This is a genomic window from Limnobaculum eriocheiris (assembly GCF_021010575.1).
GTDB classification, from domain to species: domain Bacteria; phylum Pseudomonadota; class Gammaproteobacteria; order Enterobacterales; family Enterobacteriaceae; genus Limnobaculum; species Limnobaculum eriocheiris.
Genome location: NZ_JAJNAG010000012.1, coordinates 1 through 89,439 on the forward strand (window position 1 = coordinate 1; position 89,439 = coordinate 89,439).

Below are 89,439 nucleotides of genomic sequence, written 5' to 3' on the forward strand. Positions count from 1 at the left end.
GGGGAGCAAGCTCCCCTGTGCTACCGCCCGACTTGCATGTGTTAGGCCTGCCGCCAGCGTTCAATCTGAGCCATGATCAAACTCTTCAATTAAAAGCTTGATGCTCAAAGATTACTTTCAATAATTCTCAATGAATTACTGTCTGGTCACTCTTTAAGACTTGGTATTTTTTTGTGTCGCTACACCGAAGTGCAGTGACGTGAGATACCGTCTTGTGAGTGCCCACACAGATTGTCTGATAAATTGTTAAAGAGCATGGCCGACAGAAAGCTGCGCTTCCCGCGGCACGGGCTGCGTATACTACGCCATCCCGCGTCAGAGTCAAGTGTTAAATCACAGATTTATGCACGGTAACGTCTGAACTGAAGCGGCTGTTGCCTGGTCAGTGGAGGCGCATTATAGGGACTCAGAATCATCTGGCAAGTGCTAATTGATAAAATTATTCTGACTGCTGATTGTTTAGCCAAAAAGCCTTCAAATTGGCTGCTCATCGAGTGATTTAAAACCAAAGTGTTGCAAAACCGGAATTAATTTCCTGGATTCATCGTCAACTTTCGAACAATAGGCCAGATTAATGAGCGGCTCTTTTTGTTGCCAGTCAACATCCGCCAACAGCGACAATACCCGACGGGCAATCGCAGCACCAGAATCAACCAACAAAGTGCCCTTTGGTAATACGGCACTCAGTTCCTCTTTCAATAGAGGGAAGTGCGTACAGCCTAATACAATGGTGTCCGGCTTTTCATCACCATCAAGCCATGGGGATAAAATAGTTCTTAACTCATCAGCACTGACTGATTTTCCATGCAATTTCTCTTCTGCCAGCTCTACCATTCTGCTGGAGCCCATCAATTCTATCCGGCAATCCTGAGCAAAGTTAGCAATTAACTCATGGGTATAAGGTCGATTAACCGTTACCTTAGTCGCCAGTAATCCTACAATGCCATTACGCGTCAGGCGAGCAGCTGGTTTTACCGCAGGAACGACACCAACAACCGGAATATCAAAATGTTCGCGCAACGCAGGGAGAGAAACCACACTGGCGGTATTGCAAGCAATAACAATAATATCAATATGATGGCGCTGACAAAGCGCCCCGACCATTTTAACGACCCGTTCAGCAATGAACTGTTCGGACTTTTCACCATAGGGAAAAGCCGCATTATCAAAAGCGTAGATGACGGATAAATCCGGCATCAATTGCCGGATTTCCTGAAATACGGAGAGCCCGCCTACGCCTGAATCAAAAACCAGTGCTGTTGGCATTGCGATCTCTCCTTATATTGCCGTTAGAAGGTATATGTTGCAGTGAGGTAATATTCCCGCCCTGCCGTTTCATAATTGCTGGCTGTTTCATACTCTTTATCAAACAGATTGGCGACTCTACCGCGAACGATGAGTTGTTCAGTTACAGGGTAAGCCGCTGACACATCAACCGTACTGTAGCTGGATAAGCGTTTTTGCTCATTCGCATACTCAGAAGTATTGTTGTCATAGCGTTTGCCATAATATTGATATGATACATCCATATCTAAACCAAGCATATTCCAATCAACCTGATATTTTGCCTTATGCTTGGAACGACGGGCTAAAACTTCATTGTCTTTATCCCGACGAGGATCCAGATATTCCAATGTAATGCGATGTTCAAACGGGCCGGCATAAAAGGTTCCGGTCCACTCAATACCTTTAATGGTAGCAGATTCAATATTGTAGTAACGCCCTTCCCAGGTCACAGGGTCGGACTCGTAGCCAATCAGATTGGTTATTTTGTTACGATATGCCGCCAGACGCCAATTTAATGGACCGGTATCCCCCTCTAACCCTGCTTCCCACTGGCGAGACTCTTCTGGTTTCAGATCGTCATTAGAGGAAATATAAAAACGTTGTGAACCATAAAGTTGTCCCAACGTTGGAGCCAGAAATCCGGTGCCATAAGAAATAGTCAGACGATAGTCAGGAATAAATTCCCATGCTGCCGCAGTTTGCCAGGTTTCATGCCAGCCAAACTGTTGGTTTTTATCGGTTCTGAATGCACCTTCCAGAGTGAAATCACCCAATGATTTTTGCCCTGTCATATATAAACCGGTGTTATCCCGTTTATAACGATCGGAGGCATAATTATCAGAAGACTCCAACTTCTCCTGACGCCAGTCGACCCCAGCGCTCACCACGCCACGATCCAACTGATAACTATTTCCCCACTGAATATTATGTTGGGTTACATCATCCAGCGAAGTGCCATCGTTATATAAACCTTTATGGCTATCGTAATTGTAATCTTTATACGTTTGGTAGCTGGCTATTAGTTGAGAAGCGTAATTTCCTTCAAGGAAACGCAATCCCATATCGTAGTTACGACTATACAATTGACGTTCGTCGCCATAGCTGCCGTCATATTCTGAATTATTACCGTATCCATAACCCCGAAAGAAACCAGAGAGTTGAGATGAAAACTGATGTTCAATTCCCGCCCAAATCGACTTACTGCGAAACCCATCGTTATCACTGTCCGGCGGATACGAAGATTTTGGCTGTATATTGAAACCACGACTGTCTTCAAAAGCACCGGCTGCCGTTAGCGTAGTTTTATCACCAACGGTATGGCGAATGCTGGCATCATAGAGTTGGTAGTGATTGGAACCCAGGCCCGCTTCCAGCTTCGCACTATCTTTTTCAGCATTGGTAATAATATTAATGACCCCACCAATAGCCTCTGAGCCATAAACCGCCGAACGCGGGCCACGAATATATTCTACGCGCTGTATCAGAGAAATAGGGATTTGGTTGAAATCAGCGGTTCCCATAATACCGACTACCGGTACTCGAATGCCGTCCACCAACACCAGCACGTGACGAGATTCAGTTCCTCGTACATAGAGCGTTGATAACTGGCCGCGGCCACCGATCTGGGATATATCAACCCCCGGTAAACGACGTAAAACATCGGTTAAGCTTTTTGATTGCCAAAGATCAATCTGGTCACGATCGACCACATCCATAGGAGCCAATACCGTAGATACCGGTTGAGGAAACCGGTTAGCAGTGACGACTATCTTTTCGCTCTCTTCCTGAGCCCAAACGGAAAAGGCCACAGCAGAAAGCGCTACGACTAATACTTTCTTTTTTATAGACATAACATTAAGCATCCAACTTAAGTTGCAGGATGCCGCAAAAAAACAGCACGTATACGCGACGGCTGCAATCAATGCGACAGAATACCGGCAGGTCTTCGGGCTCAAGGAGATTAATTTAACAACGACTTCCCATCTGTAACGACAGTGTCTGCCCTTCTCCAACCTTATTTGGTGGAGCAGGCGGTTGCTATTTCCTGTTTACCGCTGCGCGTCAGCTCTGGATTTACACCAGATTCCCTTTTAACTCTGATGGGAGGCCGGAACACACACATGCTACAAGCAATTCTGTATGGATGTCTAGACTGCTATTGTTTTTTAATCATTTATCAAAGCTGGACATCACGTCATCATTCCCTACAATTCCGCCTTACTAAATGAATTCGTGATACTGATACCTGAGAAGACTTATGACTCCAGAGATGCTGCCTACCGACCAATACGATGCCCAACTGGCAGATAAGAGACATCGACTAATTTCGATGATGTCCCCCTATTCTGCCCCTGAGCCAGAAGTATTTCGTTCACCACTTCGCCATTATCGTATGCGGGCAGAATTCCGGATCTGGCACGAAGGTGACGACCTGTACCACATCATGTTCGATCAGGTGACCAAACAGCGAATCCGGGTTGATGTTTTCCCTGCTGCCAGTGAACTCATTAACCAACTGATGCCAAAACTGTTGGCCGGAGTTAAACCTCATTCTTCACTACGCCACAAGCTATTTCAGATTGATTATCTCTCCACGTTTAGCGGTGAAATTGTGATTTCTCTGCTTTACCATCGCCAGTTAGACGACCTGTGGTTGCAGCACGCAAAACAGTTAAGAGACGATTTACGTTCTCGTGGTTTTAATCTTCAACTCATTGGCCGGGCATCAAAACAAAAAATCTGTCTGGATCGTGATTACGTTGATGAACGTTTACCCGTTGGTGGGAAGGAGATGGTCTATCGCCAAACGGAAAACAGCTTCACTCAACCTAATGCGGCGGTAAATATCCATATGCTGGAATGGGCAATTGATGTTACTCAGAATTCGAAAGGCGATTTACTAGAACTCTATTGCGGCAACGGCAATTTCTCTTTAGCACTGGCGCGTAATTTTAACCGGGTGCTGGCAACTGAAATCGCTAAACCATCGGTTGCCGCTGCCCAGTTCAATATTGCCGCTAATCAAATCGATAACGTACAAATTATTCGTATGGCGGCGGAAGAGTTTACTCAAGCAATGCTGGGTGTCCGGGAGTTTAATCGTTTGAAAGGCATTGATTTAACCAGCTATCAATGCGAAACCATTTTTGTCGATCCTCCGCGTAGCGGGTTAGATCGGCAAACGGTGAAAATGGTACAGGCTTACCCAAGAATTTTGTATATCTCCTGCAACCCGGAAACTCTGTGTGAGAATCTGTTAACCCTTAGCCAGACACATCAGATTTCTCGTCTGGCACTGTTCGATCAGTTTCCTTATACCCACCACATGGAATGCGGAGTTCTGTTAGAAAAAAGGGCCTGAACAAGACAATAAAAATAAAAAAGCCCCAATATCTATTGGGGCCAGTTTGTACATCAAATTATAATGGTTATTGTTTTTAAATGAACAGCATTAGTCCATTTGTTTTACTGCTTTATGACGGGTTGTAATCTTTAGTTTATAACCAATCCAGAATACCAACGCGACACAAATAATCGTCAATAAAAAGTTAGAACCCATCCCCGTATATTCAGCCCGAATAATCGCACTGTACAGGAATAATCCCAACAGAAAACAGGAGAAAGCCAGCATTGGCGTTCCTTCAGGCATAGGCTGAGTCACATAGCGCTGATGCAAACAGTAAATAGAAAAACCCAAAGCGATTAACGGAAAAATCGAAAAGGCAATTACTGAATCAAACAGCGCATTAAACGATCCGTTAAGCGATATACCGGCAATAAATGCCAACAGTAGCGTCGCGTATTCTTTAGTCACTTTTTCTGTCATCGCTCTTTCTCCTTTATTCATTCGTCATGCTTCTATTCGTGAAGCAATACACCTTTCTCTTGTTCACGGCGATACAGGTAGTACACGCCTTTTGAAATCATTCTTAACTGTAAGACTAACCTTTCTTCTAATAGTTTACGTTGGGCTATATCAATATCTAACGCTTCTGCACCAGCACTAAATACGATGGTTACCATCGCTTCGGCCTGAGCCTCTGAATAGCTGCGCGGCATCTGGTTTGCCAGCTCCAGATAATCTGCAAGTTCAGCAATAAAATGTTGGATTTCTCTGGCAACCGCGGCCCGGAACGCCGCAGAAGTGCCAGAACGCTCTCGTAATAATAGACGAAATGCGTTGGGATTATCGCCAATGAATTCCATAAAGGTCGCTACCGAAGTACGGATCACGCTGCCGCCTTTAGCAATACGCTGACGAGCCTGACGCATAAGTTGACGTAGCATTAAACCGCTTTCATCAACCATGGTTAATCCCAATTCATCCACATCACGAAAGTGACGATAAAAAGAGGTTGGCGCAATGCCGGCTTCGCGAGCCACTTCTCTCAGGCTTAAGCTGGCAAAACTTCTTTCTGCACTTAGCTGACTAAAAGCCGCCTGAATCAATGTACGGCGAGTACGCTCTTTCTGTTGTGCTCTGACGCCCATCACGCCTGAATCCTTACTTATCATTTTGCGGCTTCAAATATCAACGGTTGGCATCAAAACCATTAACCGTAAATTGTGTTAAAACCTGACCGTTGAGAAAGTAAAAGAAATATCACTTTTGCCCCAACCGACAGCGTAATCATCCAATTGCAGCAATCTTTTTCTGTTCTGATTCAATCACGCCTGGCATATGTCCGGCGATCGTCTCGGCCAGTTGCTCATAACGAGCCCGTAGTGGAGACCCCGGACGGTAAACTAAACCGATAGTTCTTTTTGGCTCTGGTTTATAGCACGGTAAATAACAAATGCCATCACGCTCTTTCTCCGCAGGCGTTGCCAGCAACGGCAGCAAAGTAATGCCGCTGGCTGCCGCAACCATGTTACGCAGCGTTTCCAGACTGGTGGCACGGAAATGTGAATCTTCATCCGCCCCCGCCTGAAAGCAGAATCCCAAAGCTTGCTCTCGCAGACAGTGACCATCTTCCAACATTAATAACTTTTCACCGGCCAATTCAGACATCACAATCTTGTCCCGTCCTGCCCATGGGTGATCGGAATAAATTGCCAAACGCATAGGTTCATCATATAGAGGAATCTCAATAAAAGATTCTGTCTCTTTTACCAGTGCCAGAATGGCGCAATCCAGCTTACCGCTATCTAACTGAGCCAACAGATCTTTAGTCTGTGCCTCGTGCAGATACATTTCCAGTTTAGGAAATTCTTTATGCAACATAGGGATAATGTGAGGCAGCAGGTAAGGCGCTACTGTTGGAATCAGACCAATATGCAATGGCCCGGACATGGTTTCACCCTGTTGGCTGGCCATTTCTTTTAATACTTTAACTTCCCGTAACACTTTTCTGGCCTGATCGACCAGTAACATCCCTGCCTGAGTGAACAGCACTTTACGGCTGGTTCTCTCCAGCAACATGACACCCAGCTCATCTTCCAGTTTACGAATTTGCCCACTCAGCGTTGGCTGGCTCACATGGCAAGAATCTGCAGCACGCCGGAAGTGGCAATGCTCAGAGAGTGCAACCAGGTATTCCAGATCGCGAATATTCATAGCTTAATCCCTTGCGTTTAGATAGACGGTAACAATAGATAGGATAGCGACTAACGATTATACCTATTAATCCCCGATATGGATAATCCTCATTAACAAAAACTTGTCGCGTGTCGATAAAAATTAATACCAAATTCAACTAATACAGACAGAGGTTAAAGCATGTTTACCACTCAGGAAGGAAAGAAAGTCCCTACAACCGTATTCCATACCCGTCAGGGAGACAAATGGATCGACATCTCTACCGACGAGCTGTTTGCCAATAAAACCGTCGTTGTTTTTTCTCTGCCTGGTGCATTTACCCCAACATGCTCTTCCAGCCATCTGCCGCGCTATAACGAACTGGCACCCGTATTCAAACAGTACAGCGTTGACAGCATATTGTGCACTTCAGTTAACGATACCTTTGTTATGAACGCATGGCAATCTGAGCAACATGCCAGCAATATTACTTTCATTCCTGATGGTAACGGTGAATTCACTAAAGGCATGAACATGCTGGTAGAGAAAGCTGATTTGGGATTTGGCCCGCGCTCGTGGCGCTACTCGATGCTGGTTACCAACGGCGTCATTGAAAAAATGTTCGTTGAGCCAAACAAGCCAGGTGACCCGTTTGAAGTATCTGACGCGGATACCATGCTGAAGTACCTAGCCCCGGACTGCAAACTGCAAGAATCTATCTCTGTATTAAGCAAACCGGGCTGTCCATTCTGTGCTAAAGCTAAACAAATGTTACAAGAGCGCGGCCTTCAGTATGAAGAGATCGTTTTAGGCACTGATGCAACAACCATTAGCCTGCGCGCTATTAGCGGTCGCTCAACGGTTCCACAAATCTTCATTGGTGGACACCATATCGGCGGTAGCGATGATTTAGAAAAGTATTTTGCCGCTAATAAGCAGGCAGAGACTGTTTGAAACCCAATTTAAACCACTCTATTTAAAGTTAGCCAATGGTAAGTTTTGGCGGACGCTGGTCCGCCTTTTTTTTTGTATTTCAGGAGCCTTAAGGATGAAAAGATTACAGGTGGATGTTGCTGTTATTGGTGGGGGAACAGCAGGACTGGGGGCTTATCGGGCAGCAAAGCGATTTACTCCCAACGTCGTCATGATTGAAGGCGGCCCCTATGGAACAACCTGTGCCAGAGTAGGCTGTATGCCATCCAAACTCCTTATCGCCGCCGCAGAAGCTGTACATCATATTGAAGTCGCCCCGGGATTTGGTGTTCATCCACAGGGTGAAACCCGTATTGACGGAAAAGAAGTCATGGATCGCGTTAAACGTGAACGTGACCGCTTTGTTGGCTTTGTGCTGGAAGGGGTTGGAGAAATCCCTGCGCAGGATAAAATTGAAGGCTATGCCCATTTCATTGATGACAATAACCTTACAGGTAGACGAGCACACTCAAATTCAGGCTAAACGAATTGTCATTGCAACAGGATCCCGGCCAAGCTGGCCTTCGCACTGGAACGATCTTGGTGACCGTCTGATTATTAATGACGACGTATTTAACTGGAATGATTTACCGACCTCTGTTGCCGTATTTGGGCCCGGCGTTATTGGGTTAGAGTTGGGGCAGGCTCTGCATCGTCTGGGTGTAAAAGTGACCATGTTTGGTGTAGGCGGAGCGGTCGGCCCACTAACCGATGGGATTATTCGTCAATATGCCGCAAATACGCTAAGTAAAGAGTTCCCGCTTTATCCTGATGCTAAAGTAGAGCTGATGGAACGCCGGAACAATGGTGTATTTATTCGCTATCAGGATGACTTGGGACAAACTCAGGAAATTCTGGTGGATTACGTTCTGGCCGCCACGGGACGTCGCCCTAATGTTGACAATATTGGTCTGGAGAATACCTCACTGGAACTTGATGTTCGCGGGGTACCCGTTGCCGATCACCTGACCATGCAAACCAGCGTTTCTCATATTTTTATCGCCGGAGATGTCAGCAATCAGTTACCACTCTTGCACGAAGCCAGCGATCAGGCACGTATCGCCGGTGAAAATGCAGGAACATATCCGGAAATTCAGCCTGGCCTGCGCCGTAGCGCTATTTCGGTGGTATTTTCTGATCCGCAAATTGCCATGGTTGGTTCAACCTACCGTGAATTAAATCAGAAATTTAGCGCCTGTGGCTGCTTCGAAATTGGCGAAGTTTCTTTTGAGAATCAGGGGCGTTCACGGGTAATGCTGCGTAACAAAGGGCTATTGCACGTATATGGTGAACAGGGAACCGGTCGCTTCCTTGGTGCCGAAATGATGGGGCCAAATGTTGAACATATCGCTCATCTGCTGGCATGGGCTCATCAGCAGCAAATGACCATTGGCCAAATGCTGGATATGCCATTTTACCATCCAGTTATTGAAGAAGGATTAAGAACGGCATTACGCGATCTAAACGCCAAATTAAGATTAGGCAATGATGAGATAGAACGCTGCCAACGCTGTCCTGGTGAATAAAACCACCATTTGCTGTTTTGTCCGTTGAAAGTACCAGCCAATTCCCTATAAATATAGTGGCTGGTACTTTTTAACACACATTTATCTGGTGAAATAATCTAAGCATTGGGGCATAAAAGCACCACTCTATTTGTTAAATATACCCCTCATTTTCATCAAGAGCTGTAATATAAACAACAGGTAAGAAAGATCCTACACGTTTTAAAGAAACCACTTTCTTTATTTAGTCAGTTTGCGGCTATTACACTATTTACCTGATGGCGTTTAAATAGTAGTAGACAGCGTAATGTCTCTTATATAACTTACGCCCACGCCCCAGATAAATTGACATGGAACGCATTCGTTTTTGGAATAGATGGAATTATTTTTTTCTCAAAAATACAATTATATAAAATCATTTTCATTACTAATAACACTGATCCCTTTGATTAGTGAGGCTGCCCCTGAACTTAAAGAAATCAACGATCAGCAAATTATTAATCAACAAGAACGACAAAAAGCATTAGAACAGCAACTCTCCCCGGATCGCCCTGATGTACGTACCGAATTACCCGCTGGCAGTTCAACTATCAAGCAATTTCCTACAGAGGAGACCTGCTTTCCCATCGAACAGGTGGAATTGAGCGGCAGCCAGTATCTGACTAACTGGTTATCACTCCAGACTATTGCTAATCAGGCTAATGGTCAGTGTCTGGGAGGAGAAGGCATCAACTTATTGATGAGTGCTCTGCAAAATCGCTTGATAGACCGAGGCTACATCACCACGCGCGTATTGGCTCCCCCACAGGATTTAACTCGTGGTAAACTGGAGTTAAAAATACTGGAAGGGGAAGTCAGTCATATTCTATTGTCGCCAGATAGCGATCATTATATTCAGACCTTCAATACTCTTCCCGTGTCCGAAGGTGATTTGCTCAATCTGAGAGATATTGAACAAGGGCTGGAGAATTTACGTCGGGTTCCAACAGCTCAGGCTGATATCAATATGATGCCGGGACAAGAACCCGGGGAAACCGATCTGGTCATTACCTGGAAACAGAGTCGTCAATGGCGATTGGGTGCCTCACTGGATGATTCAGGTACCGTAAGTACCGGTCGTTATCAGGGAGGACTCACCCTGTACGTGGATAATCCCCTGTCGCTTAACGATACTTTTTATATTTCCGGCGGTCACGATTTACAATGGAAAAACGATCGGGGAAGCCACAACTACGCCGCTCATTATTCCGTACCCTATGGTTACTGGAATCTGAATACAACTACCAGTGCCTACAGCTATAACCAAAAAGTTGCCGGCCTGATAGAGAACTATAACTACAGCGGTGACAGTAAAAATCTGACCTTTGGCTTAAGTCGTTTATTACATCGTGATGCATCACAAAAAACCACATTTACATATGATGTATTACTAAGAGAAAGTCGCAATTACATTAATGATACCGAGGTAGAAGTTCAGCGTCGGAATACTGCTGCATGGCGCGTAGGAATAATGCATCGTCACTATATTGATGCTATTACACTGGACGCCGGCATCACCTACCAGCAAGGTACCCGCTGGTTTGGCGCGCAACCTGCACCTGAAGAATACGTTGGGCAAGCTACCGCGTTGAGTAAAATAACCCAACTGTCTGCTAATCTGGATTGGCCTTTTAACCTGTTTGAACAACAATTCAGCTTCCGCACTCAGTATCAACGCCAACTTCCCTCAAGTACCGCACTGACCTCTCAGGAGCGTTTCTCCATCGGTGGTCGCTACACGGTGCGTGGCTTTGATGGTGAATTGAGCCTGTCCGCAGATCGCGGATGGTTTACACGTAATGAATTAGCCTGGCGAACACCGCTGCCAGCGCAAGAGCTGTATGTTGGTATGGATTATGGCGAAGTCGGTGGCCGTGGAAGTGATTACCTGCTGGGGAAACATCTGGCGGGTGCCGTTCTGGGGCTAAGAGGCTATGCCTTTCGCACCAGCTATGATGTTTTTGCCGGAGTCCCCACTTCGAAGCCGGATGGCTTCCACACCGATCCGGTGACGTTGGGGTTCAACCTTAACTGGCAATATTGAGACTGCATGGATGCTAAATTTACTTGATAGAAAGATAACAAATAATAATTATTATGCCTTTGAAATAAAAAGGATTTATTTATGAACAAGAATTTGTATCGCGTGATTTTCAACCGGGTACAGGGTATGCTAATAGTGGTTCCTGAGATAGCGGGAACTCACTCGGCAGAAGGCCCCTCATCTGGCCGTGGACAAACATTTGGTCAGCTCATTGCTGGCCTGTCCCCGCTGGTATTGATGACCAGTATCGCGTTGGGTTTAATCAGCGTCAGTTTACCTGCACAAGCCGATATTGTGGCCGACCCAAATGCACCGGGCAATCAGCAGCCAACCGTTCTCGGTAGCGGTAATGGAACACCGCAGGTTAATATTCAGACTCCCAGCGCCGGGGGCGTATCTCGCAATACCTACAGCCAGTTTGATGTGGATAATCGCGGAGCCATTCTTAATAACTCAGGTACATCAGTACAGACACAGTTGGGCGGCTATATTGATGGCAACCCTAACATGGCTCAGGGCAGCGCGAAGATCATTTTGAATGAAGTAAACTCTCGTAACCCAAGCCACCTGAATGGTTATGTGGAAGTAGCCGGACAGAAAGCGCAAGTGGTTATTGCTAACCCATCTGGCATAACCTGCGACGGTTGTGGATTCATCAACTCCAATCGGGCAACGCTAACTACCGGTACGCCGGTAATGAACAATGGTAATCTTGAAGGTTATGATGTTCATCAGGGAAAAGTCACCATTCAGGGCAAAGGGCTGGACGGTAGTAAACAAAGTTATACCGATATCGTCGCACAATCCGTCGAGGTTAATGCTGGCGTCTGGGCCAATGAATTAAATGTAGTCACCGGCAAGAACAAAGTTAGCGCTGATACCAAACGGGTGGAAAAGCAAGGTAGTAATGATACCAACAGTCCACAGTTCTCTGTTGATGTATCCGCACTGGGTGGGATGTATGCCAATAGTATTCGCATGGTGGGCACCGAAAACGGCGTAGGCGTGCGTAACGCCGGTAATATTGGTGCTCAGGCAGGTTCTGTAGTCATTACTGCCGACGGTCGCATTGAGAATAAAGGCACTATCAGCAGCGCGCAAAGCCTGCAAATATCCACTCAGCAAGGCATCAATAACCAGGGTACGCTACAAGCTCAACAGGATGTTACTCTTACCGCCCAAGGCAAAATAGAAAACACTAATGCCGGTAAAATTAGCGCTGCAGAAAATACTACCGTCACTACCCAGGATAACCTGACTAACCGGGGAACGATCGCTGCCAGTAAAAAAGCCACAATCAAGAACAATGCCAATACCAGCAACAGCGGTACTATTGTTGCAGGTCAGGAGCTGTCAGTTTCTACTAATACTCTTGATAACAGTGGTACCTTAAAGAGTCATGGTCATACCACAATCAATACTCAAGGATACCTCAATAATGTAACTGGCTCCCAAATCATCAGCGAAGGTTTCCTTCGTATTGATAACGGTGGCAACCTGATGAATCAGGGTGACATCAGTGCATCCGCCGGTGCAGAACTAACCAGCCAAAGCACGTTTATTAACAGCGGTATCTTATACAGTAAGGGCGATTTGTGGATTAGCGCCGAACAGTCAATTTCTAACCAGGGTACTATCAGTGCTGAGCATAACCTGAACCTGACGACTTACGGTTCGTTATTTAATCAGGAGATGATTTACGGTAAGGGTCTGGTTTCACTAAATGCTGGCGGCAACATTACTAATCAGGGCACTATTGGCTCTGACAGTAGCTTAAAACTGGCGACTACGGGTAGCCTGTTAAATAGCGGTTTTCTACAGAGCCGGAGAGCACTTGAAGTTCATACAGATAACGGCATAAATAATAGCGGTACTATCAACACCAATAGCGACCTGAGCCTGGTGACTAAAGGAAGTTTGAAAAATGATGGTACGATTTATACCAAAAATAACGCCACCATCAACGCAACTGGCCTAATCACCAATACAGGAATGATCGGCGCAGACCGCAATCTGACACTAACCACTGCCGATTCATTGCGTAACCGAGGCACCCTGTACAGTAAGGGAACCGGAAATTACCGTATCGATGGCGACTTCATCAACAGCAAATTAATGCGCAGTGAAGATCAACTCTTATTGAATGCCGATGGCTCGATTATTAACGAAGCGGATATTTTCGCCTTTGCTGGCCTTAACCTGAGCTCGGGGCAAAACTTCTATAATCGTTCTAAAGTGTATAGTGGCGGTGAGATGAATCTGAGAGTCGCTAATAATATTGTTAACTCATCAGCGCTGGTGGCATTAAATAATATCATGTTAGTTGCCACCAGCGTCAATAATACCAATGAAGCTCTACTCGCCGCTGGCGTAAACGACAATGGCGAAATGGCAGGCCACGGCAATATTACTATCAACGTTGAGCAACCGGCTAACCTGCAAGGACAAATTGTTGCCACAGGGGGAATCAATGTCGTTGCCAATGGAATCAACCTATCCGGTGCCCTGGTCAGTGCTGACAGCATGGTATTACAGGCCCAACATGGTGATATCAATACTGATTTCGCCCACCTGTTCTTCACTAATAGCCTGAGTGCAAAAACCACCAGTAACTGGAGCAATCTGGGTGGCAAGCTGTATGCAGACCAACTAACGTTAAATGCTGCTTCACTGGATAATGATGCATCGGGTGAAATCAGGGCGAATACAACTCGGTTAAATATTAACGGAACACTAACCAACCGCGGGCTGATTGACGGAGTTCTCACTGAGCTGCAGGCCCAACAAATTAATAACTATGGCAGTGGTCGTATTTATGGTACCTGGTTACACCTACAAGCCGATACCATAAATAACCGTTTTGAGAATGGTGTTGGCGCCACACTGATGGGCCGCAAAAGTATCAATATCGGCACGAATATATTAAATAACTACACCCACTCACAGATTTTCAGCGGTGGGGATATATCCGTGGGTCGGACGCTGGATAAGAATGGGCTGGCCTCTGGCTGGGCAAGTGAGATCAACAACCACAGTGCCACAATTGAAGCACGAGGAAATCTGCAACTTTCCGTCAGCCAACTCAAAAACATTAATGACAACTTTGTCGCGGAACTCCAGGAAGGCTCCGACGAGGTCACAATTATAGAAAGCGATCCGGCGAAAATTTTAGCCAGCGGCAACCTGACCATTTCTGCCGATACCGTTCTGAATGATAAAAGCCAGATTAAAGCGGGAGGCATCCTGAATATTGACGCTAACCAGATAACCGATATCAAAATTCCTGGCTCGAGTTCTGGCTATGATGTTGGCCTTCTGAAACAAAATACTGATAGCGATCAAGAGCAGCAGAAGTATCAATATATGCCTGATACTGTGTCTCAAAATTCTATGTTAAAGCCTTCCGGAACGCAGAGTTCTTCCCTATTAAAAGATAATCAAAATGTAATAAATCCTAATATGGAAAGCTATCGGCCAAATATCAATATTGGCGCAATGAATATTGACCAGGTCACAATACAGGTTAATGAAATAGACGGTCCTGGAGAAATCAACATTGTCGTCAGCTCACCCGCTCAAGATATACTATTAGCGAATGCCAACCTGCATATAGTACCTCCTGCCGTAGGTAACAGCGTTTTGGTAGAAAGCGATCCAAAATTTACACAATATAAAACCTGGTTAGCTACAGACTATATGTCCAGCAAGTTAAGAACAGATCACAATAATACGCACCAACGTTTAAGTGATAATTACCATGAGCAGCAGTTTGTTCGTGACCAAACCATTAACCTGACGGGACAACCCTCTCTAAATCATGCTACCAATGATGAAGAGCAGTACACAGCGATGATGAACGCGGGAATTGAGTTTGCTCAAAAGTATGACTTACCTTTGGGTGTGCCTCTGACTTCAGAACAGATAAGCAATTTGACTTCAGATATCATTTGGTTAATTAATCATGAAGTCATTCAGACCGATGGCTCTAAACAAACCGTTCTGATTCCTCATATTTATGCGGTTATGAAGCTATAAGAAGCCATGTTGATATGGGACTCATCAATGGATGAAAACCGTGAACCTGACAACGGGTAGTCGCCACTATCCGTTGTCTTTTATCGTTAACTGCTTCAGAACACAGTGAAATTAATCATTTTTTACCACTGCACCATGAATATCGCCCTGAGATCGAAACAAGCGCAGTTCACTTTCATCTAAAATTTGGGCTTGCTCCGCAAGCGCTGGAAAATCTCTCACCGTCCAATAACTATCAGGCACCGGCAGCCGTTCCATATTCTCTCCGGGCAAACTCAGGCGTAATAACCGATCGGTTATCCGTATAGATATGCCCTACCTGCTCATCAGAAACACTCAGCAAGTTGGCTGCGGTATCCAACAGGCTGTCGCTATAATGATGAGTACCCAGTTTATTGGCTTCAACAATATTACCAATTTGGTAAACCGGCAGCGGAATACCAATCACGCTAACCCCAAGGTTATAGCCAAATGCACAACAAGGGCGTAAACCATCAGGTGGATTTATTGGCGTAATCACCGGATAAACCTGACTGGCTGATTCAGCAGGAATCATTGACAGATTGGGGTCAGAAGGAGTTATTGGTGATACATCGTTTTTACAGGCGGCCAACAGTAACAGAAATAGCAGACTAAAATAGTGCATTTAAAAAATGCCCTTGGGCTAAATAAAAAACCATCAAAAAAGTATTATTTCCTTGTCGCTATTATATCTGGCACGCGCAGAAAAAATGGATAAGAATCTAAAACTCCCACTCTTGCCAATAATTATACCGCAAATAATAAAAAACTAATGACCAAAACAATCGAAACCCAACTAAATCAATGTAATTAACATCTCATTAATATATATAAATAATAATCCGATAGGATGGTCGTAGAACCTGCATTCCATAAAAAATATCATACTTATTTATAAAATCTTTTTATATAATTTCACCGCAATAATTTCTGAGGATAATATTTATATACTCGTATCAATGATAAATAAATTAAAAGTACAACGAAATAAATCGATTAATTTATCTGAAAAAGGACCTTGAGGACTTTATGAAAAAAACATTGCTGGCATGTGCAATTAGTTCATTACTTTTAGGCGCTTCAACCAATGCACTGGCATTTACTGAAGATGTCCGGGGGATTACGGTAAGCAATGAATTAGTTATTGCACCACCTCCTTTATCTAATGGATATATTCGTCGCTCCCAGAGCGTTTGGAAAGGTGGCATAATTAACAATAATACGGTCAGCGATGGTGGGTATATCTATATTCAGGACGGCGTTGCTAACAGCACCACCGTCAATCAAGGTGGTTATTTGATGCTGAATCCTGATGAGGGTGCTTTGATCAGAGATACTCAGGTTAATAACGGTGGCTTGCTGAGTTTTTCTAACGGTTCTCATTCTGTTGGTTATTTAAATGTAGCGCAAGGTGGTGTCGTTAGCATCCCAAATACAGTTGAGTCTATTGATATCACAACAAATACCCCATCAGCCCAATCCGGAATCACAGTTGAAAACCTGAAATTGGCAGGGCTACTTATAATAGAACCAAGTTGGATAAGTACACCACGAGAAGATATGGCCCCAGCCCCCTCAGTATTAGGTGAAAAACTTACCAGCAAAATTAATAACCTCACCCTTGAGGGTGGTAATGTTCAACTCATTCCTTACCGCGCGGGTGGTCAGTTTAACCGCTTGGAAATTCAGAATTTATCCGGTCATGGTAATTTTGAGATGGTTACCCAACTGGCTGATAACGCCGGTGATTTTATTAACGTATCGGGTAGCGCTACCGGCCAGTTTGGTGTGAAAGTTACCGATAGTGGTAAAGAACCCTCCGCTGCTGCTCCCTTAACCTTAATACATACCAATCAGGGTAATGCGGCATTTAACCTGACCAACGCCAGTGGCACAGTCGATCTGGGCGTGTATCAATATAAACTCTACAGTACCCGTAATGGTGACAGTACTGACTGGTATCTGAATACCTCACCAGAAAAACCGACGGACAGCCCGGCAACAGAACAGACCAGCCAGCCTGCCGCATCGGGAAATGTAACATCGAATTCCGGCAGCAAAATGCTGAGTAATAGCGCCAAAGGCGTACTCAATATGGCCGCGGCACCGCAGTATATTCTGTCAGCCGAGCTTTCAACCCTGCGTCAACGTCAGGGTGACTTAACGCTGGATCAAGATGGCAGCGCTGGCGTATGGGCTCGTTATACCAACGATAACAGCCGAATCTCCGATCACCACAATACCGGTTTTAAAAACAACTTAAACGGACTGGAGATTGGCGGCGATAAACAACTCGACCTCAGTCAGGGTAAACTACTAATAGGTCTGTTTACTTCTTATAGTAACACCGGTGTGAAATTCGATCAGGGTGGAAACGGTGAAGTTCGCAGTTATGGCGGTGGTGCTTATCTGACCTATCTGGATAGCTCAGGTTTCTATATTGATACTGTAGTTAAAGGAAACCATCTGAGCAATGATATTCATACTCAGAGCAACAGTGGATATATAGCAAAGGGTAACTATAATCAAAATGCTATCACCGCATCCCTTGAAGGCGGGTACAACATTCCTTTATGGCAAACTTACTCTGCAGAACCTTACGCCAAAGTACAGTATTCGCGTATTGAAGGGGCAGATTACAGATTAAGCAATGGTATGTATTCCAACATTGACGATACTGATAGCGTACAGGGTGAAATGGGAACTCTGTTAACTACTGCTTTTACCGCCAATGAAATGACCGTAAAACCTTATATAAAGCTGGCCATTGCCCGCGAATTTATTAAATCGAATAATGTGAGCATCAATAACATCGACTTTAATAATAATTTCTCGGGTAATGTTGGTAAGTATGGATTGGGTATTGGTGCCTCAGTAAGCAAGAATGCATCAGTATATACTGAAGTAGATTATCAAAATGGCAATAAGGTGGAAACGCATGTTCGAGTTGATGCAGGGTTCCGAATTCGCTTCTAATATGTAACAATGAAACACATTGACCCCATAATAATACTATGGGGTCAGGTTATATTTATTATTAATGATTCAAAAACCGATGATGAATTCAATATGGAAATATTTTGGACAAATTAACATAAATTATTTAATTAAAAGTTATCGATAACTTACTTTCATAACTGAATGGAAGTATTGAAACTCACTTATCATCTGTAATTTATAACCTGAATATATTTCTATATTTTTTACAATAACATAAAAGCTACGGGCTTTTAATATAAACAATACCACGAGGGTAATTAATGAATAAGGCTATTTTATCAGCAATGATGTTGCTGGCTTTAGGTTCCACTCAAATCTCTCAGGCACAAGAGCAAACCATTACATTGGGTTATTCTCAAAGCCACTTTGAAGATTTTGGTAAGGTTAACGGTGTGAACGTAAAATATCGTTATGAGTGGGCATCTCCATGGAGTGTCATCTCTTCATTCACCTATATGGACGGTGATACAGATAAAACATACCAACGCAACAGCTATAATGTAAAAGCCCACGGCGATGTGAATTATTACTCATTATCCGTTGGTCCAGCCTATCGTATTAATGATTACGTTAGTCTGTATACCACACTCGGGGTAGCTACCGGCAAGTTTGATTACTCTGCGGATAAATACAGTAAACAAAACCAATATATGTACCATATGAATAAGGACGGCAGTAAACATAAAACCACATTCATGTATGGTGCAGGTGTACAGATTAACCCAATGGAAAACTTCGCCATTGATGTTGGTTACGAAGGTACCCACATGGAAGACAATGGTATGCAGTTTACTTCTAACGGTTTTAACATTGGTGCCGGTTACCGTTTCTAGTTCCGTATCAGCTAAGAATTTAAAGCCCGTAAATCACAACGTATTTACGGGCTTTTTTATAAAAATATGATTGTAACAATCAAATATCTAATCGAACTTTAGCCGCATTAATTGCACTGGCAACTTGTCGAGGGTTAACACCGCCCTTAGCACAACGTTTTTCCAGGCAGGATTGCAGTGACAGTGCAGAATAGACATCTTCATCAATTACCGCATTAAACTGTTTTAACTGTGATAATGACAGCGCTTCCAGTGCCTTACCCTGCTTAATTGCTTCCAACACCGCAGACCCCACAATATGGTGAGCTTCGCGGAACGGAATACCTTTAGCCACCAGATAATCCGCCAGCTCTGTTGCATTGGCATAACCCTGCTGGGCAGCTTCCTGACAGCGGGGGCGCTTAACCTGAATACCGTCTAATACCAGCACCGCCATATGCAAACAATCCAGCCAGGTATCCAGCGCATCAAAGATACCTTCTTTGTCTTCCTGCATATCTTTGTTATAGGCTAATGGCAGACCTTTCAGCGTCATTAGCATACCGCTGAGAGCCCCCTGAACACGACCACACTTGCCACGAATCAGCTCCAGCGCATCCGGGTTTTTCTTTTGTGGCATCAGAGAAGATCCAGAAGTCACCCTATCGGACAACTCAACAAAGCCAGACTCTCCGCTGTTAAAGAAAATCAAATCTTCAGCAAAGCGGGACAGATGTACCATGCTGATGGAAGCATCAGACAGTAACTCCAGCACATGATCGCGGTCAGAAACGCTATCCAGACTGTTGCGGGTTGCGACACTAAAGCCTAACCAACCGGCTAACTGGTCGCGATCGATAGGATAAGCGGTTCCGGCTAATGCGCCACTGCCCAGCGGGCTGGTATCCATACGCTTTAATGCATCCTGCAAGCGGCTTTCATCACGGGCTAACATTTCGGTATAGGCCAGACACCAGTGGGCAAAAGTCACCGGTTGAGCGCGTTGCAGGTGAGTATATCCGGGCATGACCGCATCCTGATTCTGCTCCGCGGTTATCACCAGCGCCTGTTGTAGTTCTTTAACCGCATTCAGTAGTAGACCAACCTGCACTTTGCACCACAATTTTAAATCGGTAGCCACTTGATCGTTACGGCTACGCCCGGTATGCAATTTTTTACCCAAATCACCTACTTTACCAATCAGTTTCTGCTCTACCCAGCTATGAATATCTTCTGCATCGCTGGCTAAAATAGCTTCCGGTTCAGCCTGAACTTCAACTAACAGCTCATCTAACGCCTTTTCTAATTTTTTTTGTTCTTCAGCGGTTAATACATTGACCGTCACCAGCGCTTTTGACCATGCAACTGAGCCAATAATATCCTGCTCGGCTAAACGATAATCAAAACGCAGTGAATCATTAAACAGTTTAAAACGCTGATCCGCCGCCTGGCTAAACCTGCCGCCCCACAATGCCATATCTTTTACTCCTGAAAAATCAAAGCAATACCTATCACTTTGGATTGATAACCCAACCATATCAATGCCGATGTTAGCCCGAAGCTAACTCAGACTCTGTATTCTTATGGCAAAATCTACACTAAAGTGAAAATAAACAACATGCTAAATAGCAAAAGGGCGATACCAACATCGCCCTTTTATTATAAAACTCAATCATCAGGCCAAAGGCCCAACATACATCGATAACAAGTACAGAGAGTTTCCCGACCGGGCACAATATCAATAAACATGATGTTTACGGCCGGAATATCCAATAAAGCCACATTTGATCGAGTTAAAAGAACTACTTCTTCAACTCATTCAACGCACGAATCCGACCAGACAGCGAGAACAAGCGAATGAACCCACCCGCGTGGCTGTGATCGTATACTTCATCTTCACCAAAAGTAGCAAACTCTTCAGAGTAGAGGCTGTTAGATGATTTCTTCTGAATCGCCGTTGCCTGACCTTTATACAGCTTAACGATCACTTCACCGTTCACGTCCTGAGCCAGTGACTCCGCAGCAGCCTGAAGTGACTTACGCAGCGGTGCAAACCAGCGACCATCGTAAACCACATAAGCCATTTCCAGACCTAACTGCTCACGCCATTTGAAACTATCGCGATCCAATACCAGTTGCTCAACACCACGTAACGCGGTCACCATAATGGTGCCCCCCGGGGTTTCATAACAACCACGAGACTTGATACCCACTAAACGGTTCTCAACGATATCAATACGGCCAACGCCATGTTTAGCACCCAGCTCGTTCAATGCTTCCAGACACTTGAATGGACTCATCGCTTTACCGTTTACCGCCGTTACCCGACCTTTTTCTACCGTTACCGTAACCAGCTCTGCCTGATCCGGAGCCTCTTCAGGAGAAACGGTCCACACCCAGCAATCTTTATTCGAAGCATTCCATGGGGTTTCTAATACACCGCCTTCGGTAGAGATATGCCATGCGTTTTCATCACGGCTATAGATTTTTTCCAGTGACGCAGTAGTCGGAATATTACGCTCTTTCAGATAGGCCAGCAGCGCTTCACGGGAACGCAGGTTCCACTCACGCCATGGCGCAACCACTTTCAGATGAGGGGCTAATGCAGCATAAGTGGTTTCAAAACGCACCTGATCGTTGCCTTTACCCGTTGCACCATGGCATACCGCATCTGCACCCAATTTTAGCGCCAGTTCAACCTGAGCTTTGGCAATCAGAGGGCGGGCCATTGAAGTACCCAGCAGGTAGCTGCCTTCGTACAGTGCACCAGTTTGCAGAACCGGGTAAACATAATCTTTGATAAACTCTTCACGCAGGTCAACAACATAGCAGGAAGAAGCACCGGAATTCAGTGCCTTTTGTTCCACACCTTCCAGATCTGCACGTTCCTGACCGATATCCGCCACAAACGCCACAACTTCACAGTCACCATAGTTTTCTTTTAACCATGGAATAATCGCAGAAGTATCCAGGCCGCCAGAGTATGCTAAAACAATTTTCTTAATACCGCTCTTATTCATCACGAATTCCTTGATTGCTGAGTCTTAAAGTTATTCAGTTACTACTGGTTAATTAATATCTTACTGTTCTAAATCTGTTCTGGTCTTATCGGTTACGCCAGAATACGAGTACCTACCGGAACGCCGTTAAATAGTGCCGGCAACTGCTCCGCATTACGCCAGCTGGCAATATCCACCGGACGCCCCAGTGAACGGGCGGCATCCAGCGCTGCATTTACTTTTACCACCATACCGTCAGTGATAATGCCCTGAGCAATTAACTTTTCAGCTTTATCCGCGGTGAGTTCAGCAATGCGCTGACCTTTACCATCAAGAATTCCGCTGACATCGGACAGCAGAACTAAATCCGCCCCCAGAGTTGCAGCCAGTGCGGTCGCAGCCTGATCCGCATTGACGTTCATCAACGCCCCTTCCGGCGTAATGCCAATGGAGCTGATAATGGGTAAATAGTCACCGGCCAGTAGGGTTTGAATGAGTTTATTACTCCCGGCCTTAGCTTCACCAACATGACCTAAATCTTCAGAAAGCTGACTGACCTCTACCATATTACCATCCGCCAGACACAGGCCAATGGCATCAATATCGTGTTTTCTGGCCGCTGCCATCAGGGTCTTATTTGCTGTTCCTGCCAGCGCTCCGGTAATAGTACCGATTTGATCTTCCGGCGTGACGCGCAGACCATTACGGCGGATCACCGGCAGAGTCAGTTTTTTCATCAGCTCATCAACCAGACAGCCACCGCCGTGTACAATCACCAACTGACGCTGATACTTTTGCTTATAAGTTGCCAGAGCCACAAACAGACGTTCCATTGCTTCATCGCTGTCCAGCAAAGCACCGCCGAGTTTAATAATTAATGGATTCATCCTTCTTCTCCCTAGAGCAAGGACTGGGTTTCATTGAAGCCAAAGCGTAAATTCATACACTGTACGGCCTGAGCAGCGGCACCTTTCAGCAGATTATCCTCTGCCGATGCCACGATAATATGCTGACCATCAATGGCAAAACCGATATCGCAAAACGGCTGACCAATTACCGATTTTAGCGCCGGCATCCCTTTTTCATAGACCCGGACTAACGGTTTATTGTGATAAGCATTGTAAAACGCAGCCTTAATCTCTTCTTCACCAATGCCTGGCTTTAAACGGCAGGTAATGGTTGCCAGAATTCCGCGAGGAAAATTGCCAAGATGAGGGGTGAAAATCACCGGAATACCCAAGTGTGCAGAAATTTCAGGCTGATGGCGGTGAGTAAACACGCCATAAGGTTGCAGGCTGACCTCACAAAAACTGGTGGTCATGCTGGCCTTCCGCCCGGCGCCACTAACGCCGCTAACGGCATTGATCACTGGCCATTGTTGTTCATCCAGCAATCCCGCTTCAACCAGTGGCTTAAGCGCCAGCTGTGATGCAGTAGGATAACAACCGGCAACCGCCACTAACTGTGCCTGTTTAAGCTTTTCTGCTTGCCATTCCGCCAGACCGTAAACCGCCTTTTTTAACCAGTCACCGTGCTGATGGGCAAAACCATAATAACGTGTATAAAACTCTGGAGAATCAACCCGAAAAGCACCGGATAAATCAAACACTACGCAACCCGCAGCTAAAAACTGTGGCGCAAGGTCGTGACTGACTTCATGAGCGGTAGCCAAAAACACCACATCGACGCCTTTTGCCGCTTCGGCTACATTCGTTAATGGTTGAAGCGGTAAATCCACCAGTCCTTTTAACTGCGGATGCAAATCTGAAAATATTTTTCCCGCATCAGCACTCTGCGCTGATACCATCAAACCTTTGATATTAATTTCTGGATGACGACGTAAGTACGCTGCCAGTTCTGCACCGGTATAACCACTTGCGCCGACGATAAGTGTCTCAAGCATAAAATAAACCTGTTTAGTTGCGTACAAGGTTTGGAAACAACGGTACGCTTACGGTAATGTGAACGAATATTGCTTAAGGTACGAAATTCTGTTCCCTTAGACAATCCCTTATTGTATTTTTATGCAAAATAAATGAATTTATATTGAATTAACCCGCAAAACAGGCTGTGAATTGTGAATAAAACATTACCCTCTTTTATCGAGTTGTACAGTAAGTTGATTGCCACGCCAAGCATTAGCGCTACCGACGCGACGCTGGATCAGAGTAATGAAACGCTGATTAATCTACTGGCTGAGTGGTTCAGTACCCTGGGATTTAAGGTTGAAGTACAGCCGGTTCCTGATACCCGCAATAAATTTAATCTGCTGGCCTCGCTGGGTTCAGGACCCGGTGGATTACTGCTAACCGGTCATACGGATACCGTACCTTTTGATGATGGCCGTTGGACCCGTGACCCTTTCACCCTGACCGAACATGACAACAAGTTGTATGGTTTGGGAACCGCTGACATGAAAGGCTTTTTTGCTTTTATTCTTGATGCGTTAAGAGATATCGACAGCAGCAAACTCACCAAACCCCTGTATGTGCTGGCCACTGCGGATGAAGAGACATCAATGGCGGGAGCCCGTTACTTCTCCTCCACCAGCCATCTGAAGCCTGATTGTGCCATTATTGGAGAACCCACATCACTCCAGCCAGTGCGAGCACATAAAGGCCATATTGCAGAAGCTATTCGCATTACCGGTCAGTCCGGGCACTCCAGCGATCCCTCCCGCGGTATTAACGCTATTGAGCTGATGCATGATGCTATCGGTCATTTGATGATTCTGAGAGATTCACTAAAAGAGCGCTATCACCATCCGGCTTTTGCCATCCCTTATCCAACCATGAACTTTGGTCATATTCACGGTGGCGACGCACCAAACCGCATTTGCGCCTGCTGTGAGTTGCATATGGATATTCGCCCTTTGCCAGGACTTACCCTGAATGATTTAGATGAACTGGTACATCAGGCACTGGAGCCGGTAAGCAGCCGTTGGCCGGGTCGGGTAGCCATTGAACACCTGCACAGCCCTATTCCCGGTTACGAATGCGCTGCTGATAATGCGCTGGTTCAGGTAGTAGAGAAACTGGTCGGCACCCCAGCTGAAGTGGTTAACTACTGTACTGAAGCGCCTTTTCTACAGCAAATGTGCCCAACGCTGGTACTTGGACCAGGCTCCATCGATCAGGCACATCAGCCGGATGAATTCCTTGCCACCTCTTTTATTCAACCAACCCGTCAGCTTCTGACTCAGGTTATCCACCACTTCTGTGCGGAAAAATAGTACGCACTTGTCGTACATCTCGCCCCGGCTCATCCGGGGCGGTAAACCGCCTGTGCGGTACGAAAGTAGTTTTTTTTGTTGAAACTTTCCGGTTATAAGAAATGCTTAAAGGATTCAACAAAATTATGGACATACCCAAATTGTGTGATACAACTCTAACTTTAGTACCTATAAAAATAACGCGACAACACAACATCATCTTCATGTTTTGACTAACCCGGCAGGAGACCTATGAACGAACAATATTCCGCGATGCGAAGTAATGTCAGTATGCTTGGCACTCTTCTAGGCGATACCATTAAAGACGCTTTGGGTGAAGAAATCCTCGATCGGGTAGAAAGTATCCGTAAGCTGTCAAAGTCGTCCCGCGCCGGTAATGAGACTAACCGTCAGGCATTACTCTCTACGCTGCAAAACCTGTCTAACGACCAGTTATTGCCCGTTGCCAGAGCGTTTAATCAGTTTCTCAACTTTGCTAATACCGCAGAGCAGTATCACAGTATTTCCTCTCGCGGTGAGGCGGCGAATAACCCGGCAGTATTTGCCGATCTATTCAGCAAATTAAGACAGCAAAACATTACGGATGAAGCGGTTAGTAAGGCCGTTGAACAGCTTTCTATTGAGCTGGTGCTTACTGCACATCCAACGGAAATTGCGCGTCGTACCATGATCCATAAGCTGATTGAAGTGAATAACTGTCTGAGCCAGTTAGATCATAACGATCTGGCCGACTATGAACGGGATCAGATAATGCGACGCCTGCGTCAGCTGGTTGCCCAGTCATGGCATACCGATGAAATCCGTAAGATTCGCCCAACGCCGGTTGATGAAGCTAAATGGGGCTTTGCCGTAGTAGAAAATAGCCTGTGGGAAGGCGTACCTGCGTTTATGCGCGAGTTTAACGACCAACTGGTTGATGCCCTTGGCTATAATCTGCCGGTTGAAGCGGTTCCGGTTCGTTTTACCTCCTGGATGGGAGGTGACCGTGATGGTAACCCAAACGTTACCGCCAAAATTACTGAACATGTAATGATATACGGTCGCTGGAAAGCCGCAGAACTGTTCCTGAAAGATATTCAGGTACTGGTTTCTGAGTTATCGATGTCTGACTGTACTCCGGAACTGCGGGCCATGGCCGGCGGAGACGACGTTCAGGAACCCTATCGTGAGCTAATGAAAAAACTACGTACCCGGTTAATGAGTACCCATAGTTATCTGAGCGCCCGCCTGAACGGTGAACGAGTCAACTGCCCGGATGATATACTGGTTGATAACCAACAGCTTTGGCAACCGCTCTACGCCTGTTATCAGTCACTGCAAGCCTGTGGCATGGGTATTATTGCTAACGGGCAATTGCTGGATACCCTGCGCCGTATCGGCTGCTTCGGCCTGCCGCTGGTACGCATTGATATTCGTCAGGAGAGCACTCGTCACAGTGATGTTCTGGCGGAACTCACTAAATATCTTGAGCTGGGTGATTACGACCAGTGGACAGAAAAAGAGAAGCAGCAGTTCCTGATTAGTGAATTGCAGTCAAAAAGACCACTGTTCCCACGTGACTGGCAGCCAAGTGCAGATACTCAGGAGGTGCTTGATACCTGTAAAGTTGTGGCTAAAGCGCCACAGGGCTCCATTGCCGCTTATGTCATCTCCATGGCTCGTACACCGTCTGACGTTCTGGCAGTGCATCTGTTGCTAAAAGAGATGGGCTGCACCTTTGCCCTGCCGGTCTGCCCGCTGTTCGAAACGCTGGAAGATTTAAATAATGCTAATGATGTCATGACCCAGTTACTGAATATCGACTGGTATCGCAACTTTATTGACGATAAGCAGATGATCATGATTGGCTACTCCGACTCCTCAAAAGATGCTGGCGTACTGGCAGCCTCATGGGCGCAATATTATGCTCAGGAAGCGCTGATCAAAACCTGTGAACAGGCAGGCGTAGATTTAACCCTATTCCATGGTCGTGGCGGTACCATTGGCCGTGGCGGCGCGCCGGCTCATGATGCGCTACTGTCTCAGCCTCCGGGTTCACTGAAAGGCGGCCTGAGAGTGACAGAACAGGGTGAAATGATCCGCTTTAAGTTTGGTCTGCCTGAGATTACGGTCGCCAGCCTGGCAAGCTATGCCAGTGCGATTCTCGAAGCCAACCTGTTGCCACCGCCAAATCCTAAGCAGGAATGGCGCGATATTATGGATGAACTGTCCGAATTCTCCTGTAAAGAATATCGTAATATTGTACGTGAAGAACCGGACTTCGTTCCCTACTTCCGCGCCGCCACGCCTGAACTGGAATTAAGTAAGCTACCGCTCGGCTCCCGCCCGGCCAAACGTAAACCTAACGGTGGTGTGGAAAGTCTGCGCGCTATCCCATGGATTTTCGCCTGGACGCAAAATCGTCTGATGTTGCCGGCCTGGTTAGGTGCCGGCGCAGCGTTACAACATGCGATTAAAAACGGTAAACATCAACAGCTGGCAGAGATGTACCACGACTGGCCGTTCTTTAATACTCGTATCAATATGTTAGAAATGGTCTATGCCAAAGCTGACCTGTGGCTGGCAGAATATTACGATCAGCGACTGGTAGATAAAAAGCTTTGGGCGTTGGGTAGTAGGTTACGTAGCCAGTTGGCGGAAGATATCCGCGTTATTCTTAAGCTGTCCAACGATCAGAAATTGATGGAAAAACTGCCGTGGATTGCTGAGTCAATCGCTTTACGTAACGTATATACCGATCCATTAAACGTACTGCAGGCAGAGCTGCTTTATCGTTCGCGTCAGCAAGAGACGCCGGACCCAAGAGTAGAGCAGGCGCTTATGGTGACCATCGCCGGAATTGCGGCGGGGATGCGAAATACCGGCTAAAAAAAGGAAAAAAAAGTGAATTGAAACACCCTGAAGTTAAACTCAATTACGCAGGCCTTACCCCCAGCGTATGACAAATCGCATAGCTCAATTCAGCCCGATTCAGCGTATAGAAGTGGAAATCTTTTACCCCTTCACGGCTCAGGATCTTCACCATATCCATAGCGATTGAAGCCCCGACAAATTTACGCGTTTCAGGGTCATCGTCTAATCCGGCAAACATTTGGCTCATCCACTGTGGAACACGCACGTTCGTCATGGTGGCAAAACGCTGTAGTTGTTTAAAGTTAGATACCGGCAGAATCCCCGGCACAATTTCCACATCAATTCCGGTCGCCACGCAGCGATCGCGAAAACGCAGATAGCTTTCCACATCAAAAAAGAATTGGGTGATTGCCCTGTTGGCACCCGCATCAATTTTCTTTTTTAAATTGATTAAGTCAGCCTGCGCGCTTTTCGCTTCAGGATGCACTTCCGGATAGGCGGCAACGGAAATATCAAAATCACCGACGCTTTTCAGCAGCTCAACTAAATCAGCAGCATACATATTAGGTTTGCCACCGCCAGCAGGTAAATCGCCGCGTAGAGCCACAATGCTACGAATACCGCTGTCCCAGTAATCTTTGGCAATTTCTCTAAGTTGCTCAGGAGTCGCATCAATACAGGTCAGGTGTGGGGCTGCATCCAGGCCGGTTTTATCTTTAATACCTTTAATGATGCTGTGGGTTCGGTCACGTTCACCGGAGTTGGCTCCGTAGGTTACAGAAACAAACTTAGGCTTTAAAATCTTTAAGCGGTCGATGGATTGCCAAAGGGTCTGCTCCATTTCCACATTGCCTGGCGGAAAGAATTCAAAAGAGACATTAATCTGACCGTTAATCTCCGCCAGACTCTGATTCAGAGCTTCCCTCTGGTTAGCATGAAAAAAACTCATATTCTGTCCACCCTGTTTGCCTTTGCTGATTTGTAGTTATACTTCTGAACGTTTAGACGTCTAAACATCCAAATAAGATGCCGTAAGTGAGGAAGACTGTCAACAGGTAATTTGAAAATAAATGGGGAATTAAAAATATGAACGGTGGGTGTAGGGCTCAGACGTGAATGACAGTAAAAATTGAGTCGATGGTAAAAATATGGCCAGAAGAGCTATACATTTAACATGAGCGAATCGTCGGGCAATACATACCCGACGATTCGCTATTTTCAAACAAACTCATTACAGCAATTTTGCCAGCCTGTTCAGGTCAGATTGAATGGCTCCGGCGGTGACATCCCGCCCCGCTCCCGGTCCACGGATAATAAGGGGGTTGTCCCGGTACCAGCGGCTTTCAATGGCAAACAGGTTATCGCAGGGTAACAGTGAAGCCAGAGGGTGATCGTCCCGCACAGCTTCCACACCAACCCGAGCTTTACCGTTAGCGTCATAACGTGCCACATAGCGCAGTACTAATCCCATCTCTCTGGCGGCTTCTAAACGCTCCAGCATTTGATGGTTTAGCGCTTCGGCGTTTTCAAAGAAATTATCCACAGAGCCATTTTCAGCACCTTCCGCCACCAGTGATTCAACCCGAACCTGATCCGGTTCTATGTCATAGCCCGCTTCGCGCGCCAGAATCACCAGCTTACGCATCACATCCTGACCAGAAAGGTCAACGCGCGGATCCGGCTCTGTCAGCCCTTGTTGCCACGCCTGCTCCACCAGCTCAGAAAACGGGATTGAGCCATCAAATTGCAGGAATAACCAGGAGAGGGTTCCGGAGAAAATTCCGCTCAGAGAGAGAATCGTATCGCCGCTGTCGCGTAAATCTCTCACCGTATAGTTAATTGGCAATCCGGCCCCTACGGTGGCGTTATACAGCCAGTGACGACCGGTTTTAGCAAACGCATCACGAATCTGGCGATACTCATTTCCGGATGAAGCTCCAGCCAGTTTGTTCGCGCTGATCACGTGGAATCCATAGCTGGCAAAATCCAGATATTTAGCGGCCAGCTCCTCGCTGGCGGTAATATCCAGAATTACCAGATCGTCAAACGGATGGTCTCGCATCCAACTGACTAATGCATTGTCATCCAGAGTTTGGGCTTCATCATTAAAGAATGCCAATACCCTGCTGGCATCCAGCCCCTGATAGTCAAGTACACTACGGCGGCTATCAACCACACCGGCCAGAATAAATTCAAATCCGGTGCGGGCTGAAATATTCTTTTGTTCACGGGCAAACAGCTCTAACCAACGGGAACCAATATTGCCCTTACCGCACAGCACCAGTCCAATGCACTTCTCCGCCCGAAACAGGCTGGCATGTAAACCTTGAATCAGGTGCTCTGTTGGCCCAACACGCAGCACCGCCACCAGACTAATGCCATCCTCCGCGTGCCAGATAAATTCCACCGGCTGATCTTTAAGCTGTTGGTAGAAGCGGTGGCTATGCAGTGGATTTTTACATACTCCAGCCCCTACCAGTGCCACCAGTGCCAGCCCTTCCCGCAGTTGCAAACGGCCCGGAAGTCTGGCGTCGTCCAGAATTTGCAGAACGCTATTCACCACCTCGGAGGTATAACACAGCTGAAGCAGGTTGCGATCGTAATGAACGCCGGTTGCTAACGGCTTCACCTGAACCCGATTCAGGATACGTTCCACTTCTTTTTGTATTTGAGAGAAATCGTGCTGGGCTTCAACCTGTAACTCAATCAGACAAACATCATCATGGCTGGTCACGATTCTGGCACCCGTTCCGGAGGCCAGTACCCGCTCAATACGGGTAGAACCCTGTTCCGGTTGATAACTACAGCGCAGTTGCAGATCAATATCGCTACCGGATACCGGCTGTAAAGTACGGGCATGCAGTACCGGTGCGGCCAGGCGAGCCAGTTCGCTGGCCTCATCTAAACGCAGTAGCGGTAGCAAACAGGCATCTTTCACTTTACGTGGGTCAGCGCTGTATACCCCGGCTACATCACTCCAGATAGTGACTTTGACTACCCCTGACAGCGCACCAATCTGAGTCGCAGAATAGTCACTGCCGTTGCGCCCCAGCAGGACCGTTTCTCCCGCTTCGTTACGGGAAATAAAACCGGTTACCACCAGACGCTTATTCGGATATTGAGTAAGAAGCTGTTGTAACAGAGGGTAAGAACGGCCTTCATCTACCTGCGGTTGAGCTGAACGCTCTGCCCGCAGAAAATCACGGGCATCCAGCCATTCTGCCGCCATACCTTGCTGATTCAACAATGCCGCCATTAAACGTGCCGACCAAATCTCACCATGACCAACCACTTCAGCGTAGACTGCATCAGACATAGCGCCATCCAACAGGGCAGCTAACCGCTCAAGATCCAGAATAAAGACTTTAACCAGTTCAGCGGCCTGCTGTTCCGGCAACAGACCATTAATCAGCTCACTCTGGTAACGGCGCAGATCTTGCTGCACTTGATGAGAGGCGATGCGATCGGTCTGACTAAGCTGTAGCCATTTTATTAACTGATTGGTGGTACTACCCGCAGCGGACACCACCATCATGTCCCCTTCGCGACTGTATTCTGCCATTATCCCTGCCACTCGCAGATAGCATTTGCTGTCTGCCAGGCTACTTCCGCCAAACTTATGCAACTGACGATTTGCAGGAAGCCCGGAAGCTCCTAATGTAGTCATACTTACCTCTTCGCTGACGCCTGGAAAGCCTGTTCCAGATCGGCAATTAAATCTTCACTGTCTTCAATTCCAACAGAAATACGCAACAACCTGTCTGATATTCCGGCAGCTTTACGAGCTTCCGCCGCCATCCCTGCGTGCGTCATGGTTGCCGCATGGGAAATTAAACTTTCAACACCGCCTAATGATTCTGCCAGTGTAAACAGTTCCAACGCCGCAAGAAACTGCCGCATCGCCTGTTCATCACCATCAAACTCAAAACTCAACATGGCACCAAAACCCGATTGCTGTTTACGGGCAATTTCATGGCCTAGATTCTCTGGCAGGGAAGGATGATACAACGTTTTTACCTGAGATTGCTGCTGTAAATAAGCGATCACTGCCTGCGCATTTTGCTGCTGCTGTTTCATACGCGGCCCCAGAGTACGCAGCCCGCGTAATAACAGATAGCTATCAAATGCCGCACCGGTAACGCCAATATTATTTGCCCACCAGGCCAGATCGACACCTAATGCTTCATCTTTACAGATAACTACCCCGGCCACGACATCAGAGTGACCGTTTAAATATTTAGTACAGGAGTGCAGAACAATATCGGCACCCAGAGCAATTGGCTGCTGTAAAATAGGGCTCAGGAACGTATTATCCACCACCGCCAGAGCACCCGCCTGATGCGCTGCCTGACAAACTTTCGCGATATCCACCACCCGCAGCAGCGGATTACTCGGTGATTCGATTAACACCAGCTTAGGCTTTTGCGCCAGAGCGGCGGCCAGCGCCTGCTCATCCCCCTGATCCACAAACAGTACCCGATAGGCTCCCCGACGCGCCTGACTATCAAACAGGCGATAGCTTCCACCATAGCAATCATGTGGTGCAATCAGTAAATCACCCGACGCTAATAATGCCGTACACACCAGATGAATGGCTGACATACCGCTGCTGGTCAATACCGCACTGCTTCCACCTTCCAGCTCCGCCAGTGCCGACTGAACCACATCACGCGTTGGGTTGCCACGGCGTGAGTAGTCATGCGCCCGCGGCTGATTAAAATCGATAAAGTTATAGGTACTGGAAAGATGAATCGGGGGAACAACACAGCCATACTGCTCATCTGAATTGAGCCCGCCCCGCACTGCAATAGTTGCCTGTTTGCGTTTCACTAAATCACTCCGGGAAGAAAAACTATAAATATAATGAATAAGATAATGCTTTCGATTATAGACGTCAATACATCTGGACATCTAAACTTCTTGCCGTGTAGATTGAGGAATCGCAAAATATCCGTTAAAATTGTCAGGTATAATCTTTTAATACACTCATGAGCGATGCTCAAGGCTCTGCTCATGAGCAGGTAAAGTTAGTTCACAATGGACCAACTTTAAAGTTTCAGCTTTCTATTGATTAAGGTGCCCCATGGCTGAGTGGAACGGCGAATATGTCAGCCCCTATGCTGAACATGGCAAAAAGAGCGAACAGGTCAAGAAGATTACGGTATCCATCCCGTTAAAAGTATTAAAAATACTAACGGATGAACGTACCCGCCGTCAGATTAATAACCTGAGACATGCCACCAATAGCGAATTACTTTGTGAAGCGTTTCTTCATGCATTTACCGGACAACCTCTGCCTAATGATGAAGATTTACGTAAAGAACGCAGCGATGAGATTCCGGAAGCGGCAAAAATACTGATGCGCGAAAAAGGCATCGATCCGGACAGTTGGGATTATTAATTTCTACACCCGTTGATTACCTGAACAATATGTTCAATGGCAATTAATGAAATGGGTAATTAATGAAACGAAGAGTTATCCACACTATCGGGATAACCGGTATTGCTTTATCAGGTGGATATTACCAACAGCTATAATTCAATCTGCCGTGGTAAACAAGAAAACAGAATATTCGGATACAAAAAAGGCGCCAAGGCGCCTTTTTCTTTCAGCTCAGTAAAATTACTTAGCGCCGCCAACCATGTTGAAACGCTTGTTGAAGCGGTCTACACGACCACCGGTAGCAACATCACGCTGCTTACCAGTATAGAACGGGTGGCATTCGCCGCACACGTCCAGGTTAAGATCGTGACCCACGGTTGAGTGAGTTTTGATAACGTTACCGCAAGAACAGGTTGCAGTAATCGCTTTGTATTCTGGGTGGATACCTTGTTTCATGATGAACCTCTCTAATGTCGTGTCGCTATACGGTCACTATTGCCGTACACCACACGAAGTAAAAAACACGAAGTAAAAAATAGTTGAGCGGTTTGATCCAGATACTGAAATTTGAGCACTGAATCAAAGGTTGCGTATTATACAGATCTAATATTCGCCACGCAAGCGGCCAACTATTCATCACACTCTGCCGCCTGTGGTATGCTGCTGCATCCCATAAAGTTTTAATTCCGCTTTGGTTATTTTTTGTTTACCAAAAGCCCGTTAACTGAGATTTGGACTACCTGCATAATGAGCGTTGTGAATGTCGTTTTACCGGTGCCGCTGGACCGTTCGTTTGATTATCTTCTGCCACCGGGAGAACAGGCGATTATCGGAGCCAGAGTCAGCGTGCCATTTGGCAAGCGGGAAGCCATCGGTATCATTGTCGGCACCAGCGAACAGAGCGAATTTCCACTTGCGCAGTTAAAAACCATTAATCACCTGATTGACGATCGGTCGCTATTTACCCCCTCTTTATGGAAAACCCTGCTTTGGGCCGCCAGCTACTATCAGTTCCCGCTGGGAGAAGTACTATTCCATGCGTTACCCGTTTTACTGCGTCAGGGTAAACCCGCTCAGGAACCCCCAATCTGGCAATGGCAGATAACCGAAGAGGGGCAAATAACCGACCCGGTTACCTTAAAACGCGCGCCTAAGCAGCAGCAGGCGCTGGCGGCACTGCGTAAAGCCAATATTTACCGCCATCAAATCAGTACGCTGGATTTAAACGAAGCCGCATTTCAGGCGCTGAAAAACAAAGGGCTGGCCCAACTGGAAGCCCTCTATCCGGCAGCCACTCGCTGGCAGGACAATTTCCAAATTAATGGTGAACGCCTCAGACTAAATACTGAACAGGCAACCACCATCGGTGCCATTCGTAGCGATGACCAACAGTTTGGTGTCTGGCTACTCGAGGGGATCACCGGTTCCGGCAAAACGGAAGTGTACCTGAGCGTACTGGAAAATATTCTGTCCGAAGGGCGGCAGGCGCTGGTTCTGGTTCCTGAAATTGGTTTAACCCCCCAAACTATCGCCCGCTTTCGTGAGCGTTTTAATGCACCGGTTGACGTTGTTCACTCAGGTCTGAATGACAGCGAGCGCCTTGCGGTTTGGTTACGGGCACAGCGAGGGGAAACCGCCATTGTGATTGGTACTCGATCCGCGCTGTTTACACCGTTTAAACATTTGGGGGTGATCGTTATTGATGAAGAACACGACAGTTCCTACAAACAGCAGGAAGGATGGCGCTACCATGCCCGTGACTTAGCCATTCTTCACGCCCGTGAAGAGAAGATACCGGTGATTCTCGGATCGGCAACCCCGGCCATTGAAAGCCTGCACAATGCCCAAAGCGGTAAGTATCATCACCTGCGCCTCACCCTACGGGCAGGCCATGCTAAACCGGCAACCCAATATATTCTTGACCTGAAAGGCCAGCCGTTAACCGCCGGACTGGCTCCTGCAATGCTCAAAAGAATGAAAGAGCATTTACAGGCCAATAATCAGGTGATTCTGTTTCTTAACCGGCGAGGCTATGCCCCGGCGCTGCTATGTCACGAGTGCGGCTGGATAGCTGAATGTAGTCGCTGCGAGCGTTATTACACCCTGCATCAGAACCAGCGTATGTTGCGCTGCCATCACTGCGATAGCCAACGTCCGGTTCCCTATCAATGCCCTAAATGTGGTTCGACCCATTTGGTGCCGGTCGGTGTAGGCACGGAACAGTTAGATAACGAACTCGCCCGCCTGTTTCCGGATACGCCAATCACCCGTGTCGATCGCGATACCACCAGCCGTAAAGGCTCACTGGAGCAGCATCTTGCGGATATCCATCAGGGCGGAGCCCGTATTCTGATTGGTACACAAATGCTGGCAAAAGGTCACCATTTCCCGGACGTCACTCTGGTAGGTCTGATTGATGTGGATGGTGCATTATTCTCCGCCGATTTCCGCGCTGCCGAACGTTTTGCTCAGTTATATACTCAGGTTTCTGGTCGTGCCGGTCGCGCCGGTAAGCAGGGGGAAGTGCTATTGCAAACCCACCACCCTGAGCATCCGCTGTTACAAACCTTGCTACACCGGGGCTATGATGCCTTCGCTAAACAGGCAATTGAAGAACGGAAAAGCGTCTTTCTGCCACCCTTTACCTTTCATGCCCTGTTTCGTGCTGAAGACCATGACAATCAGCAGGCATCACAGTTTTTACAACAGTTAAAAGAGCAACTGGAAAACGTCAGAGCCAGCGATGGTTCGCTGTGGATTCTTGGCCCCGTTCCTGCTTTACAGGCCAAACGCGGTGGGCGCTTCCGCTGGCAATTGCTGATCCAACACCCGTCTCGCGGACGTTTACAACAAATCCTGCACACATTGAGATTACAAATAGCCACAATGCAACAGGCTAAAAGAGTTAAATGGACGCTTGATGTAGACCCAATAGAAGGCTAGATATCACATTATTGAGAACTGGCTCTAAAAAGTTGATACACAACATACAATTCAACCACGGAATAGCATAAAACTGTTCTCTAAATAGAGAGGCAACCGGGATTATACGCGTATATACATCAGGTGCTTTTGCCATTGGGAGGAGTCCTCTTTGGAACTCAATAAAAACCCGTCTCAGGTGACAATGAAAGATGTTGCTGACCTGGCCGGTGTGTCAACGGCTACCGTATCCAGAGCGTTGATGATGCCGGAAAAAGTCTCCTGGCAAACCCGGGACAGAATAGAAAAAGCCATTAAGCAAACTGGCTATATTCCTTACACGCTGACCAAAAGCCAGAAGCAAGGGGTGTCTAAAATATTACTGGCGATGGCGCTGGATATTACCGACCCATTCTTTACTGACGTTATGCAAGGCATTCAGCAGACGGCGGCTGAATATGGCTATATCGTTCTGTTTTTGGATAATCGCCAACAGCCCATCGAGGCAATTTCCCTGTCAACAATTTTACAGCAGGTTAATGGCGTTATATTGCTGGGAGCCAACTTTCCGTTTGAACGGCACGACGAAACCAGTCACCCGTTACCCCCGATGGTGATGGCCAATGAATACTTTCCGGAACTAAAGTTACCCACCATCCATATTGATAATCTCACCGCCGCATTTAATGCCGTTCACTATTTACAACGGCTGGGGCACCGCCGTATTGCCTGTATTTCCGGTCCGGACCACCTGCATCTCAGCCATTACCGCCAACAGGGTTATATTCAGGCATTACAACGGGGCGGAATTGCGGTAGAGAGCAGCTATATCACCTCTGGCCCTTTAAGTTTTGAAACCGGTGCTAATGCACTTTCTCAGCTAATGGCATTGCCACAGCCTCCCAGCGCCATTTTCTGCCATAGCGATATTGTTGCGATTGGTGCCATTTCCCAGACAAAAAAGATGGGGATCCGCGTTCCGGAGCAACTGTCCATTGTTGGATTTGATGATATTGCTCTGGCACAATACGTCGACCCGCCGCTAACCACCGTTGCACAACCCCGGTATAAAATTGGCAGACAGGCAGTATTAATGCTACTCGAACTACTGCACGGCAGCGGAACTAAAGGTGGATCTATCCTGCTTGATAGTGAATTGATCGTTCGCGCCAGCACTGCGAAACCACATAACTAGCTAAAGTACCGCATATTACGTACTATAACGGTTCTCTTTTAATCTGTTTCTAAAAACAAACGTAGTGAAGTCATAGTGGCACAACGAGATTATGTAAGCCGTAGTCGCTCAGGGACGCGGAGTAAAAAAAATAGCAGAAAGAAAAAAAGCACATCAGGCGGCACGTCCAAACTGATGATTGTGCTTGCCCTTGCCGTATTGGTCGTATTTGGCGGAGGCCTTTACTATATTACCCAGCATAAGCCTGCAACGGTGCCCGCTACCGGAACGCCCCCAACCAAACCAGGGGATGGTTTACCGCCAAAACCGGAAGAGCGCTGGAGCTACATAAAAGAGCTGGAGAACCGCCAGGTGACCAACTCACCTAACTCAACGGGCCAGCCTAAAAACAATACGCAGGCTCCGTTGACGGCGGAACAACGTAGAATGCTGGACCAAATTCAGGCTGATATGCAAAAGCCACCTATTCAGCTTTCTGGTGTCGATGCCAGTGGTCGTGCGTCTACTGCCCGCGATGGTGGAACAAAACCGGCGTTAAATAACACCACAGTGACTAACACGCAGCCCCAAGTGCAGGCACAGGCACAGCAACAGCCCCAGACACCACCAAAGAAAACCACGCCGCCAGCGCCAGCACAAACTCAGGACCCGGCTCCGGTGACATCAACACCGAAAACCACCAGCCAGACGGCGGCTCAGGCACAAAACCAACGCTGGATCATCCAGTGTGGTTCATTCAAAGCTTTAGATCAGGCCGAATCAGTGAAAGTTAATCTGGCCTTCTCCGGTATTGAAAGCCGAATCAGCACCAGCGGCGGTTGGAACAGAGTTATTCTTGGTCCCTATAACAATCGTGAAGCTGCAGACAAAACTTTACAACGGCTGAAAAGTAGCGGTGTAAGCAGTTGCATTCCGGTGGCTTCAGGCAAGTAATCGTCTGTATATTATATAGTTTACTTCCAGTTTCGGGCTGCCTTATGGTGGCCCGATGGTTATTTTGCACCCTCATCGCGCCCTGAATATTTTAGTTCTTCAGGGTTGAAAATCTGACGCCATCCCCCCATTTAAATACCAATTATGCCTTGCCTCTTATGTAAGGCTGTTTCTATCAGCTAATGAGGATCTGCACGTGACAACAATTGTAAGCGTTCGCCGCAACGGTCATGTAGTAATTGGGGGTGATGGCCAGGTAACTCTGGGTAACACCGTGATGAAGGGCAATGCCCGTAAAGTTCGCCGCCTGTATAACGACCGTGTGATTGCTGGCTTTGCCGGTGGCACCGCAGATGCCTTCACACTGTTTGAACGCTTTGAGCGCAAGCTGGAGATGCATCAAGGGCATCTGACAAAAGCGGCGGTTGAGCTGGCAAAAGACTGGCGAACTGACCGTATGTTGCGTCGGCTGGAAGCGCTGTTAGCCGTAGCGGATGAAACCGCTTCCCTGATTATCACTGGTAATGGTGATGTAGTTCAGCCAGAAAATGATTTGATTGCCATTGGTTCCGGTGGCCCTTATGCCCAATCTGCCGCCAGAGCACTGTTGGAAAATACCGATATGAATGCCAGAGATATCGTGGAGAAGTCTCTGTCTATTGCCGGTGATATTTGTATTTATACCAACCGTTTCCAAACCATCGAAGAATTAAAAGCTAAAGAATAAGGACCGTAATGATGTCTGAAATGACCCCTCGCGAAATAGTCAGTGAACTTGACAGCTATATCATCGGTCAGAACAAAGCCAAGCGTGCCGTGGCCATTGCTCTGCGTAACCGCTGGCGCCGTATGCAGCTTGATGAAGTATTACGTCATGAAGTCACACCAAAAAATATTTTAATGATTGGCCCAACCGGTGTGGGTAAAACCGAAATCGCCCGCCGCCTAGCGAAACTGGCCAACGCACCATTTATCAAAGTGGAAGCCACCAAGTTCACCGAAGTGGGCTACGTGGGGAAAGAAGTCGACTCTATTATCCGCGATTTAACCGATGCGGCCATCAAAATGGTTCGTCAACAATCCGTTGAGAAAATGCGTTTTCGTGCTGAAGAACTGGCAGAAGAGCGTATTCTTGACGTTTTAATTCCACCGGCGCGCGACAACTGGGGCCAGGCTGAAAACAGTTCTGACAGCTCTACCGCCCGTCAGGCATTCCGCAAAAAACTGCGTGAAGGCCAACTGGATGATAAAGAGATCGAAATTGAGCTGGCATCGATGTCCATGGGTGTAGAAATCATGGCACCTCCGGGCATGGAAGAGATGACCAACCAGTTACAGTCTATGTTCCAAAATTTGGGTGGACAAAAGCAAAAGCCACGCAAAATGAAGATTAAAGACGCGTTTAAAGTGCTGATTGAAGAAGAAGCCAGCAAGTTGATCAATCCGGAAGAGCTGAAACAACAGGCAATTGATGCCGTTGAACAGCACGGTATCGTGTTTATCGATGAGATCGACAAAATCTGTAAACGTGGTGAAGTCTCCGGCCCGGATGTCTCCCGTGAAGGGGTTCAGCGCGATTTACTGCCGCTGGTGGAAGGTTGTACCGTTTCCACTAAACACGGTATGGTGAAAACTGACCATATTCTGTTTATTGCTTCCGGTGCATTCCAGACCGCCAGTCCTTCGGACCTGATCCCTGAATTACAGGGTCGTTTGCCGATCCGCGTTGAGTTGCAGGCCCTGACCACCGAAGATTTTGAACGTATTCTGACTGAACCAAGCGCATCATTAACCGAGCAGTACAAAGCGTTAATGGCAACGGAAGGGGTAACGATCAACTTCCAGGCAGATGGTATTCGTCGTATTGCTGAAGCTGCCTGGCAGGTAAACGAGCGTACAGAAAACATCGGTGCCCGCCGTTTACATACCGTGCTCGAGCGTTTAATGGAAGATATCTCCTATGACGCCAGCGAAAGTAACGGCACCAGCATTGATATTGATGCCGAGCATGTTCGTCGCCATCTGGATGAATTAGTTGATGATGAAGATTTAAGCCGTTTCATTCTGTAACGTTTTTTATTGCTCTACTCAATCAGTCATATTTACGGGAGGCACTAGCCTCCCGTAAACTTATCCCTTAGTATTCGTTTGGTTTTATCCTGGAATCAAAGCAAACTCTCGTTAAATTCTCTATAATGCGCGTATAGTTAGCGGCTGGCCGATCTGCCCGCTATGAAATTATTCTCAAATTAAAAGTTACTAAATTAAAACTAAGACATGAGCCAAACTCACTCAACAAGTAAAACAGCAGCCTGGATTGAAAGCCTGCGCCCCCTTACATTGCCTCTGGCACTGGCATCGATTGTTACCGGTTCTGCGCTGGCTGCCTGGATGCACCATTTTCAGCTGGATATTGCGCTGATGGCTCTGCTGACTGCGGCAATGTTGCAGATTTTATCGAATCTGGCGAACGACTATGGGGATGCAATAAAAGGCAGCGATACGGAAACCCGTATCGGCCCCAATCGCGGAATGCAAAAAGGACTGATTAATCAGGCTCAGATGAAACGAGCCCTGATCATCGTCATCATTCTGACTATCGCCTCCGGCATTGCGCTTATCGCTCTGGCCTGTAAAAAACCCGAAGATATCATTGGCTTCCTGGGGTTGGGCTTACTGGCTATTATCGCCTCCATTACCTATACCGTTGGCCGCAAACCTTATGGTTATATGGGATTGGGTGACATTTCTGTTCTGATCTTCTTTGGCTGGTTAAGCGTTGCCGGAACCTATTATCTGCAGGCCGGGACCTTCGATAGCATCGTTATACTACCGGCCACCGCTTGCGGTTTACTGGCAACCGCTGTGTTGAATATCAATAATCTGCGCGATATTGACAACGATCGTATGAATGGCAAAAACACGCTTGCAGTACGTTTAGGTCCATTATGGGGCCGTCGTTATCACTTCCTGTTGCTGGCCGGCGCGCTTTTGTGTCTGGTTCTGTTTGCCCTGTTTGATTTACGCAGCTGGAGTGGCTGGCTGTTTATACTGGCCGTACCGCTACTTTACCGTCACGCGATGTATGTATTACATGAGCCAACGGCCGTAGCCATGCGTCCGATGCTGGAACAGATGGTTAAAGGTGCATTACTGACCAATATTCTGTTCGCTATCGGCGTGGTACTCAGCTAACGCTGCTCATCACTCATTTTTACGATTATCCTTATTGAATAAGCCGCTCCGGCGGCTTCAATACCAGGATGACTTTGCTATCCTTGTAAAAATCAGGATATACTGATTATTCATGGCGAAAAATGAACCAACAGAAACAGGCGACGATTTTATGAAATATGATACTTCCGAGTTATGTGACATCTATCATGAAGAAGTCAACGTTGTGGAACCCCTGTTCTCTAACTTTGGCGGACGCCCCTCTTTTGGTGGTCAAATCACCACGGTTAAATGTTTCGAAGACAATGGTCTGCTGTATGAACTATTGGAAGAAAATGGCCAGGGTCGCGTATTGCTAATTGACGGCGGCGGTTCTGTTCGTCGTGCGCTGATCGATGCCGAGTTAGCCCGTCTTGCCGTTCAAAACGAATGGGAAGGGCTGGTAGTCTACGGCGCAGTTCGTCAGGTTGATGAACTGGAAGAGCTGGACATTGGCATTCAGGCTTTGGCATCCATTCCGGTTGGCGCTGACTCGCAGAACATTGGCGAAAGTGATATTCGCGTTAACTTTGGTGGCGTGACCTTCTTCTCCGGTGACCATCTGTATGCCGACAATACCGGCATTATCCTGTCAGAAGAAGCGCTGGACATCGAATAAACCATGACTGGCGGAGACATACTGGTTTCCGCTATTTTTATTTCCCGTTAACGGCAAACCGGGCAAGGCGGCTTCAGATAAAATCAACCGCCTGTCTGTTATTTTAATTTGAACTTAATTTTACCCTGCCCACTATTCCCGCATAATCTCCCGCATAATATTTATTATCACTCTGAATCTCAGCAAGATCGGTCAGGCTGTGCTGACGGTTTTCTGCCAAAGTATTGAACATGAAGGATGTAATGTTCGATGACAAAACCGATGCCTATGCCAGGCGCTTTAGCAAGGTACTCAACTATATTGAGCAGCACCTGGATGACCCACTGACCATTGAATTACTGAGTGAAATTGCCAATTTTTCACCTTTTCACTTTCACCGGCAGTTCACCACTTACTGTGGAATGCCAATAGGTCGTTATATTCAGTGGATGCGAATCAGGCGTGCATCATACCGACTGGCTTTTAATCCATTGGAGAAAATCATCGATATCGCACTGGATGCCGGATTTCAAAATCACGAGTCATTTAGTCGGGCCTTCAAACAGGCGCTGGGAAAAACACCCAGTCAGTTTCGACAGCAGCCCGACTGGATTGACTGGCATCAGCGTATCCCTGAACAAAAATATATAAAGACCCAAACCATGGAAGTGAAGATAGTTAACTTTCCTGATACTCCCATTGCAATGTTGACCCATCGGGGTAACCCGGAGTTAATCAATGTGACAGCGACGCGTTTTATTGAATGGCGAAAGAGCAGCGGATTATCACCGGTGTGCACCAGTCAGACTTATGGCATTGCCTTTCACGATCCGGCAACAACACCGGTTGAGGCGTTTCGTTTTGACCTTGGTGGTTCGGTAAAGACTGCCGTTCCCGAAGATAATCCATTTGGCGTAGTAAATGGATTAATACCCGGCGGACGATGCGCTGTAGTGCGCCATCAAGGCTCGCATCAAACCCTGGCCGAGAGCGCCCGTCGTTTATACCGTGAATGGCTTCCCGGCAGCGGTGAGGAACTGCGCGATTTTCCACTCTACTTTCATTACTTCAATTTTGTACATGAAGTGGCAGAGCATGAATTACTGACAGATATCTATTTGCCACTGAAATGACGGTAAGTCAGAAAACTCAATAAAAACGCCGCTCACGCGGCGTTTTTATTGTCTGATGGCTAATCGTTAACGCAATTAGACTTCATCCATTTTTCCCAACAGAAGACGTAAACGCTCCTGCCAGGCTTGTTGTTCTTGTTTCAACTGAACGTTTTCGTTCACTAATGACTCACGTCCACTGGCAGAAGATTCAACTTCACGAACTAAAGAGTTATTTTTTTCCTTCAGCTCTTCAATTTCCATTTGCAGCAAAGTGATAGTATCAATGGCCTGTTGGACCTTAGCTTCCAGTTTTTCGAATACTTCAAATGACATTATTTTGTCCTCATATAGACATAACCGCAAAGCGGAAAACCTAACATTTATAACAGCCGCTAGCGGCAAGACGCACACATCCCAATGGTGGAACGCCAAAATCAACAGCCTGATTGTATTTACCTGAACGAACGCTGTCCAGGCATAGACCCATATAAAGCGCGAATGTTCAGAAATTTTGTCAATCAGGCAGTACAGTTAGCTAACTAGCGGCCCAAAATCATTAAACCCGTGGTTATCAATTTTACCATGACAACGGTTTATTTCCCCTGAAACGAGTAGTACACCAATAGAAACCTGCGTCACCTATCACTTTTCGAACTCAAAAGAGCAATTATTTGACCGAATACACAAAATCAGACTTTCGTTATTTTTCGATATAGCGCGATAACGATAAAATTCGGTCTTCTCCTCTAATCGCTAAAAAATAGAGGCAAATACAGGTAACCAGATTACCACCTTACCCATCAATTGCAGGACTATATTTATGAGTCAAAACGCTGGCCCTACTTTAAAAGGGCAATGTATTGCTGAATTCCTTGGTACGGGACTGTTTCTCTTTTTTGGGATTGGTTGTGTTGCAGCACTAAAAGTCGCCGGTGCCAGCTTTGGACAATGGGAAATTAGTATTATCTGGGGTCTGGCGGTTTCGCTGGGCGTCTACTTAACGGCGGGCGTATCCGGCGCTCACCTCAACCCGGCAGTTACCATTGCCCTGTGGTTATTTGCCTGCTTCGACCGTAAGAAAGTCATTCCTTATATTATCTCACAGGTTGCCGGCGCATTTTGCGGTGCCGCAATGGTATATGCCCTTTATTTCAGTCTGTTCTATGAAGTAGAAACCGCTCAACATATTGTTCGGGGCAGCGTAGATAGCCTGTCACTGGCGGGTACCTTCTCTACTTATCCAAACCCGGCCATTAATGTATTCCAGGCATTTTGTGTGGAAGTGGTGATTTCTGCCACCCTGCTAGCCCTGATTCTGGCCTTAACCGATGATGGCAACGGTGTACCGCGTGGTTCGTTGGGGCCATTGTTGATCGGTATTCTGGTTGCGGTTATTGGTGCATCAATGGGTCCGTTAACCGGTTTCGCCATGAACCCGGCTCGTGACTTCGGTCCAAAACTGTTCGCCTATTTTGCTGGCTGGGGTAACATCGCACTCACTGGTGGAAGAGAGATCCCTTATTTTATTGTACCAATTCTGGGGCCTATTATCGGTGGTTGCCTGGGAGCCTGGGGCTATAAGGTATTCATTGGCGGTAATTTACCCTGTGAAGCCTGTGCTATCGAAGATAAAAAATAACGATTGTTTTACCCCTTTTTACTACGTCAATTCACGGAGTGACCGCAATGACGACTGAGCAAAAATACATTGTCGCCCTCGATCAGGGAACCACAAGTTCACGAGCGGTGGTATTAGACCACGATGCCAATATTATTGGCGTATCACAGCGTGAATTTACTCAAATCTACCCTCATGCCGGCTGGGTAGAGCACGACCCCATGGAGATTTGGGCAACCCAAAGTTCGGTACTGGTTGAAGTACTGGCTCAAACGGGTATCAGTTCTGATGAAGTTGCCGCTATTGGTATTACTAACCAGCGTGAAACTACCATCGTCTGGGATAAAGCTACCGGTAAACCTATTTATAACGCTATCGTCTGGCAGTGCCGCAGAACGGCCAGTATTTGTGAGCAGCTAAAGAAAGAGGGAATGACCGACTACATCCGTGAAAATACCGGTTTGGTGGTCGACCCTTACTTCTCCGGCACCAAAGTAAAATGGATTCTGGACCATGTAGAAGGCGCACGCGACCGGGCAAAACGTGGTGAGCTACTGTTTGGTACCGTTGATACCTGGCTGGTGTGGAACATGACTCAGGGCCGTACCCATGTCACCGACTATACCAACGCCTCGCGCACCATGTTGTTCAACATTAAAACCCTACAGTGGGATGAGCGCATGCTGGAATTGCTGGATATTCCACGGGAAATGCTGCCGGAAGTTCGCCCATCGTCTGAAATCTATGGCAAAACCAACATTGGTGGTAAAGGCGGAACCCGTATTCCAATTTCGGGTATGGCGGGTGACCAGCAGGCGGCACTGTTCGGCCACCTGTGCGTTCAGCCGGGCATGGCGAAAAATACCTATGGTACCGGCTGCTTCCTGTTAATGAACACCGGTAAAGAGGTTGTTAAGTCAGAACATGGTCTGCTAACCACTATCGCTTGTGGCCCACGTGGTGAAGTGAACTATGCGCTGGAAGGTGCGGTATTTATTGGCGGAGCCTCTATTCAGTGGCTACGTGACGAGTTGAAACTGTTTACCGATGCTATGGACTCCGAATATTTCGCCACCAAAGTGAAAGACAGTAACGGTGTTTACGTGGTACCTGCGTTTACCGGCCTCGGTGCGCCATACTGGGACCCATATGCCCGTGGCGCCATTCTTGGCCTGACCCGTGGCGTAAACTCAAACCACATAATCCGCGCAACGCTGGAGTCAATTGCTTATCAGACTCGCGACGTGCTGGACGCGATGCAGGCGGATGCAGGCACTCGCCTGAAAGCCCTGCGGGTTGATGGCGGAGCCGTCTCCAATAACTTCCTGATGCAGTTCCAGTCAGACATTCTCGGTACTTCGGTGGAACGTCCGGCGGTTCGTGAAGTCACTGCATTAGGTGCGGCTTATCTTGCCGGTCTAGCGGTTGGTTTCTGGAGCGATCTGGAAGAGGTGAAGAGCAAAGCAGACATTGAACGCGTGTTTAAACCGGGTATTGAAACCACCGAGCGTAACTACCGTTATAAAGGCTGGCAGAAGGCCGTGGCGCGTGCGCGTGAGTGGGAAGAGCATGATGAGTAATATGACACTATGAGATTTTTTTCGAATCAACAGTCGGACTGTTGATTTTACTCACCATCTAAGGGCCCATACGGGCCCTTTATCTATGGATTATTCTCTCCCCCGCCATTTCACCACGCTTTAACTGTGATAAGATCCCGGCAGTTTTTTACTCATCTTACTTTTTCAATATATTACGGACCCAATACATGAAACGTGAACTTGCAATTGAGTTTTCTCGCGTCACCGAGGCCGCTGCCCTGGCCGGTTATCGCTACTTAGGCCGCGGTGATAAAAACAAAGCGGACGGTGCCGCAGTGGAAGCCATGCGAATCGTACTCAATCAGGTCAATATTGACGGTGAAATTGTCATCGGTGAAGGTGAAATCGATGAGGCACCAATGCTGTATATCGGTGAAAAAGTCGGTACCGGCAAAGGTGATGCCGTTGATATTGCGGTAGACCCCATCGAAGGAACACGTATGACCGCTATGGGGCAAGCCAATGCGCTGGCGGTGCTGGCGGTGGCAGAAAAAGGCGCTTTTCTGCACGCACCTGATATGTATATGGAAAAACTGGTTGTTGGGCCGGGCGCTAAAGACACGATCGACCTGAATCTGCCTTTGACAGAAAACCTCAAACGTATCGCGCTAAAACTCAACAAACCGCTGTCTGAGCTGACGGTAATTACCTTAGCTAAACCACGTCACGATAAAGTGATTGAAGAGATGCAGCAACTTGGCGTTCGGGTATTTGCCATTCCCGATGGTGATGTAGCCGCATCCATTCTGACCTGTATGCCAGACAGCGAAGTAGATGTGATGTACGGTATTGGTGGCGCGCCGGAAGGGGTTATTTCCGCCGCGGTGATTCGCGCGCTGGATGGCGATATGCAATCCCGCCTGTTGGCTCGCCATCAGGTTAAAGGGGATAGCGAAGAAAACCGCCGCATTGGTGAGCAGGAGCTGGCTCGCTGTAAACAAATGGGAATTGATGCAGGTAAGGTGCTCAAGCTGGGAGAGATGGCCCGTAATGACAATATCATCTTCTCCGCCACCGGCATCACCAAAGGTGATTTGCTTAATGGTATTCAGCGCACCGGCAATATGGCAACTACCGAAACGCTGATGATTCGCGGTAAGTCTCGTACCATTCGTCGTATTCAATCAATTCACTATCTGGACCGTAAAGATCCGGCGCTGTGTGATATTTTGCTGTAATTCATTATTCCGGTACTAATTTCGTCCACTCGCCGTACAGTGGACGAAATCTTTTATAGCTCATAACAAAATATCAAACGCCATATTCATTTTGGTAAGCCTTAATCGCCACCAGATGCTCTGCCATCTCTGGCTTTTCTGTCAGGTATTCCACCAGATCGTCCAGAGTGATAATGGTGATCATTTCACACTGGTAATCTCGTTTCACTTCCTGAATGGCTGACAGTTCTCCGCGACCTCTTTCCTGACGGTCCAGAGAGATTAATACCCCGCTTAAAGTCGCATCATGTTGGTGGATCACTTCCATTGACTCACGGATAGCGGTACCCGCGGTAATAACATCGTCCACCAGCATCACCCGGCCTGCCAACGGGCTACCCACTAAATGACCACCTTCACCGTGATCTTTGGCTTCTTTGCGGTTAAAGCAATAAGGCACATCACGATCGTGGTGTTCTGATAACGCCACTGCCGTGGTAGTGGCAATAGGAATACCCTTATAGGCCGGGCCAAACAGCAGATCAAACTCAATGCCGGAATCCACCAACGCCGCTGCATAAAAACGCCCCAACAGAGCCAGATCGCGACCGGTATTAAAGAGACCCGCATTAAAAAAGTAAGGGCTGATTCGTCCTGATTTCAGATGGAACTCACCAAACTTTAATACCTGCTTGTTAAGTGCGAACTCAATAAACTGGCGCTGATAGGGTTTCATAAACGGCATCTCCTCAACTGATTACACAACTTTAAATCGTAAAAATTCGATCGTAAAAAAAGCGACGTCTCCGTCGCTTTTCAACTTATTGTCCAAGTACTGCTTTTTGCGCCTTGATGATAGTATCAATTCCCTGACGCGCCAGCGCCAACAGGCTCAATAGCTCTTCATGGGTGAAGGGTTCCCCCTCGGCGGTACCCTGCACTTCAATCATGCGACCATCGTCGGTCATTACCACATTCATATCGGTTTCTGCGGCAGAGTCTTCCACATATTCCAAATCGCAAACCGCTTCACCACCTACGATACCAACGGATACCGCGGCCACCATGCACTTCATTGGGTTTTGCTTCAGCTTGCCATCGGCAACCAGCTTGTTTAATGCATCGGCTAATGCCACACAGGCACCGGTGATGGAGGCAGTACGAGTGCCGCCATCAGCCTGTAGCACGTCACAGTCTAAGGTAATGGTAAACTCGCCCAGTTGTGTCAAATCCACCGCCGCGCGCAGTGAACGAGCTATCAGACGCTGGATTTCCAGGGTTCTGCCACCCTGCTTACCTTTTGCGGCTTCACGCGGGTTACGGGTATGGGTCGAACGCGGTAACATACCGTATTCCGCAGTGATCCAACCCTGCCCCTGACCTTTCAGAAAGCGCGGAACGCCTTCTTCAATGGTGGCGGTACATAATACTTTGGTTTCGCCAAACTCCACCAGAACAGCGCCTTCTGCATGCTTTGTGTAGTTGCGGGTAAGGGTGATAGGGCGTACTTGCTGAGCACTTCGACCTTCTGGGCGCATGCAATAATCTCCGCTGATTTAGTTTTAGTATTGGCTCAGGAGGTGTTCCACAGTAGCTTTCTGATAATACTGAGGAACACACCCTGCTTCTGTGACCGCGCATTATACTGACTTCGTGACCTAATGCCTATCATGGGTTGGCAAACTTACCAAACATAAAATAATTTTATTCAATTTAGTCAGATAAATAGCATGGAATATGACTGGAAGAAAACCTGAGGGATTATGAGAAATAGCAATAAATAACCAAAAAATAACTCACAGAAAGCCAAATTTTCAGGTTAAAAACACCACAGAAAACGGGGGATGTAGTCTGCGGTGTTTAGTACCAACGGATTACTTAAAGGACCTTATCCAACAGATCATCTAATCGACCTTGATCAACTTCAGCACCAACGCTTGCGAGGATATCTTTTACATCGTTTTTAGCCGGATCTAAAACATTATCAGTGACGGTACTATTACCAAGAACAGTGTTAACCAGATTTCCTATCAAACCACCACCCGATACGGTTAGTGTGTCCTGCTCAGATAATTCACGAATTAATTCTTTCGTGATTGCTCAACCTCGTTGATTTAAAACACTTCAGGCAGATAATGGAACGGCTGTTTCACATGCTCCACTGTTAACTAACGTACTTTCAGAAAGTACACTGAAAAGGATAGTTGACTTCCTATACTTTTCCTGACGATTGTTGTAAGGCCATGTGTCGTTATATGCAATTCTGTTATTCCAGAGTAATAACACGATCGGCGGATGCAATAGTCGACTGACGGTGAGCAATGATTATCCGTGTGATATTTAGCTCTTGTATCGCTGCATTCACACGGCTTTCATTGTCCGTATCCAAATGACTGGTTGCTTCATCTAAAAACAGAATACTGGGACGGCGATAAAGGGCTCGGGCAATCAATAATCGCTGCTTTTGCCCACCAGACAGGCTTCCTCCCAGTTCACTAACTAAGGTCTCATACCCCATCGGCATACGCAGAATATCTTCATGTATATGGCTTCGACGAGCGCAATCTTGCATATGTGCGTCATCTTTTTGTTCATCAAATCCTGCAATATTTTCTGCAATAGAACCCGCAAATAACGTATCTTCCTGTAGCACACAGGCGATACAAGCGCGGTAATTATTAATACCAGCTTTGCTAATATCCACGCCATTAAGCCTGATCTCACCGGACGTTGGCAGCAGTAATCCCGCCATAATTTTCATCAGGGTGGTTTTTCCTTTACCGGAAGGGCCTGTTATCGCCAGACTTTCCCCTGCGGCTACTGTAAGATTCAACTGCGTAATTAGCGGAGCTGAAATCATATCGTATTGAAAGGAAATGCCCTGTACATCAAGCTGTGCGGGTTCACCCGGTTTTAACAGCGCCCGTGGTGGTAACGTATTTTCTGTTTCGCTCAGTGCAATATCGGCAATACGCTCGGCATGCATCGACAACATTCGCAGCTGCAAAACCATATTCAGCAAATTTGCCGCCCGATCGGAGAACTGTCCACGATAGATATTAAACGCGACAAACATCCCCAGTGTCATATGCCCATCAATGACCTGAGTCGCCCCCAACCACAGCAACAATATCTGGTCCAGAGTAGCAATCAGCGAATTCCCTCCCGTAAACAACATCTCAAATTTAGTTTTACGGATCGTGGCATTGGCGGTATCAATGTTCATATTCAGCCAGTGCTGTGAACGGGTTGCGGAAAGTCCCAGTGCTTTAAGCGTGCCCACACCATAGAGGGTTTCCATAAAGTGAGAACCTGCTCGTGCAGACTTCACTAACTGCTCTTCTGATACCTGACGATAACGGTTATAAGTCGATAACCGGAACAAACAATAAAGCACAGTAAAGCCCAGTACCACCCACACCAGCCAACCGCCATACAGGAACATCATTATCAATAGCCCTACCGTCATAATACCGTCCATCAGGCTGTTAATTATATTGCTGGTCAGCGTGGTTCTCAGGGTATCAAGGGAGACAAAACGCGATTGAATATCCCCCAGCTTACGTTTTTCAAAATAGGTCAAGGGCAATGCCATCAGATGATCGAATAAACTGGTTTTCCACTGCACATCAATCAGAGTGGTCATTACCAGCGACATCCACGACCTTAAAATCCCCATACCGGTACGAAACAGAACAAATAGCAATAACCCCAGGCAAATCAGCGTTAGCAGATTAGGATCTTTAGCCGGTATGACATGATCCATGACCAGTTGCATTCCTACCGGCAGCAGTAGATTGATTGACTCAATCAGTAACAAAAAACAAAACAGTTTTACTAACATGGCAAACAGACCGCTGACGCTACCCATCAGCTTACGGATGTTGAATCGATGGCGAGCCCTGGTCGGGGTAAATTCACTATCTGGCCATAGTTCCAACGCAACACCCGTAAAATGCAGTGAAACTTCCCGTACCCGAGCCGGTTACCTGACTAACGTCAATCTGATACAGCGGCGTGCCTTCTTTAACCGTTGCGCCATTATCCACTAGCAGCTTCGATACCACCCCCTGCGCCGGGGCAAACAAGTTAATAGTATGAGGTTGAGTAATGATTTCACCGCTGACGGTAATTCGGCGGGTATAGCTGGTAAAGAGCAAGAAAATAAACAGACAGACCATAAATCCCACGGTTAGACCCAATGTTACCCAGACTGACCACCCGGATAGCAGCAGAGCTTTCCCCTTCCACTGAGTTTGCTGTCGTTCAGTAACTTCTTTTCGAAATTGTATTGGCATATTTTCACTCTGTTGAGACGATCAACGATGATCCTTACATTCACAACTGAGCGCATCCTGCAACTAATGCTATTGAGAATAGGTAATATCTGTAAAAGATCCATTCCGCCATTGAAGAGAAAATAGATGCGCAGAGGCTTTGATCTATCCGGCAAAACTATGTTTTTAGTTCTATGGAGTCACCTGACTGTCGTTTATATGATGAGCCTCTGGTTTGTTAAGCCAAAGACCATCTAATATGGGAGCAGACTGGCTTCATTGATTATGGAGCTGATATTGAGTAGCCTGAACCTAAAACCTATATACATTCAGCCAGGTATCTTCTGGCACTCCGAGGTATAATCTTTTTTTCTTCGACAAACGGGTACCTGATTATGATCCGCAGTATGACCGCCTATGCACGCCATGAAACCAAAGGGGAATGGGGTAGCGCAACCTGGGAACTCCGCTCCGTTAACCAGCGTTATTTAGAGACATACATCCGCCTGCCGGAACAATTCCGCAGTCTGGAACCGGTAATTCGTGAGCGCTTACGTACACGTCTGACTCGTGGAAAAATCGAGTGTAACCTGCGGTTTGAGATTGATCCTTCCACTCAAACCGAGATGATGCTGAATAAAGAACTGGCACAGCAGCTGGTTCAGGCCGCCAACTGGGTGAAAATGCAGAGCAATGAGGGAGAGATTAATCCGGTAGATATTCTGCGCTGGCCGGGTGTTATGTCGGCAAAAAGTCAGGATTTGGATGCGATCAGTACCGAACTGATGGAATCTCTGGAAATCGCCATTAACGAATTTATCGATGCCCGCGAGCGGGAAGGCGCTTCACTGAAGACCCTGATTGAACAGCGTCTGGAAGGGGTAAGTACAGAAGTAGTGAAAGTCCGCGCCCGTATGCCGGAGGTTTTGGTGTGGCAGCGTGAAAGACTGCTCAGTAAGCTGGAAGAAGCACAGGTGCAGTTAGAGAATAACCGTCTGGAGCAAGAGCTGGTGATGCTGGCACAGCGCACTGACGTCGCCGAAGAGCTGGACCGCCTTGATGCACATGTGAAAGAGACGTATGCCATTCTGAAAAAACCAGAAGCCGTTGGCCGTCGTTTAGACTTTATGATGCAGGAATTTAACCGCGAGTCGAATACGCTGGCGTCTAAGTCGATTAATTCAGAGGTGACTGCATCGGCGATTGAGTTGAAGGTGCTGATTGAGCAGATGCGGGAGCAGATTCAAAACATCGAATAGTTTTTTTACCCGTCCAAGAATGTCTTAGAAGCCCTGTTATTTGCTTGTAAATACAGGGCTTTTTTATTTTTCCCGTCCAAATCGGTTTACAGATGTCCGTTACCCGTTGCTGTTTAAGTGGTGGGCAAAATGGTGGGCAAGACCTGTTTTTTTGACTCAATAAGCAAAAAGTCAAGGTATCTGGTGAGCAGATTTTTGCATCTATCTCACCACCGCCTTATGCCATCTCCACTTATCGTGCTGCTTGCAGATTGTTCAATCACTCAACTATCGAACCAATCGATAAACAAACAGTGGTGGGCAATGGTGAGCAAATTTTAACGATTTCTTAGGAATATAGAGTAACAAACGATGGCAAAACTAACCGCAACTCAGGTGCAATCTTATGCTCGCACCGCAGCAGCAAACAAAAAATACAGTGATGGTAATGGCCTATATTTTTGCGTAAGAAAATCTGGCATGCCGTATTGGATGCTAAGGTATACCAGCCTAAACGGACGACGAGAAGCCACGCTCGGTCAATATCCAAGTATGACCTTAGCAGAGGCTCGACTTGAATCGTCTAAAATGCAGCTACAACTTCAGCAAGGTGAAGATCCATTAGCAATTCGCGCTATTGAAACCATCCCAGAGATCCAAAATGTCAGCCAGTTGTTTCAAGACTGGTATGCCAAAGACTTAAGTCGCCGGTTAAAGCACCCCAATATACCCAAACGTGTTTTTACCAAAGAGATTGCACCAGTGATTGGTCAACTTTCTATCCAAGCTGTGCGCCCCACACATGTGCGCGAAGTATTAGAGCGTATTCGAGAAAGTAACCGCCCTACCATTGCCAACGATACCTTGATGTACATGAAGCAGCTGTTTCGGCATGCGATAAAGCTCGACTTAACGCTGAACAACCCAGCCGCAGCATTTACCGTGGACGATGCCGGTGGCGTGGAGTCCAGTAAAGACAGGATGCTTAGCAAAGAGGAAATTCACTACGCCTTTAGCGTGTTTCATACCCATATCAATAGCTTTGGCCGCGACAACTACCTCGCTTGCTGTCTTTTTTTGGTATTGGGCGTACGCAAAAGCGAACTTTGCGAAGCCATGTGGCGTGAAATGGATTTAACCACAGGCGTGTGGGATCTGCCCAAAGAACGCAGCAAAACCGGCGTGCCAATCAGCATTCCCTTACCACGCCAAGCCATTACTTGGTTTAACGAGTTGCAAATCCGCGCTTGTGGCTCGCCTTATGTTTTCCCAGCCAGACGAGCAAGCCATCGCCCACATATGGGGCCAGATACACTCAACCGTGCCATATCTAAACTCTTTGGTCGCGAGCCTGGGCGCAAAAAGCAGCCTCCCAATAAAATGGGCAAACTTGAACACTTCACCGTACACGATTTGCGCCGCACCTTTCGCAGCCTTGCCGCCTCTTTGGGCATTGCAGGCAACGTAGCCGAACGCTGTCTTAACCATAAGCTAAAAGGCGTTGAGGGTATCTACGACCGCCACGATTACTTTGAAGAGCGCCGTATTGCCCATCAAACCGTGGCCGATGTGGTTGAACCACTGGTGAACTTTGAGCCCGCTTCACAACACCACACAGGAGGGCGCTAACATGCAATTTATGATGCGACTTGCCCCCATTACCTTTCCAATCACCATGCTGGCAGGGCTTGGTTGGTGTATTGGCATTGCCTTACTCGAACAACCTCATGGTATAGGCTACGCACTTACTCGGCATTGCCTGATGGTATTCGTGGTACTCGCTCCTTGGCTGATGCTAAAGCTCATGTTCTACGTGATTGTCAGTTTAGGACGCAAACTGGGGGTCATCCCGCCTGCACGTCCAACGCACAGCTTGGGGTATGAAGAATCACTCTATTGGTTCAGAGTATTGGCCTTTTTCGATGGCAAACGCAGCCGCATGCCGAAAAGGCCCATCAGGCGAAACTAACAAGCCCCCATTTGCTCACTTACCGTGGGCAGTTGGGACAATGGGGCAACACTTGATATGCCGAGCTTTAGAGGGTGAATAAGAGGAAATTAAACTGCCCCAAGGAGTGGGGCAATCGGGGATGCGGTAAAAACTCCTAACCGCATCAAAAATGCCAAACTTGCAAAAGTCCCAAATTGGGACTAACATCTGTTCATGAGAATTATCGCATTATCAACCTTAAAAACATTTTGGGAAGACAGCCCAGAATACATTGACGCTAAAGAGCCAACTTTAGCGTGGTATAGGCATGCATTAAACGCTGATTGGGGATCACCGGCGGATGTGAAACAGGACTTTAGAAATGCCAGCATCCTCAAAGATGGGCGTGTCGTATTTAACATTGCCGGTAATAAATACCGATTAGTCGTTTGGATCAATTATGCCTACAAGGTGGTTTACATACGGTTTATCGGCAGCCATGCACAATACGATCAAATTGATGTGCAAACGATTTGAAGCCAAAAGGTAGTAACAAGAGGTATATAATGGACATCAGACCTATTAAAACAGATGCCGACTACCGCGCGGCATTAAACGATATCGAAAACCTAATGATGGCGGAGCCTGATACCGTCGAAGGCGAAAAGCTGGATATTTTGGTTACGTTAGTTGAAGCCTACGAAGCAAAGCATTTTCCAATGGATTTGCCAGATCCTGTTGAGGCAATAAAGTTTGAGATGGAGCGCAAAGGATTAACAGTTAAAGATCTTGAACCCATGATAGGTAAAAGCAATCGTGTTTATGAAATCCTAAACCATAAGCGATCACTCACGCTAAAAATGATTTGGAAACTTCATGAAGGGCTAGGTATCCCAGCAGAGTCGCTGATCAAGCCACCGCAAGTTCGCGCTTCATAGCAATGCGAATCAAAATTAGCTTGTTATGAATGACGCTCGCTACCCAAATATTTCGGCTATTGATAACAGGTTAGCTGAGCTTGAAAACGAAAAGCAGCGGCTTCTCGCATTAAGAGAGGCTTTGCGTAGCGCTCAAAACCAGCGTTCAATACAGACATTCACCCCAGAACAAAAAGTCACCCTATTCAGACAACGATTTCGTGGACGAGAGGATATCTTTGCCAATCGTTGGCAAAACCAACAGGGCCGCAGTGGCTATTCCGTAGCCTGTGATAATGAATGGGTAAACGGGGTTTGCAACAAACCCCGCATTAAATGCCAAGACTGTTCACACCGAAAGTTTAGCGAACTAAACGAGCGCATTATTTACAGGCACCTTGCCGGTCATCAAGTGGTGGGACTGTATCCCTTACTGAAAGATAATACGTGCTATTTGTTGGCAGCCGATTTTGACAAAGGCTGTTGGCAAGAAGAAGTCAAAGCAATGTCTAAAGCGTGCCAAGAGTTTGATATTCCGCACGCGATAGAAATCTCGCGCTCTGGCAACGGGGCGCACTTATGGATCTTTTTTGAAACCAATATCCCCGCTAACCAGGCTCGGGCACTGGGTTTCGCTTTGCTTGATAAAGCCATGGAAATATTTCCAAATCTTTCGTTTGACTCCTATGACAGGCTCTTTCCTAACCAAGATGTCCTTCCTGAAGGCGGGTTTGGCAATCTCATTGCGCTACCACTTCAAAAGGAGGCTCGCCTTTCAGGCCGCAGTTGCTTTGTTGACAGTGACCTGAATGCGATTGACGATCAATGGCAGTACCTTGCTGAGCTTAAAACGCTCACGCAATCGAGTATTGATCAACTCATAACAACCATTTCACCCAATACCCTATTACTATCCGAACAGGGGATAACAGACAACCGCCCACCTTGGGAAATCACAGCCAAAGCCGCACCAATAACATTAGAGTCTTTGCCAAAAAACGTGACCATTACCTTGGCCAACCATATCTACTTTTTGATGAGCGAGTTACCTGGGCCACTACTGGCAGGACTAAAGCGATTAGCTAGTTTTTCTAATCCTGTGTTTTTTAAGACACAAGCGTTGCGTTTTTCAACCCATGGCATTCCAAGGTTTATTTCCTGTGCTCGTATTGAAAACGGTTATCTTGCACTACCGCGTGGCTGTCTCGATGATGCGATTGCTTTGCTACAAGAGCACAATATTTCGCCACTGCTTGACGATAAGCGTGAAACCGGCAAACCATTATTAAAACTTACCCCTGCGTTCACCTTGCGAAAGAACCAGCGAGACGCAGTGGCCTCAATAACTAAACACGACTTCGGTATTTTGCATGCCCCGACTGCATTTGGAAAAACGGTTACTGCCATTGGCATGATCGTAAAACGCAAAGTAAATACCCTAATACTGGTTCATAGCCGACAACTGCTTGAACAGTGGCAAGAGCGATTACGCACGTTCCTACCAGAAGTAAACATTGGCAGTATAGGCGGGGGTAAAAGAAAGCCGAGTGGCATTATCGACATTGCCACCTACCAAAGCTTGGTCAATAAAAAAGACAATTCCATCACGCCTCTCATCCAAGACTACGGCCATATTATTGTTGATGAATGCCACCATCTGTCTGCGCCAAGGTTTGAAATGGTACTCAACGAGGTAAGAGCAAAATATGTATTGGGCCTAACAGCAACGCCAGAGCGACAAGATGGCCATCAGAAGATCATTTTTATGGCGGCAGGGCCCATTCGCTATAAAGTGAAACAAAGTCCTGATGAGCAATTTACTCAAACCGTGATGATTCATCAGCTCTACTATATACCGCCAGCTGAGCTAATAAAAACAGATGAGCGACCCAAAATAAGCGATGCTTACCGCTGGCTCGTCGATAACCAACAGCGCACTTCAAAAATTGTCTCAGACGCCTCTCAGTGTGTTCAAAATGGCGGACACCCCTTAGTCCTTACAGAGCGTAGAGAGCACGCAGAGGAAATACACTCACAACTTACCAAGATGGGTATAAGCACTGTCGTACTCAAAGGCGCCATGAAATCTGCCGAACGCAAGAACGCTGACAATCATCTGCAATCGGCTCAAATTGTCGTCGCAACAGGAAAATATGTGGGTGAAGGGTTTGACCTACCAAGACTGGATACGTTGTTTTTGGCCATGCCAATCGCATGGAAAGGTACATTGGCCCAATATGCCGGTCGAATTCATCGTGAATCGGAAGGAAAAACACAAGTCACCATTCACGACTATGTAGACTGCGCCCTCCCTATGCTGCAACGCATGTTTAAAAAACGCGAGAAAAGCTACAAGGCTATGGGGTACGCCCTTGAGTACATTGATGACAACAGTAACAAGCAACCTTCACTGAAGTTAGAAAACGTCCCTTCATCAAATACCAAGCCAAAATAAACAGCAGCACTTCATTAAACACTTCCCCATGCCTTTACCCCCATACGCCAAAACCACTATCCGTTTGGCTTTTGGATCGAAACGCCAAACAGGGAAATTAGCCCATTTACTGTTTGGCTTCTCGATTGAAATCCAACGCTGCTAAGCCTTGCCAGTACTGGCTCAAAGCAAGATTTGGCACTTTTTTCCCCCTAAACCAACCTCGGCATCAAAGTACAAACCGTTTGATTTTTTAAACCCAGAATGCAAACGATCGTTTGGCGTCTCGATTTTTTTGCACTAGTTGAATGCCGCCAAACAGAGCCGCATTGGACTATATATTTCAATCAGTTAGCCGCGCACAGGTCATCATAAAAAACCGATTTGACTGGTGAGTTTGATGGCCATTTCTTTCATCTAATTCACCACCGCGTCTGCACCCGACGACTGAAAATAGACGGCATGACGAACCAACAAGGTGATAAGTGACGTGTTATGGGCAAGTGCTAACGATTTGGATAGAGAATGGATACAGCAGGTGGTCGCTTTACTGGTTGTGCATGGCGCGTTTACCCTCTACCCAGCATTAAGCCAGTGCGATAATGCCGCCGAACGCTTAACCCGCTGGCTGACCTATCAGTTACCACGCGTTAAAAAAGCACACCCTAGCTGCCCGATTCACCAATGGCTGAATAGCATTGGCGCGCAAGTGATCGTAAAAAAATGGCAGAGCCCTGAGCAATGGCCAAACCTGTATTGGCTACCTTTACCTGAGGTTGAAGGCCACGCGCAAGGCGGCTTGGTTTTGTTGCCAGCACATTTGTTACCTACATATAGGGATGGCACGTGCCAAACCAACACATTGCACGTAAACACACCGGCCAACGCCCGTATTTTTTGGTGCATTACGCCTTTATCTAAAACAGGAAAGCGCGCTACCTTGCACCCCTCACAGCAAAACCGCGCCTTTTGCCTGCCCAGTGCGTCAGAGCAAATAGGCAAATCTTGTACGGGGTTATTACTGAGAGGTTTGAGAAAAGAGAGTCAAAAACGAAACGGCAACGTAATCAGCCACCAAATCAACCTAGCGCTGTTGCACCACCTTTGTGAGCCGGAGAATGAAGTTTGGATGAAAGCGAGTTTTGGTACCGTAACTCATTACGGTACCAAAAATTAGAAGCCCCAAAAAAAGTAACCCCTCACAGGGCGCTGATCTAACGGGTAGCGGGAGGGGTGTTGTTGGTGCGATTTTTAATATTAACAAAGCTGAATGGACATATATTCGTACCATCTCGTGTAGAACCACGAAATGGTCAGTAATATATCCATTAATACCCCTGTTCACCTGCATTAAACAAAACCAAACTTTAGTAAATCCAATTATTATGTGCTAAAGGCATTCGGTTTAACAAATCACGGCGCTCTCGCCAATCGGGAAGTAGCTTGTCCATATACCCCTTGAAGCGTTCATTGTGATTACGCTCAAGCAAGTGCACCAATTCATGCACTAGGATGTACTCCAAACACTCCGGTGGCTTTTTAGCAAGTTCTAAATTCAGCCAAATACGCCTGGCCTGCGTGTTGCAGCTGCCCCACTTGGTTTTCATCTTTTTGACTCCCCAATCGGCAGCTGTAACGCCGATCTTATCTTCCCAAACAGGCAATAACGCAGCGATTCGCGCTTTAAGTGCATCTCGATAATATGAGCTCAGTACCAGCGCCTTGTTCTCAAGCGTTGTTGCAGTATTAACATATAAATGCAATCGACCACGACCAAGCTTGATTTCATGCTTTCCGGAACACTCGATAAGATTCAGACGATAACGTCTGCCCCAAAGGTAATGGCATTCTCCGCTAACCATTGCTCGATCAGATTGGCGAGGTTGTTTGGCAAAATCACTCTGCTGTTTCTTGATCCAAGGAATGCGGCTGATCACTGCCATACGGATTGCGGTTTCTGTCATAGATTCAGGAGCAGAAACACGCACACGCCCATCAGGTGGCAACACGCTGATATGAAGGTTTTTAATTGCCTTACGATTTAACTGCATCGCAATAGAACCAATTTCTACCTTAGGCATCAATGGTACTCTTTTTGCGCTTTTGCCAATTCCATTACACCCTGAATATCCACCTCATACCCCGTCGTTTCTTCTCGCACCGCATTGGCAATTTCTCGCTCCTTAAAGCGATCTCCCACCCAATCCGCTTTTTTGGTATAACGAATGGCACTATCTATTTTGGTAGCCAGCAATTCATCTTGACCAAAATTATCGTAAAACGCGCGTTTTGGATTAGAGTCCATCGATGGCGGATAGTTAGCCGCTGTCTGCTCCGGACGTATAACCTTACGAGATAGCTCGCGGATTTTTTCCAGATACTCTTGATATTCAATCGCTTTTTGGCGACGAAGCTCAATCAGCTCATCCAATAACACCGACATTTGCTCGTAATACTTAGGGTTAACCGGGTTTTCATCAACGATGGTTTTACGCACGTTATTTTCGATGGTTTCGGCCATGGCTTCCTGATTTTTATGAATACTTTCAGGCAAAGCCTCCACGGCATCAGCGCCTTTTTCGACAATGAGCTCAATAAGCCCCAGCTCTTCAAAATCCATCAGTACTTCGCTGTCATCCGCACGAATATACATATCTAACAAATGGCGCATCGCAGGCTCAAAGCGTTTCATTTCTACCAAATCGCCACTGGCCAGTTTTACTTCGTCACGTACTTTTTCAAAATGAGCCACTTCAACTCTTATCAAGTCTACATCTTGCGCAGAATAGCCTGCATCAGGCATTTCATTGGCGATATTGGCGAACGCACGCAGCAGTTTGGCAACGTTCTGATAAAGCGTTAAACGCAGTGCTTCTTTCTCGGTGAGCTCGTCTTGGTTCAGACCTGACTTACCACAAAAATAATAAATGTAGTCTTCCGTATTGCGTGGCACTTTTACCGGCTCACACAAGGCGCGCACCATTTCCAGCGCATTATCCAAATCGAGCTTGGCTTGCTCTAAACGATCTTTCAGCAGCCCCGCAACGTCTTCCTTGTCATAACCATCAAATGCGCCTTGCGTATAATCAGAAATCGCTTTATCCAACGAGCGGAACAGATCTTTGTAATCAATGATGTAACCGTATTCTTTATCATCGCCATCCAAGCGGTTCACGCGGCAAATGGCCTGAAACAGATTGTGATCAGCCATCTGTTTGTCGATATACAAATAGGTAGCCGAAGGGGCGTCGAAGCCAGTCAGCAACTTATCGACCACGATGAGCAAGCGCATTTGTCCTGGCTCATCAATAAATTGCTTTTTAACTTCTTTTTCAAACTCTTCAACTCGGTTAGCGGCCTTGTCTTCCGGTTGCTCGAAGTAATCCGCAAGCATTTTGCGGTAAATATCGTACTTAAAGAGCTTTTCCGTTAAACCTTCACCGGTTTCTTCCCCTTTAATGCTTGCAGCAGTCGGCTGAAAACTGGTGACAATAGCCACCTTACCGGCTAAATCTGTTTGGCTGAACATTTCATAAGCTTTACAAGCTTGATAAACACTAGAGCAGACCAACATGGCATTGCCGTAGCCATCCATCAGGCGTGGCTTAGTGTCCATATCCAGCAAGATATCGTTCACAATTTGCTGCAAACGCGATTTACTGGACAGCACCTTTTGCATGGTGCCCCATTTCTGTTTCAACTGGGTTTTCGCTAATCGAGATAAGCCGCGAGTTTTCGCTTCAAACCATTCATCGACCTTTTTCTGCGACGTGACGTTTTGGTCAATGTCTCGAGCTTCGTAGCGTAAATCGAGCACAACACCATCGGCCACAGCTTCATCAAACTTATAGGTGTGAATGTAAGAGCCAAATACCTCAACCGATTTTTTCTTGTCTTTCTTCATCAAAGGCGTGCCAGTGAAGCCGACAAACATGGCTTCTGGCAGAATGGACTTCATCGCTTCGTGCAACTTGCCCGATTGAGTACGGTGACACTCGTCCACAAACACAAACAAATCGCCTTTGGCTTTAAAGTCCGATGGTAGCGATTTCTTTAACTCGGCAATAAACTCATCCGTCGCGGTATCGTTTTCCGAATCTGACTGCCGACCAAATTTATGGACTAAAGAGCACACCAACCAAGGGTTAGGCTGATTGAGTGTCGCCACCAAATCGGCACCGCTTTTGGTGCGATAAATATCTTCCTCAACACCGGTGAACACTTTTTCAATCTGCTCATCCAGCTCTGTACGATCGGTCACAATCAATACACGTGCGTCTTTTACATTTTCGCGTATCCATTTGGCCAGCCATACCATGGTGAGGCTTTTGCCAGAACCTTGCGTATGCCAAATAATGCCGCCTTCACGCCTTGCTATATGGCGTTTTGCCGCTTCAATACCAAAGAATTGATTGTGGCGACAGGTCTTTTTAATACCCGCATCGAAAACAATAAAATCGTGGATAATTTGCAGAAAGCGCGCTTTGTTACACACGCGGCTCAGGTGAAAATCGAGTTTATGATCGTATGGCCTTCTATTTGGCTCATGACTGCTGCAATCTTCCTTCCACTCAAGGTAGTGTTTTTCAGGGGTTTCAATGGTGCCGTAACGCAAACCTTGAGTGTCATTACCCGCCATCACCAATTGCATAGTGGTGAAGAAGTTACGAATAAAATCTTTCTTTTGGTTATCGAGGTTCTGGCGAATACCTTCAGAGACAGACACCGAAGAGCGTTTCAGCTCAACCACACCGAGTGCGATACCATTGACATACAGCACTATGTCTGGGCGCTTCTTATTCTCACCCTTAATGGACACTTCTTCGGCAATGGCAAAATCGTTCGTCTCAGGGTTCTTCCAGTCAATCAACCACACGGTTTCATTAAGATGGCCAGCACCTTCTTTGTCTTTCACGCCGTAACGCAGCAGGCGATAAACCTCTTTATTGGCGTAATAGAGCTTTTTACCTTCGCCCAGCGCTGCTGCCGTATCCAATTGGCGAATAGCACGATTGATCAACGCCTCGCTGACACCACGCTTTTTTAGCCAATCAACCAGGATATCCACTTCAATATTTTTATTATTAGCGCGATCCTGCCAATCACCTAAATAGCGATAGCCTAAGTCAGTTTGAAAAAACTGAACGATACGATTTTGGGTAGCGCGCTCACGCTGACCAACGTTACTCATCCTAACCTCTAATCAATTCGAAGCTTGCTCCCCTTGCCAATCAAGCAACGATCAAGCAAATTTTATCCTTTAAAATCAATCTGGTATTGCTAAATTAATTGACTTCAACACCACTCGGTCAAGCTCAATCAAGCAAAAATTCATTTTCTTCGTCTAGCGATATAACACCGTTTTTAAATGATCATCGGTTAATTCAAACTCTGGCTCTTTACCCGTGAGCGCTTTGGTTAGCGGAACAATTTTGGTTCTAACACCCATTCCTCGATAATCGACATAGCCATAATCACGTAAAACTTCCATGACGATGGTATTCCGTGGAGAACGCTGACCTGCCTTCATTTTTTCAACTGTCATTGAATTTGGCAAAGCACCAGGGCTAATCACTTCAAGGCGATTCGAGTACCCAGACACTTCAATCTCAACAAACCGAGTCCAATCTCGGTGCGCCAGTGAGTTAATCAATGTCTCCCTAACGGCTTCAAGGGGATAAAACCACTTTGTTTCCCGTCTCAGCCCTGCATCTACCTCACCAGACTCCTCAGATATAAAGGGTGTCATCGCTTCCATAAAGCGCTCAATAACGCCGCCATCGACCAAGCGTTTATCACCATTATCGAGATCCCAGCGACCAACCATTGGGCCATCTATAATGTCATCCAGCGCTGCTTGGTATTCCTTATCATCGCCAGTAAATGCCATCACTCTTAATCCAGCTTGCTTTAAGTAACGGCGCGGGCTTTTGCCAAACAGCACCAGTCCTGCAATGGTGCAGCAAATGTTACCTGCCGCCTCCGTTAAAAACCCAAGCCCGAGAAGCCTTGCTTGCCATTCTTCAGGAGACTTCGGTACATCTGGATCACGCAAGATATCCCGAACATAATTCATCAGCCGCGCATCATCCAAACAACTGATATCTGTACGAGGAACGGGCATGACTTCAGTGTGTAACATGCCACCCAATTCAAAAAGCCGCATTTGCTGCTCTCTGGTCGCCAGTCTGGACGTTGTGCCTACACGAATGTAGATTTCTTCTTTCCCGCTGTGACGAACGACATAAGGCTTTGAGATACCAATAGGGAAGCTCACAACTGCCACGGTTTTGTCATCGTCTAACTTTACCTCTTCATAAAAAGGCAAAATCATAGGATGGATTTTGTTCTGAAAAACATTCATCACCCATTCTTCGAGATCGTCCCTTTGAATACCGCTGATTACCCCATCGTCTTCTACGCCAAGCAGTACTCTTCCGCCTTGGAAGTTGGCCATAGCCACCACTTCTTTTGCCAGTTGTTCAGGGCGAATATCGTCCCGCTTAAACTCCACACCTGAGTTTTCACCATTGGCAATAATTTCTAATAATTCTGTCTTTAACATACTTTTCTCCCAAGGGGCACAGGTGCTCAATTAAAACCGTATTTCTCACGGCGCTGATTGAACGCACTTTTGCCCCCTTCCAAAATATCGGCTGCCAGCTCTTGGACTTTTGGTACATCAATAGCCCCTTGCTGCTCTGACAAAATCATCCCTTTACTATCTTCAACACTTAACACACCGATCCATTCTGCATCACCGAATACGGGGATATTGGCATTATGTGTGGCAAACAGAAATTGCCGGCTTAATTTTGCTCTGCGAAGTTCTGCGACAATACGTTCGGCAATAAATGCGTTATCCAAGTTGTCTTCCGGTTGATCCAAAATCAAAGGGTCTTGATTGTCCAAAAGCAACAAATGCAAAACAGCGGTACACTGCTGCCCCGTCGATAAGTCATCAATAGGGCGAAATACCGCCTCTCGCTCGCCATGGGTCACATTCAGTTCAATGGCCATCGTATCGGGCAGTTGCAACTCTTCCAGCTCTAAGAGCTTTATTTCTGGCAATCGGGTTAAGGCGGTAATAACCGTACCTGTGACGCCAAAGTTCTGGGCTAATTCTGCTTCTCCCTGGCGAATGGTGGTTGCGAGATTACTGGGTGAAAAATCGCCATCCAACACCCAAGCCAAACGCTTAGGCCCTACGCCCTCTAAACTGCATTCGCTAAGAAAATCAACAAACGCTTGGCGGTTCCCTTCCGGCTGCAAGGTAAGCCGAACCTTTTGCTCCAGCTTTCGCGTTAAGCGTTTGACTGACTTCAAAATACTGGTCGCTCTGGCGCTAGTATGCTGATCCAACTCCAACAATAGCTTTTTGCGCTGGCCGTACAACTCGTCAATTTGCGCCTGGCGATGTTGTAACGTAGTTTGCTTGGGTCTGATCTGCTCAATCTGCTTCAGCAGCGTCTGATACTCTGCACCAATTTGACGTCCTGTTTTTCCTTGGCTTGCAGGAATATCTTTAAAGGCTTTTTCTAAATTTTGCTCTTCAGTCTGCTGTTTTTCCAACAACGCTAGCTGAAGCGGTGCCAGTTGTGTGTCTGCGTTCAAAGCAAGCTGTTCCAGTTGCACTAGCGCTTGCTGTACACCTGTTTTTAAGGCGTCCAACACCACGCGCTGCTGCCTAAATAAATCAGTATGAGGCAAACCATCCAATGCGCTGTCACTTAAAAAAACCGTATCAGGCAAGCTGTCTTTGAGGGCTTCAATGGCGTCTTTTACGCGAGTCACATCTTCATCAACACGCGCTTTTAACTGCTTTTCTTTTTCCAGCTTAGGAATAATTTTCAGCTTTTCTTCAATCCCTAATGCTTGATACTGTTTAGCTTGATCCAACAGCTTGGGCAAGCGCTCCACCTCTGCTTCAACATCGTCTTTCTGGCTCAGGGCACGCTTGATGGATTCTCGATTTTCTTTCAGTTTTGCCAGCACCTTGGCAATGTCGGCATCAAATTGCTCGTGTTCCCCTTCCAAAAAGCGTTCTATGAGTTGATTACGGCTATGTTCATCGCGGGTCATTTCATAGATTTCATTTTGTCCGTAAAGCTCGATGCCCGGCAGCAGATCGGTGGGGTGGTACGGTGAAATATTGCCTTGTTCATCCACCACCACGGGTTGATTACCATATTTTCGACTTACAGTGAATTTACGGCCATGCAGTACGGCTGAGCGCAGCGTAATTTCCACCAACCCCCGCTCTTTGCCAAGGTTGGTATCAATAACACTCTTATGCTGTTTTAACGCGTTTTGCGTTTTAGGCTCCAACGCGAATGCATAGCGAATACACTCCAACAAGGTTGATTTGCCCGTACCACGCCCACCAATAACGGCATTAAGATGGTCAGACAACTCAATATCAACGCCGTCCAGATAGCCGCCAACAAAGCGAATACGTTCGATGGCAGAGGCATAGTTTTCCGGCTTATCGGAATTTAAACGAACCCTTGAGCCAGCATCCAAAAAAGCCTGTTTAAACGAGGCAAAACAAGGCTTGGTCATCTTGATTAAACAGGAAGCACCTGCTTCTTTTATTTTTTCAGGTGCCTCAACATCAGCTGCGTTAATCGCGGCCATCTCCCGTTCACGTTTATAGTTAGCGTCTTTATTAAGGAAAACTTTTCGGTAAAAATCATTTTCTACGCCACGCAAATCTTCTATCGAACCCGGTATCTGCGCCGCTAATAGACCTTGGTGTTGCCATACATGATTCATCTGACCAATTTTGAGCAAACCATTGTCATTGGTACAGTGTGCCGCGTAGATAAAGCCACCTTGCTGATCCACTTCATCAATTAACTGCTCTGCACTTAACTTCGAAGGGCGAACACCGTCCTGAGGATCCAATAGCCGCAAGCAGCCCAGAATTCGCTCAAGCTCTTGCGCCGATTTGCTCTCATCAAACAAACAAACAAAATGTATTTTTTCACTTGAGGCAATCTCAAAACCGGGAAATACCACGATACCATGTTGATTAAACAAGGTTCGAATCGAGTCAACACCGTCCACTGAACCATGGTCAGCCAAACCGATAATCTCAATGCCCGCCTCCAGTGCTGCATTTAATAACTGCTGGTTATAGTCAGACTCAGACAAGCTCTGTTGTTGGCCACGGTATTCAATATAGCCCGCTGGATTAACCTGCAACGCACATTTAAAAAAGCGAGCTTTTTTATAACTTTGCTGTTGGTCAGCCATGTTGTGACTCCTTATTTAGCGGTTGCACCAAGCGCGTTTTACCCGTCAGCAGCTCTTGCATCATGCCTTGTTTGATTTGGCGGGTTTTGCCAAGGCGTTGTTCCAGTGCCTGAATTTCTGCGTCCATATCGGAGAGGATGGTGGCGATGGCGGTTTGTTCTTCTTTTGACGGAGGCAAAAGAAGTTTGAAGCTTCTAATATCTTGTGGGCTAATGTGCGGTATTGCGGTTACCGTTTTGACTGAATCGCAGTGCTCAGTAAAAAACTTGCTGCAAACCCACTCCTTTAGATAGCTTTGAGATACGGCTTCGCTGCGTAATCTTGCGACTCGTTGCAACAGTACTGCTGGCAAATCTGATTCACGCAATTGCGCAAAACTACGACCAACCAGCGATCCATCCATTGAAATTACGATGTCACCAATCTTCAACTCGTACTGAGCAATAGATGATGTTAGTTCAGGCCAGTACTGAGTGATTTCCTCTGACCAATCAGTGCAGCTTCTCTTAACATTTGAACCACGCAAAAGGCGAACACCCGAATCAGAATATTTACTGCTAGGAAAAGGGAAACCAGTCAACATGTCACATACATCACCAACGAAACCAACCTCCCAATCCTCCGGTATTTCCCCCAACTCACTTGGCTTGGTGCCTTTTGGCGTGCCATCTTCACGCAGGGCGAATTGCGGCAGGCGGGTGCGGCCGGTGAGGAGTTGTTGCATGGTGGCGGTTTTGATGGCCTGCTTTTTGGCGATCAGTTTTTCCAGCTCGCTGATTAGGGCATCGACATCGGATAGGGCATTGGCAATGGCGGTTTGTTCTTTTTTCTGTGGATACGCTACTGCAACATTTTCGATAGTACTTGAATTTAAGCTAGGAACACCGGATGCCTCGTTATATTGCATCCAATCAATCATGCAGAACTTGTAATAGGTAAACTTAGCGTCGGCTTGATTGTATATCTCTGAATAAAAAAGTGTGTCTACCGTCCAAAAAGGCTCATCGCAATAGCGAGGCTTATTTATCGTTCCTTTTCTACCAATAAGAACAGAAGGCTTATCCCATAGGTAGCTATTACCCCAACCAATTTGTCCACCTGTAGCCAGAATAGGATACAAGCCACTTTCAGATTCAATCTGCTTTTGGCTTTTTCCATGCCGAATTGATAGCACCTCTCCAAAAACAATTACTTGCCAATCCTCCGGAATCACTCCAACTTCAGTTTGTTTGTATCCAACGGGCACAGCATTCGAAGCCGCTTCCGCCAGATACTTCGGACTCACTTCCGTTACTCCGCTCATACCGTCCACTCCAAGCCCATGGCTTTTAAGTGGCCTGCCACTTTATCACTGAGGTTTTCTACCGATTGGGTAAGGGCAGGCAGTGGTTCGCTGTAGCGCTCTTCCAGTTCTTTGACGCGATTGGCCAGTTGCTGAGTGACGCGCTCAATTTCAGCGACGATATTACTTTCAAGCGTGGCCAGCCATTTGTCATCCACAATAATGAATTTGATCTCATCGACACTGAGTTTGGGGTATTGCTTAAACACCGCTATATCGAGCGCATCTTGCGCTTCTTTTAGGGCCTTTTTGGCATCGACCTCGGCATCAAATAGCGTTTTGGCTTGCTTTAGTGCAGCCTTTTCATCGGGGTCAGTGGCGAGTTTTAAACGCGCTGTCACCGTGGCTTTGGTGACTTTATCTTTATCGTTCAGCGCATCGTTGAGTAAGCCTTCGTCGCCCGAGTTTTCTTCCAGATAGGTTTCTAACTCTTGGCTGGCGATATCAAGTAGCGATTGCAGGCTATCCACTTTGGCTTGTTCAGCGGCAAAAAAGCGCGCCACGATTAACGCAGGCGGTATCAGTTCGGCTTTGTATTTAGCTTTGCCAATCACTAGCTCAGGCGATTCTTTCAGTTTTTCGCCTTTTTTGACGACTAACTCACGCAGCACTTTGCCTGCTTGCCAGCCGTCTTGCACTAGCACATATACATCGTCTTGCATTGACTCTGCCCAGTAATCCATCAGGATCTGGTAGATATCGTATTTGCTGAGTAACGCCACGTTCGCGTAGCTATGCAATAAACTTTCACTGATTTCAAAAATAAGCGATTTGGGTTGATCGCCGATAGCGATTTCCCCTAACGCGATAGCTTCACTCCATGCATGAAAATGCTGCAAGCTTTCCGTCGCGAAAGTTTTAAACTCCGCATGATTCAGAATGGTACCTTTTACCTCGGAGGCTTTGACCAAGGCCTCACTATAGCCCTCACGCGCGGGCTTGAACAAAGTCGCTCGAATACTCGGGAAGATTTGCCAGTATCTCTCTAAGGCATCGATGTCTCGGTTTGGAATACCGCCTTGCAGATGAGCGCTTAAATCGTGCAAATCCTCCGGTTCGCTAGAGTCGATATAACGCGGAATATTCAGGTTGTAGTCGTTAGTGGCAATTTCACTGAGCGGCACCATACGCGAGTAGCGCGCTAGCTCTAGCTGCTTGGTAAAGACATCGACGATTTTATGAATATCTTGGCTGCGCAGGCGGTTTTTATTGCCGTCTTTGGCAAAGCCTTTGCTGGCATCGACCATAAAAATACCGCTGCGTGCGTTCGCGTGCTCTTTATCAATAACGATAATACAAGCAGGAATGCCAGTACCGTAAAACAGGTTGGCCGGTAAGCCGATAATGCCTTTGATATAACCTTGCTTGATGAGGTTTTCACGGATACGGGCTTCGGCATTGCCACGGAACAAAACGCCGTGCGGCAGAATGACCGCGCCTTTACCTGTGCTTTTTAAGCTTTTAATAATGTGCAGTAAAAAGGTGTAGTCGCCATTTTTCTCGGGTGGAATACCCCAACTAAAACGGCCAAATTCATCCTCTTGCGGGTTAATGCCGCTGGTCCAGTTTTTGTTGGAAAACGGTGGGTTGGCCACAGCAAAATCAAAGGTCTTGAGCTGGCCATTTGCTTCCTTCCATTGCGGGTCAGCAATGGTGTTGCCTTTCCAGATTTTGGCGGTGGCGTTGTTGTGCAGGATCATGTTCATACGCGCCAAGGCACTGGTGGCGTTGTCCATCTCCTGGCCAAAAATACTCAAGCCACGCGGCGCTTCATCACTGGCTTTTAGCAATAGCGAGCCCGAGCCGCAGGTTGGGTCGTACACGGTGGCATCTTGCGGGGTATTGCTATCAATACCAATGACTTTAGAGAGGATGCGTGACACTTCCGATGGCGTATAAAACTGCCCTTTGGACTTGCCCGATTCAGTAGCAAAGTGGCGCATTAGGTATTCGTAGGCATCACCCAGTAGGTCATCGCCATCGGCGCGGTTATCGCCAAGGTTTAAGCCTTCGAAAATGCCGACCAGCTTACCTAGCCGGTCAACCATTTCGTTGCCTTTGCCAAGCTTGTCTTCATCGTTAAAGTCGGCAACGTCTATCACGCCTTTGAGATCGTTTTCTTCGGCCAGTGCGCTGATGACCTTGTTGATTTTGTCGCCGATTTCTTTGTCGCCTTTCAGCGCGACCATATCGTCAAAACTGGCACCTTGCGGCACTACAATCATGCCGTAAGGGTCGCCTTTGTACTTATCAGAGACATACTTCATAAACAGCATGGTCAGCACATAGTCTTTGTACTGGCTGGCATCCATACCGCCGCGCAGCTCGTCACAGCTAGCCCAAAGGGAAGAATAAAGTTCAGTTTTCTTAATGGCCATTTGGGTTCCTTAATCTTTCATCGTCTGGCTTTTGGCCGGAATATGTTCCAATAATTGGTTTAACTCGCAGTTAAACAAACTGCACAGCTTATCGAGCGCCTCTAAGTCCACCTTGAGCGCGGTTTCTTTGTACAGTAGCGTGACGGTGGTACGGCTGAGGCCGGTTTCTCGCATCACGTCGCTAATGCGCATTTTTCTCTCACCCATTAATCGGGCTAGGTGGCAGCGGATCATGCTCTCTCCACGGTGTTTTCTTAACCATAAACTTGGGGATTTTTCACTGTTGCTTACCCTACCACGATTATGATTATTCTCAACTTATTTGAGTTAAAACCAAATAATTGAGCGTATTTGTTATTCGTTCGGTGCTGGTTATTGGTACGCTGGCGGTTCACGGGAATACCTCTAGCGGTATTGTCTGTGTTGGACTTCAAGCCTCGCTAGCTATTTATGTTGACTGGCGGTGCACTGCAAGGCGACAAGCCTACACAGGATTCATCGCCATTTTAGTCATCCAAGATGCTGCCTTTCACGCAGTACATTCGCGGGCGGGTGTTGTCGGGCAGGCTGACTTTGCGCTGTGGTCGGTTGCCATCGGGGACTAGGTAGCCTGCGGCCATCAGTGCTTTGGCGGCGCGATCTGGGCTTAGGCCTTCGGTGGCTTCACGCCAGCCAGTTGGGTAAAACAGGTAGAGGGTTTGTGGGCCGCTGGTGTCTAGCCAACCGGCGCGTTGGCGTACTTGGCTGCTGTAACCGGTTTGCTTAGGCGTAAAGCGGCTTTCGCCATGCTGTTCAATAAAACTGCGCACTTGGCGAATGGCTTGTTGATCTTCATTAGCGGCCACACCACCGCGAGCGAGTATCCATTGGTTAAGCTGGCTTAAACAAGCGGCTTCGACACTTTGAGCTGGCCAATCGAGTACTTTGGCTTGAATGGCTAACAACCCAGCACTAGCCAGTAAGGCAAACTTTTCGGCGACCCGGCGCACTTGGCCGTCTGACTCGGGAGGTAAGCCGGTTAAAAAACGTTGGCGTACATTTTGGAAAACGGGGCGCACCTGAGCGCTGTGCTGCGTTAAATACCGCAACCAATCCAAGGCCAAGCTGCCGTAATGTTGGCGACTTTGTTGTTTTAGGTGGTCGGCTAAATCGGCGGCGTTCATACCATGACTCTGGTTAAACACGCCCATTTGCGATCCGGCATCGGCACTGAGATCAATCACGCGCACTTGCTGGCCGGCTTTTACGCGCTTGCCGATACTGGCAAGATGGCTTTCGAGCGTCACTTCACCGGTGGATAAAAACACCAAACGCCAACGGGCGGGTAAGCGCATTTCACCGTATTTGCCTGCACGGGTTTTACCTTGGCCATTGGCAAGCATATAAGCGACATCTCCCGCCTCTTTTGGATCAACTTCGCCCATTTCATCGAGCGCCAGCAAGGCATCGTTATGCGCTAATGCTGTACCTTCTAAACCGTTGGCCGTAGCGCGCCAACTATGGCGCAGCTGATTAGGCTCGCCCCACACCGATAATGCCGGATACAGCGCCGCGGTTTTACCAGTACTGCTGGCTCCGTAAAGGTGTAAACCAAAACCATCCACCCCACACAAGTGCAACAAAGGCGCGGCCAGTGCAGCACAGACACCAACGATTAATAACGGGTTATCCAGACAATAACGGCCAACGTGTTGCCGCCAACTGTCGCTACTACCTTGCTGAATAAAGCCTTCTATCGGGTGCATGGTTTGCAGCACCATGCGCGGGTTGTTGCTGTGTTCGCTTGGGTAAAAGGTGAGGCGCGGATGCACATAAGCGTGGTGATGCCAGCCAATACAGTTCACGCTGATGGCCTTTTGCGTGGCCAGTTCGCCCATTTGTTGAATAAACAGCGAGAGCAACTGCCGTGCTTTGACGCTGTTGCTTAGGCGCATGCCTCGGCTGAGTAGTATTCGGCGGTACTCGTTGCCGTCTCCGGCTAAGAGTTCAGCAGGCATCGCCCAGTAGCGATGGCGATTATCATCGTCTAACCAGTGCAATAAATAGCCGTAGTTGTCCCCTTGCGGATCGCGGGTGCGAGCAGCCACTTGCAGCCAAGAGCATATTTTGACTGGGCTATCTTGCCCTGCCGGTTGCATCACCAGCCAGTTTTGCGCGTTATAGGCAAAACCAGCCGGTAATGTTGGCATGTTGCTATGCATATCACCGGCAGGTAATTGGTTTGATGCTGATGGTTTATCCACGGCCATGAGCAGCACCAATACGGCGGGTTTCAATCCACTGGTCGATATCGCTTTCTAACCAGCCCACGGCACGCGCACCAATCCGGATGGATCGCGGAAATTCACCGTTAGCCATCAGGGCATAAATGGTACTGCGGCCAAAGCCTGTTTTGGCCTTTACCTCGGGCAAGCGCAAAATCCGCTGCTGACGCGCTGGGTTTGTTGATGTGGTGGATGATTGTGTAGTTGGGTTCATCGTTTGCTTCCTCACTGATCTGTTAAGTTCTCTTAGGAGTTTGTCCCCACTAGTATTAAAGAGTTAAACGGACGCAGTAGGCAGATAAATGCCCTGATCGTGCAGCTTTCTGAGGGTACAGGTCGCTACTTGCCCCAGTTTGTAGATAGTGCCCAAAACAATAAATGCTCTGTGGGCAGAGTTTGTGTGTGGCTAAGCGGCGTGAACTAAGGCTTTGCCCATACTGCCCCAGATGCCCAAAGAACAGCGTACTGCTTTGAAGTTCCCTACTCATACCCCTGTATCGGTGAGTCGTTTGGATTAAGAGTTGATATGTCGAGTGTATCGACATATAAAAAACTTATGTCGAAAAAACAGTAAAAAATCGACATGACCTGTTCAGATCTTGGCTCACTTTACTTCGAGAGATTGGCAGTTTATTGCTTTACAACTTGACGATAAAAGTGAAACTATAATTTCACTAAATTAAGAGTTAAGAAAATATAGTTTCACTATGAATACTGTCGAGCCAAAATCAAAACGCACTGCGGTCATATTCCCTAGACAAAGGAAGATGTTAAGCATCTTAGGAGAAAACTTAACATTGGCGATGAAGAGACGCGGCATTACTCAAGAAATGATGCATAGTAGGACAGGGATTTCTAAGCCAACACTGCGTAAAATATCAAAAGGTGATCCTTCCGTTTCACTTGGTCACTACGTTAAGGTTTTGGCAGTCCTCGGCTTGTTAGACGACCTAACCAAGGTCGCCCGTGATGACGAGCTGGGAAGAAAGCTGCAAGACATCCAATTGCTAAATAAAAAATAAGTGCAGCAGTAGCCCATATCCACATGACTAAAACTTGGCCAGCAAGGTCAGCTTCAGAGAAGAAAGATAGCTATTAAAGGGCTGTTTTATACTCAATAAGAACCAAATTACACTTTTATGCGCATAAAAATGTAAAATTCCGCACTTTTATGCGCGTAAAAGTGTGCAATACAAGTTGAGTACTCCTCTATGCGTTTTACCGAACGGGGGAATGCAGAGGTTGGAGGTCTACACAAAGTGACTTTATGGGTAACAATCTGTAGACCTTGTATTTATTGTGAATTGAAAAGTTTGTTTTACTTTCATTGAAAAAGCGCTGCATTTTCCTGTTTGCGCTGATCCAGTGTTTTAGTAATCGCAGATGCTGTCGTTTTACTGATCCCTTGCTGCTGTGCCAGATACGTAAATTGGCTGATGGCTTCTGCGACTTCTTCAATGACTTGCCTTGCCTCATGCCAACTCCCATAGCCAGCACTGGTAGCAAGTTTTTGCATCACCTTAAGCTGTGGCGCTTTACCATAACCTCCGAACGCAGTGGCGTGTTCGTTGAATGGATGTGGGCTGTAGGTAACATCGTAAAAAGGGGCAGGATCCCATTGACCGTCATCCGCTTGCAAAAACGCCCAGTTTTTACTGTGGTCGTCTTGATTAGACGACAGCAGGTTAAAAATGGCACGGCGAAATTGCAGTTGTCCAGCAGCTGGCGATTTACACAACTGACGGCTGGCTTTAATCAAATCAATGTAATCTAAACTTGGCGTTCGAAAGTCTGCATCCAGTAGCCCGCAAGCGCTGTGCATATGCAATCGACCTGCACTGCGCTTTCTGCCTAAGTCGGCCTGTTCAGTGACATAATCAAAACGCTTAAGCGCCAACCAAGCAGACGCACCGCTTGTAGGTGGTGCTTCAATGAGTTGCCATAGCGGTGGTTGACACTTAGCAAGTTCTGCCATTTGTAAATAAACCGCCTCGCACAAACCTTCTTCATGGCCGAGCGCGAGATTTTTAGAAGTAAATTTAATCAGCCACGCTTCATCACCAGGCTTAGCAAAGGTTCGACAATGCCGAGCTTCCCCTGCAGGCATATAAATCTGTGCCTTAGGCCTTGCCCCACCCGAACTACCTCCGGCGACCAATGCGGCCAACACCTGTTGCGTATGCCCATCTAACTCATCGTGGTTGTCGTCTATATAATCTGACATCGAAGCATCGAACAGCATTTGTGCTTCTAAACCTAACGTCGCTAAATCAATATCCGCGTACGTGGTGGCTGAAAACTCAGACACCGGAGAAAAAGACAATGCTCCCATGCCTTTATCACCGACAAAGGCCAGTCTATCCATCGCCGTTAATTGATTAGGCAGGATGCCCTGTTGCCGGAAAATACGATCTTGTAACAGCATGCCCCAGCCATCGGGCAAACAATCTCCAAATACGCCATGTACACCTTGGTGTGGCTGCTTAGGAGCGACTTGAACTTGCGCGTTCGACTGCAAGGTAAAAGGTGATAAATTGCCAAACTGCTGCAAATAGCTGTCTGCATACTGAAAAAAAACGCCTTGCCGATTCTGCGCCAAGACTCCAACAGATATCTGCTCACCTGAGCTTAACGTACGAGTTACGGCGAGTTTTTGAATGGGTTTAAAACTCATCTTTTAACACCTCATCAATGCTAGTGGGCATAGTGGTGCGCTCTTTGTTAGGTTGCGTGAGCTGATAAAGCCTATCTAGCGAATCAAGGGTCTGCCATAGCAACAGCAATTGGCGAAATGAAATTTGCCCAGTTAGCTCAAATTTCTTAATGGTGGCCGCAGGTACACAGCTTCGCTCAGCAAGCGCCGCTCGTGACAGCTTTGCCTGCTTTCGTAACTCACGTAAATAAGCCGCATAGGCTTGGCTTACATCGGTATCATCAAGTAAGGTAAATTTCATCCGCAAAGGCCAAAGGGATACAATTATATCCATTATAGCTAAAAAAACAAAAAGCGGACATTATTATATCCATTACTGGATGAGGTGTTGAAAAAATCACTCGATAAAGCCCTTCAAAACTGCTATGTTTTAGCTCTAACAGCAGCATAAAAACGACACTGTTTTTCCATTGCTAACCACTAAGATTTAGTAAAAGCCATAGGCAAGTGGTGGGCAGTTTGGTGGGCAAACAGGCATTTTTGAACAGTTTCTTTTCGGTAAATCATTGAGTTTGTTAGGATCTAGTCCGCTGCTCAATGAGCAGATTCAGAATATTGAGTAGATTATCAATTAGATTCAATAAGTCTCACGATGCCTCGCCAATATCTATAAGCCAGTGTAAATGCTGGCTTTTTCAAATCTATAAAGTCTTGTACTGGTTCGCCAAAAATGCGTGGTACTAAAACGGGTGTATTTACACCTGTATTCAAGGTTAAGTTGAATGAAATGCACAATATATGTACAATTTAAATGTACACTTAAGGAGACACATCATGCGTACATACACCTCAACTCAAGCTCGCGCTAATATTTCAGAAGTGTTGGATGCTGCTACCCACGGCGAACCTGTTGAAATCACCCGTAGAGACGGCAGTTCAGCGGTAGTTATCAGCAAGGCCGAATTTGAGTCATATCAGAATGCTAAGTTGGATGCAGAGTTTGATGTCATTATGCAGCGTCATGGGCATACCGTAGAGGCGCTGACAAATCGATGATATGGGTTAGTGCGCAGGAAGTTATCGCTTTCCATGACCGCATATTGCAGCGACTTCCCGGTGTTGCAGGTATGCCCGATCCCGGCAGAGCTGAAGCGCTCATCTATCGGGTGCAAAACCGTACACATTATGAAGGCGTTACGGATGTATTTGAACTGGCCGCCACCTATTGGGTAGCCATCGCTCGAGGGCATATCTTTAATGACGGCAATAAGCGCACCGCGTTTTTTGTTACTATGACCTTTCTCTACCGCAACGATATCAAGATCCGTGATAACGACGATACGCTGGAAAATTTAACGGTAGAGGCAGCCACAGGAGATAAGAGCGTTAACCAGTTAGCGCAACATTTACGGGAGCTGGTAGACAATTTTAGTCCAACCCGCTAATCACCCTAGAACTCCGTGTACTTACCCCAAAGATAAATTAATAAAAAGCCAATAAAATCAATAACCCATTACTCAATATTCAGATTCAGCGGTTATCAAGACCGCTTTCACCCGGCAAACAGACTAATAATCAACAGGATAATCCCGACAACATACACGATTTTCACTACTGGGGCAGCGGTACCCCATCAGGGTACCCAAACCGGATGCGGCGGCAATCAGGGTTTGATCACCAGATCGTTTTTAACACTGGTAACACCTTCTACTTTACCAACCAGTTGCACGACTTGTTCAGCCTGCGCTTTACTGGCAACACTACCGGTCAGATAAACCATACTATTAATGGTTTCTACGGATATATCAGTGCTTTTAATATCTTTGGCATCCAGCAATGTTGCTTTTACTTTTGCAGTGATGGCACTGTCATCCATATAGAGATCGGCCTTTTTAGCAGAATGCTCAATTTTATCACCGGCATCGCTGGCCGCTGACTTAGCTTTATCTACCACGCTTTCTTCAGCCAATACGCTACCGCTTAATAATACTGTACCTAAAACGGCTGCCGTTATGACTTTCACTAATTGAGTATTCTTCATTACGCTTTCCTTCCTGTTGACAAAATATCTGACCCTATAGCTAACACTATATTAGTAAGTATAGACCATTAGCGAAAAATACAATTATTTAACAAAAAATAAGATTAACCCGCTAATAATAATTAAGTTAGCCATATAAATAGATCAATCAAAGGGAAAAAGAGCATATATTTGAATGATGCTCGTTATGACCATATCCATTCATAGCGCAGTTCTAACAGACAAGTAGACAAAATATATCGGGAAGGGCGTTGCTGTACATGTCTGCCAGCATCCGGTGATGCTGGCAGTTCAAAAGACATCGCTATGATGAGGTTGCCGGTGTGCTATCTGCCAGTTCTTTTTGGTGTTTTTGGTTTATTGATGGCGGGAGAATCAATCACTTTCACCGGTATAAAATATTCTTTGCCGAATATTTTACCCTCACCAAGCCATACAACACCTTTAGATTTAAATTTAATACTCTGAGCTGTTATCTCAAGCTCCCTACTCTCACTGTCAAAAATTGATGTTGCCGATGATGTAATGGTAACCGGCGTATATGTCGCTTTATCATTAGCATATAGCTTTTGAACCAGCTTTAAATACTCAGGAGCATAGTTATATACCGTACTTGCAACACTTTGTTGGTAGTCTGAAAAACTCAACTCATTATTATTCGGTAAGTTAGCAGCAATCACTGCATATAAGTTAGCGGTGGCCTGAGCCAGAGACATTCTGACCTTCATTTCTTTAGCAAAACGTTGTGGGTTTAACGTTAACTCAACCTTACCAGACTCCGTTTTAACCTTATCAAACAGAGCCGAGTTATCGCTTGTACTAAACAAAGAGGTCGCCACATAGGCAGCACAGGTAGAGGCCTGATCGGCGATATCACCATTAATCAACAGAGATGACATGCTTCCTTTTGCCGGAATACTCTGCACTTCGATATGATTTTGTTGAAGAACAGCGTTCACTTCCTGCTGGTTTTTATCACCACGAGCCAAATCACAAATTAACTGTAATACAAAGTCATTACGCTTTCCGCTACCCGGTGTGCTCATCCCAACCAGTGTATCACTAATTAAGTTATAAGCCGGAACATCAATATATTTAACGCGCAAATCAGCAACAGAACAAAATGCCTGTTGACTGATAAGAAGTAGGAGGCCGCCAACAGCGGCCTTCTGTAGGTTAAACTTTATCTTAACCATCACACTCACTTAGATTGGGAATTAATAACATCCACCGACATCCGACGATTCGGAGCCAGGCACTCTATCACAGCGGCAGATTGATTGCCCGGACAAAAAACCCGCGGTTCGCTATCGCCTTTACCACGAACTTCAATAATCGAAGCTGAAATACCATTTTTAACCATTTGACGTTTAACAGACTCAGCACGAGCAAGTGAAAGGTGCTGGTTATAAGCCTTACCGCCAAAACGATCGGTATGCCCTGTAACAATGATATGCTTACTTTCTAAACCTATACCTTTCAGCCCGGAAGAAAACGTTTCAATTTGCTCAATCCCCTTTGCTGACAGGGTAGCTTGATCAAAAGCAAACAGGCTTTCCACACTCAAATCATGATGAGCAACAAGAGGTGTTCCCGACAACCGATCCAGACAATTTTCCGGCAAAAAGTAAAAACTTTGAGCCTTCATATCAGAATCAAACAGTACCTTATACTGGCAGGTCAGAATGGTTTTATCCGCCTTAGTAAAATGGAAAATATAGTCCCACTCTTTTACTCTCAGAACGCCTTCATCAAAATGTGGCACGCCAATTAATTCATATAACTGTACCTTTGTCATACCCGGTCTAACTTGTTTAAGGTTATCCAGATTAACAAAACTTCCCTCTTCACGAACCGCGTTAGAAACATCAGGAAATACAGGTGTGCTGGTTTTTCCTTGTGAATCCACATCACTAATTGAGCGGGTACAAGCAGAGAGCAGTAAAAAGCTGCCTAACACCATTGCCAGGCGAGCCGGTTTGGAATGAACAATCATCATCTTTCTCACTATAAAAATCGGTTATTAAGCCCCCGGCTCATGCCGAGGACAGATTTCAATACAAATCAAGGTGTAATAAATAAATTACCACTGATAGCCAACACCTACCGTGCCACCTAAATCACCCTGTGAGTTAGTGCTACCGGAAAGTTTGGTAACCCATTTACCGTTATCGGAAATCATAGAAACGCCTAACGCTACTGCCGACTGGTTCTGATAAGTTGAACCCGCAATGCCAACCATGCTGGCACCTGGCTGATAGGCTTGTGGTAAACCTGACATCGCCATTGCTCCGGCAATACCCGCGCTCAGTTTGTCACCCTGATCTTCCACCATATTTTTCAGTGAATTAAACTTGTTGTCCGTATACTGGTTTGCCGAACTGATACCACTTTTCAGTTGGTTAACGTTAACGGCATCAGTACCCTGAGTACCTGCTGCAAGATTAGTAATCTGACGCTCTGCACCAGCGAAACCGACAGATACCGAATTGTCACGGTCTGCGATAGAGTTAGCACCCAGCGCTACAGAATTGTTACCCGTTGCTCTGGCATGAGTTCCCATAGCCAGGCTATTATCTCCACTGGCTACAGCCCCAGCGCCCCCTGCTGCCGCATCCTTACCGGTCACCGATGGTTTAGGTAATTTGCTGGTATTATTCACCTGGAACATACCATCAGTGCCATTAGAAATATTGGTAACCTGCTCAGACATTGCTTTTAGCTGTGAATAGTTAACGGCATCGCTATCCTGAGTTCCCGCCGCCAGATTAGTAATGATAGTTGGACCACCGCCGAGTACAACTTTATTATAGTTAGTTGTTCCATCCCCGTTTTTCTCATATTTCACCGCAGCATCGCCAAGATCGCTAATACCCGTTTGAATATTGTTGATGGCGACTACCGTTGCGTACAGTTGAGAACCGTTAACCGCATCAGTACTGGTTGATGACAGCTCCCCGGCAGCAACGTTAGTAATAGTGCGTTCGTCACCAACATCACCAACACTTACCGTACCAACTGGGCTGGTACCTGCAAAAGCATACTCGTTACCCTGAATAACAACGCTGCTGGTTCCCGTTGCAGTTTTGGTTTTCGCCCCATCACCCAACGCCACACTACGGTCAGTGTCAGCTTCCGCACCTTTACCGATAGCAATGGCGCTTAATGCACTGGCTGAAGAATCCTGACCAATAGCAACGCTGGCTGCGCCGGATGATGTCGCGTTATAACCTACCGCAGTACTTGCCTGCCCTTTAGCATACGCATCTGACTCTGGTAAACCGGTGGCATTAGTACGCACATAACGCACGCCACTACCGTTATTGGTGGTGTATCGCCGTCGACTGGCCCGCAGCATCTGTTGTTGTTTGTGACCCGCTACCAATTGCGGTATTGGTGGTAATCGCATTATCATTTGCTGCCGTAGCACTACCATTGCGCACTGAACCCGCGTCAACCGTCCATGCCTCCGCAGGCGCTGATAACATAGCAGCCGTTAAAACACCAATAGCTAAACCACTTCGACCAATGGTAGAAGTTACCGCGCGAGTTTTTCCCTTCCCTTGAGCAGAAGATAATTCACCAACTACAACCCAGGCACGTTGAGCAGAACTCCATATTAAACGATAAATCTTGTTCATAAATATCCTTTCCCAGCTCCATGCCGGGGTAAAAAGTTAGTGTTTCACAGCTTTAAGGGAAGTGATGGTTTGAAAAATTAGTGGGGTTTCTAAAGACGTATTATTAAGTTCATTTTGTTGATGTTCGTACCATTGCAATGCCGCTTTATCATCATGTTCAACAAACTGCAGATACCCCCCAATGAAGAAGGTAGCAACAGTTCTTGCATCACGGCATTGAAGTTCATCAGTGCAGGACATTGCCTTTATCGCTATAAGTACCGTATTTATGTCACCATCGCCAGAATAGAGGCGAACCAGAGCCTGTTGGCTTGGAGAACTTACCTTCATACCGGATGCCATGTGAGTCAGTTTTTCTTTCAGTGCAACAATATCACCGGTATGTATACGAGCGGTCAGCCAAAGCTGCCATAAATGGGCATAATCGCTTACGCGTACATCATGACTCAGTGCGAGTGCATCAAATTCTTTCAGGGAAGCCTGATATTGTGTGAGTGCAGCCAAATTAATCGCTGACGGCACCGCTATTTGTTCATCCAAATCGGTACTTTTTAATGCGTCATATAATTTACGCGCTTCAAGGTGATGCCCGGCTAAATCATCGGTTACTGCCTGCTGAAACAGTAACTCACGGTCAACCAGACTCTTTTGTACAAGAGATGAAGGTGTTGTGTCAGATTGTTCAACAGCGGCAAATGCTGTACCAGTCGCCATGATCAACAATCCCATGACCAGTGTTTTTAACAATATCCGTAAAAACGTAAGGGGATTAACTAATAAAATATTTTTTTTCATGTTGCAAACACTCGGTTTAAATAGGGAAAGTGTAATTAATCTCATCATTTAGCTATAAGCGCCTTGTCATATTTTTTACAAATAGAAAGAGTTTGAAATATAATTCAAGCCAATTACATTCATTCAAATTCATCATTAAAAAATATGCTGTTTTTTATTAACCATTTATTATCGTGTAAGAAATTTAGTTAAATACTATAAAAAAAATAAGTTCAAATATATTTGAATATTAATTTAAAATATTTCACTGACTCTATAATAAAGAGGCGTTATTTCTTTAAAACCTATAGTATACCCACTACCTTTTATCGTTTTAATAAACTCATCAGGTAAGCCCAGCGTTTGTAGCTTTTTGTTAAGCCCAGTCAAAACCTGCCATAGCCGCTGAGGAGATGGGCTTAATTTATTATCTTCCCAAATTTTCTTCAGTAGTTCTTCTTTTGTAATTCGGTTATCACGACCATATTTCAGCATATAAAGAAATAGCTGCAACATTGTGTCGCTGAAAAATAAAGTACCAAATATTAAGTGTTTCTCTGTTCCATTTGAAGAAAACCGATAAAGTTGTCCACTTTCTATTTCAAAATGAATATCTTTACCGATTAAAAAACCATAAAGTTGATAATCCATATCTCCTCTATCCATCCAGATCGTCCATATCTCTGATTATATTTCTGAAAATATCTCTTCAACAAAACACATTCTTTGTGTGTGGCGATTATATAAGGCTTTTACGCTAATTCAATATCACCACTGACATTTAGATAGAGAGATAATTTAACAAAAAATAGTATAAACAATCATTAAAAATCAGATGCTCGATATAAAACTCCAATCAAGCGCGTAAGTTATAATTTTTCACTAACATTCGTTTATGTTAGAAAACTCAAATTAATATACTTTTATACTTATCATAATAAGTAGATTAAACCACACATAGAATTAACCCTTTGTTTTATATAGCACTAATAATTTTAAGCTATATGAAAATGTTACCATTAACACACAAAATAAATTTACTTAATAAATTTCAATTAATTAACTCTATTAATCAATCGAAATTTAGATTTTCTCTATCAAAGGACCAACACAATGAATCGGTGAAATAGACCATAACCCTTTTTATTCAGAAAAGGGACTGATCTTATCTGATTTATTTTCATTTACATTTATCTTCATGTTTTTTATTAGTTTTATTAAAGAAAAAAATAGGGGGATAACGTTGTTTGATAGTATTTAATTGATTTATAAAGACAAAAAATCTTATTAAGATTTCTATCCCCCCCATTGTTAAATATTTGCGTCTAAAACCATCGTCTATACTTACAAAAAGCCATAAGGTAATTTACTGAAAATGAATAAAATCTATGTTATTAACGAGGTGGTTTGCTTTGATCCTGAAAAGCATACGTTGTCGATTTACGATCAGCCCGGGTTTGAGATAAATCTCCATATTCCCGCCAGCCAGTGCCTGCATCAATTGCTTTTACATAACGGACAAACGCTTAGCCAGCAATTTCTATTTGAGCAAGTTTGGGGAAAAAACGGTATTTATGTTTCGTCAAACACGCTTTACCAAAATATAGGGTTGATAAGAAAAGCCATAAAATCTATAGGATTGGCGGAGGAAGTGATTAAAACCCTGCCTAAAGCCGGTTTTAAGTGCATCGCTGACGTAAAAGAAATTCAGAAAAGTCTGCCTCCACTAACTCCTCTGCCGGACCACAAAACTGAAGTCACTTTATCCAGCAGTCAGGCAGAATTCATAAAAAAAGAAACAACACCAATAGCAAACGAGCTTCAAGAACAGCACAACTCATTAAAATGGGTTTATCTAATCGCTGTAACCATTTTCTTTTTTTCATCGGGGTGGGTATACATGACGTATTATCACAATAAAAATATATTTCAGGAATACTACTCTGCCGGAAATGTAAATGGATGCAATCTATTTTCCTCGTATTACGACTCACAGAAAAGCGCTGTCATATTTACCGCTCTGATGAAGCAAAAATCGATCAACTGTCCTCCTGGTAGCACGGCTTATATGAATATTAACCGTGTTTTTAAACAGTCATCCATTATCGTATGTGATAAGTCTATTGATTCCGCTAATGTCCGCTGTGAGTCCCATATATATATCGAGACAAATGATGAACAATAAAAAAGCCGCGATAAAGATTGCTCTGATATTTGCGCTTGCCGGTAGCCCTTTATTTTGGGCTGGTTATCTATCCTGGAAGAATAACCATTTCACCTGCGAAAGTGAGATTACTATAATCAATGACAAAGGTAGTTATGACACAATCATGCTTTTTACTTTTAATGACGGAGAAGGGCGGTATTCAAGCATCGGCGATTTACAGGAAAATGGCCAACCGGCAAAGAGAATTAGTCATGAAATGCGCTTCAGGTATGTGTTGGATAAGAAAGATATCATGATGATTTCAGAGCAGACCGATACAAACCCCGGTCGTTTAGGCAAATTAGACTATCTGGTTCCCGATTTCTTTCGTATTCAGGGGCGAGGAATAGGCATGCATCTGCTCTATCAAAGCTTCTCCAGCTACATGTTCACACTGGACGATATGCCATTGTTTTATTGTTCACAAACTTAACGAAAACACAGCGTTAATTCCCAAATAGTGCCCCCTAATTTAGCACGATAAAAAACCATTAAAAATGGGGTGGAAATTACTTTCCACCCCATTTTGTGCTTCAATATAAATTTGATATTACTTCGGCGTAGTGACACCCACAATCCGAATGCTATAGACAATAGTAGAACCTGGAGGAATTAGTGGCGCTAATCCCCGATCGCCATAGGCTAATTCAGGGGGTACTACTAATGTCATGCTGCCATGATCACGCAGGCGGGCCAGCGCAGCTTTAAATACCGGAGGATATTTAGCCAGCGGCTGAGTCACATAGCGACGCTGAAGATCCATATCTTCAATAACCGTACCGTCAACCAGACTCTCTTTTACGGCAATCATGATGTTAGCGTTATCAGGAATCTTATTATCTCCACCGTATTCAATACGGTAATGGAAACCGGTTGGATCCTTATTCACCTGAGGTTTTGCGGCAAACTCTTTCTGATACTGTTTACCGGATTTTTCCGCCTCTTGCTTTTTCGCCAGCATGTTACGACGAATAGTATCACTGACTTTATTCAGGCTATCCATCAGAACACTACGATCTACCTGTAGTTGCTGCTTCACGGTGTCTACCAGCCCCAGCAACGCCCAGTTAGTGTTAACGTTCAGCCCTAACTCCGCGTTTTCTGTCAATGAATCCTGAACCTTATCACCCAGTTGCATCCCCAGGGCATAAGCAATTATTTCATCATCCTTCTTAGGAATCGTGGTTTTATCACCCGTAGCCTTAGGTTCAGTCGCCTCAGATACGACGGCTGTTTGCTTGTCCTGTAGCGCTTTCAATTGTGCCTGCGCTGCCTTTAGTTCATTTTCTAAATCGGTAACCTGCTTAGTTGCAGTTGCGGCCCCGTCAGGTTTATTTCCTGTAGTGCTGGCCAACAGTTGTTGAGCCGTAAGCTGTTTACTAAATATCGCCAGCAGTTCCTGTCCTGCTATTTGCTGTTTAACCAACGTATCCGCACGATTCTTCTGCTGCTCATGCTGCGATTTTTCTTCCGCCAGTTGGGCTTTTAATGCATCAAGCTCTTTCAGAGATTGAGTAGAAGCCAGTTGCTGTTTAGTTTGCTCACCGGTATCAACCGCTGGCTTAGTCTTCGCTTCCGCCAACTGTTTTTCCAGCATAGCGACTTTCTGCTGTTGTTCAGCAGCCACCCCTTGCTGTTTTACCAACTCATCTGCGTTATGCTGTAATTTCTCGCGCTGTGTCTTCTCTTCAGCCAGTTGCTTTTCTAAATCACCGATCTGCTTCAACTGCCCTGCCAACAGCACCTGCTGTTTCTTCTGATCTTCAGTTCCGTTGGTTTGTAGCGTTTCACGCTGCGCTTTCTCTTCGGCTAACTGTTTTTCCAAATCAGAAATTTGCTTCAGTTGTCCGGCCAACAGCACCTGTTGTTTCTTCTGATCTTCAGTTCCGCTGGTTTGTAGCGTTTCACGCTGCGCTTTCTCTTCGGCTAACCGTTTTTCTAAATCAGAAATTTGCTTCAGTTGTCCGGCCAACAGCACCTGTTGTTTCTTCTGATCTTCAGTTCCGGTGGCTTGTAACTTCTCATGTTGTGCTTTCACTTCTGTCAGTTGCTTTTCCAAATCGGTGATTTGTTTTAACTGCCCGGCAAACACGGCCTGCTGTTTCTTCTGCTCTTCAGTACTATTGCCCTGTAATAATTCTCTCTGAGTTTTTTCGCCCGCAAGTTGCTTTTCCAGTGCGGTGATTTGCGCCAGTTGAGCAACAGAGACGGTCTGCTGTTTCTTCTGCTCGTCAACGCTACTGTTTTGCAGCTTATCCCGCTGAGCCTTTTCTTCCGTCAGTTGCTTCTCCAACGCGGCGATTTGCTTCACCTGAGCCGCAGCGGCAACTTGCTGCTTTTTCAACTCTTCGGCGCTGCTGCCCTGGAGTTTGTCGTGCTGCGCTTTGGAGTCAGCCAGCTGTTTCTCCAGTGCGGCGATTTGCTTCACCTGAGCCGCGGCGGCAACTTGCTGCTTTTTCAGCTCTTCGGCGCTGCTGCCCTGGAGTTTTTCCTGCTGCGCTTTAGTGTCAGCCAGCTGTTTCTCCAGTGCGGCGATTTGCTTTACCTGAGCCGCGGCGGCAGTTTGCTGCTTTTTCAGTTCTTCGGCGCTGCTGCCCTGGAGTTTTTCCTGCTGTACTTTGGAATCAGCCAGCTGTTTCTCCAGTGCGGCGATTTGCTTTACCTGAGCCGCGGCGGCAGTTTGCTGCTTTTTCAGCTCTTCGGCGCTGCTGCCCTGGAGTTTTTCCTGCTGCGCTTTGGAGTCAGCCAGCTGTTTCTCCAGTGCGGCGATTTGCTTTACCTGAGCCGCGGCGGCAGTTTGCTGCTTTTTCAGCTCTTCGGCGCTGCTGCCCTGGAGTTTGTCGTGCTGCGCTTTAGTGTCAGCCAGCTGTTTCTCCAGTGCGGCGATTTGCTTTACCTGAGCCGCGGCGGCAGTTTGCTGCTTTTTCAGCTCTTCAGCACTGCTGCCCAGCAATTTTTCCTGATGTACTTTAGCGTCAGCCAGTTGCTTCTCCAGCGCGGCAATTTGCGCGATTTGCGCACCAGAAACAGATAACTGCTTTTTCTGCTCTTCTGTTTGATTACTTTGCAATTTTTCATGCCGGACTTTTAGTTCTGTCAGTTGTTTTGCCAGCGTATCTTTCTGCTGTTCATCACCCGTTAGCTGTTTGCTTAAAGTATCGATCTGGGCTTGTTTTTGTTCCCGCTGTTTCTTTTCTGCATCCAGGTTTTTTTGTAACGTTTGCAGGCGAGATTCTGCCTCTGATAATTGTGATTTCAGCGCGGTCAGCTGTTGATTAAGCTTATCATCTTGCTGAGTAGTGGCTTTTGTATCAGAGACCGACGCTTTAGCCCTGGCGAGTTGAAGCTCTGATTCAAGCACTGAGATTTTTCGTTCAAGCCCGGCAATCTGTTTAACAGATTCAGCCTGATGCTGTTTTAAGCGCTGTAACTCATTTTGGCTTTTAGAGGATACCTGGGAGGATGCCTCCGAAGATGTCGTTTTCTGCTCCGGATTTGACTTATTATTCAGTGGTTCTGCTTCAGAAGAAGGTGTGGAAGCCTGGCTACGGGAGGAATCACCGCGAACCCTTACGCCAATAATGCCTTCATCCAGCGAAGCTGCCTTAACAGGTAAAACCAAAGGTAAAATTAGAGCGAAAAATAATCTATACCGACTCTTATTATTGTATTTCATCTATTCCCTCAACATACCCATATCAGAGACACCAGCATATATAATCGCCGTATAATAAGTAAAAAATCGATTGATTAACAGGTGTATACCTTAAAATAAAGCATAAGAATCAACTCAATTATACGTCATAAAAATCGATATGTTTTTACCATTTGATTAATAGCAAATCACCATTATGGTTCACAACGCATAACTCTTCCATCTCAATAGGTTATAAAATTCGATTAACATTTCGGTCGTGACGCATATTTAGTGTTGTGGTATTCTTCGCCCTTTGGATGATTGATGGCAAAGATTGATGTAGTTTGTCCCCGCTGTTCTGAAACGAGTGATGTGATCCGAAACGGTCATTCCACCT

At 46.3% G+C, this 89,439-nt stretch carries 73 protein-coding genes, 1 rRNA gene, 2 pseudogenes and 1 riboswitch; of the genes and pseudogenes, 34 read left to right on the top strand and 42 right to left on the bottom strand.

The features are described 5' to 3' along the window. From LPW36_RS07400 to btuB, 3 genes are all read right to left on the bottom strand, one after another. Positions 1-92, bottom strand: a 16S ribosomal RNA gene (locus LPW36_RS07400); the annotation flags it as partial. A gap of 382 nt (positions 93-474) precedes the next feature. Then, a complete protein-coding gene (gene murI, locus LPW36_RS07405; RefSeq protein ID WP_230608863.1) occupies positions 475-1,266 on the bottom strand; it encodes a glutamate racemase in 792 nt (263 codons plus the stop codon). A gap of 23 nt (positions 1,267-1,289) precedes the next feature. After that, a complete protein-coding gene (btuB, locus tag LPW36_RS07410; protein ID WP_230608864.1) occupies positions 1,290-3,137 on the bottom strand; it encodes a TonB-dependent vitamin B12 receptor BtuB in 1,848 nt (615 codons plus the stop codon). Positions 3,138-3,206: 69 nt separating this feature from the next. Continuing rightward, positions 3,207-3,414: riboswitch (cobalamin riboswitch) on the bottom strand. Positions 3,415-3,544: 130 nt separating this feature from the next. On the opposite strand from btuB, the gene trmA reads away from it, so the two are divergent. After that, on the top strand, positions 3,545-4,648 hold the full coding sequence (trmA, locus tag LPW36_RS07415; RefSeq protein ID WP_230608865.1) for a tRNA (uridine(54)-C5)-methyltransferase TrmA: 1,104 nt from the start codon (positions 3,545-3,547) through the stop codon (positions 4,646-4,648). A 90-nt stretch (positions 4,649-4,738) separates the two neighbouring features. Here the strand turns inward: trmA and LPW36_RS07420 are convergent, their stop codons facing one another. The 3 genes from LPW36_RS07420 to oxyR all read right to left on the bottom strand — a co-directional run bounded on the left by LPW36_RS07420 (position 4,739) and on the right by oxyR (position 6,844). After that, complete coding sequence (locus LPW36_RS07420; RefSeq protein WP_230608918.1) at positions 4,739-5,113, bottom strand: YijD family membrane protein; 375 nt, start codon at positions 5,111-5,113, stop codon at positions 4,739-4,741. A 32-nt stretch (positions 5,114-5,145) separates the two neighbouring features. Then, on the bottom strand, positions 5,146-5,778 hold the full coding sequence (fabR, locus tag LPW36_RS07425; protein WP_338085971.1) for an HTH-type transcriptional repressor FabR: 633 nt from the start codon (positions 5,776-5,778) through the stop codon (positions 5,146-5,148). Positions 5,779-5,917: 139 nt separating this feature from the next. Next, a complete protein-coding gene (gene oxyR / locus LPW36_RS07430) occupies positions 5,918-6,844 on the bottom strand; it encodes a DNA-binding transcriptional regulator OxyR (RefSeq protein WP_130590076.1) in 927 nt (308 codons plus the stop codon). A 162-nt stretch (positions 6,845-7,006) separates the two neighbouring features. Between oxyR and LPW36_RS07435 the strand changes: the two genes are divergently transcribed. The 4 genes and pseudogenes from LPW36_RS07435 (at position 7,007) to LPW36_RS07450 (ending at position 15,400) form a co-directional block, all read left to right on the top strand. Next, complete coding sequence (locus LPW36_RS07435) at positions 7,007-7,759, top strand: glutathione peroxidase (protein ID WP_230608866.1); 753 nt, start codon at positions 7,007-7,009, stop codon at positions 7,757-7,759. A gap of 94 nt (positions 7,760-7,853) precedes the next feature. Further along, positions 7,854-9,303 (top strand): annotated as a pseudogene (locus tag LPW36_RS07440) (dihydrolipoyl dehydrogenase). A 355-nt stretch (positions 9,304-9,658) separates the two neighbouring features. Beyond that, positions 9,659-11,365 (top strand): ShlB/FhaC/HecB family hemolysin secretion/activation protein, encoded by a 1,707-nt coding sequence (locus LPW36_RS07445; protein WP_230608867.1) that lies wholly within the window; start codon positions 9,659-9,661, stop codon positions 11,363-11,365. An 81-nt stretch (positions 11,366-11,446) separates the two neighbouring features. Beyond that, a complete protein-coding gene (locus LPW36_RS07450; RefSeq protein WP_230608868.1) occupies positions 11,447-15,400 on the top strand; it encodes a two-partner secretion domain-containing protein in 3,954 nt (1,317 codons plus the stop codon). Between the two features lie 111 nt (positions 15,401-15,511). Here LPW36_RS07450 and LPW36_RS07455 read toward each other — a convergent pair whose 3' ends face one another. Continuing rightward, positions 15,512-15,658, bottom strand: a complete 147-nt coding sequence (locus tag LPW36_RS07455) for a hypothetical protein (RefSeq protein ID WP_230608869.1) — start codon at positions 15,656-15,658, stop codon at positions 15,512-15,514. After that, the gene (locus tag LPW36_RS07460) at positions 15,636-16,046 is read right to left on the bottom strand and encodes a DUF4056 domain-containing protein (protein WP_230608870.1); all 411 of its coding nucleotides are present in this window, start codon (positions 16,044-16,046) and stop codon (positions 15,636-15,638) included. Before LPW36_RS07460 ends, LPW36_RS07455 begins: the two co-directional genes overlap by 23 nt. A gap of 404 nt (positions 16,047-16,450) precedes the next feature. Here LPW36_RS07460 and LPW36_RS07465 point away from each other — a divergent pair, with 404 nt between their 5' ends. Beyond that, positions 16,451-18,397 (top strand): autotransporter outer membrane beta-barrel domain-containing protein, encoded by a 1,947-nt coding sequence (locus LPW36_RS07465; protein WP_230608871.1) that lies wholly within the window; start codon positions 16,451-16,453, stop codon positions 18,395-18,397. Positions 18,398-18,681: 284 nt separating this feature from the next. Beyond that, positions 18,682-19,254 carry an Ail/Lom family outer membrane beta-barrel protein gene (locus LPW36_RS07470; protein WP_230608872.1) on the top strand — a complete coding sequence of 191 codons (573 nt, stop codon included), beginning with the start codon at positions 18,682-18,684 and terminating at the stop codon, positions 19,252-19,254. Between the two features lie 79 nt (positions 19,255-19,333). Here LPW36_RS07470 and argH read toward each other — a convergent pair whose 3' ends face one another. The 4 genes from argH to argC form a co-directional block, all read right to left on the bottom strand. Next, positions 19,334-20,710 (bottom strand): argininosuccinate lyase, encoded by a 1,377-nt coding sequence (gene argH / locus LPW36_RS07475; RefSeq protein ID WP_230608873.1) that lies wholly within the window; start codon positions 20,708-20,710, stop codon positions 19,334-19,336. Between the two features lie 325 nt (positions 20,711-21,035). Then, the gene (locus tag LPW36_RS07480) at positions 21,036-22,253 is read right to left on the bottom strand and encodes an argininosuccinate synthase (protein ID WP_230608874.1); all 1,218 of its coding nucleotides are present in this window, start codon (positions 22,251-22,253) and stop codon (positions 21,036-21,038) included. A gap of 92 nt (positions 22,254-22,345) precedes the next feature. Further along, entirely contained in the window at positions 22,346-23,119 is a 774-nt protein-coding gene (argB, locus tag LPW36_RS07485) for an acetylglutamate kinase (protein WP_230608875.1), read from the bottom strand. An 11-nt stretch (positions 23,120-23,130) separates the two neighbouring features. Next, complete coding sequence (argC, locus tag LPW36_RS07490; RefSeq protein ID WP_230608876.1) at positions 23,131-24,135, bottom strand: N-acetyl-gamma-glutamyl-phosphate reductase; 1,005 nt, start codon at positions 24,133-24,135, stop codon at positions 23,131-23,133. 174 nt (positions 24,136-24,309) lie between these two features. Between argC and argE the strand changes: the two genes are divergently transcribed. After that, positions 24,310-25,464 (top strand): acetylornithine deacetylase, encoded by a 1,155-nt coding sequence (gene argE / locus LPW36_RS07495; RefSeq protein ID WP_230608877.1) that lies wholly within the window; start codon positions 24,310-24,312, stop codon positions 25,462-25,464. A 231-nt stretch (positions 25,465-25,695) separates the two neighbouring features. Next, positions 25,696-28,332: a phosphoenolpyruvate carboxylase gene (gene ppc, locus LPW36_RS07500; RefSeq protein WP_230608878.1), complete on the top strand. Its 2,637-nt coding sequence runs from the start codon at positions 25,696-25,698 to the stop codon at positions 28,330-28,332. Positions 28,333-28,378: 46 nt separating this feature from the next. Here the strand turns inward: ppc and metF are convergent, their stop codons facing one another. The 3 genes from metF to metB all read right to left on the bottom strand — a co-directional run bounded on the left by metF (position 28,379) and on the right by metB (position 33,147). Continuing rightward, positions 28,379-29,266: a methylenetetrahydrofolate reductase gene (gene metF / locus LPW36_RS07505; RefSeq protein ID WP_230608879.1), complete on the bottom strand. Its 888-nt coding sequence runs from the start codon at positions 29,264-29,266 to the stop codon at positions 28,379-28,381. A gap of 282 nt (positions 29,267-29,548) precedes the next feature. Next, complete coding sequence (locus tag LPW36_RS07510) at positions 29,549-31,984, bottom strand: bifunctional aspartate kinase/homoserine dehydrogenase II (protein ID WP_230608880.1); 2,436 nt, start codon at positions 31,982-31,984, stop codon at positions 29,549-29,551. Positions 31,985-31,986: 2 nt separating this feature from the next. After that, positions 31,987-33,147 (bottom strand): cystathionine gamma-synthase, encoded by a 1,161-nt coding sequence (metB, locus tag LPW36_RS07515; RefSeq protein ID WP_230608881.1) that lies wholly within the window; start codon positions 33,145-33,147, stop codon positions 31,987-31,989. Between the two features lie 253 nt (positions 33,148-33,400). Here metB and metJ point away from each other — a divergent pair, with 253 nt between their 5' ends. Continuing rightward, a complete protein-coding gene (gene metJ / locus LPW36_RS07520; RefSeq protein ID WP_130590057.1) occupies positions 33,401-33,718 on the top strand; it encodes a met regulon transcriptional regulator MetJ in 318 nt (105 codons plus the stop codon). Between the two features lie 222 nt (positions 33,719-33,940). On the opposite strand, the gene rpmE is transcribed toward metJ, so the two are convergent. Beyond that, positions 33,941-34,156, bottom strand: a complete 216-nt coding sequence (gene rpmE, locus LPW36_RS07525) for a 50S ribosomal protein L31 (protein WP_218467475.1) — start codon at positions 34,154-34,156, stop codon at positions 33,941-33,943. Positions 34,157-34,447: 291 nt separating this feature from the next. Here rpmE and priA point away from each other — a divergent pair, with 291 nt between their 5' ends. The 8 genes from priA to LPW36_RS07565 all read left to right on the top strand — a co-directional run bounded on the left by priA (position 34,448) and on the right by LPW36_RS07565 (position 43,694). Next, positions 34,448-36,643, top strand: coding sequence for a primosomal protein N' (gene priA, locus LPW36_RS07530; protein WP_230608882.1), 2,196 nt, complete (start codon positions 34,448-34,450; stop codon positions 36,641-36,643). A 151-nt stretch (positions 36,644-36,794) separates the two neighbouring features. Further along, positions 36,795-37,817: a DNA-binding transcriptional regulator CytR gene (gene cytR, locus LPW36_RS07535; RefSeq protein ID WP_268991562.1), complete on the top strand. Its 1,023-nt coding sequence runs from the start codon at positions 36,795-36,797 to the stop codon at positions 37,815-37,817. Between the two features lie 75 nt (positions 37,818-37,892). Next, positions 37,893-38,750, top strand: coding sequence for a cell division protein FtsN (gene ftsN / locus LPW36_RS07540; protein WP_230608883.1), 858 nt, complete (start codon positions 37,893-37,895; stop codon positions 38,748-38,750). A 196-nt stretch (positions 38,751-38,946) separates the two neighbouring features. Beyond that, positions 38,947-39,477: an ATP-dependent protease subunit HslV gene (hslV, locus tag LPW36_RS07545; RefSeq protein WP_218467479.1), complete on the top strand. Its 531-nt coding sequence runs from the start codon at positions 38,947-38,949 to the stop codon at positions 39,475-39,477. Between the two features lie 11 nt (positions 39,478-39,488). Continuing rightward, positions 39,489-40,820: an HslU--HslV peptidase ATPase subunit gene (gene hslU, locus LPW36_RS07550; RefSeq protein WP_230608920.1), complete on the top strand. Its 1,332-nt coding sequence runs from the start codon at positions 39,489-39,491 to the stop codon at positions 40,818-40,820. Positions 40,821-41,027: 207 nt separating this feature from the next. Next, a complete protein-coding gene (locus LPW36_RS07555; protein ID WP_230608884.1) occupies positions 41,028-41,945 on the top strand; it encodes a 1,4-dihydroxy-2-naphthoate polyprenyltransferase in 918 nt (305 codons plus the stop codon). A gap of 151 nt (positions 41,946-42,096) precedes the next feature. Continuing rightward, the gene (gene rraA / locus LPW36_RS07560; protein WP_230608885.1) at positions 42,097-42,582 is read left to right on the top strand and encodes a ribonuclease E activity regulator RraA; all 486 of its coding nucleotides are present in this window, start codon (positions 42,097-42,099) and stop codon (positions 42,580-42,582) included. 242 nt (positions 42,583-42,824) lie between these two features. Beyond that, positions 42,825-43,694: an AraC family transcriptional regulator gene (locus LPW36_RS07565; RefSeq protein ID WP_230608921.1), complete on the top strand. Its 870-nt coding sequence runs from the start codon at positions 42,825-42,827 to the stop codon at positions 43,692-43,694. 75 nt (positions 43,695-43,769) lie between these two features. On the opposite strand, the gene zapB is transcribed toward LPW36_RS07565, so the two are convergent. Then, positions 43,770-44,009, bottom strand: a complete 240-nt coding sequence (gene zapB / locus LPW36_RS07570; RefSeq protein ID WP_230608886.1) for a cell division protein ZapB — start codon at positions 44,007-44,009, stop codon at positions 43,770-43,772. Positions 44,010-44,496: 487 nt separating this feature from the next. Between zapB and LPW36_RS07575 the strand changes: the two genes are divergently transcribed. From LPW36_RS07575 to glpX, 3 genes are all read left to right on the top strand, one after another. After that, a complete protein-coding gene (locus LPW36_RS07575; RefSeq protein ID WP_230608887.1) occupies positions 44,497-45,315 on the top strand; it encodes an MIP/aquaporin family protein in 819 nt (272 codons plus the stop codon). Between the two features lie 47 nt (positions 45,316-45,362). Further along, the gene (gene glpK / locus LPW36_RS07580; RefSeq protein ID WP_230608888.1) at positions 45,363-46,874 is read left to right on the top strand and encodes a glycerol kinase GlpK; all 1,512 of its coding nucleotides are present in this window, start codon (positions 45,363-45,365) and stop codon (positions 46,872-46,874) included. 188 nt (positions 46,875-47,062) lie between these two features. Then, the gene (gene glpX, locus LPW36_RS07585) at positions 47,063-48,073 is read left to right on the top strand and encodes a class II fructose-bisphosphatase (protein WP_230608889.1); all 1,011 of its coding nucleotides are present in this window, start codon (positions 47,063-47,065) and stop codon (positions 48,071-48,073) included. A gap of 73 nt (positions 48,074-48,146) precedes the next feature. Here glpX and pyrE read toward each other — a convergent pair whose 3' ends face one another. The 5 genes from pyrE to LPW36_RS07610 form a co-directional block, all read right to left on the bottom strand. Further along, complete coding sequence (gene pyrE, locus LPW36_RS07590) at positions 48,147-48,788, bottom strand: orotate phosphoribosyltransferase (protein ID WP_230608890.1); 642 nt, start codon at positions 48,786-48,788, stop codon at positions 48,147-48,149. An 85-nt stretch (positions 48,789-48,873) separates the two neighbouring features. Next, positions 48,874-49,590, bottom strand: a complete 717-nt coding sequence (gene rph / locus LPW36_RS07595; RefSeq protein WP_130590045.1) for a ribonuclease PH — start codon at positions 49,588-49,590, stop codon at positions 48,874-48,876. Positions 49,591-49,930: 340 nt separating this feature from the next. Beyond that, positions 49,931-50,086 (bottom strand): P1/P2 acidic ribosomal protein, encoded by a 156-nt coding sequence (locus tag LPW36_RS07600; RefSeq protein WP_230608891.1) that lies wholly within the window; start codon positions 50,084-50,086, stop codon positions 49,931-49,933. 232 nt (positions 50,087-50,318) lie between these two features. Further along, positions 50,319-51,992 (bottom strand): peptidase domain-containing ABC transporter, encoded by a 1,674-nt coding sequence (locus LPW36_RS07605; protein WP_230608892.1) that lies wholly within the window; start codon positions 51,990-51,992, stop codon positions 50,319-50,321. Then, the gene (locus LPW36_RS07610) at positions 51,973-52,350 is read right to left on the bottom strand and encodes an HlyD family secretion protein (RefSeq protein ID WP_268991563.1); all 378 of its coding nucleotides are present in this window, start codon (positions 52,348-52,350) and stop codon (positions 51,973-51,975) included. The genes LPW36_RS07605 and LPW36_RS07610 overlap by 20 nt, the downstream gene beginning before the upstream one ends. A gap of 374 nt (positions 52,351-52,724) precedes the next feature. Here LPW36_RS07610 and LPW36_RS07615 point away from each other — a divergent pair, with 374 nt between their 5' ends. From LPW36_RS07615 to LPW36_RS07645, 7 genes are all read left to right on the top strand, one after another. After that, complete coding sequence (locus LPW36_RS07615; RefSeq protein WP_230608893.1) at positions 52,725-53,588, top strand: YicC/YloC family endoribonuclease; 864 nt, start codon at positions 52,725-52,727, stop codon at positions 53,586-53,588. A gap of 351 nt (positions 53,589-53,939) precedes the next feature. After that, positions 53,940-55,196, top strand: coding sequence for a tyrosine-type recombinase/integrase (locus LPW36_RS07620; protein ID WP_230608894.1), 1,257 nt, complete (start codon positions 53,940-53,942; stop codon positions 55,194-55,196). 1 nt (position 55,197) lies between these two features. Further along, positions 55,198-55,536, top strand: coding sequence for a hypothetical protein (locus LPW36_RS07625; RefSeq protein ID WP_199359282.1), 339 nt, complete (start codon positions 55,198-55,200; stop codon positions 55,534-55,536). A 195-nt stretch (positions 55,537-55,731) separates the two neighbouring features. Continuing rightward, on the top strand, positions 55,732-56,034 hold the full coding sequence (locus LPW36_RS07630) for a type II toxin-antitoxin system HigB family toxin (protein WP_001219934.1): 303 nt from the start codon (positions 55,732-55,734) through the stop codon (positions 56,032-56,034). Positions 56,035-56,063: 29 nt separating this feature from the next. After that, on the top strand, positions 56,064-56,435 hold the full coding sequence (locus tag LPW36_RS07635; RefSeq protein ID WP_000354815.1) for a helix-turn-helix domain-containing protein: 372 nt from the start codon (positions 56,064-56,066) through the stop codon (positions 56,433-56,435). 25 nt (positions 56,436-56,460) lie between these two features. Continuing rightward, positions 56,461-58,869, top strand: coding sequence for a TOTE conflict system archaeo-eukaryotic primase domain-containing protein (locus tag LPW36_RS07640; protein WP_230608895.1), 2,409 nt, complete (start codon positions 56,461-56,463; stop codon positions 58,867-58,869). 469 nt (positions 58,870-59,338) lie between these two features. Next, positions 59,339-60,025, top strand: a complete 687-nt coding sequence (locus tag LPW36_RS07645; protein WP_230608896.1) for a hypothetical protein — start codon at positions 59,339-59,341, stop codon at positions 60,023-60,025. Positions 60,026-60,215: 190 nt separating this feature from the next. Here LPW36_RS07645 and LPW36_RS07650 read toward each other — a convergent pair whose 3' ends face one another. The 9 genes from LPW36_RS07650 to LPW36_RS07690 all read right to left on the bottom strand — a co-directional run bounded on the left by LPW36_RS07650 (position 60,216) and on the right by LPW36_RS07690 (position 74,304). Beyond that, positions 60,216-60,929: a M48 family metallopeptidase gene (locus LPW36_RS07650; protein WP_230608897.1), complete on the bottom strand. Its 714-nt coding sequence runs from the start codon at positions 60,927-60,929 to the stop codon at positions 60,216-60,218. Further along, entirely contained in the window at positions 60,929-64,039 is a 3,111-nt protein-coding gene (locus LPW36_RS07655; protein WP_230608898.1) for a type I restriction endonuclease subunit R, read from the bottom strand. Before LPW36_RS07655 ends, LPW36_RS07650 begins: the two co-directional genes overlap by 1 nt. 153 nt (positions 64,040-64,192) lie before the next feature. Continuing rightward, positions 64,193-65,413 (bottom strand): RNA-binding domain-containing protein, encoded by a 1,221-nt coding sequence (locus LPW36_RS07660; protein ID WP_230608899.1) that lies wholly within the window; start codon positions 65,411-65,413, stop codon positions 64,193-64,195. Between the two features lie 26 nt (positions 65,414-65,439). Then, positions 65,440-68,106: a TrlF family AAA-like ATPase gene (locus LPW36_RS07665; RefSeq protein WP_230608900.1), complete on the bottom strand. Its 2,667-nt coding sequence runs from the start codon at positions 68,104-68,106 to the stop codon at positions 65,440-65,442. Further along, a complete protein-coding gene (locus tag LPW36_RS07670; RefSeq protein WP_230608901.1) occupies positions 68,099-69,409 on the bottom strand; it encodes a restriction endonuclease subunit S in 1,311 nt (436 codons plus the stop codon). Before LPW36_RS07670 ends, LPW36_RS07665 begins: the two co-directional genes overlap by 8 nt. Further along, a complete protein-coding gene (locus tag LPW36_RS07675; RefSeq protein ID WP_230608902.1) occupies positions 69,406-71,826 on the bottom strand; it encodes a type I restriction-modification system subunit M in 2,421 nt (806 codons plus the stop codon). Before LPW36_RS07675 ends, LPW36_RS07670 begins: the two co-directional genes overlap by 4 nt. 9 nt (positions 71,827-71,835) lie before the next feature. Continuing rightward, positions 71,836-72,060 (bottom strand): helix-turn-helix domain-containing protein, encoded by a 225-nt coding sequence (locus tag LPW36_RS07680; protein WP_039422734.1) that lies wholly within the window; start codon positions 72,058-72,060, stop codon positions 71,836-71,838. A gap of 272 nt (positions 72,061-72,332) precedes the next feature. Continuing rightward, a complete protein-coding gene (locus LPW36_RS07685; RefSeq protein ID WP_230608903.1) occupies positions 72,333-74,075 on the bottom strand; it encodes a DUF927 domain-containing protein in 1,743 nt (580 codons plus the stop codon). Continuing rightward, on the bottom strand, positions 74,062-74,304 hold the full coding sequence (locus LPW36_RS07690; protein WP_230608904.1) for a helix-turn-helix transcriptional regulator: 243 nt from the start codon (positions 74,302-74,304) through the stop codon (positions 74,062-74,064). The genes LPW36_RS07685 and LPW36_RS07690 overlap by 14 nt, the downstream gene beginning before the upstream one ends. A gap of 553 nt (positions 74,305-74,857) precedes the next feature. On the opposite strand from LPW36_RS07690, the gene LPW36_RS07695 reads away from it, so the two are divergent. Further along, positions 74,858-75,112 carry a helix-turn-helix domain-containing protein gene (locus LPW36_RS07695; RefSeq protein WP_246283285.1) on the top strand — a complete coding sequence of 85 codons (255 nt, stop codon included), beginning with the start codon at positions 74,858-74,860 and terminating at the stop codon, positions 75,110-75,112. Between the two features lie 302 nt (positions 75,113-75,414). Here the strand turns inward: LPW36_RS07695 and LPW36_RS07700 are convergent, their stop codons facing one another. Continuing rightward, positions 75,415-76,764: a type II toxin-antitoxin system HipA family toxin gene (locus LPW36_RS07700; RefSeq protein ID WP_230608905.1), complete on the bottom strand. Its 1,350-nt coding sequence runs from the start codon at positions 76,762-76,764 to the stop codon at positions 75,415-75,417. After that, positions 76,754-77,044 carry a helix-turn-helix domain-containing protein gene (locus LPW36_RS07705; RefSeq protein ID WP_230608906.1) on the bottom strand — a complete coding sequence of 97 codons (291 nt, stop codon included), beginning with the start codon at positions 77,042-77,044 and terminating at the stop codon, positions 76,754-76,756. Before LPW36_RS07705 ends, LPW36_RS07700 begins: the two co-directional genes overlap by 11 nt. 533 nt (positions 77,045-77,577) lie before the next feature. On the opposite strand from LPW36_RS07705, the gene LPW36_RS07710 reads away from it, so the two are divergent. Together LPW36_RS07710 and LPW36_RS07715 are read left to right on the top strand one after the other, a co-directional pair. Further along, a complete protein-coding gene (locus LPW36_RS07710; protein ID WP_047782254.1) occupies positions 77,578-77,799 on the top strand; it encodes a type II toxin-antitoxin system Phd/YefM family antitoxin in 222 nt (73 codons plus the stop codon). After that, positions 77,796-78,188: a type II toxin-antitoxin system death-on-curing family toxin gene (locus LPW36_RS07715; RefSeq protein ID WP_230608907.1), complete on the top strand. Its 393-nt coding sequence runs from the start codon at positions 77,796-77,798 to the stop codon at positions 78,186-78,188. Before LPW36_RS07710 ends, LPW36_RS07715 begins: the two co-directional genes overlap by 4 nt. A gap of 107 nt (positions 78,189-78,295) precedes the next feature. Here the strand turns inward: LPW36_RS07715 and LPW36_RS07720 are convergent. From LPW36_RS07720 to LPW36_RS07755, 8 genes and pseudogenes are all read right to left on the bottom strand, one after another. Next, positions 78,296-78,410, bottom strand: a pseudogene (locus LPW36_RS07720) (hypothetical protein). Then, complete coding sequence (locus LPW36_RS07725; RefSeq protein ID WP_230608908.1) at positions 78,407-78,784, bottom strand: BON domain-containing protein; 378 nt, start codon at positions 78,782-78,784, stop codon at positions 78,407-78,409. The pseudogene LPW36_RS07720 and the gene LPW36_RS07725 overlap by 4 nt, the downstream one beginning before the upstream one ends. Before the next feature lie 326 nt (positions 78,785-79,110). Next, the gene (locus LPW36_RS07730) at positions 79,111-79,980 is read right to left on the bottom strand and encodes a hypothetical protein (RefSeq protein ID WP_230608909.1); all 870 of its coding nucleotides are present in this window, start codon (positions 79,978-79,980) and stop codon (positions 79,111-79,113) included. A 5-nt stretch (positions 79,981-79,985) separates the two neighbouring features. Beyond that, positions 79,986-80,783 (bottom strand): OmpA family protein, encoded by a 798-nt coding sequence (locus LPW36_RS07735; RefSeq protein ID WP_230608910.1) that lies wholly within the window; start codon positions 80,781-80,783, stop codon positions 79,986-79,988. An 84-nt stretch (positions 80,784-80,867) separates the two neighbouring features. After that, entirely contained in the window at positions 80,868-82,193 is a 1,326-nt protein-coding gene (locus tag LPW36_RS07740; protein WP_230608911.1) for a YadA family autotransporter adhesin, read from the bottom strand. Next, positions 82,105-82,425 carry an ESPR domain-containing protein gene (locus LPW36_RS07745; RefSeq protein ID WP_230608912.1) on the bottom strand — a complete coding sequence of 107 codons (321 nt, stop codon included), beginning with the start codon at positions 82,423-82,425 and terminating at the stop codon, positions 82,105-82,107. The genes LPW36_RS07740 and LPW36_RS07745 overlap by 89 nt, the downstream gene beginning before the upstream one ends. 36 nt (positions 82,426-82,461) lie before the next feature. Next, positions 82,462-83,139: a hypothetical protein gene (locus tag LPW36_RS07750; RefSeq protein ID WP_230608913.1), complete on the bottom strand. Its 678-nt coding sequence runs from the start codon at positions 83,137-83,139 to the stop codon at positions 82,462-82,464. A gap of 315 nt (positions 83,140-83,454) precedes the next feature. Next, the gene (locus LPW36_RS07755; RefSeq protein WP_230608914.1) at positions 83,455-83,865 is read right to left on the bottom strand and encodes a winged helix-turn-helix domain-containing protein; all 411 of its coding nucleotides are present in this window, start codon (positions 83,863-83,865) and stop codon (positions 83,455-83,457) included. A gap of 709 nt (positions 83,866-84,574) precedes the next feature. On the opposite strand from LPW36_RS07755, the gene LPW36_RS07760 reads away from it, so the two are divergent. Then, complete coding sequence (locus LPW36_RS07760) at positions 84,575-85,384, top strand: winged helix-turn-helix domain-containing protein (protein ID WP_230608915.1); 810 nt, start codon at positions 84,575-84,577, stop codon at positions 85,382-85,384. Then, entirely contained in the window at positions 85,371-85,838 is a 468-nt protein-coding gene (locus tag LPW36_RS07765; protein ID WP_230608916.1) for a hypothetical protein, read from the top strand. The genes LPW36_RS07760 and LPW36_RS07765 overlap by 14 nt, the downstream gene beginning before the upstream one ends. Before the next feature lie 117 nt (positions 85,839-85,955). Here the strand turns inward: LPW36_RS07765 and LPW36_RS07770 are convergent, their stop codons facing one another. Then, complete coding sequence (locus LPW36_RS07770; RefSeq protein WP_230608917.1) at positions 85,956-89,081, bottom strand: FKBP-type peptidyl-prolyl cis-trans isomerase N-terminal domain-containing protein; 3,126 nt, start codon at positions 89,079-89,081, stop codon at positions 85,956-85,958. Positions 89,082-89,366: 285 nt separating this feature from the next. Here LPW36_RS07770 and LPW36_RS07775 point away from each other — a divergent pair. After that, positions 89,367-89,439 (top strand): IS1 family transposase (locus LPW36_RS07775; protein WP_338085959.1); only part of this gene is annotated, 73 nt, incomplete at its 3' end.

Bases quoted from the DNA above. Each gene is read 5' to 3' on its own strand.
- murI (WP_230608863.1), bottom strand. From the start codon at position 1,266: ATGCCAACAGCACTGGTTTTTGATTCAGGCGTAGGCGGGCTCTCCGTA.
- btuB (WP_230608864.1), bottom strand. From the start codon at position 3,137: ATGTCTATAAAAAAGAAAGTATTAGTCGTAGCGCTTTCTGCTGTGGCC.
- trmA (WP_230608865.1), top strand. From the start codon at position 3,545: ATGACTCCAGAGATGCTGCCTACCGACCAATACGATGCCCAACTGGCA.
- LPW36_RS07420 (WP_230608918.1), bottom strand. From the start codon at position 5,113: ATGACAGAAAAAGTGACTAAAGAATACGCGACGCTACTGTTGGCATTT.
- fabR (WP_338085971.1), bottom strand. From the start codon at position 5,778: ATGGGCGTCAGAGCACAACAGAAAGAGCGTACTCGCCGTACATTGATT.
- oxyR (WP_130590076.1), bottom strand. From the start codon at position 6,844: ATGAATATTCGCGATCTGGAATACCTGGTTGCACTCTCTGAGCATTGC.
- LPW36_RS07435 (WP_230608866.1), top strand. From the start codon at position 7,007: ATGTTTACCACTCAGGAAGGAAAGAAAGTCCCTACAACCGTATTCCAT.
- LPW36_RS07445 (WP_230608867.1), top strand. From the start codon at position 9,659: ATGGAATTATTTTTTTCTCAAAAATACAATTATATAAAATCATTTTCA.
- LPW36_RS07450 (WP_230608868.1), top strand. From the start codon at position 11,447: ATGAACAAGAATTTGTATCGCGTGATTTTCAACCGGGTACAGGGTATG.
- LPW36_RS07455 (WP_230608869.1), bottom strand. From the start codon at position 15,658: ATGGAACGGCTGCCGGTGCCTGATAGTTATTGGACGGTGAGAGATTTT.
- LPW36_RS07460 (WP_230608870.1), bottom strand. From the start codon at position 16,046: ATGCACTATTTTAGTCTGCTATTTCTGTTACTGTTGGCCGCCTGTAAA.
- LPW36_RS07465 (WP_230608871.1), top strand. From the start codon at position 16,451: ATGAAAAAAACATTGCTGGCATGTGCAATTAGTTCATTACTTTTAGGC.
- LPW36_RS07470 (WP_230608872.1), top strand. From the start codon at position 18,682: ATGAATAAGGCTATTTTATCAGCAATGATGTTGCTGGCTTTAGGTTCC.
- argH (WP_230608873.1), bottom strand. From the start codon at position 20,710: ATGGCATTGTGGGGCGGCAGGTTTAGCCAGGCGGCGGATCAGCGTTTT.
- LPW36_RS07480 (WP_230608874.1), bottom strand. From the start codon at position 22,253: ATGAATAAGAGCGGTATTAAGAAAATTGTTTTAGCATACTCTGGCGGC.
- argB (WP_230608875.1), bottom strand. From the start codon at position 23,119: ATGAATCCATTAATTATTAAACTCGGCGGTGCTTTGCTGGACAGCGAT.
- argC (WP_230608876.1), bottom strand. From the start codon at position 24,135: ATGCTTGAGACACTTATCGTCGGCGCAAGTGGTTATACCGGTGCAGAA.
- ppc (WP_230608878.1), top strand. From the start codon at position 25,696: ATGAACGAACAATATTCCGCGATGCGAAGTAATGTCAGTATGCTTGGC.
- metF (WP_230608879.1), bottom strand. From the start codon at position 29,266: ATGAGTTTTTTTCATGCTAACCAGAGGGAAGCTCTGAATCAGAGTCTG.
- LPW36_RS07510 (WP_230608880.1), bottom strand. From the start codon at position 31,984: ATGACTACATTAGGAGCTTCCGGGCTTCCTGCAAATCGTCAGTTGCAT.
- metJ (WP_130590057.1), top strand. From the start codon at position 33,401: ATGGCTGAGTGGAACGGCGAATATGTCAGCCCCTATGCTGAACATGGC.
- rpmE (WP_218467475.1), bottom strand. From the start codon at position 34,156: ATGAAACAAGGTATCCACCCAGAATACAAAGCGATTACTGCAACCTGT.
- priA (WP_230608882.1), top strand. From the start codon at position 34,448: ATGAGCGTTGTGAATGTCGTTTTACCGGTGCCGCTGGACCGTTCGTTT.
- hslU (WP_230608920.1), top strand. From the start codon at position 39,489: ATGTCTGAAATGACCCCTCGCGAAATAGTCAGTGAACTTGACAGCTAT.
- LPW36_RS07555 (WP_230608884.1), top strand. From the start codon at position 41,028: ATGAGCCAAACTCACTCAACAAGTAAAACAGCAGCCTGGATTGAAAGC.
- rraA (WP_230608885.1), top strand. From the start codon at position 42,097: ATGAAATATGATACTTCCGAGTTATGTGACATCTATCATGAAGAAGTC.
- LPW36_RS07565 (WP_230608921.1), top strand. From the start codon at position 42,825: ATGTTCGATGACAAAACCGATGCCTATGCCAGGCGCTTTAGCAAGGTA.
- zapB (WP_230608886.1), bottom strand. From the start codon at position 44,009: ATGTCATTTGAAGTATTCGAAAAACTGGAAGCTAAGGTCCAACAGGCC.
- LPW36_RS07575 (WP_230608887.1), top strand. From the start codon at position 44,497: ATGAGTCAAAACGCTGGCCCTACTTTAAAAGGGCAATGTATTGCTGAA.
- glpK (WP_230608888.1), top strand. From the start codon at position 45,363: ATGACGACTGAGCAAAAATACATTGTCGCCCTCGATCAGGGAACCACA.
- glpX (WP_230608889.1), top strand. From the start codon at position 47,063: ATGAAACGTGAACTTGCAATTGAGTTTTCTCGCGTCACCGAGGCCGCT.
- pyrE (WP_230608890.1), bottom strand. From the start codon at position 48,788: ATGAAACCCTATCAGCGCCAGTTTATTGAGTTCGCACTTAACAAGCAG.
- rph (WP_130590045.1), bottom strand. From the start codon at position 49,590: ATGCGCCCAGAAGGTCGAAGTGCTCAGCAAGTACGCCCTATCACCCTT.
- LPW36_RS07610 (WP_268991563.1), bottom strand. From the start codon at position 52,350: ATGCCAATACAATTTCGAAAAGAAGTTACTGAACGACAGCAAACTCAG.
- LPW36_RS07615 (WP_230608893.1), top strand. From the start codon at position 52,725: ATGATCCGCAGTATGACCGCCTATGCACGCCATGAAACCAAAGGGGAA.
- LPW36_RS07620 (WP_230608894.1), top strand. From the start codon at position 53,940: ATGGCAAAACTAACCGCAACTCAGGTGCAATCTTATGCTCGCACCGCA.
- LPW36_RS07625 (WP_199359282.1), top strand. From the start codon at position 55,198: ATGCAATTTATGATGCGACTTGCCCCCATTACCTTTCCAATCACCATG.
- LPW36_RS07630 (WP_001219934.1), top strand. From the start codon at position 55,732: ATGAGAATTATCGCATTATCAACCTTAAAAACATTTTGGGAAGACAGC.
- LPW36_RS07635 (WP_000354815.1), top strand. From the start codon at position 56,064: ATGGACATCAGACCTATTAAAACAGATGCCGACTACCGCGCGGCATTA.
- LPW36_RS07640 (WP_230608895.1), top strand. From the start codon at position 56,461: ATGAATGACGCTCGCTACCCAAATATTTCGGCTATTGATAACAGGTTA.
- LPW36_RS07650 (WP_230608897.1), bottom strand. From the start codon at position 60,929: ATGCCTAAGGTAGAAATTGGTTCTATTGCGATGCAGTTAAATCGTAAG.
- LPW36_RS07655 (WP_230608898.1), bottom strand. From the start codon at position 64,039: ATGAGTAACGTTGGTCAGCGTGAGCGCGCTACCCAAAATCGTATCGTT.
- LPW36_RS07660 (WP_230608899.1), bottom strand. From the start codon at position 65,413: ATGTTAAAGACAGAATTATTAGAAATTATTGCCAATGGTGAAAACTCA.
- LPW36_RS07665 (WP_230608900.1), bottom strand. From the start codon at position 68,106: ATGGCTGACCAACAGCAAAGTTATAAAAAAGCTCGCTTTTTTAAATGT.
- LPW36_RS07670 (WP_230608901.1), bottom strand. From the start codon at position 69,409: ATGAGCGGAGTAACGGAAGTGAGTCCGAAGTATCTGGCGGAAGCGGCT.
- LPW36_RS07675 (WP_230608902.1), bottom strand. From the start codon at position 71,826: ATGGCCATTAAGAAAACTGAACTTTATTCTTCCCTTTGGGCTAGCTGT.
- LPW36_RS07680 (WP_039422734.1), bottom strand. From the start codon at position 72,060: ATGATCCGCTGCCACCTAGCCCGATTAATGGGTGAGAGAAAAATGCGC.
- LPW36_RS07685 (WP_230608903.1), bottom strand. From the start codon at position 74,075: ATGGCCGTGGATAAACCATCAGCATCAAACCAATTACCTGCCGGTGAT.
- LPW36_RS07690 (WP_230608904.1), bottom strand. From the start codon at position 74,304: ATGAACCCAACTACACAATCATCCACCACATCAACAAACCCAGCGCGT.
- LPW36_RS07695 (WP_246283285.1), top strand. From the start codon at position 74,858: ATGTTAAGCATCTTAGGAGAAAACTTAACATTGGCGATGAAGAGACGC.
- LPW36_RS07700 (WP_230608905.1), bottom strand. From the start codon at position 76,764: ATGAGTTTTAAACCCATTCAAAAACTCGCCGTAACTCGTACGTTAAGC.
- LPW36_RS07705 (WP_230608906.1), bottom strand. From the start codon at position 77,044: ATGAAATTTACCTTACTTGATGATACCGATGTAAGCCAAGCCTATGCG.
- LPW36_RS07710 (WP_047782254.1), top strand. From the start codon at position 77,578: ATGCGTACATACACCTCAACTCAAGCTCGCGCTAATATTTCAGAAGTG.
- LPW36_RS07715 (WP_230608907.1), top strand. From the start codon at position 77,796: ATGATATGGGTTAGTGCGCAGGAAGTTATCGCTTTCCATGACCGCATA.
- LPW36_RS07725 (WP_230608908.1), bottom strand. From the start codon at position 78,784: ATGAAGAATACTCAATTAGTGAAAGTCATAACGGCAGCCGTTTTAGGT.
- LPW36_RS07730 (WP_230608909.1), bottom strand. From the start codon at position 79,980: ATGGTTAAGATAAAGTTTAACCTACAGAAGGCCGCTGTTGGCGGCCTC.
- LPW36_RS07735 (WP_230608910.1), bottom strand. From the start codon at position 80,783: ATGATGATTGTTCATTCCAAACCGGCTCGCCTGGCAATGGTGTTAGGC.
- LPW36_RS07740 (WP_230608911.1), bottom strand. From the start codon at position 82,193: ATGCGATTACCACCAATACCGCAATTGGTAGCGGGTCACAAACAACAA.
- LPW36_RS07745 (WP_230608912.1), bottom strand. From the start codon at position 82,425: ATGAACAAGATTTATCGTTTAATATGGAGTTCTGCTCAACGTGCCTGG.
- LPW36_RS07750 (WP_230608913.1), bottom strand. From the start codon at position 83,139: ATGGCGACTGGTACAGCATTTGCCGCTGTTGAACAATCTGACACAACA.
- LPW36_RS07755 (WP_230608914.1), bottom strand. From the start codon at position 83,865: ATGGATAGAGGAGATATGGATTATCAACTTTATGGTTTTTTAATCGGT.
- LPW36_RS07760 (WP_230608915.1), top strand. From the start codon at position 84,575: ATGAATAAAATCTATGTTATTAACGAGGTGGTTTGCTTTGATCCTGAA.
- LPW36_RS07765 (WP_230608916.1), top strand. From the start codon at position 85,371: ATGATGAACAATAAAAAAGCCGCGATAAAGATTGCTCTGATATTTGCG.
- LPW36_RS07770 (WP_230608917.1), bottom strand. From the start codon at position 89,081: ATGAAATACAATAATAAGAGTCGGTATAGATTATTTTTCGCTCTAATT.